This is a genomic window from Natrialbaceae archaeon AArc-T1-2 (genome assembly GCF_030273315.1).
Classification (GTDB): Archaea; Halobacteriota; Halobacteria; order Halobacteriales; family Natrialbaceae; genus Tc-Br11-E2g1.
Window position 1 is genome coordinate 1,344,779 of sequence record NZ_CP127174.1, and the last position, 110,090, is coordinate 1,454,868.

At 64.6% G+C, this 110,090-nt stretch carries 121 protein-coding genes, 1 tRNA gene and 4 pseudogenes (2 of these 126 running past the window's edge); 62 read left to right on the top strand and 64 right to left on the bottom strand.

Annotated features, from left to right (window positions below):
• The 3 genes from QQ977_RS06865 to QQ977_RS06875 all read left to right on the top strand — a co-directional run.
• On the top strand, positions 1-391 hold the 3' portion of the coding sequence (locus tag QQ977_RS06865) for a hypothetical protein (RefSeq protein ID WP_285928389.1). It extends 83 nt beyond the left edge of the window; 391 of the gene's 474 nt are visible here — the last part of the coding sequence; its start codon lies beyond the left edge, outside the window; the stop codon is at positions 389-391.
• Between the two features lie 151 nt (positions 392-542).
• Positions 543-926 (top strand): hypothetical protein, encoded by a 384-nt coding sequence (locus QQ977_RS06870; protein WP_285928390.1) that lies wholly within the window; start codon positions 543-545, stop codon positions 924-926.
• Between the two features lie 415 nt (positions 927-1,341).
• The gene (locus QQ977_RS06875; protein ID WP_285928391.1) at positions 1,342-4,089 is read left to right on the top strand and encodes an ice-binding family protein; all 2,748 of its coding nucleotides are present in this window, start codon (positions 1,342-1,344) and stop codon (positions 4,087-4,089) included.
• A 195-nt stretch (positions 4,090-4,284) separates the two neighbouring features.
• Here the strand turns inward: QQ977_RS06875 and QQ977_RS06880 are convergent, their stop codons facing one another.
• From QQ977_RS06880 to QQ977_RS06905, 6 genes are all read right to left on the bottom strand, one after another.
• Positions 4,285-5,109: an IS5 family transposase gene (locus QQ977_RS06880; protein WP_285926176.1), complete on the bottom strand. Its 825-nt coding sequence runs from the start codon at positions 5,107-5,109 to the stop codon at positions 4,285-4,287.
• 63 nt (positions 5,110-5,172) lie between these two features.
• A complete protein-coding gene (locus QQ977_RS06885; RefSeq protein WP_285928392.1) occupies positions 5,173-5,604 on the bottom strand; it encodes a hypothetical protein in 432 nt (143 codons plus the stop codon).
• Positions 5,605-5,908: 304 nt separating this feature from the next.
• Complete coding sequence (locus QQ977_RS06890) at positions 5,909-6,127, bottom strand: hypothetical protein (RefSeq protein WP_285928393.1); 219 nt, start codon at positions 6,125-6,127, stop codon at positions 5,909-5,911.
• Positions 6,128-6,239: 112 nt separating this feature from the next.
• Positions 6,240-6,368: a hypothetical protein gene (locus QQ977_RS06895; RefSeq protein ID WP_285928394.1), complete on the bottom strand. Its 129-nt coding sequence runs from the start codon at positions 6,366-6,368 to the stop codon at positions 6,240-6,242.
• A complete protein-coding gene (locus QQ977_RS17330) occupies positions 6,365-6,655 on the bottom strand; it encodes a DUF7563 family protein (protein WP_285928396.1) in 291 nt (96 codons plus the stop codon). The genes QQ977_RS06895 and QQ977_RS17330 overlap by 4 nt, the downstream gene beginning before the upstream one ends.
• 82 nt (positions 6,656-6,737) lie before the next feature.
• A tRNA-Pro gene (locus QQ977_RS06905) sits at positions 6,738-6,810 on the bottom strand.
• Between the two features lie 101 nt (positions 6,811-6,911).
• On the opposite strand from QQ977_RS06905, the gene QQ977_RS06910 reads away from it, so the two are divergent.
• The gene (locus tag QQ977_RS06910) at positions 6,912-7,160 is read left to right on the top strand and encodes a pro-sigmaK processing inhibitor BofA family protein (protein ID WP_285928398.1); all 249 of its coding nucleotides are present in this window, start codon (positions 6,912-6,914) and stop codon (positions 7,158-7,160) included.
• Between the two features lie 21 nt (positions 7,161-7,181).
• On the opposite strand, the gene QQ977_RS06915 is transcribed toward QQ977_RS06910, so the two are convergent.
• From QQ977_RS06915 to QQ977_RS06935, 5 genes and pseudogenes are all read right to left on the bottom strand, one after another.
• On the bottom strand, positions 7,182-9,242 hold the full coding sequence (locus QQ977_RS06915) for a DEAD/DEAH box helicase (RefSeq protein WP_285928399.1): 2,061 nt from the start codon (positions 9,240-9,242) through the stop codon (positions 7,182-7,184).
• A gap of 68 nt (positions 9,243-9,310) precedes the next feature.
• Positions 9,311-9,832, bottom strand: a pseudogene (locus QQ977_RS06920) (IS630 family transposase); the annotation flags it as partial.
• A gap of 71 nt (positions 9,833-9,903) precedes the next feature.
• A complete protein-coding gene (locus tag QQ977_RS06925) occupies positions 9,904-10,545 on the bottom strand; it encodes a class I SAM-dependent methyltransferase (RefSeq protein ID WP_285928400.1) in 642 nt (213 codons plus the stop codon).
• A 98-nt stretch (positions 10,546-10,643) separates the two neighbouring features.
• Entirely contained in the window at positions 10,644-11,009 is a 366-nt protein-coding gene (locus QQ977_RS06930; protein WP_285928401.1) for a cupin domain-containing protein, read from the bottom strand.
• A gap of 108 nt (positions 11,010-11,117) precedes the next feature.
• The gene (locus QQ977_RS06935; RefSeq protein ID WP_005554588.1) at positions 11,118-11,312 is read right to left on the bottom strand and encodes a cold-shock protein; all 195 of its coding nucleotides are present in this window, start codon (positions 11,310-11,312) and stop codon (positions 11,118-11,120) included.
• Between the two features lie 113 nt (positions 11,313-11,425).
• Between QQ977_RS06935 and QQ977_RS06940 the strand changes: the two genes are divergently transcribed.
• Both QQ977_RS06940 and QQ977_RS06945 read left to right on the top strand, forming a co-directional pair.
• Positions 11,426-12,805, top strand: a complete 1,380-nt coding sequence (locus QQ977_RS06940) for a phosphoglucomutase/phosphomannomutase family protein (protein ID WP_285928403.1) — start codon at positions 11,426-11,428, stop codon at positions 12,803-12,805.
• A gap of 93 nt (positions 12,806-12,898) precedes the next feature.
• Positions 12,899-13,159: pseudogene (locus QQ977_RS06945) on the top strand (hypothetical protein); the annotation flags it as partial.
• 55 nt (positions 13,160-13,214) lie between these two features.
• Here the strand turns inward: QQ977_RS06945 and QQ977_RS06950 are convergent.
• Positions 13,215-13,601 (bottom strand): GNAT family N-acetyltransferase, encoded by a 387-nt coding sequence (locus QQ977_RS06950; protein WP_285928406.1) that lies wholly within the window; start codon positions 13,599-13,601, stop codon positions 13,215-13,217.
• A gap of 85 nt (positions 13,602-13,686) precedes the next feature.
• Between QQ977_RS06950 and epsC the strand changes: the two genes are divergently transcribed.
• Both epsC and QQ977_RS06960 read left to right on the top strand, forming a co-directional pair.
• On the top strand, positions 13,687-14,547 hold the full coding sequence (gene epsC / locus QQ977_RS06955) for a serine O-acetyltransferase EpsC (protein WP_285928408.1): 861 nt from the start codon (positions 13,687-13,689) through the stop codon (positions 14,545-14,547).
• Positions 14,548-14,635: 88 nt separating this feature from the next.
• Positions 14,636-15,226 (top strand): hypothetical protein, encoded by a 591-nt coding sequence (locus QQ977_RS06960; RefSeq protein WP_285928409.1) that lies wholly within the window; start codon positions 14,636-14,638, stop codon positions 15,224-15,226.
• On the opposite strand, the gene samp2 is transcribed toward QQ977_RS06960, so the two are convergent.
• Positions 15,203-15,403, bottom strand: coding sequence for a ubiquitin-like small modifier protein SAMP2 (gene samp2, locus QQ977_RS06965; protein WP_285928410.1), 201 nt, complete (start codon positions 15,401-15,403; stop codon positions 15,203-15,205). The two genes, QQ977_RS06960 and samp2, sit on opposite strands and share 24 nt — an antisense overlap.
• Before the next feature lie 113 nt (positions 15,404-15,516).
• On the opposite strand from samp2, the gene QQ977_RS06970 reads away from it, so the two are divergent.
• Positions 15,517-16,173: an HAD family hydrolase gene (locus tag QQ977_RS06970; RefSeq protein ID WP_285928411.1), complete on the top strand. Its 657-nt coding sequence runs from the start codon at positions 15,517-15,519 to the stop codon at positions 16,171-16,173.
• 10 nt (positions 16,174-16,183) lie between these two features.
• Here the strand turns inward: QQ977_RS06970 and QQ977_RS06975 are convergent, their stop codons facing one another.
• Both QQ977_RS06975 and QQ977_RS06980 read right to left on the bottom strand, forming a co-directional pair.
• Positions 16,184-16,957, bottom strand: a complete 774-nt coding sequence (locus QQ977_RS06975) for an ABC transporter permease (protein ID WP_285928412.1) — start codon at positions 16,955-16,957, stop codon at positions 16,184-16,186.
• Positions 16,954-17,907: an ABC transporter ATP-binding protein gene (locus QQ977_RS06980; protein WP_285928413.1), complete on the bottom strand. Its 954-nt coding sequence runs from the start codon at positions 17,905-17,907 to the stop codon at positions 16,954-16,956. Before QQ977_RS06980 ends, QQ977_RS06975 begins: the two co-directional genes overlap by 4 nt.
• Before the next feature lie 132 nt (positions 17,908-18,039).
• Between QQ977_RS06980 and QQ977_RS06985 the strand changes: the two genes are divergently transcribed.
• Positions 18,040-18,996: a TIGR03557 family F420-dependent LLM class oxidoreductase gene (locus QQ977_RS06985; protein ID WP_285928414.1), complete on the top strand. Its 957-nt coding sequence runs from the start codon at positions 18,040-18,042 to the stop codon at positions 18,994-18,996.
• Between the two features lie 122 nt (positions 18,997-19,118).
• Positions 19,119-19,682, top strand: a complete 564-nt coding sequence (gene hpt / locus QQ977_RS06990; protein WP_285928415.1) for a hypoxanthine/guanine phosphoribosyltransferase — start codon at positions 19,119-19,121, stop codon at positions 19,680-19,682.
• A gap of 11 nt (positions 19,683-19,693) precedes the next feature.
• Here the strand turns inward: hpt and QQ977_RS06995 are convergent, their stop codons facing one another.
• A complete protein-coding gene (locus tag QQ977_RS06995; RefSeq protein ID WP_285928416.1) occupies positions 19,694-20,002 on the bottom strand; it encodes a hypothetical protein in 309 nt (102 codons plus the stop codon).
• A gap of 47 nt (positions 20,003-20,049) precedes the next feature.
• Entirely contained in the window at positions 20,050-21,075 is a 1,026-nt protein-coding gene (locus tag QQ977_RS07000; protein WP_285928417.1) for a zinc-binding dehydrogenase, read from the bottom strand.
• Between the two features lie 170 nt (positions 21,076-21,245).
• Between QQ977_RS07000 and QQ977_RS07005 the strand changes: the two genes are divergently transcribed.
• Together QQ977_RS07005 and QQ977_RS07010 are read left to right on the top strand one after the other, a co-directional pair.
• Complete coding sequence (locus QQ977_RS07005; protein ID WP_285928418.1) at positions 21,246-21,764, top strand: MogA/MoaB family molybdenum cofactor biosynthesis protein; 519 nt, start codon at positions 21,246-21,248, stop codon at positions 21,762-21,764.
• Positions 21,761-22,489, top strand: coding sequence for a 5-formyltetrahydrofolate cyclo-ligase (locus QQ977_RS07010; protein ID WP_285928419.1), 729 nt, complete (start codon positions 21,761-21,763; stop codon positions 22,487-22,489). Before QQ977_RS07005 ends, QQ977_RS07010 begins: the two co-directional genes overlap by 4 nt.
• Before the next feature lie 411 nt (positions 22,490-22,900).
• Here QQ977_RS07010 and QQ977_RS07015 read toward each other — a convergent pair whose 3' ends face one another.
• From QQ977_RS07015 to pyrG, 3 genes are read right to left on the bottom strand one after another with little or no spacing between them, the layout of a single operon-like run.
• Complete coding sequence (locus QQ977_RS07015; RefSeq protein ID WP_285928420.1) at positions 22,901-23,224, bottom strand: DUF7126 family protein; 324 nt, start codon at positions 23,222-23,224, stop codon at positions 22,901-22,903.
• Complete coding sequence (gene guaA, locus QQ977_RS07020; RefSeq protein WP_285928421.1) at positions 23,224-24,141, bottom strand: glutamine-hydrolyzing GMP synthase; 918 nt, start codon at positions 24,139-24,141, stop codon at positions 23,224-23,226. The genes QQ977_RS07015 and guaA overlap by 1 nt, the downstream gene beginning before the upstream one ends.
• Entirely contained in the window at positions 24,141-25,820 is a 1,680-nt protein-coding gene (gene pyrG, locus QQ977_RS07025) for a glutamine hydrolyzing CTP synthase (RefSeq protein WP_285928422.1), read from the bottom strand. The genes guaA and pyrG overlap by 1 nt, the downstream gene beginning before the upstream one ends.
• 322 nt (positions 25,821-26,142) lie before the next feature.
• On the opposite strand from pyrG, the gene QQ977_RS07030 reads away from it, so the two are divergent.
• The gene (locus tag QQ977_RS07030) at positions 26,143-26,520 is read left to right on the top strand and encodes a cyclophilin-like fold protein (RefSeq protein ID WP_285928423.1); all 378 of its coding nucleotides are present in this window, start codon (positions 26,143-26,145) and stop codon (positions 26,518-26,520) included.
• On the opposite strand, the gene QQ977_RS07035 is transcribed toward QQ977_RS07030, so the two are convergent.
• On the bottom strand, positions 26,510-27,856 hold the full coding sequence (locus tag QQ977_RS07035; RefSeq protein WP_285928424.1) for a hemolysin family protein: 1,347 nt from the start codon (positions 27,854-27,856) through the stop codon (positions 26,510-26,512). The two genes, QQ977_RS07030 and QQ977_RS07035, sit on opposite strands and share 11 nt — an antisense overlap.
• A gap of 205 nt (positions 27,857-28,061) precedes the next feature.
• On the opposite strand from QQ977_RS07035, the gene QQ977_RS07040 reads away from it, so the two are divergent.
• The 7 genes from QQ977_RS07040 to QQ977_RS07070 all read left to right on the top strand — a co-directional run bounded on the left by QQ977_RS07040 (position 28,062) and on the right by QQ977_RS07070 (position 37,145).
• Positions 28,062-28,463, top strand: a complete 402-nt coding sequence (locus tag QQ977_RS07040; RefSeq protein WP_285928425.1) for a pyridoxamine 5'-phosphate oxidase family protein — start codon at positions 28,062-28,064, stop codon at positions 28,461-28,463.
• A gap of 243 nt (positions 28,464-28,706) precedes the next feature.
• Positions 28,707-29,402, top strand: a complete 696-nt coding sequence (locus QQ977_RS07045; protein WP_285928426.1) for a helix-turn-helix domain-containing protein — start codon at positions 28,707-28,709, stop codon at positions 29,400-29,402.
• A 315-nt stretch (positions 29,403-29,717) separates the two neighbouring features.
• Entirely contained in the window at positions 29,718-30,161 is a 444-nt protein-coding gene (locus QQ977_RS07050) for a calcium-binding protein (RefSeq protein WP_285928427.1), read from the top strand.
• 2 nt (positions 30,162-30,163) lie between these two features.
• Positions 30,164-30,703 (top strand): calcium-binding protein, encoded by a 540-nt coding sequence (locus tag QQ977_RS07055; RefSeq protein ID WP_285928428.1) that lies wholly within the window; start codon positions 30,164-30,166, stop codon positions 30,701-30,703.
• 387 nt (positions 30,704-31,090) lie between these two features.
• Positions 31,091-35,566, top strand: coding sequence for an MMPL family transporter (locus tag QQ977_RS07060; RefSeq protein ID WP_285928429.1), 4,476 nt, complete (start codon positions 31,091-31,093; stop codon positions 35,564-35,566).
• Between the two features lie 134 nt (positions 35,567-35,700).
• The gene (locus QQ977_RS07065) at positions 35,701-36,417 is read left to right on the top strand and encodes an ABC transporter ATP-binding protein (RefSeq protein WP_285928430.1); all 717 of its coding nucleotides are present in this window, start codon (positions 35,701-35,703) and stop codon (positions 36,415-36,417) included.
• Positions 36,414-37,145, top strand: coding sequence for a hypothetical protein (locus QQ977_RS07070; protein WP_285928431.1), 732 nt, complete (start codon positions 36,414-36,416; stop codon positions 37,143-37,145). Before QQ977_RS07065 ends, QQ977_RS07070 begins: the two co-directional genes overlap by 4 nt.
• 70 nt (positions 37,146-37,215) lie before the next feature.
• Here the strand turns inward: QQ977_RS07070 and QQ977_RS07075 are convergent, their stop codons facing one another.
• Positions 37,216-37,638, bottom strand: coding sequence for a CBS domain-containing protein (locus QQ977_RS07075; protein ID WP_285928432.1), 423 nt, complete (start codon positions 37,636-37,638; stop codon positions 37,216-37,218).
• Between the two features lie 92 nt (positions 37,639-37,730).
• On the opposite strand from QQ977_RS07075, the gene QQ977_RS07080 reads away from it, so the two are divergent.
• On the top strand, positions 37,731-38,147 hold the full coding sequence (locus QQ977_RS07080; RefSeq protein WP_285928433.1) for a universal stress protein: 417 nt from the start codon (positions 37,731-37,733) through the stop codon (positions 38,145-38,147).
• A 108-nt stretch (positions 38,148-38,255) separates the two neighbouring features.
• Here the strand turns inward: QQ977_RS07080 and QQ977_RS07085 are convergent, their stop codons facing one another.
• Together QQ977_RS07085 and glmS are read right to left on the bottom strand one after the other, a co-directional pair.
• On the bottom strand, positions 38,256-39,128 hold the full coding sequence (locus tag QQ977_RS07085; protein WP_285928434.1) for a coenzyme F420-0:L-glutamate ligase: 873 nt from the start codon (positions 39,126-39,128) through the stop codon (positions 38,256-38,258).
• A 44-nt stretch (positions 39,129-39,172) separates the two neighbouring features.
• Positions 39,173-39,619 (bottom strand): methylaspartate mutase subunit S, encoded by a 447-nt coding sequence (gene glmS / locus QQ977_RS07090; protein ID WP_285928435.1) that lies wholly within the window; start codon positions 39,617-39,619, stop codon positions 39,173-39,175.
• Positions 39,620-39,933: 314 nt separating this feature from the next.
• Here glmS and QQ977_RS07095 point away from each other — a divergent pair, with 314 nt between their 5' ends.
• Complete coding sequence (locus QQ977_RS07095) at positions 39,934-41,049, top strand: BMP family ABC transporter substrate-binding protein (RefSeq protein ID WP_285928436.1); 1,116 nt, start codon at positions 39,934-39,936, stop codon at positions 41,047-41,049.
• 124 nt (positions 41,050-41,173) lie between these two features.
• Here the strand turns inward: QQ977_RS07095 and QQ977_RS07100 are convergent, their stop codons facing one another.
• Positions 41,174-41,548, bottom strand: a complete 375-nt coding sequence (locus QQ977_RS07100) for a cupin domain-containing protein (protein WP_285928437.1) — start codon at positions 41,546-41,548, stop codon at positions 41,174-41,176.
• Positions 41,549-41,832: 284 nt separating this feature from the next.
• On the opposite strand from QQ977_RS07100, the gene QQ977_RS07105 reads away from it, so the two are divergent.
• Positions 41,833-42,021, top strand: a complete 189-nt coding sequence (locus tag QQ977_RS07105) for a hypothetical protein (protein WP_285928438.1) — start codon at positions 41,833-41,835, stop codon at positions 42,019-42,021.
• Between the two features lie 166 nt (positions 42,022-42,187).
• On the opposite strand, the gene QQ977_RS07110 is transcribed toward QQ977_RS07105, so the two are convergent.
• Entirely contained in the window at positions 42,188-42,595 is a 408-nt protein-coding gene (locus QQ977_RS07110; RefSeq protein WP_285928439.1) for a DUF7344 domain-containing protein, read from the bottom strand.
• Positions 42,596-42,653: 58 nt separating this feature from the next.
• Positions 42,654-43,319: a helix-turn-helix domain-containing protein gene (locus QQ977_RS07115; protein WP_285928441.1), complete on the bottom strand. Its 666-nt coding sequence runs from the start codon at positions 43,317-43,319 to the stop codon at positions 42,654-42,656.
• Between the two features lie 193 nt (positions 43,320-43,512).
• Between QQ977_RS07115 and QQ977_RS07120 the strand changes: the two genes are divergently transcribed.
• The 3 genes from QQ977_RS07120 (at position 43,513) to QQ977_RS07130 (ending at position 44,772) form a co-directional block, all read left to right on the top strand.
• Positions 43,513-44,157: a helix-turn-helix domain-containing protein gene (locus QQ977_RS07120; protein ID WP_285928443.1), complete on the top strand. Its 645-nt coding sequence runs from the start codon at positions 43,513-43,515 to the stop codon at positions 44,155-44,157.
• A gap of 184 nt (positions 44,158-44,341) precedes the next feature.
• Positions 44,342-44,590: a HalOD1 output domain-containing protein gene (locus QQ977_RS07125; protein ID WP_430540845.1), complete on the top strand. Its 249-nt coding sequence runs from the start codon at positions 44,342-44,344 to the stop codon at positions 44,588-44,590.
• Complete coding sequence (locus tag QQ977_RS07130; protein ID WP_285928445.1) at positions 44,587-44,772, top strand: hypothetical protein; 186 nt, start codon at positions 44,587-44,589, stop codon at positions 44,770-44,772. The genes QQ977_RS07125 and QQ977_RS07130 overlap by 4 nt, the downstream gene beginning before the upstream one ends.
• Here QQ977_RS07130 and QQ977_RS07135 read toward each other — a convergent pair.
• The 6 genes and pseudogenes from QQ977_RS07135 to larB form a co-directional block, all read right to left on the bottom strand.
• A pseudogene (locus QQ977_RS07135) lies at positions 44,763-44,930 on the bottom strand (ISH6 family transposase); the annotation flags it as partial. The gene QQ977_RS07130 and the pseudogene QQ977_RS07135 sit on opposite strands and share 10 nt — an antisense overlap.
• 86 nt (positions 44,931-45,016) lie before the next feature.
• Positions 45,017-45,268 (bottom strand): annotated as a pseudogene (locus QQ977_RS07140) (redoxin domain-containing protein); the annotation flags it as partial.
• 77 nt (positions 45,269-45,345) lie between these two features.
• The gene (locus tag QQ977_RS07145; RefSeq protein ID WP_285928446.1) at positions 45,346-46,578 is read right to left on the bottom strand and encodes a molybdopterin molybdotransferase MoeA; all 1,233 of its coding nucleotides are present in this window, start codon (positions 46,576-46,578) and stop codon (positions 45,346-45,348) included.
• Between the two features lie 59 nt (positions 46,579-46,637).
• A complete protein-coding gene (locus QQ977_RS07150; RefSeq protein ID WP_285928447.1) occupies positions 46,638-46,886 on the bottom strand; it encodes a GIY-YIG nuclease family protein in 249 nt (82 codons plus the stop codon).
• A gap of 87 nt (positions 46,887-46,973) precedes the next feature.
• Positions 46,974-47,123: a DUF7563 family protein gene (locus QQ977_RS17335; RefSeq protein WP_430540846.1), complete on the bottom strand. Its 150-nt coding sequence runs from the start codon at positions 47,121-47,123 to the stop codon at positions 46,974-46,976.
• 131 nt (positions 47,124-47,254) lie between these two features.
• Complete coding sequence (gene larB, locus QQ977_RS07155) at positions 47,255-48,019, bottom strand: nickel pincer cofactor biosynthesis protein LarB (protein WP_285928448.1); 765 nt, start codon at positions 48,017-48,019, stop codon at positions 47,255-47,257.
• A 217-nt stretch (positions 48,020-48,236) separates the two neighbouring features.
• Between larB and QQ977_RS07160 the strand changes: the two genes are divergently transcribed.
• Complete coding sequence (locus QQ977_RS07160) at positions 48,237-48,404, top strand: DUF1931 family protein (RefSeq protein WP_285928449.1); 168 nt, start codon at positions 48,237-48,239, stop codon at positions 48,402-48,404.
• 85 nt (positions 48,405-48,489) lie between these two features.
• On the opposite strand, the gene QQ977_RS07165 is transcribed toward QQ977_RS07160, so the two are convergent.
• The 3 genes from QQ977_RS07165 to QQ977_RS07175 form a co-directional block, all read right to left on the bottom strand.
• Complete coding sequence (locus QQ977_RS07165) at positions 48,490-49,275, bottom strand: SDR family oxidoreductase (RefSeq protein WP_285928450.1); 786 nt, start codon at positions 49,273-49,275, stop codon at positions 48,490-48,492.
• A gap of 44 nt (positions 49,276-49,319) precedes the next feature.
• Positions 49,320-49,796, bottom strand: a complete 477-nt coding sequence (locus QQ977_RS07170) for a Tfx family DNA-binding protein (protein ID WP_285928451.1) — start codon at positions 49,794-49,796, stop codon at positions 49,320-49,322.
• A gap of 212 nt (positions 49,797-50,008) precedes the next feature.
• On the bottom strand, positions 50,009-50,458 hold the full coding sequence (locus QQ977_RS07175; protein WP_285928452.1) for a TRAM domain-containing protein: 450 nt from the start codon (positions 50,456-50,458) through the stop codon (positions 50,009-50,011).
• Positions 50,459-50,655: 197 nt separating this feature from the next.
• Between QQ977_RS07175 and QQ977_RS07180 the strand changes: the two genes are divergently transcribed.
• The 3 genes from QQ977_RS07180 to QQ977_RS07190 all read left to right on the top strand — a co-directional run bounded on the left by QQ977_RS07180 (position 50,656) and on the right by QQ977_RS07190 (position 53,331).
• Entirely contained in the window at positions 50,656-51,444 is a 789-nt protein-coding gene (locus QQ977_RS07180) for an electron transfer flavoprotein subunit beta/FixA family protein (protein ID WP_285928454.1), read from the top strand.
• Positions 51,441-52,394, top strand: a complete 954-nt coding sequence (locus tag QQ977_RS07185; RefSeq protein ID WP_285928455.1) for an electron transfer flavoprotein subunit alpha/FixB family protein — start codon at positions 51,441-51,443, stop codon at positions 52,392-52,394. Before QQ977_RS07180 ends, QQ977_RS07185 begins: the two co-directional genes overlap by 4 nt.
• Before the next feature lie 94 nt (positions 52,395-52,488).
• On the top strand, positions 52,489-53,331 hold the full coding sequence (locus QQ977_RS07190; protein ID WP_285928456.1) for a polyprenyl synthetase family protein: 843 nt from the start codon (positions 52,489-52,491) through the stop codon (positions 53,329-53,331).
• A 17-nt stretch (positions 53,332-53,348) separates the two neighbouring features.
• Here QQ977_RS07190 and QQ977_RS07195 read toward each other — a convergent pair whose 3' ends face one another.
• Positions 53,349-54,449 (bottom strand): DUF373 family protein, encoded by a 1,101-nt coding sequence (locus QQ977_RS07195; protein WP_285928457.1) that lies wholly within the window; start codon positions 54,447-54,449, stop codon positions 53,349-53,351.
• Between the two features lie 125 nt (positions 54,450-54,574).
• On the opposite strand from QQ977_RS07195, the gene QQ977_RS07200 reads away from it, so the two are divergent.
• A complete protein-coding gene (locus tag QQ977_RS07200; RefSeq protein ID WP_285928458.1) occupies positions 54,575-55,570 on the top strand; it encodes a radical SAM protein in 996 nt (331 codons plus the stop codon).
• Between the two features lie 27 nt (positions 55,571-55,597).
• Here QQ977_RS07200 and QQ977_RS07205 read toward each other — a convergent pair whose 3' ends face one another.
• Genes QQ977_RS07205 through QQ977_RS07220 form a run of 4 tightly spaced genes read right to left on the bottom strand, consistent with a single transcriptional unit; the run spans position 55,598 to position 59,015 of the window.
• A complete protein-coding gene (locus QQ977_RS07205; RefSeq protein WP_285928460.1) occupies positions 55,598-56,644 on the bottom strand; it encodes a dipeptide epimerase in 1,047 nt (348 codons plus the stop codon).
• Positions 56,641-57,657, bottom strand: coding sequence for a DUF1611 domain-containing protein (locus QQ977_RS07210; RefSeq protein ID WP_285928461.1), 1,017 nt, complete (start codon positions 57,655-57,657; stop codon positions 56,641-56,643). Before QQ977_RS07210 ends, QQ977_RS07205 begins: the two co-directional genes overlap by 4 nt.
• Before the next feature lie 58 nt (positions 57,658-57,715).
• Positions 57,716-58,615, bottom strand: a complete 900-nt coding sequence (locus QQ977_RS07215; RefSeq protein WP_285928462.1) for a Vms1/Ankzf1 family peptidyl-tRNA hydrolase — start codon at positions 58,613-58,615, stop codon at positions 57,716-57,718.
• Between the two features lie 34 nt (positions 58,616-58,649).
• Positions 58,650-59,015: a DUF5802 family protein gene (locus tag QQ977_RS07220; RefSeq protein WP_285928463.1), complete on the bottom strand. Its 366-nt coding sequence runs from the start codon at positions 59,013-59,015 to the stop codon at positions 58,650-58,652.
• Positions 59,016-59,100: 85 nt separating this feature from the next.
• Between QQ977_RS07220 and thpR the strand changes: the two genes are divergently transcribed.
• Complete coding sequence (gene thpR / locus QQ977_RS07225; RefSeq protein ID WP_285928464.1) at positions 59,101-59,661, top strand: RNA 2',3'-cyclic phosphodiesterase; 561 nt, start codon at positions 59,101-59,103, stop codon at positions 59,659-59,661.
• 91 nt (positions 59,662-59,752) lie between these two features.
• Positions 59,753-61,582 (top strand): SLC13 family permease, encoded by a 1,830-nt coding sequence (locus QQ977_RS07230; RefSeq protein ID WP_285928465.1) that lies wholly within the window; start codon positions 59,753-59,755, stop codon positions 61,580-61,582.
• A 7-nt stretch (positions 61,583-61,589) separates the two neighbouring features.
• Here QQ977_RS07230 and QQ977_RS07235 read toward each other — a convergent pair whose 3' ends face one another.
• Positions 61,590-62,033, bottom strand: a complete 444-nt coding sequence (locus tag QQ977_RS07235) for a pyridoxamine 5'-phosphate oxidase family protein (RefSeq protein WP_285928466.1) — start codon at positions 62,031-62,033, stop codon at positions 61,590-61,592.
• Positions 62,034-62,211: 178 nt separating this feature from the next.
• On the opposite strand from QQ977_RS07235, the gene QQ977_RS07240 reads away from it, so the two are divergent.
• The 6 genes from QQ977_RS07240 to ftsY all read left to right on the top strand — a co-directional run bounded on the left by QQ977_RS07240 (position 62,212) and on the right by ftsY (position 65,728).
• Positions 62,212-62,364, top strand: a complete 153-nt coding sequence (locus tag QQ977_RS07240; RefSeq protein WP_285928469.1) for a 50S ribosomal protein L39e — start codon at positions 62,212-62,214, stop codon at positions 62,362-62,364.
• Entirely contained in the window at positions 62,364-62,642 is a 279-nt protein-coding gene (locus QQ977_RS07245) for a 50S ribosomal protein L31e (RefSeq protein WP_285928470.1), read from the top strand. Before QQ977_RS07240 ends, QQ977_RS07245 begins: the two co-directional genes overlap by 1 nt.
• Before the next feature lies 1 nt (position 62,643).
• Complete coding sequence (locus tag QQ977_RS07250) at positions 62,644-63,309, top strand: translation initiation factor IF-6 (protein WP_285928471.1); 666 nt, start codon at positions 62,644-62,646, stop codon at positions 63,307-63,309.
• A 315-nt stretch (positions 63,310-63,624) separates the two neighbouring features.
• Complete coding sequence (gene rpl18a / locus QQ977_RS07255; RefSeq protein WP_285928472.1) at positions 63,625-63,801, top strand: 50S ribosomal protein L18Ae; 177 nt, start codon at positions 63,625-63,627, stop codon at positions 63,799-63,801.
• The gene (pfdA, locus tag QQ977_RS07260) at positions 63,798-64,271 is read left to right on the top strand and encodes a prefoldin subunit alpha (RefSeq protein ID WP_285928473.1); all 474 of its coding nucleotides are present in this window, start codon (positions 63,798-63,800) and stop codon (positions 64,269-64,271) included. Before rpl18a ends, pfdA begins: the two co-directional genes overlap by 4 nt.
• A gap of 14 nt (positions 64,272-64,285) precedes the next feature.
• A complete protein-coding gene (ftsY, locus tag QQ977_RS07265) occupies positions 64,286-65,728 on the top strand; it encodes a signal recognition particle-docking protein FtsY (RefSeq protein ID WP_285928474.1) in 1,443 nt (480 codons plus the stop codon).
• A gap of 97 nt (positions 65,729-65,825) precedes the next feature.
• Here the strand turns inward: ftsY and QQ977_RS07270 are convergent, their stop codons facing one another.
• The 3 genes from QQ977_RS07270 to QQ977_RS07280 form a co-directional block, all read right to left on the bottom strand.
• A complete protein-coding gene (locus tag QQ977_RS07270) occupies positions 65,826-66,413 on the bottom strand; it encodes a VIT1/CCC1 transporter family protein (RefSeq protein WP_285928475.1) in 588 nt (195 codons plus the stop codon).
• Complete coding sequence (locus QQ977_RS07275) at positions 66,410-66,697, bottom strand: DUF211 domain-containing protein (protein WP_285928476.1); 288 nt, start codon at positions 66,695-66,697, stop codon at positions 66,410-66,412. Before QQ977_RS07275 ends, QQ977_RS07270 begins: the two co-directional genes overlap by 4 nt.
• Before the next feature lie 133 nt (positions 66,698-66,830).
• Positions 66,831-67,430: a uracil-DNA glycosylase gene (locus QQ977_RS07280; protein WP_285928477.1), complete on the bottom strand. Its 600-nt coding sequence runs from the start codon at positions 67,428-67,430 to the stop codon at positions 66,831-66,833.
• Positions 67,431-67,535: 105 nt separating this feature from the next.
• On the opposite strand from QQ977_RS07280, the gene QQ977_RS07285 reads away from it, so the two are divergent.
• From QQ977_RS07285 to upp, 9 genes are all read left to right on the top strand, one after another.
• Positions 67,536-67,958, top strand: coding sequence for an Hsp20/alpha crystallin family protein (locus QQ977_RS07285; RefSeq protein WP_285928478.1), 423 nt, complete (start codon positions 67,536-67,538; stop codon positions 67,956-67,958).
• 76 nt (positions 67,959-68,034) lie between these two features.
• Complete coding sequence (locus QQ977_RS07290) at positions 68,035-69,642, top strand: ABC1 kinase family protein (protein WP_285928480.1); 1,608 nt, start codon at positions 68,035-68,037, stop codon at positions 69,640-69,642.
• Positions 69,643-69,998: 356 nt separating this feature from the next.
• On the top strand, positions 69,999-71,741 hold the full coding sequence (locus QQ977_RS07295) for an ammonium transporter (protein ID WP_285928481.1): 1,743 nt from the start codon (positions 69,999-70,001) through the stop codon (positions 71,739-71,741).
• Between the two features lie 95 nt (positions 71,742-71,836).
• The gene (gene hemL / locus QQ977_RS07300) at positions 71,837-73,183 is read left to right on the top strand and encodes a glutamate-1-semialdehyde 2,1-aminomutase (RefSeq protein WP_285928482.1); all 1,347 of its coding nucleotides are present in this window, start codon (positions 71,837-71,839) and stop codon (positions 73,181-73,183) included.
• A gap of 60 nt (positions 73,184-73,243) precedes the next feature.
• Positions 73,244-73,912, top strand: a complete 669-nt coding sequence (locus QQ977_RS07305) for a hypothetical protein (RefSeq protein ID WP_285928483.1) — start codon at positions 73,244-73,246, stop codon at positions 73,910-73,912.
• Between the two features lie 73 nt (positions 73,913-73,985).
• Positions 73,986-74,255, top strand: a complete 270-nt coding sequence (locus tag QQ977_RS07310; RefSeq protein WP_285928484.1) for a hypothetical protein — start codon at positions 73,986-73,988, stop codon at positions 74,253-74,255.
• 58 nt (positions 74,256-74,313) lie between these two features.
• The gene (locus tag QQ977_RS07315) at positions 74,314-75,231 is read left to right on the top strand and encodes an ABC transporter ATP-binding protein (RefSeq protein ID WP_285928485.1); all 918 of its coding nucleotides are present in this window, start codon (positions 74,314-74,316) and stop codon (positions 75,229-75,231) included.
• Positions 75,228-76,118 (top strand): ABC transporter permease subunit, encoded by an 891-nt coding sequence (locus QQ977_RS07320; protein ID WP_285928487.1) that lies wholly within the window; start codon positions 75,228-75,230, stop codon positions 76,116-76,118. The genes QQ977_RS07315 and QQ977_RS07320 overlap by 4 nt, the downstream gene beginning before the upstream one ends.
• Before the next feature lie 96 nt (positions 76,119-76,214).
• Entirely contained in the window at positions 76,215-76,892 is a 678-nt protein-coding gene (gene upp / locus QQ977_RS07325; RefSeq protein ID WP_285928488.1) for a uracil phosphoribosyltransferase, read from the top strand.
• 37 nt (positions 76,893-76,929) lie between these two features.
• Here the strand turns inward: upp and QQ977_RS07330 are convergent, their stop codons facing one another.
• Positions 76,930-77,130 carry a YgaP family membrane protein gene (locus QQ977_RS07330; protein WP_285928489.1) on the bottom strand — a complete coding sequence of 67 codons (201 nt, stop codon included), beginning with the start codon at positions 77,128-77,130 and terminating at the stop codon, positions 76,930-76,932.
• 134 nt (positions 77,131-77,264) lie between these two features.
• Here QQ977_RS07330 and QQ977_RS07335 point away from each other — a divergent pair, with 134 nt between their 5' ends.
• Positions 77,265-78,125 (top strand): hypothetical protein, encoded by an 861-nt coding sequence (locus QQ977_RS07335; RefSeq protein WP_285928490.1) that lies wholly within the window; start codon positions 77,265-77,267, stop codon positions 78,123-78,125.
• Positions 78,126-78,127: 2 nt separating this feature from the next.
• Here the strand turns inward: QQ977_RS07335 and QQ977_RS07340 are convergent, their stop codons facing one another.
• Entirely contained in the window at positions 78,128-78,736 is a 609-nt protein-coding gene (locus tag QQ977_RS07340; RefSeq protein ID WP_285928491.1) for an IMPACT family protein, read from the bottom strand.
• A gap of 207 nt (positions 78,737-78,943) precedes the next feature.
• Here QQ977_RS07340 and QQ977_RS07345 point away from each other — a divergent pair, with 207 nt between their 5' ends.
• Positions 78,944-79,522, top strand: coding sequence for a DUF7090 family protein (locus tag QQ977_RS07345; RefSeq protein ID WP_285928493.1), 579 nt, complete (start codon positions 78,944-78,946; stop codon positions 79,520-79,522).
• A gap of 27 nt (positions 79,523-79,549) precedes the next feature.
• On the opposite strand, the gene QQ977_RS07350 is transcribed toward QQ977_RS07345, so the two are convergent.
• From QQ977_RS07350 to QQ977_RS07365, 4 genes are all read right to left on the bottom strand, one after another.
• Positions 79,550-80,332 (bottom strand): DUF7089 family protein, encoded by a 783-nt coding sequence (locus QQ977_RS07350; protein WP_285928495.1) that lies wholly within the window; start codon positions 80,330-80,332, stop codon positions 79,550-79,552.
• Between the two features lie 492 nt (positions 80,333-80,824).
• Positions 80,825-81,595: an OapC/ArvC family zinc-ribbon domain-containing protein gene (locus QQ977_RS07355; protein WP_285928496.1), complete on the bottom strand. Its 771-nt coding sequence runs from the start codon at positions 81,593-81,595 to the stop codon at positions 80,825-80,827.
• Positions 81,595-81,996, bottom strand: coding sequence for a DUF2073 domain-containing protein (locus QQ977_RS07360; RefSeq protein WP_285928498.1), 402 nt, complete (start codon positions 81,994-81,996; stop codon positions 81,595-81,597). Before QQ977_RS07360 ends, QQ977_RS07355 begins: the two co-directional genes overlap by 1 nt.
• A 5-nt stretch (positions 81,997-82,001) precedes the next feature.
• A complete protein-coding gene (locus QQ977_RS07365) occupies positions 82,002-82,640 on the bottom strand; it encodes an Era-like GTP-binding protein (RefSeq protein ID WP_285928499.1) in 639 nt (212 codons plus the stop codon).
• Positions 82,641-83,790: 1,150 nt separating this feature from the next.
• Between QQ977_RS07365 and QQ977_RS07370 the strand changes: the two genes are divergently transcribed.
• Complete coding sequence (locus tag QQ977_RS07370) at positions 83,791-85,473, top strand: Cdc6/Cdc18 family protein (RefSeq protein ID WP_285928500.1); 1,683 nt, start codon at positions 83,791-83,793, stop codon at positions 85,471-85,473.
• 87 nt (positions 85,474-85,560) lie between these two features.
• On the opposite strand, the gene QQ977_RS07375 is transcribed toward QQ977_RS07370, so the two are convergent.
• Complete coding sequence (locus QQ977_RS07375) at positions 85,561-86,616, bottom strand: S26 family signal peptidase (protein ID WP_285928501.1); 1,056 nt, start codon at positions 86,614-86,616, stop codon at positions 85,561-85,563.
• Positions 86,617-86,731: 115 nt separating this feature from the next.
• Between QQ977_RS07375 and QQ977_RS07380 the strand changes: the two genes are divergently transcribed.
• Positions 86,732-88,300, top strand: a complete 1,569-nt coding sequence (locus tag QQ977_RS07380; protein ID WP_285928503.1) for a DNA-directed DNA polymerase II small subunit — start codon at positions 86,732-86,734, stop codon at positions 88,298-88,300.
• On the opposite strand, the gene QQ977_RS07385 is transcribed toward QQ977_RS07380, so the two are convergent.
• Positions 88,293-88,748 (bottom strand): hypothetical protein, encoded by a 456-nt coding sequence (locus QQ977_RS07385; RefSeq protein ID WP_285928504.1) that lies wholly within the window; start codon positions 88,746-88,748, stop codon positions 88,293-88,295. The two genes, QQ977_RS07380 and QQ977_RS07385, sit on opposite strands and share 8 nt — an antisense overlap.
• A 212-nt stretch (positions 88,749-88,960) precedes the next feature.
• Between QQ977_RS07385 and QQ977_RS07390 the strand changes: the two genes are divergently transcribed.
• Together QQ977_RS07390 and QQ977_RS07395 are read left to right on the top strand one after the other, a co-directional pair.
• Positions 88,961-90,139, top strand: coding sequence for an aspartate kinase (locus QQ977_RS07390; RefSeq protein ID WP_285928505.1), 1,179 nt, complete (start codon positions 88,961-88,963; stop codon positions 90,137-90,139).
• A 55-nt stretch (positions 90,140-90,194) separates the two neighbouring features.
• Positions 90,195-91,403 carry an inorganic phosphate transporter gene (locus QQ977_RS07395; protein ID WP_285928506.1) on the top strand — a complete coding sequence of 403 codons (1,209 nt, stop codon included), beginning with the start codon at positions 90,195-90,197 and terminating at the stop codon, positions 91,401-91,403.
• A gap of 22 nt (positions 91,404-91,425) precedes the next feature.
• Here QQ977_RS07395 and QQ977_RS07400 read toward each other — a convergent pair whose 3' ends face one another.
• A complete protein-coding gene (locus QQ977_RS07400; RefSeq protein WP_285928508.1) occupies positions 91,426-91,644 on the bottom strand; it encodes a hypothetical protein in 219 nt (72 codons plus the stop codon).
• Between the two features lie 52 nt (positions 91,645-91,696).
• Positions 91,697-92,128: a universal stress protein gene (locus QQ977_RS07405; protein WP_285928510.1), complete on the bottom strand. Its 432-nt coding sequence runs from the start codon at positions 92,126-92,128 to the stop codon at positions 91,697-91,699.
• A 90-nt stretch (positions 92,129-92,218) separates the two neighbouring features.
• Here QQ977_RS07405 and QQ977_RS07410 point away from each other — a divergent pair, with 90 nt between their 5' ends.
• The 5 genes from QQ977_RS07410 (at position 92,219) to QQ977_RS07430 (ending at position 97,113) form a co-directional block, all read left to right on the top strand.
• Complete coding sequence (locus QQ977_RS07410; protein ID WP_285928513.1) at positions 92,219-92,902, top strand: DUF6498-containing protein; 684 nt, start codon at positions 92,219-92,221, stop codon at positions 92,900-92,902.
• A gap of 26 nt (positions 92,903-92,928) precedes the next feature.
• Positions 92,929-95,289, top strand: coding sequence for an ATP-dependent DNA helicase (locus tag QQ977_RS07415; RefSeq protein ID WP_285928514.1), 2,361 nt, complete (start codon positions 92,929-92,931; stop codon positions 95,287-95,289).
• Positions 95,289-95,786 carry a KEOPS complex subunit Cgi121 gene (cgi121, locus tag QQ977_RS07420; protein WP_285928515.1) on the top strand — a complete coding sequence of 166 codons (498 nt, stop codon included), beginning with the start codon at positions 95,289-95,291 and terminating at the stop codon, positions 95,784-95,786. The genes QQ977_RS07415 and cgi121 overlap by 1 nt, the downstream gene beginning before the upstream one ends.
• A gap of 105 nt (positions 95,787-95,891) precedes the next feature.
• Complete coding sequence (locus tag QQ977_RS07425; RefSeq protein ID WP_285928516.1) at positions 95,892-96,146, top strand: hypothetical protein; 255 nt, start codon at positions 95,892-95,894, stop codon at positions 96,144-96,146.
• A 205-nt stretch (positions 96,147-96,351) separates the two neighbouring features.
• Positions 96,352-97,113: a YqjF family protein gene (locus tag QQ977_RS07430; protein ID WP_285928517.1), complete on the top strand. Its 762-nt coding sequence runs from the start codon at positions 96,352-96,354 to the stop codon at positions 97,111-97,113.
• Here QQ977_RS07430 and mutS read toward each other — a convergent pair.
• From mutS to QQ977_RS07455, 5 genes are all read right to left on the bottom strand, one after another.
• Positions 97,110-99,722, bottom strand: a complete 2,613-nt coding sequence (gene mutS / locus QQ977_RS07435; RefSeq protein WP_285928518.1) for a DNA mismatch repair protein MutS — start codon at positions 99,720-99,722, stop codon at positions 97,110-97,112. The genes QQ977_RS07430 and mutS overlap by 4 nt on opposite strands.
• A gap of 112 nt (positions 99,723-99,834) precedes the next feature.
• Positions 99,835-100,158, bottom strand: coding sequence for a tRNA-binding protein (locus QQ977_RS07440; protein WP_285928519.1), 324 nt, complete (start codon positions 100,156-100,158; stop codon positions 99,835-99,837).
• Between the two features lie 87 nt (positions 100,159-100,245).
• Complete coding sequence (thiD, locus tag QQ977_RS07445; protein ID WP_285928520.1) at positions 100,246-101,565, bottom strand: bifunctional hydroxymethylpyrimidine kinase/phosphomethylpyrimidine kinase; 1,320 nt, start codon at positions 101,563-101,565, stop codon at positions 100,246-100,248.
• A 58-nt stretch (positions 101,566-101,623) separates the two neighbouring features.
• Entirely contained in the window at positions 101,624-102,631 is a 1,008-nt protein-coding gene (locus QQ977_RS07450) for an AIR synthase family protein (protein ID WP_285928521.1), read from the bottom strand.
• Between the two features lie 3 nt (positions 102,632-102,634).
• Entirely contained in the window at positions 102,635-103,717 is a 1,083-nt protein-coding gene (locus QQ977_RS07455; protein WP_285928522.1) for an aminopeptidase, read from the bottom strand.
• A 94-nt stretch (positions 103,718-103,811) separates the two neighbouring features.
• On the opposite strand from QQ977_RS07455, the gene QQ977_RS07460 reads away from it, so the two are divergent.
• Positions 103,812-104,831: a threonine aldolase family protein gene (locus QQ977_RS07460; protein WP_285928523.1), complete on the top strand. Its 1,020-nt coding sequence runs from the start codon at positions 103,812-103,814 to the stop codon at positions 104,829-104,831.
• A 2-nt stretch (positions 104,832-104,833) separates the two neighbouring features.
• Here QQ977_RS07460 and QQ977_RS07465 read toward each other — a convergent pair whose 3' ends face one another.
• Together QQ977_RS07465 and QQ977_RS07470 are read right to left on the bottom strand one after the other, a co-directional pair.
• Positions 104,834-104,962: a hypothetical protein gene (locus QQ977_RS07465; protein WP_285928525.1), complete on the bottom strand. Its 129-nt coding sequence runs from the start codon at positions 104,960-104,962 to the stop codon at positions 104,834-104,836.
• 302 nt (positions 104,963-105,264) lie between these two features.
• Complete coding sequence (locus QQ977_RS07470; protein WP_285928528.1) at positions 105,265-105,777, bottom strand: metallophosphoesterase; 513 nt, start codon at positions 105,775-105,777, stop codon at positions 105,265-105,267.
• Between the two features lie 111 nt (positions 105,778-105,888).
• Here QQ977_RS07470 and QQ977_RS07475 point away from each other — a divergent pair, with 111 nt between their 5' ends.
• On the top strand, positions 105,889-108,063 hold the full coding sequence (locus QQ977_RS07475) for an ATP-dependent DNA helicase (protein ID WP_285928530.1): 2,175 nt from the start codon (positions 105,889-105,891) through the stop codon (positions 108,061-108,063).
• 126 nt (positions 108,064-108,189) lie between these two features.
• On the opposite strand, the gene QQ977_RS07480 is transcribed toward QQ977_RS07475, so the two are convergent.
• Both QQ977_RS07480 and QQ977_RS07485 read right to left on the bottom strand, forming a co-directional pair.
• Positions 108,190-109,167, bottom strand: a complete 978-nt coding sequence (locus QQ977_RS07480; protein WP_285928531.1) for a polysaccharide deacetylase family protein — start codon at positions 109,165-109,167, stop codon at positions 108,190-108,192.
• A gap of 469 nt (positions 109,168-109,636) precedes the next feature.
• A protein-coding gene (locus QQ977_RS07485) for a 2'-5' RNA ligase family protein (RefSeq protein ID WP_285928533.1) crosses the window boundary here: on the bottom strand, positions 109,637-110,090 show its 3' portion. 47 nt of this gene lie beyond the right edge of the window; only the last 454 of its 501 coding nucleotides appear in the window; its start codon lies beyond the right edge, outside the window — the gene reads right to left on this strand; its stop codon occupies positions 109,637-109,639.

Here is a 110,090-nt window from a genome sequence, read left to right on the forward strand (position 1 = left end):
GGTTCGCGAGCAGTCGAAAGTAGTCAAGAAAGACACCAAGAAAGAGGCGACAATCTACGACTCTATCCGGAATCGCAAGCCCCAGGGCCAGATTGCACGCATCAGCGGAATTCCACCGACTGACTGGCGATTCGACACGCACGAAGCGACGGCGTGGAGTTGGCAGGATCTCCGGACCACCGACGAGGACGACGGACTAAGCGAGTCCGAAGCGGTCGAACAGGCGGCGATCTACACCGTTATCCGGGCGAAACAACAGGGTTTGAGCAATCGACAAGTGGCGAATTTCGTCCCCTGGAGTCACGAGACCGTGCGCAAGCGATGGAACGAATTCGAGAACGACGGACTGCACACCGACACGGTTGCCAACGTCGAGGGCGTGATCGCATGACCGCACGACGGTGGCAGGGTGTCAACGTCAACCGACACCCTGCATATAGGGCCGCGGTCCTCCCCAAACGGATCGACCATTGCGGCCCACGGCCAGCAACCAGACCGGCGGAGGAGTCGATATATAAAACGCGTGACGTGCGTGATGCGGTGTGAATCGCTCGAAGCGAGCGAATCACTTCGGCACGATCTGCGAGAAGCGGATGGCAGCCAAACGACGGTTCGACCTGGAACGATCGAGCTGGCACGACGCAACGTTCCAAAACGGCACACCGGTCGAGATCAAGTCGACGATGCTCGAACACGCGGACGGCCAACCAGGAACGTTCAAAATCTATCGTCGGTATCACGAGAAGCTTCGTCGGGTGGACGGCTGGTACTGTTTCGTCGTCTATCGGCCACACGGATGCTCAGGCCTGACGATCATCAAAGATCGAATGATGAAATCAGCGAACTTGCCACTACTCCGATGGCACGGTGGTGGCGATCACAGGGACACACAACAAGCGAAACTGGCGATCAGTGAGGTTTTCTAATGGCCCCAGTGGAACTCATTTTGAGAGATATGTTTCAGCGATTGTGATGGATACAGGGCGCGTATCTTGGACAAGGGATGTACAGATATCAGCTATTGAATCAATCAGTCCAAGTGAAAAACGTAACGTACCGTTCTCGGTCTGAAAGATCGGCAATATTCTATAACTACAATTATAATTCCACCATCACTACAGCACCATCCGCAACTACGCTTTCGCTTAACGATGTGTTTGCGGTATTGGGAGCGAAACATTCACCTGAATCTGCACCATCACCTCCTACCCGCTTAATCGATTGTGAAGTCTGTCGGAATGATCCTGTTAATCGATGGAAGATAGTACCAAACAGAAGCGTAGTCTTTCCACATAGAAGTAACTCTTCATAAACAATAACACCCACCAATGTTTTTCAGATATGGTTTACAGACCTTCCAGAAGGGCAGTCATCACATCGAGTGGGTTACTCGCCACTGGCCTCGCCGGCTGTCTGGGCACCGCCCAGGAAGAAGACGATTCGCCTTCAAACCCGAACCAACTCCAACAAAACCAACTCCAACAAGCCGACGGCCCAGCACCGGTCGATCTTGGGACTGCCTGTGACTTTTCGATCCTAGCAAAATCCGGGATTTCGAGCGTCCCCAATTCCGACGTGGCGGGGGACATTGGCGTGAGTCCGATTGCGGCAACCGCCATAACCGGGTTCGATTTGACCCTGGATGCAACCGGCGTCTATTCGACATCGACTCAGGTGGGCGGACGGGTGTACGCGGCCGATTATTCGGATCCGACCCCGTCCAGATTGACCACGGCCGTGAGCGATATGGAATCCGCGTTCACCGACGCTATGGGTCGCGTTCCGCCAGACGATACGGAAATAGGTGCCGGAAATATCGGCGGCGAGACATTCACTCCAGGGATCTACAACTGGAGTTCGGACGTGTTAATCGACGGCGATATCACCCTCGAAGGTGGGCCAGACGACACGTGGATCTTCCAGATCGCGGGGGATCTCACCGCGGCTAGCGGGACCACTGTCAATCTAGAAGGTGGCGCGCAGGTCGAAAACATAGTCTGGGTGGTCGCCGGCGGTGCCGGTGTCGAGATTGGGACGGACGCGAACTTCGCAGGAATTGTGCTGGCCCAGACGGGAATTAACGTGCTCACCAATGCAACGGTGGACGGCTGTTTGTATGCCCAAACCGACGTCAATCTGCAGATGGCGACGGTTACTGGATGTGACTGTGATCTTGTAGACCTGAAAGTGGACTCGGACTGTGTTGATGAGCAAGGGCAAATCACGGTAACGAACCCTAACGACGTCTCGGTGATGGTGACCGTCACCGGTCCCGACGGGTACGAGGAGACGATGGAGGTTCCCGCAGGCGGTTCGACAGTGTGGGGGACTCTCGCAGATGGAACGTATTCACTCGAAACCGACCATATCGTAATCGGTCTCGATATCACGACGCTCGACATTGTTTGCGATACTTCCGTGCCTACCGTCGTCACGACCCCGGCGACGGACGTCAACGAGTCGACGGCGACGCTCAACGGCGAACTAACGGACCTTGGTGACTTTGACGCCGTTGACGTCTTCTTCGAGTGGCGCGTCCTCGGCGAGGACGACTGGATCACCACCGAGTCTCAGACGCTCGTGGACCCTGGCGTCTTCAGCGCTGAGATCGAGGATCTCGAGCCCGGCACCACCTACGAATTTCGGGCGGTCGCTGTCGCCAATGATACCCGGGTGGAAGGCACCACGCTTCGAATCATCAAACCGGTTCCAGGTACACCGGACGTGATTACCTCGCCGGCTACGGACGTCAACGAGTCGACGGCGACACTCAACGGCGAATTGACCGATCTCGGAGATTTCGATGACGTCGACGTCTTCTTCGAATGGCGTGAAGTCGGTGCGGAAGACTGGATCGCCACTGGATCCCAAACACTCGAAGAAACCGGCACCTTCAGCGCCGAAATCGAGGGGCTCGAGCCCGGCACCAGTTACGAGTTCCGGGCAGTCGCCGTCGCCAATGACACCCGGGTGGAAGGGGCGATTCTTTCGTTCACCAAAGCCGAACCCGGCGCTCCCATCGTCGAAACACAGTCAGCGACGGAAATCAACGGATCGACGGCGACGCTCAACGGTGAAGTGATCGACCTCGGTGACTTCGACACCGCCGACGTCTTCTTCGAGTGGCGCGTCCTCGGCGAGGACGACTGGAATACCACCGAGTCTCAGACGCTCGAAGAACCGGGTTCCTTCAACGCCGAAATTGAGGGCCTCGAGCCCGAGGTCACCTACGAGTTTCGGGCAATCGTGGTCGCTAATGACGATCGTCACGAAGGAACCATCGTCTCGTTCACCAAAGCCGAGCCCGGCGTCCCCAGCGTCGAGACACAGCCAGCGACGGATATCAACGGATCGACGGCGACGCTCAACGGTGAAGTGATCGACCTCGGTGACTTCGACACCGCCGACGTCTTCTTCGAGTGGCGTGTCCTTGGCGAGGAAGACTGGATTGCTACCGAGTCCCAGACACTCGAAGAAGCCGGCACCTTCAACGCCGAGATCGCTGGCCTAGAGCCCGGTACCACCTACGAGTTCCGGGCTGTCATGGGGGCGAATGACGAACGGTTCGAAGGCGCCACACTATCGTTCACCAAAGCGGTCCCAGCTGCGTTGGAAGTCGAGACAGGGCCAGCGACGGATATCAACGAATCGACAGCGACGCTCAACGGCGAACTACTTTCCCTCGGTAGTGCAGAAGAAGTTACCGTCTACTTCCTGTACCGCGTCAAGGGGACGGCAGTGTGGATGTTTACCGACGAAGAGATCCTCACCGAACCCGGCCCATTCAGCGGAACGGCGACGAACCTCGAGACTGGCACAGTCTACGAGTTCAAGGCTGTCGCCCAGGTGGGCAGTGCGGTGGTATACGGTGAGACTCTGAAGTTCACGAAGGAAGCCGTTGACGAGAAGGAAAAGAAGGCCAAGAAAAAGCGCAAATACGAACGCGCAAAGCGCGAGTATGAGAAGTACAAGAAGAAATACGAGAAAGAGCGGGTGACGAAAAAGCAACTGAGAAAGAAGAGACGCGCCTACGAGCGCGCAAAGCGCGAGTACCAAAAGTATACAACGCATTGTAATAACAGCACCTGATCCGGTCGGACGACCGGTTCCAGGCCGCATTTGGTCGCGGTGGTCGTGGCGCTTATATACCGAATGATCGGGGCTACGGAGAGAAATGAACCGAGCTGTTGTGCTGCATCCATCCTCTGTATTCAGCACTGAGTTGTTGTCTGATCATATGTAATACTATAAAAATTGCTTTGTTGAATAGCTGCTGAACGATGGTTAGAGTGGCTCACAGAGCTTTTCTATGTTGATGATGGCGAACATGAGGACAATTTCACGGAACTGTCGATACCAGCCCAGCGCTCGCACGGCATCGCCGAGCGAGCGCTTCGTTGTCGAGTACGACGTTTCGGCCATCCAGCGCTGAGCGTAGCCTTTTGTCCGGATAAGCGTGTTGTTCCCTGTCGTGAGTGGTTTCGATCCACGCTGTAAGATCAGTGGTTCGACACCGAGGGCGTAGAACTCGTATTTGGTGTGCCAGTTGTGGAAGGCTTTGTCAGCAGCGACGGAAAGCAGGTCGTCCGCGTTCCGGCGGACGACCTGCGGCCCTGTCTTCGTATCGTGTTTCCACCGGGCTGAGATATGAACGTCAAGAACTGCAAGAGACTCTACATCGGTTAATGTGGTCACTTTCAGCGTCTGCACGCTATTCCCGGATCGCTGACGGTAATACGATGATGCAGCGTGTCGGTCGAAGAACGTACTGTCGAGAGCGACGTGTCCAGACTGCGGGTGTTGCTGCGCTGAAACGCGCAGCAACGCCCGCCACACCCACATTTTCAGCCGATCGAACGACTTGTAGATCGTGCTGTAATCCGGCAACTCGTCCTGATCGAGGCCAAGTACGTCACGAACCTCAGACATGTACTTCAGCCGGTTCGGCGTTTCACGGTAGCTATGGCCCTCTTCGAGCCGAAAACAGTGCAAAACGACATGTACCCAGCGGGCGAACCCGCCGCTGGCGGGCTCGCCCGCGTGCTTCCCCAACGCTTGTTTGGCTAGGTCTCGACACTGCTCAACGAAGTCGAGGATATCGATTTCCATACCAACCTCGATTTCCTCGACTTCATCCTTCTAACCCGTGATATCAGCTGATTAGATCGCTCTTCAACAGAGCAGAATACGGCAGTTGATACCCTCCTGAAGCGTCGGCGGGATCGAAATCTTCGTCTCCTCGCCGTCGCCCGTTTCACCCCGAAGCCCTTGCCACCTGGGAGCCATGTGAACGGAAAAGTCCTGTTCACCGGTCGGGTCCTCGTCGGGGTGTCGCTCGATCGTAAGGCGTGGCTCGCGGATCGTCTCGAACGCGATCGGCGTATCGCCGGGCGTCTCACCGCCGTCTGGAGGTAACAGATTCCCGTCGGTGTACCAGAGTGTCACCTCCCACCGCTCACCACGGCGTTGGAACTCACCGGCCTTGCTCCCACCAGCCTGGTCGATGAGCTTGTTTGCGGCGATCCACGGCCCGAGCGTCGGAAAGATAGCGTTCCCATCGAACTCGTGCGGGGCGGGCTCGACGGCGCGAATCGGGCCCGTCACACCAACCCCTCACGATCGACGAAACACGCCGTGCACAACTCGACGGACTGACCGAGTCGTGCCGACACCTCCGGCCCACGATACTCGCAGTCGGCACACGCCGGCCAGAGTGGTTCGTCTGTTTCGTCGTCTGTCTCGTCTGGCTCTGACGGGTCCTGTGGCTCGACACCGAAGGCGGACAAGTCCGTCATCGGCTACTCCCTCCCTCCGAGATCGGCGTCGCAGTACGGACAACGCGCCCGTCTTGACGGGTTGAACTTCGCGAGCGTGGCCGACACTGTGGCCCCGCAGGTGCACCGGTAGGTCACCCTGACTCACCCCCGTGATCGACGAGCGTGGTCTGGTCGTCCCCGAAGGGTGCGAACAGCGTCGGCTGACTCCGGAACAGGTCAACCACTTCGTCGTAGTCGTCGGGCTCGCGGCCGGTGAGTGACCGAAACCGGTTCTTGTGCTTGTTCGCGTGGGCGACGATCCCATTCGGAGACTCCGATTCGAAGCCACAGACGCGACAGGTGAACGTCACAGCACATCACCTCGGACTCGGCGGATTTCGCGAGCACACTCCGGGCACAGTCGTCGAGTAGCGGCGACGGTAGTCTCGCACTGCTCGCACTCGCCGGAGTCGACGATCCGGCTCACGCCGACTCACCTCGCGTATCGCTATGGGTGTGGGCCAGCCCGCGCATCACCGCCACTCGGTAGGTGGTCCGGTGACCGCTCGAAACGTCGTACAGGTCCGACGCCGGAACGAACTCGGCGGTCATCGTTCCACCCCTCCGCCGTCAGTCGCGACGGTCTGACAGAGTGACCGAACGGCCGGATTCAGCTCGTCGAACGGCACACCGAACCGATCAGGACTGTCGAGCGGGTCGACGCTTCCAACGTCGAGACCGGCGGCGCTCCCGTTGGCGAGTCGACCGTAGTTATCGCACTCGGTGCAGCGTTGGGCGCGGTCATCGGCGTCACCAAAGCCTCGTCGGAACTCGGGGGTGACGTGTGAGCCACAGGTTAGGCAACGATTCGCCCGACTGGTGGGCTGCCATCGCTGCATCAGCGATCGCCTCCGAGAAAGCGGATCGCTGTTCTCAGGTGGTTAAAACCGGCAAAAACGCCCGGTTTGTTTTTATACGCAGTGGGACCGCCCGGATTTGAACCGGGGTCACGGGCACCCAAGGCCCGAAGTATACCAGGCTAACCCACGGTCCCGTATCTCCACTTTCGGGCGGACTCCATAAAGGGTTTCGTTCTACGGCGGTCGCTGTGTCACGGCGGAACCGATTTGGGACTCGAGTCCTTCCTCACGAGACATGACCGGCCTCGGCGTCGTCTTGCTGCTCGTTCTCCTCGCGTTGGTCGTCGGCGCCGTCGCGATAATCCGCGCCGTCACGCCATTTATCGTCAACGCGGTCGTGGGGCTCGTCGTCCTCGTCCTCGCCGAAGTGCTGTTCGGTCTCGAGGTCGCCGTAACGGGGCTGACGCTGCTCGTCGTCGCCGTCGCCGGCGTGCCGGGTGCGGTGCTCGTGGTCCTGCTATCGGTCTTCGGCGTCGCCTTCTAGACGCCGGCACGTCGCGCCAGGTCACAGTTCGGCGTCGCGCAGTTCGATGTCCGCGACGAGGTCGTAGGGATGGGCGTCCTTGCGGATGCCGTCGACGAGCGTGAACGCCTCGCCGGGCGAGAGGAAGTGTTCGGTGACGACCCGACCCAGCGGCGTCGGCTCGAAGCCGTCGATGAAGTCGTACTCGAGGAGTTTTCCGAGGGCGTGTTTGGTCGGCACATCGCCGAGCATCCGGTCGTTGAGTGCCTTCGCGGCTCTGCCGCCGACGGTGACGTTCGCTAAGGTCTCCTCGATGGCCGCGTCCTCGTCGTAGCGCGTCATTACCGGCTCCATCTCGCCTTTCAACAGCTTGAACGCGACCTCGTCTTCGGTCATCTCCATCGAGTTGTGGTACGCACAGTCGGGTTCGACCAGCACGTACACTTTCCCCTCGTCGTGGTAGTCGGGCCGGCCCGCCCGGCCGAGCATCTGGTGAAACTCCTGGACCGAGAGCCACTCGATGCCCATCGCCAGCGAGTCGAAGACCACCTGCGAGGCCGGGAAGTCGACGCCCGCCGCGAGTGCAGCCGTGGTGACGACCGCGGCCAGCTCCTGGTCTCCGAACTTCCGTTCGACCGTCTTCCGGCGCTTGTAATCGAGCCCGGCGTGGTAGGCGGCAGCGTCGTACTCGAGTTTCCGGCTGATCTCGTGACACCGCCGCCGGGAGTTGGTGAAGATGATCGTCTGGCCGCGATACCCCTTCGAGGACTCGGTGTCGAACTCGCGTTTGACGAGTTTGTTCTCGACGCGAACCTTCTCGCGGCCGTCCGCGAAGGTGACGTGGCGTTCGATCGGGACGGGCCGTTCCTCGAACTCGATGAGCGTCGCCTCGAGTGCGTTCGTGAGCTGTTCGGGGTTGCCGACGGTCGCGGAGAGATAGACCCACTGGGCCCCGTCGTACTCGTCGCGGCGTTCGGCACGTTGCTCGCAGGTGTACTTGAGCCGCGAGATGAGCCCGTCCAGCCGGTGGCCCCGGTCGTCCTCTTTGAGCGTGTGGACCTCGTCGATGACGACGGTGCCGATGTCGCCCATGTGCTTGCCCGTCCGCAGGGCGTGGTCGATCCCCTCGTAGGTGCCGACGATGACGTCCGCGTTGGGGTCGAACTGCTGGCCGTCGTCGTTGATCCGGCTCGCACCCACCCGGAGGGTGACGTCGACGAGGTGGCCGTATTCGTCCTGGAAGTCCTCGTACTTCTGGTTCGCGAGCGCGACCAGCGGGACGAGAAAGAGCATCGTCCCCTTGCCGTTTAAGACGCGGTCGATGCCCGCCATCTCGCCGACCAGCGTCTTCCCGGTCGCCGTCGCCGAGACGACGAGCTGGTCCTCGCCCTCGAAGAGGCCGTTCTCGACCGAGAGGCTCTGGACCGGCAGCAGGGTGTCGAAGCGGTCCTCGAGCAGGTCCTGAAGGCCGGGGTGGAGGTTCAGCGTGTCGACGGGGACGGGATCGACCTCGTCGGTCGTCGCCGAGATCGTGTCGAACTTCGTCAGGTCCGGGTCGAGTCGCCCCTTGAGCAGGTTGACGATCCGTTCTAAGTCCTGGACCTCGAGCATGAGCTCCTCGAGGCGGTCTTTGGCGGCTCCGGTGACCTCGCCGCCGCCGGCGTAGGTGAGCTGGCGCTCGAGTTCCTCGCGGGCACAGTCCGTACAGATCCAGTCGTCCCCGTCTTTGACCGCGGTGTCGGTGGTAATCGGCGAGTACCGGCCCGCAGAGGCACAGTACCGGCAGGTCCGGACGGTTTTGGCCTCGAGCTGGTAGCCATCGAGCATCTCCTGGAGTTCACGACGGCTCTCGGGGTCGGTCTGTTCGGAGATGCGGATGCGCTTTGCGCGACGGGCGAGTTCGACGAACTCGTCGGGCTGGCGTGGCTCCTCGCTCGAGCCCCGCTTGAGTCGGAATTTCGCGGGACGGGGGCCGGCCGACGTTTCGGCGAGCTCGAGTCTCGCACGGAACAGTCGCTCGCCATCCCTGTTGACGACAACGAGGTAGTCGTCGCCGATCCCGTGACAGAACAGTGTCTCGACGTCCTGGACCTGCTGTGACACTGATCAATCGTAGTCGGTCGGCGTACTTGAGCGGTTCGAAACAGCGACCGTCATCCCTCGGAGCGGCTGTCGTCGAGTATCCAGCCGCCGGTCCGGCCGTTTTCGCGATCGTCGTCCCCCTCCTCGTCCCCGTCGCCGGGTGCAACGGTCTCGGCCCGAGGTGACCGTCGGTCCGAATACGACAAACCGAGGTTCCGGAGGAACGTCCCGAGGTAATCGGGGTGGTACTCGACGTCGAACTCCCGTTTGAGGAGCTGGCGAATCTCTCGTGAGGTCCAGGGCTCGCCGTCCCGAAGCAGTTCCAGCAGGTCCTGGCGTTCTTCCTCGTCGAGCTTCGGGGGTCGTCCGCCCCCGAAATCGGGCATCAACGCCTCGAGTCCGCCCTCGTTCCAGGCGTCGGCCCAGCGATCGCCGGTCGATTCGGACCGACCTTCTCGATCCGCCGCCTCGGCGACGGTATCGCCCTGATAGAGGTTCTTGATGAATCCGATCCGGCGAAGCCGGTGTTCGTCGTCCGCTTCGCGTAGCTTCTCGTCGAGTTCGTCCTCGGTGAGGTGAAACTCGATCTCCTTGCGACGGTCCCCGCTCATCTCGTCGGTACCATCGAACGCAACTCCAAAATTCCCGTCGTTTCGACGGGAGAGCGGAGACACGTCGTCGATCAGCCCGCTTTCCGCGCCGTCGTCGCGATCACGAGCCCCGGACTCCAGACCGGACCGGTGATCTCGTGATCGAGATCGGTCCAGCCTGCCTCGCGAAAGAGTCGCGTCCCTTCCTCGGGATCGTACCGGAAAAACAACGTCGAGGCGACGCCGTCCTGGACGTTTCTGACCGGGTCCCACCACGAGAACGGACGCCGGTTGAATCCGAGCACGAGCATTTCGCCGCCAGGCTTCGTGACCCGGCGGATCGCTCGCAACGTCTCGCACGGATCGGACCAGTAGAGGATCGAGCCGACAGAGACCACACAGTCGAACGTCCCGTCCGCGTACGGGAGGCTCCGGGCGTCTCCGCGGACGAAACGGACGTCCTCGAGCCCGTCCTTTTTCGCAGCCGTCTCGAGCTGTGGACGGCTCAGATCGAGTCCGTGGACGGCCGAGACGTCCGGCTCGAGGTGTGCGATCGTCTCGCCGGTCCCACAGCCGACGTCGAGTACCCGGTCGGCGGCGGCGAGATCAAGACGCTCGAGTGCGGCCCGCTGGAGCGACGGAGGCCAGAACAGCGACGGGACGACGGCGTCGTAGCCAGGTGCGAGAAACTCGAACCAGCGTCGGGCGGCCTCGCGGTCCTGCAGAACTCCCATACTGGGCGATGGACACGGCTCTGCATAACGGTTGGCCGGGCAAGTGCTCGTCTGGTCCGTCGACGGGCCGCACGAGAGTTCAGTGCCCACTCTCGCTCTCATTCAAGGACGGCGATCTCGTCGTCGCCGTGGGGGACGACACAGATGAACGCGGCGTCGTCGTCGCCGTCGTTGCGGTACCAGTGGACGGTACCTGCGGGGACGAACAGGGAATCGCCCGCGCTCACCTCGCGTTCCTCGTCTTCGATACCGACGGTGTACTCGCCGTCGAGTACGTACTGCTCGTGTTCGAGCTCGTTCGTGTGTTTCGGCACCTCGCTACCCGCCTCGAGCGTGAACCGACGCATCGCGAAGTTCGGCGCGCCGTGGTCCTCGCCGATCAGGACGGCCTTCTCGAGGCCGTCGGCGGCGTCGACGGGTTCGTACTCGATCGCCTCGCCGTCACGGATCAGTGGTTCGGCCATGGGTGCCCGTGGACGATGCAGCTACTAAACGTTGTACGGGACTATCCGGCGCTGGCGCTCTCGGGCGTAAAATACTGCAGTCAAGTGCCGATACGCTACGAAATCGCCTTACAGGCGCTCGACGTTCGTCGCGCGCGGGCCCTTGGGGGCCTGCTCGATGTCGAACTCGAGTTCCTGTCCTTCTTCGAGATCCGGGCCGCCGATGTCTTCCATGTGGAAGAACACGTCGTCGTCCGCGTCCTCAGTTTCGATGAATCCGTAGCCGCCAGTGTCGTTGAAGAAATCAACGGTTCCTTTCGCCATTGCCTCTGAAGAGAGCGTCCGCCCACTCATAACCCTTCCGGCTCGTCGGCGGAATCGAACGGGCGAGCGATCTCGGCGTCGCTTTTTTCGCACCCCGCGACGACGTGGGCTGTATGGAGGCGATTACGTTCGGGACCGACGGCTGGCGAGCGACACTCGAGGAGTTCACGACGCCCCGGGTACGGAAGGTGGGACAGGGGGTAGCCTCGTATCTGCACGACGAGGGCATAGCGCGGCCGGTCGCAGTCGGTTACGACGCCCGCGAGAGCTCGCGGGGCTTTGCCGAGGAGCTCGCTCGCGTACTGTGTGCGAACGGGTTCGACGTGTTGCTCTCCGACCGCGATCGACCGACGCCGTGTATCGCTCACGCGATCGTCGATCGGGACCTCGCGGGCGCGCTGATCGTCACCGCCTCGCACAACCCCCCCGAGTACAACGGCGTGAAGTTCGTACCGGAAGACGGTGCACCCGCGCTCCCGTCGGTGACCGACGCCATCGCCAACCGCCTCGCCGAGCCGGATCCGCTACCCGAATCCGAACACGGGAGCATTCGGGAAGTCGACTTCGCCAGCGCCCACGCCGAGGCCGCACTCGAGCGCGTCGACGCTGACCTCGACCTCGAGGGACTGACCGTGGCCTACGACGCCATGCACGGCAGCGGCCGCGGGACGACCGACGACCTGCTCGAGCGCGCCGGAGCCACGGTCGTCCGCCGACGCTGTGACCGCGACCCGACGTTTGGCGGCTCGCCACCGGAGCCGGCGGCCGAACATCTCGGGGAGTTGATCGAGACCGTCGAGTCGGGCGAGGCCGAACTGGGGATCGCGAACGACGGCGACGCCGATCGGCTCGCGGTCGTCACGCCCGAGCGGGGTCACCTCGACGAGAACCTGTTTTTCGCCGCGCTGTACGACTACCTGCTCGAGTCCGGGTCGGGACCGGCGGTCCGGACCGTCTCGACGACGTACCTGATCGATCGAGTAGCCGAGGCAGACGGCGAATCCGTCCGGGAGGTGCCGGTCGGGTTCAAGTGGGTCGCCGAAGCCATGGCCGAGACCGACGCACTCGTCGGCGGCGAGGAGTCCGGCGGGTTCACGGTCCGGGGACACGTCCGGGAGAAAGACGGCGTCTTGCTGGCGCTCGTGGCAGCGGCGATGCACGCCGACGAGCCGATCGACGACCGGGTCGACCGGCTACTCGAGACCCACGGAACCATCGTCCAGGACAAGACGAGCGTCCCCTGTCCCGACGCCGAGAAGGGACGCGCCCTCGAGGCCCTCGAAGACGAGATCCCCGACGCCGTCGCGGGGACGGCCGTCGAGGACGTGAACACGGCCGACGGCTTCAAGCTCCTGCTCGCCGACGGCTCGTGGCTGCTCGTTCGCCCGAGCGGGACGGAGCCGGTGTTGCGCGTCTACGCCGAGGCCGACGACGAGTCTCGCCTCGCGGAGCTGCTCGCGGCCGGCAAAGAGTTGGTCGACCCACTCGTGTAGCTGCAACTGCGGTCACCGGAGCGTCCGGCGTCTACACTCGAGGTTGCGTGCTCCGGGCGGACGGTTATCCGCGACAGGCACGTCGTCCGGAGCATGAGCGGTGACGACGCCGTACGCATGGAACTGACGCCCGACGCCTGGCACCAGAACGACGAGGGTAACTACTACGTCGACTGCCCGGAGTGTGGGTCGGCCGCGTCGCTGATGAACGTCGTCAAACACGGCCGCTGTAACGGCTACCTCGACCAGCAGGAAGACGAGACCGAACTCGACGAGCAAGCGATGAGCTGTACCGCAAAGCTCTGGCTGGAACTCGGGTACACCGGCGGCTCCGGGACGGCATCGGACGACGCCGTCTGATAACGAGGCTGTGAGTCCTTATGAGGGCGACGAGAGACCGAGATCGGTATTACGAGGGCGTCGGCCGTCCCTCGCGTTCGCCCCGGTATCGCTCGTCGTCGATGGACTCGATCGAGAACCCGAGCGACTGGTAGAACGGCCGGACGCGCTCGTCGAACCGCGCGGTGAGTCGACCCTCGCGTTCGAGGGCACACTCGACGAGTGCGGTGCCGATCCCGCGGTCGCGTCGCCGGCGGCTAACGGCGATCGCCGAGACGTACGCGCCGCGATCGCGCGGTTCGAGGACGATCGCGCCGACGAGTCGGTCGCCTTCGACCGCCACGAGGACGTCTCCCGCGTCGAGTCGTGCCTCGAGGTCGTCGATCTCGAGCATCGCGGCGTCCAAGAGTCGCCGAACCGATAGCGACTCCGCGGGCCGTGCCTGGCGGACGAGCATACGGTCAGTGGACGTCTTCGAGACGGCAAAACGTATCGGCTGCGGTCGTCGAACGTATTTGTCCCCCGGCCCAAGAGAACGTACGATGGACTACAGCTACACCGGCGACGCACACCAGGTGCTCCGGGAGGCCTACGAGTCCGACGCGGAGCCGTTCCCGACTCGGTCGATGGCGTTTCCACAGCGCGATCCCCAGCGTGCGGAACTCGACGTCCTCGAACGCCTGCTGTTCCCTCGGTGCTGGAACGCCGAGGCCCTGCTCGCGGACGAGGACGCGATCCTGGCCCTGCTCGAGGAACTCGGCGAACTCTTCCGTACCGGAATCGCACCCTACGCCGAACGCGATCCGACAGAGACAGTCGAGACGGTCTTGGATCGGTTGCCGGCGCTCAGGGAGACGCTGAAACGCGACGTCGAGGCCGCCTACAAGGGCGACCCAGCCGCGAAGAGCTACCTCGAGGTCATCCGGTCGTATCCCGGTGTGCGCGCCATCACGATGCAACGGATCGCACACGTCCTCTACGAGACCGGCGAACCCGAGTTCGCTCGCGAACTCACCGAGTACGCAAAGCGGGTGACCGGCATCGACATCCATCCCGGCGCGGAGATTGGCGAGTACTTCTTCGTCGATCACGGTACCGGCGTCGTCATCGGTGAGACGGCGACGATCGGCGACTGGGTACGGATCTACCAGGACGTCACGCTCGGGGCCTTGCACTTCGAGGAGGAAGAAGACGACGAGCACACGCTAAAGAAGGGCTACAAGCGCCATCCGGACATCGGCGACCACGTCGTCATCGGCGCGGGAACGAAGGTGCTGGGAGCGATCACCGTCGGCGATCACGTCAGTATCGGTGCGAACTCGTGGGTGACCGACGATATCCCGGATCACACGAAGGTGTTCGTCGCCGAACACCCGGATCAGGTGCGAACACGGACCGAGTAGCCGGACGGTTCCACGAGAGCGCGACCGATCCCGGTTCGGCGGGGCCGCCGGGAAAACGTTACGGCACCAGACACGAGACACTGACACGATGGAGCTCACGCCGGCGACCGTCGACGAGCTGGCGGCCAACTACGAGACCGACCAGCCCCTGGCCGACGTCGAGGACGAACACCGCGAGTTGCTACCCGCGACGTTTTCGAGCGACTCCTACGGCTGGCGCGACGTCGAGTGGGTCGTCCAGTGGTACTTCCGGCGGTTTCTCGGCGCGTACCCCGACGACGAGCGCCGCGAGACTGAGACGGCCATCCGCGAGAACGACTTCGAGGACGTACAGACGGCGATCGGCGACGCGATGGCAGCCGACGAAACGACGGCGAAACTCGAGTCGCTGACGTCGCTTTCCGGCGTCGAGGTCCCCGTCGCAAGCGCGTTCCTCGCGTTTCTCGAGCCCGAACGGTACCTGGTGGTGAGCCCCGCCGAGTGGCGCGTCCTCCGCGCGGCCGGCGAACTCGATGAACCCTATCCCGACCCGCCGTCGCCCGCGGACTACGAGCGATACCTGACCCGCTGTCGGGTCGTCGCCGACCGCTGTGAGTGCTCGCTTCGGACGCTGTATCGCGCGCTGTGGCAGGTGCGGAGGAACGACGCGAGCGGATCAGCCGCCTTTGATCAAGCGTAAGACGGTGACGTGGTCGGTCTCGACCGGCTGATCTTCCGGCACCGGTCGTCCGTCGACGAGGACGCTCACCTCGTGAGGGCTCAACTCGACGGCCTCGAGCAGGTCGGCATACGTCGAGGCGTCGCCGAGCTCGAGGTCGTGTGTCCCTTCACCCTTGACGTCGACGGTGACGTGCATACAGAGCGTTCCCGGCGGGAGAACTTGAGCCCGTCGCTCACGTCGGCCCGAGCAGGCCGACGTCTGACCCTGCCACGTGCGGGTTTTTGTGAGTCGCCGTCGACAGTCCGGACATGGCACTCGTCGCGTTCGATTTCGACGGGACGCTCTCACAGTCGGATATGACCGTCCTCCTCGGGGAGGAAGCCGGTGTCGGCGACGAGATGAGCGGCCTCCTCGAGCAGGGACGTCGCGGCGACCTCGGCGTCGGGGAGAGCCTGCGCCAGCGTGTCGCCCTGCTCGAGGGAGTCCAGACGCGACAGGTCGACGCCGCCTTCGATCGCATCTCGTTGCGTGCGGGCGCGGCCGACCTGATCGGCGATCTCCGACGATCCGGCCACCACGTGGCGATCCTCACGGGGAGTTTCGAACGCGGCGTCGAGCGAGCACTCGAGGCGGCGGGCATCGCGGTCGACGATATCGTAGCAAACCGGCTCGTCGTCGAAAACGACGCGCTTACGGGCGAACTCGAGGGACCGCTGCTCGAGGGCAAGAAGGACGGCCCGCTTGGCGAAATCGCGACGAGAGCGGGGATCGATCTCGGACGAGCGATCGCGGTCGGCGACACCCGGTCGGACCTGCCGATGCTTCAGGTCGCCGGCACGGCGATCGGGTTTGCTCCCGATTCAGTCGTCGAACAACACTGCGACGTCGTCGTGACCTCGATCCGTCGGCTCCGGCTGTACTTCGAACAGCACGAGATCGTCGACCTGCCGGAAGGAGAGCAGTAGTTCGTCGATCTCAATCGGTCTGTGGAATCGACCACGCGCCGACGGCAAACGCGACGACGGCGATCGCCGCGAGAATTCCGAGGTTCGCAAGCGCCGGATCGACGCCGGCGACAGCGGGCGTCTCCGCGCCGGGGTAGGTCGCCGCCCGGACCCCGCGGGCGAAGTAGGTCAGCGGCGAGAGGTTCACGAGCGGCGCGAACCAGCCGGGGAGTTGCTCGAGGGTGACGAACGTCTCCGAGAGAAACAGCAACGGAAGCGCGATCGTGTTGCTCGCGGCGACGGCTCCGTCACGGGAGTCGGTGTAGCTGCCGAGCATGACACCGAACCCACAGAAGCAGACGACGCCGACGACGACGTAGGCGACGAGCAGCGGGGAGAACGAAACCGCCGCCCCCGTCAACGCGAGCACGAGTCCGAGGATGAGCAGACTCGCCACGCCGATGATGACCGTGTTGACGATCGTCTGGGCGAACAGCCACTCGGTCTTCGAAAGCGGCGTCGTCGCGAGCTTCTCGAAGCGACTTCCCTCACGGTGACGAGCGACCTCGCTTCCCAGCCGCGACAGCGGCGTGAAGAGAACGACGGCCGCGATGTAGCCGGGAACGTAATAGCCCGGCGGCTCGGCGAAGAGCCCGCCGCCCGTCGGATCAGTTCGCACGAGCGCGCCGAAGATGACAACCAGGATGACGGGGAAGAAAAAGGTGAAAAAGACCGCCGTCCGCCGACGGGTAAACGATCGCCAGTCGGCCCCCGCCTCGGCACGAATCCGGGCGAGTCGGCTCATCGCGTCTCACCCCCTGCCGGCGCGATCGGCGTCTCCACCCCGTCGCCCCGACGCGTGCGGGCACGTTCCGCGTCGTCCGCAAGTGCGAGGTAGACGTCCTCAAGATCGGGCTCGGACCACGCCAGCCCGGTGTAGGCGATGTCCCGATCTTCGAGGTAGTCGACGACGCGTCCGATCTCGGCGGGCGTGACGCCCTCGACGAAGACGACACCGTCCCGTCTCGTGGTCGCCTGCGAGAGGTCGTCGAACGCGTCCGCTCCGGCGTCCGTCTCGACGGCGAGGCTGCTCTCGCCGCCGTGTGTCGCGACGAGCTCGTCGGGCGTGCCGACGGCCACGAGTTCGCCGTCGGCGAGCAGGCCGACGCGATCGGCCAGTCGCTGGGCTTCGGCCATGTCGTGGGTCGTGAGAAAGACGGTCGTGCCGTCGGCGGCGAGCTCTTCGATCAGCCGCCAGACGGTTCGTCGGCCGGCGGGGTCGATACCGGTCGTCGGCTCGTCGAGAAAGAGCACGTCGGGATCGTTGACGAGCGCAGAACCGACACAGACTCGCCGCTTTTCTCCGCCCGAGAGGTCCTCGTACCACGTCCCGCCGACGTCGGCCAGTCCCACGTCGACGAGGACGGAGTCGGGATCCCGACTCTCTTCGTAGAGACCGGCGTAGTAGGTGAGCAGTTCGTGAGCGGTGAGTCGGTCCGGTGGCGCAAAGTTCTGTGGCAGTACGCCGAGGCGACCGCGGTCGACGTCGGCGGGTCGGTCGCCGAGCAGTCGGACGCGTCCCGAGTCGGGCTCGAGCGTGCCGGTGAGTCCCCGAACGAGCGTCGTCTTGCCGGCCCCGTTGGGACCGATGAGTCCGAACACTTCGCCGCGATCGACCGACAGCGAGACGCCGTCTACGGCGACGACATCGCCGTAGGTCTTGCGTACACCCTCCGCGGCGACGACGGCTTCCATGCGGGCGAGTTTCGGCCGACGGCGGGTAAGCCGTTCGGTTCCGTCCGCCGGAGTCACTCGAGCGCCGACGACCGGACGTCGGTCATCGATTGCAGGGCCAATCGTTACGCCGCCAGTTGCCCTCGAGCGTGTATGGCGAAGATCGGCTACACCCTCTCGAGTGAGGAACACGGGCCGAACGCGCTCGTCGACAACGCCGTCCGCGCCGAGTCGGTCGGCTTCGAGTTCGTGTCGATCTCGGATCACTTTCATCCTTGGACCTCGACGCAGGGCGAGTCGCCGTTCGTCTGGAGCACGCTCGGAGCGATCGCACGGGCGACCGACGACCTCGAGGTCGGCGTCGGCGTCACCTGTCCGACGATCCGGATGCATCCGGCGATCCACGCCCAGGCCGTCGCGACCGTCGCCGCGATGTTCGAGGGACGGTTCACCTTCGGCGTCGGCACCGGCGAGAACTTAAACGAACACGTACTCGGCGATCGCTGGCCCGAACACGAGGTCCGTCTCGAGATGCTCGAGGAAGCGATGACGGTCATGGAGAAACTCTGGACTGGCGAGAACGTGAGCCACCATGGCGAGCATTACACGGTCGAAAACGCCAGACTGTACACGCTTCCCGAGGAGCCGCCGCCGGTCGTCGTGAGCGCGTTCGGGCCGAAGACCGCACGGATGGCCGCCGAGCACGGCGACGGGCTCTGGACCGTGGGTTCACAGGAGAAGATCCTCGAGGCCTACGAGGAGGCGGGCGGCGACGGACCGACCTACACCCAGCTCGACGTCTGTTACGCCGAGACCGAAGACGAAGCGGTAGACACCGCCTACGAACACTGGCCCAACACCGCCTTACCAGGCGAACTCAGCCAGCAGCTCCCGACGCCGGCACACTTCGAGCAGGCGATCGAGATGGTCGACCGCGAGGACATCGCGGCGGGCTCGACCGTGACGAGTCCCGATCCCGAGGATCACAGAGAGCGCATTCGGGAAGCGATCGACGTCGGCTACGACTACGTCTACGTCCACCAGATCGGTCCCGACCAGTCGTCGTTTTTCGAGTGTTACGAGACGGACGTGGTGCCGGCATTCGAGTGACACCGCGGGTCGTACGTCGACTCCGGCGCACCCGTACGCCCTTCGGTTGCACGGGGACACGGGTACACCGCTGCGAGACCGGCTATCGCCAGCTTTTACTCGGTTAGCGCTCGAGCCACGGCATGGATCAGCTGGAAGCGTCCCTGCTCGAGGCACCGATCGTCGAGAAAGACGGCTATCACTACTTCGTCCACCCCATAAGCGACGGCATCCCCAGGGTCGATCCCCAGCTCCTGCGCGAGGTCGCCGTTCAGATCGTCCGCGTGGCAACGCTCGAGGATGTCGACCGGATCGTCACACCCGCGGCGATGGGCATTCACATCTCGACGGCCGTCTCGCTGGCCACCGACATTCCGATGACGGTGATCCGCAAACGCGAGTACGGGCTCGACGGCGAGGTCGAGATCGCCCAGCAGACGGGCTACTCCGAGAACGAGATGTACATCAACGACGTCCGCGCGGGCGAACGCGTCCTCGTCATCGACGACGTGCTCTCGACCGGCGGGACGCTGGCGGCCGTCCTCGAGGCGCTCGAGGAGATCGGTGCCGAGGTCGTCGACACCGTCGCCGTCATCGAAAAAGTCGGCGACGAAAACGAAGTCGCTGACGCGGGCTACGACGTCGAGACGCTGATCCAGGTCGACGTCGTCGACGGCGAGGTCGTCATCGTCGAGGACGAAGGGTGAGACGGACCGTCTCAGGGCCGCGTCGTCGCCCAGACGGCGGTGACCGCCAGCAACGCCGCCGGTAGCAACGGAAAGATGAGCAACATGAAGAAGTAGTAGTCGCCGCCAAACGGCGGTAACAGCAGGATCGCAAGCGGCGCGACGATGAACGCGAGGATCATGACGCCGACCAGAACCCACCCCCGCCAGCCGAACTCGCGGTCGACCTCGGCCGGATGGGGAGCGTCGTGGTCGTCTATCGCATCGGCGTCGTCGGTGGACCCGTCGCCGTCGAACGCCGCCGGATCGTGGACGTAGCCGCCGTCGTCACTCGAGGTCACGCCTCGAGGTTACGGCTGCGCCGGCATAGCCCTCACGGTTCGCTCGGCTACAGTTCGCTGTCGGGACGGACGACGACCTTGCCAAAGCCCTCGCGCTCTTCGAGCATCTCGTGGGCGCGGGGCGTCTCGCTCATCGGGAAGACGTCACGGATCGCGGGCTCGAAGGTGCCGTCCCAGACGAGCTCGAGCACGTCGTCGACCTGTTCGGGCGTGGCCATCGTCGAGCCGATGATCTCGAGCTGGTTCCAGAAGATCCGTGGGATGTCGGTCTCGGGGTTGCCGCCGCCGGTGCCCCCACAGGTGACGAGTCGGCCGCCCTTGGCGAGGCTCTTGATCGAGTCCTGCCAGGTGGGTGCGCCGACGTGTTCGACGACGACGTCGACGCCCGCGCCGTCGGTCTCCGAGCGGACCCACTTCGCGAAGTTCTCCTCCTCGTAGTTACAGACGTAGTCAGCGCCGTGGTCTTTGGCGTACTCGAGTTTTTCCTCCGTGCTGCCGGTGGCGTACACTTCCGCACCCGCGTAGTCGGCGATCTGGAGGGCGGCGTGGCCGACCCCGCCGCTGGCTCCGAGGACCAGCACTTTTTCGCCGGCCTCTAGGTCCGCACGATCGATCAGCATCCGCCAGGCGGTCTGGAAGACGAGCGCACACGAACCCGCGACCTCCCAGTCGACGTGTTCGGGCACCGGGATCAGGTTGTCCTCGGAGATGGCGGTGTACTCGGAGTGGACGCCCGGGACGTGCTCGCCGATGATGTGGAAGTTCGGATCGAGCGTGGGGTCGTCCATCCGGAGGTCGCCGACGCCGGCCGAGACCGCCACGTGGTCGCCTTCCGAAAAGCGGGTGACGTCCTCGCCGGTCTCGACGACGACGCCCGCGCCGTCGCTGCCCGGGATGTGGGGCATCTCGAGGTCGAGCGTCGGGAGCCCGCGTCGGGTCCAGACGTCGAGGTGGTTCAACGCCGCCGATTTGACGTCGACCAGTACCTCGTCCCGGCCGACCTCCGGATCGGGGTACTCGCCGTACTCGATGACGTCCGTGTCGCCGTGCTCGGTGATCTTGACGGCTTGCATACCAGCATCAACGGATAGGCCATACTAAACGGTGGTGCTAACGGCAGTAGCCGATCGTTTACTCGACAGTCGACGACAATGTACGCCATGTGGGGTCGTCGACGACCACTCGAGACGGGGTGGGGTGAGACGGACGGACCGTTTTTCACACCACGAGGTGAAAGGTGACCGTGACCAGCCAGTCATCCGGCAACACAGTCGGTGCGGCGATCGTCACGATCACCTCGGAGGGATCGCTCGATGACGATCCCGCGGGCGATTCGGTCGCCGAAGCGTTCGAGGCGGACGACCACGAAATCGCGACGCGCGAGCTCATCGCACGCGGCCACGACAACGTCCAGTCGAAGGTGTCACGCGCCGTCGACCGGGACGACGTCGACATCGTCGTCACGGTCGGCGGGACGGGCGTCGAACCGCAGGACGCCACGCTCGAGGCAGTCGGACCGTTGCTCGATAAGGATCTGCCCGCCTTCGCCGATCTGTTTCACGCGCTCACATACGACGAAATCGGAATCAGCGTCGTCTCGAGTCGGGCACTCGGCGGGATCGCAGACGGCGTGGCGATCTTCTGTCTCCCCAACGACGAAGTGACCGCACGAATCGCGAGCGAGGAGATCATCGTCCCACAGGCATCGCGGCTGGCGACGCTTGCGAACGGAACGCGAGACGAGGAGGAAACAGAGACGTGACGGGCGAGCAAGAACAGAAACAGACGGTCCGCGAACGCGTGTGGGACGATCTCGAGGACCGCGGCGAGGCGCGGTTTCCGTTTCCACCCCACGGCCGCATCCCCAACTTCGCCGGTGCGAGCGAGGCAGCCGATCGCCTGGCCGACCAGTCCGAGTGGCACGAGGCGGAGACGATCAAGGCGAACCCCGATGCGCCACAGCTTCCCGTCCGTCGCCGGGCGCTCCGGGAGGGGAAGACGGTCTACATGGCCGTGCCGCGACTGCGCGAGTCGGATTGCTTTCTCGAACTCGATCCCGACGAACTCGCCGACTACGACGCCGCGACGACCGTCTCGGGCTCGTCGGAACACGGCGTCCAGATCGGTCCCGACGACGTCGCCGAGATCGACCTGATCGTCTCGGGAAGCGTCGCCGTCACGGAAGCAGGGGCACGGGTCGGCAAGGGCGAAGGATACAGCGACCTCGAGTACGCCATCCTTCGTGAACTCGAACTCGTCGACGAGGAGACGCCGGTCGCCACGACGGTTCACGAACGACAGGTGATCGAAGGGCCGGTGACGACGGGTGAACACGACGTGTCGATGGACCTGATCGTCACGCCGGAGCGGGTCGTTCGACCGGCCGCTGGCGCGAACCCGACCGGAATCGACTGGGAACTCCTATCTGAGGACCGCCTCGAGGAGATTCCGGTGTTGGGACGGCTCCGGTCGGGAGCCGAATCCTGAGGCTGTCGGTCGTGGACCTGCGAGCTACGGTCGGCCAGCGCGTGTCGGACGATCCCGTTCCAACGGCTGATTACGTATGTCTGACCGACGTACGGGTCGTCGAAAACTGCAGGGCAAAGGCGAGCCGTCGGGAGCGCGGCCCGCCGGCAGACAGGAAAAGCCACGATCATGCCCTAGGTGATGGTGGGGGAAGGTGTGGTGGGGGTGCTGGAAGTCGCGGGTCGACGAAGTGGTGGGGGTGGGGTGGGGGTTGGGTTCGTCGTCGCCCGTCGACCTCCAATCCAGTATTGGATCCAATGGTACTTGAACGGGGGCGACGGTATAGGACCCTTAGCCCGGATTTCCGCGAGTTTAATGCCAGTTTACGAGAGTGAAATTCGGGGAGAAACCGTTCACGTCGCCGGTATTCAGTTAGTCGACGAGCTCGTCGGCGACCACGTCGGCTGCGACGAGTCGCGGGTCGATCGCGAGATCGAGCTGTCCCCTGACGAACTCGGGGACCGAATCAGTCGCGTAGACGACCGTCCGGAGGTCGTCGTTTACGTCGACCGCGATCGGGATCGTCGTCGCCTGGGCGACGTCGGTCAGCACGTACAGATCGGCCTCGACGATGCCGGCGTCCTCCAGGTCGGGTCGCGTGAGGTGGGCGTCCGAGTCGACCCGAGTGACGTCGACGCCCGCATCCTCGAGGGCGTCGCCGATGTCGTCGTCGGGGCCAGCGACAATCGCCTGCATCACTCGTACTCGATGGTCGCAGGTGGTTTGTGCGTGACGTCGTAGACGACCCGGGCGACGTCGTCGTTCTCGCCGGTGATCCGAGACTGGATGCGCTGGAGGGTTTCCCAGTCGATCTGCTGGGCCTGGGCGGTCATCCCGTCTCGGGAGTCGACCGACCGGACGGAAACGACCCAGCCGTGGACGCGGTTGTCGCCTTTGACGCCCGTCGCCTTGCCGATCACCGCAGCGAGCGCCTGCCACGGGTCGTACTCCTCGAGTTCCTCTTCGACGACGTGACAGGCCTCGCGGGCGACCGCGAGTTTCTCCTCGGTGACCTCGCCGATCACGCGCACGGCGAGTCCGGGGCCGGGGAACGGCATCCGCTCGGCGACGACCTCCTCGAGGCCGAGGTGACGCGCGACTTCCCGGACCTCGTCTTTGTAGAGGTCGCGGACGGGCTCGACGATGTCCTCGAAGTCGACGACCTCGGGCAGACCGCCGACATTGTGATGGGACTTGATGCCCCCTTCGCTCTCGATGCGGTCGGGGTAGATCGTCCCCTGCACGAGGTAGTCGGCGTCCGCATCGCGGGCCTCGCGTTCGAACTCCCGGATGAACTGCTCGCCGATGACCGCGCGTTTCTCCTCGGGATCGGTGACGCCAGAGAGGGCCTCGAGGAATCGCTCTCTGGCGTCGACGATCCGCAGCGAGTCCATGTAGGAAAACGTCTCTTCGATCTGTTCGGTCTCGCCTTTGCGCATCAGGCCGGTGTCGACGTAGACCGGGGTGAGCTGGTCGCCGACGGCCTCGTAGGCCAGTGCGGCGGCGACCGAGGAGTCGACCCCGCCCGAGAGGGCGATGACCGCATTTGCGTCGCCGATTTCGTCGTCGATCTCTTCAATTGCGTCTGGTACGAACGTCTCTGTCTCTACCATCAGTGAGTAACCTCCGTTTCAGTGTCCGATTCGGTCTCCGGGTCCGTGACAGTCCCGCCGTCGTGTGCGAGGGCAGCTTCGACCAATCCCAGAAACGGCGGACTCGGCTGTCCGGGCCGGGACGTGTACTCGGGGTGAAACTGCGTCCCCAGGAAGTAGGGGTGGGTCTCGAGTTCGAGGATCTCCATCCGGTTTCCGGCCGTCCCGGAGAACACGAGCGGTTCGTCCTCGAAGTGATCGAAGTACTCGGGGTTGACCTCGTAGCGGTGTCGATGACGCTCCGTACAGGACGTATCCTCGTAGAGGTCGTACGCGAGCGTCTGGGGCTCGATCACCGTCGTGTGCTCGCCGAGTCGCATCGTTCCGCCCAGGTTCTCGACCTCGTACTGTTCGGGCAGGATGTCGATGACGGGGTGGGGCGTCTCCTCGTCCATCTCCGCTGAGTGAGCGTCCTCGAGCCCGAGCACGTTGCGGGCGTACTCGACGACGGCCATCTGGAAGCCGAGACAGAGCCCGAGGAACGGAATCTCGTTCTCGCGGGCGTACTGGACCGCCCGGATCTTCCCTTCCGAGCCACGCATCCCGAAGCCGCCGGGGACGATGACCGCGTCGACGGCCTCGAGCTGGTCGTCGTAGCTGTCGGCCATCTCGTCGGCGGCCACCCAGTGGACGTTGACGTCGGCTCCGACCTCGAAGCCAGCGTGTTTCAACGACTCGTGGATCGACATGTACGCGTCCTCTAAGTCGTACTTGCCGACGAGCGCGACGTCGACCTCGTCGTCTTTCGCCGTGGTGACGATCTCGCGCCACTCGTTCGATCGCTCACCCTCCGGCAGGGCGTCGTCGTCGAGCCCGAAGTGCTTGAGGACGTACTGGTCTAACCCCTCGTCTTCGACCATCAGCGGGACGTGATAGACGTCCTCGACGTCGGGGTTCGAGAACACCGCCTCGGTGGGGATGTCACAGAACAGCGCGATCTTCTCTTTGGTCTTCGGCTCGAGGCGGTCCTCACAGCGGCCGACGATGACGTCGGGCTGGAGGCCGATCGAACGCACCTCCTTGACGCTGTGCTGGGTCGGTTTGGTCTTCTGTTCGCCGTTTTTCGAGTACGGCACCAGCGTGACGTGGACGAACAGGATGTCCTCCTCGTCTTCTTCGTGGGCGAACTGACGCAAGGCCTCGAGGTAGGGCATCCCTTCGATGTCGCCGACGGTGCCGCCGACCTCGACGAGACAGACGTCAGTGCCCTCGGCGGCCTCGCGGATGCGCCGTTTGATGTCGTCGGTGATGTGTGGGATGATCTGGACCGTCTTTCCCAGATAATCGCCCGCACGCTCTTTCTCGATGACGTGCTGATAGGTCTTCCCCGTCGTAATGTTGTGGTCCGAGGTCATGTCGATGTCGAGGAACCGTTCGTAGTTCCCCAGGTCGAGGTCGACCTCGCCGCCGTCTTCTAAGACGTAGACCTCGCCGTGTTGGTAAGGGTTCATCGTCCCCGCATCGACGTTGAGGTAGGGGTCGATCTTTACCGCGGTCACGTCGAACCCGGCGTTTTTCAGGAGTCGACCGGTGCTCGCGGCCGTGATTCCCTTGCCGAGTCCCGACATCACCCCGCCGGTGACGAAAATGAACTTGTTCCCCAGCGAGGGGTCGTACTCAGTGTCCGGTTCCGTCGGCATACCGAGTGTCCGCGGGAACGATTGAAAACGATTTCGGGACCGCACCGCTCCGCGAACGGCTAGCACCCTCCACGCCCGCCGAGACGCCGGGCCAAATATTTTTCACTGGTAAGAGGACCGTCGCACTCGTGGCGGTAACCGGCGACTCGGCGTTCGATCTCGGGCGGATGGCCCGCAACCGGTACGTCGACACGCGGTCACGACCGACGAGCCGACCGCCAGCTGGACGTGACGACAGTGGGGCCACCGCTCGGCGGTCGACGCCCGAGAACGTCACCTCGCAGCCGACGACGAAAAGTAGGTTCCGTCCGTCGGGTCGAGTATGGCGGATCTGCACGTGACCGTCGACGGTCGCGACCTCGAGGCGAGCTGGACCGACGGGACAGCCGACACGCGGGCCGCACTCGAGGACGCACTCCCCCTCGAGGGTGAGGCGACCCGCTGGGGCGACGAGCTGTATTTCGAGATTCCGGTCGACGTCCCCGCCGAGAACGCCCGCGAACGCGTCCCCGAAGGTGCGGTCGCCTACTGGCCCGCCGGCAACGCGCTCTGTCTGTTCTGGGGGGAGACGCCGGCCAGCGAGGGCGAGGAGCCGCACGCGGCGTCGCCGGTAACCGTCGTCGCGCGACTCGAGGACGTCTCCCCGCTTTCCAGCCTCGAGGGTGGGGCGCGGGTTCGACTCGAGCGCGTCAGTCGATAATCTCGTCCTCGTCGAACGTAAACGGTTCCTCGGCGACGAGCCTGACGCTCTCGATCCGGGTTCCCGTGACGTGCTCGACGACGACGCTGATGCCGTCGTGTTCGACCCGGTCGCCTTCCCTGGCACGTCGACCGATCCGGGCGAGTACGAAGCCAGCGATCGTATCGTACCACGTCGTCTCCGGAAGCTCGAGGTCGAGCGTCTCGTTGACGTCGCCGATGGATACCTCACCCTGGATCGTCGCGGTTCGGTCGCCGATGATCTCGATTGGCGCTTGCTCGAGCGGCTGGAGGATCTCGCCGACGACCACCTCGGTCGGGTCCTCGGTCGTGACGATCCCCTCGGTCGTGCCGAACTCGTCGACGACGACCGCGACGTGGGCCTGGCTCCCCTGGAGCTCCGCGAGCACCTCGTCTGCTGGCATCGTCTCGGGGACGTGAACCACAGGTTCGAGGACGTCCTCGAGCGATCGCTCGGTCGGATCGCGTTCCCCGTAGTGGCGCTCGCGGACGAGTTCACAGACGTTGACGGTGCCGACGACGGTGTCGAAACTGTCCTCGTAGACCGGCAGGTGCGTGTGGCCGCTGTAGGCACACGTCTGGATGGCGTCCTCGAGGCTCTCACCGAGTTCGACCGCGTAGACGTCCGGCCGGGGGACCATGATCTCGTCGACGTGGGTCTCGGAGAACCGGAAGATGCGCTGGAGCCGCTCGCGTTCGTCGGCCTCGATCGCGCCCGCCCGTTGGCCGGCCTCGATCAGCTCCTGGAGCTCGGAACGGGTGACGTAGGCCGACTCGATCCGGGTGCCTGCACCGACGAGTTTGTTGATCGCGCGAGTGAGGACGTCGAAGACGACGACGAACGGGTAGAAGACGTACTCGGAGAGTTGCAACGGACGGGCGACCCGCATCGCCCAGGACTCGGTGTTCTCGACGGCGTAAGACTTCGGGGCGCTCTCACAGAACAGCAACACCAGCGCCGTAACCCCAACCGTCGTAATGAGAACGGCCTGGCCCTGGGAGACGTAAAAGCCCAGCAGGGCCGTCGTCAGACTCGACATAGCGACGTTAGCGACGTTGTTACCCACCAGGATCGTCACGAGCAATCGGTGTGGATCCTCGAGCAGGCCCTTCGCGACGGCGGCGTTCGGGACGTCCTCCTCGAGGAAAACGTCGAGACGGTGTTTCGGAAGCGCGAACATCGCAATCTCAGACGACGAGAAAAAGGCGGAGACGCCCATCAGCATCGCGACCGCGACGACGCCCGCGGCCGTGAGGACCGACAGCGAAACGGCATCGATCACGGACGTAGCCGCGACCGCGCCCACGTCGGTCACGTCGACGGACGACCGGAATGCCAGGAGACGTATCATTTTTCGGGCGTCACGGGCGGAGAGAACGTAATACTGCCGGACGTACGTCGTGGCGGGCTGGCCGTCGAGGCTATCACGCGAGACGCAACGCCCCCTCCGATTATAAATATCAACGGAGACATAGATAGGCGTGGTGCCCACAATGTCTGATCCCTGGTACGGACGACGAATGGCGGTTGACGACGTCGAGACGTTCCTGAACGAGCAGGGAACCGGCGTACTCTGTCTCGCACGCGAGAGTCGGGCCTACGGCATCCCGATCGCGTTCGCCTACGACGCCGACGGCGAGCGGGCGATCCTCGATCTCGGGTTCGCCCCCGAGAGCAGAAAACGCGAGTTCGTCGACGCAACCGACGAGGTCTGTCTCACCGTCTACGAACACGACGCACCCGACGACTGGACGAGCGTCGTCCTGAGCGGCGAACTCGTCGCGCTCGAGGAGGACGAAATCGGCGAGGAGACAGAATCCTGGTTCCACGAGGTCGCCGGCGACATCGACGTCGACGCGAGCGAACTCGAACTTCAGTGGTACGAGCTCGTAGCCGAGACGGTCTCCGGGCGAGTGCAGTAACGTTTGACGGTTTGCCGCCGTGTCTACGCGTGTCGCGTTCGACACGCTCGCTGAAGACGGTCGCTGCGACGGCCACGGTCGGATGTCACTCGCCGTTTCTGTCGGTGCCGTGTCCGATACCAACAGTTAACGGTGCGTGGAGTGAACGAATCACAGCGCTCGCTGTGTCGCGGGTGAACCCCAACAGAGACGCGCCTAGGGTGACAGACTCGGCTCCTAGCCGGCTCGCGGACGACTGCTACCATGGTGTTAACCGCCGACGTCACGGTCCCGACCGACACGTTCGCTCTCGGCAGCCTGTTCCAGGCGTTTCCCGACGCAGTCGTCGAGTTCGAGCCCGTAGTGCCGCTACAGAGTGATCGAGAGACGAACCTCCCACTCGTCTGGATAAGCGGTGTCGAACCGGACGCGGCCGTGACGACCTTGCGTGAGACCGACGATATCGAAGTCGTCGAGCGGCTCGCGACCGCCGGCGAGGGCGCCCTGTTCGAACTCGAGTGGACCGACGAACTCGATGGGATCGTACAACCGCTTCTCGATGCCGAAGGACGGATCCTCACCGCCAGAGGGACGGCCGAACACTGGGAGTTCCACCTGCTTTTCGACTCGCACGTGTCGCTCTCTGAGTTCAACATGGCCGTCACGAACAACGGGGTTCCCGTTACGCTGCGCCGACTCTCCAGTTCGACGGTTCAACGAGAACCCGGCGACGTCGATTGCGAGCACTCCTCGCTCCCGCCGAACCATCGGGAGACGCTGTTGCTGGCCTATCACAGCGGCTACTACGAGACGCCACGCGAGTGCCAGCTCGCCGACCTCGCGGCGAAAGAGGACGTAAGCGACAGCGCGCTGTCGAAACGGCTCCGCCGGGCCACCTCGAGTCTGATCGAGCGCACGCTCCTCGCCGAGGAGAATCTCGACAGCTCGACGCGCGGGTGAGTCCTGGTGTGGACCCGAAACACCGACAGGTCCGCAGGGCGTTCGCGGCCGATAGTTACGAACGTTCAGTAGTGAACCGAGAGTCCGGTCGAGGTTATTACCGGCCGTTCATTTGTGGAACCTCTGTCGAGTCCACCCCGTTCAGAACTGTCTGTGGGGGTTTACGTCCACAGCTGGGGTCCGTTCGTTCGGAGACACGGATTCACAGCGAATCGGTACGCGTCAGAGACGTGATACTGCCGGCAAGACGTCGCGAAGAGATGGGTAGGCGAGACGAACGGACAGACAGACAGACAGACACACGCTACGAGAGACATGACAGACAACGATCATCGTTCAGGAGGCGACTCGAGGCGAGCGTTCATCAAGAGAGGGGCGCTCGCAGCCACCGCGCTCACGGTCGGTGCCGGAGCGACCGCCACCGTCGCCACGGCCGACGAGGAAGTCGCCGTCTTACAGGGAAGCGATTACTATCCCGACGTCGATTTCGACATCCTGACCCAGCTCGGGACGGGAACGCGAGACAACTTCATGGAGCAGTTCGACGAAGACGAAGCGGAGTTCGGCGATCCGGACGACTGGGAGGTGTACGTGATCCGGATCGACATCGGCGAGAGCGAAGGTGAGCTGGCACACATGCTGATCGACATCGACAACGACGATCCGGACGTCGAACCCGGCGACTCGGGCACGATGGACGAGATTGGCTCGTTTCGAAATCCCGAACAGAATCTGGTCGAAACGGAGGTCGACCTCTAGCCATGACACCGGATGAAGACCACATGGACGAACCGACCGACTCCAAAAACCGGGAGGCGGCTGCGGCTGCCGCGCTCGCGGCCGGTGTCGGCGTTTCGGCCGGTGCAGGCGGCGCTGTGGCCCAGGAGACCCAGGACGTCGTCCTCAAGGCGAGCCATTACTACCCGAACGAAGAGTTCGTCATCTTGACGGATTTCGAGGAGCGAAACCGGGTCGAGTTTCTCGAGGAGTACGACGACGACGAGGACGTATTCGACGACCACGACGACTGGGAAGTGTATTCGGCGCTCGTCGAGGCCGGCGAACCGGCGGGCAGACTGGTACTCATGATGATCGAAAACGGCGTGGATCCGGACCCCGGTGATCGAGGAACGATGGGCGATTCGCCGTCGTTCTGGGACTACGAATGGGACATGCTCGAGGTTGACGTTACGTTCGATGACGATGACAACGATGTCGACGACGAGGACGACGTCGATGACGACGACGATGACAACGATGTCGACGACGAGGATGACGACGACGACGGCATCCTCGGGTGACGGCACCGTTTTCGACGACGCCTCGTGCTCGGAGCGTTTCCCTCGGTCTTCCTGACCGTCCCGGTGGGGAACAAACGGGGGGCGCTTATGAGCCTCGGCGGTGGAGTGACCCGGTCACGTGGGCCGCGCACCTCGAGCGAAGCGACGGTACCGAGCCGATCGGAATCGTCGCGGCCGACGCTCTGAACGAGCTCCGCGCAGACGTCGTCCGGACGCAACGATCCACCTGTTGACCGCCGGGCGAAAACCCGAGGGCCTCGTCTCGCGACTCGCTTTCGATACGACTCTCCCATGAACCGGTCTCGACGAGACGATCCGGAATCTCAGCGCACGGGCGACCGTCTCGTCACTGTGATCACCGGGTGGAGCAAAGCGGTGATCGCCGTAATGGTCGTGTTCTCGCTCGTACTCGGAAGCGGAACGGTCCTCCTCGACGAAGAGGCCTCACTCGAGCAGTTCGAGGCCGACCTCGAGGAGGCAGAGGAGTACGACGAGGCCCAGGAACGATTCGGCGTCGAAGCAAACGAGACGGCGACACAGATCGTCGTCCGCGACGACGACGCCCTCTCGCGGGAGTCGCTGCTCGAGACGCTCGCCTTTCGGCAGGATCTCCGAAAGAACGAGACCGTAAACGAGAGTCTCGTCGACGAGGATCCGTTCCAGGGTCTGTCCGAGATCGTCGCGACCGCGTCCGTCCAGGAGGACGAAGCCGAGTTCGTCGAAGAGCAATTCGAGGACCTGGAGAACGAATCCGAAGAACTCGAGGCCGACGTGGAGACGACCGTCGGATTACTCGACGAGTCGCTCGAACTGCAGGAGGCCTACGAGGAGAACGAACTCGCCTACGAACTCGATCGGATCGACGAGGCAGTCTACGAGTTCGAACGCGACCGCCTCGAAGAGGAAGCCGAGGAGATCGAACGTCGGGCCCAGGACGTCCTCGACGACGACGAGTACGAGGCGTTCGAGGAGCTGCTCGTCGAAGCGACCGAGATCCAGGGCGAGCTGTTCCGTCTCGGCGTCAGCTACGAGTTCGACGGCATCTCCGAGGCGGAGTTCCAGCGGCGCACGGCCGAACTCGGCGCACAGCTCGAGGGGATCTACGAGGCCGTCGAAACCGAGGTCTTCGCCGATGCGATCGCCGCCATCGAGGCCGAGCGCACCGCCCTCGAGGAGCGCTCCGAGCGAGCGGTCGAACTGATAACCGAGACGCGCGACCTCCAGGAGACCTACGAGGAGAACGAACTGGCCTTCGAGACCGGCCAGATCGATGCGACGACCTACGAGGCCGAGCGCGAGCGCCTCGAGGGCGAGTTCGCGGCCATCGACGCCGAGGCCCGCGAGACGCTGAGCGACGAGGAGTACGCGGTGTTCGCGGGACTGCTCGAGGAAACCCGCGAGGTCGAGAGCGAACTGTTCTGGGTCGGCGTCCAGTTCGAACGCGGACAGATAGACGAGGCGGAGTACCAACAGCGCGCGGCCGAACTCGGCGCGCAACTCGAGGGAATCTACGAGGCCGTCGAGACCGAGGTCTTCGCCGAGACGATCGCCGCAATCGAGGCCGAGCGCGCCGCCCTCGAGGAGCGCTCCGAACGGGCGGTCGAACTGATAACCGAGACCCGCGACCTCCAGGAGGCCTACGTGGAGAACGAACTGGCCTTCGAGTTCGATGAGATCGACGAGGAGACTTACGAGGCCGAGCGCGAACGTCTCGAAAGCGAGTTCGCTGCCATCGACGAGGAGGCTCGCGAAACGCTGACTGACGAGGAGTACGCGGCCTTTGCGGAGCTACTCGAGGAAACCCGCGAGGTCGAGAGCGAACTGATCGAGGTCGGGTTCCGCGCGCAGTTCGACCCGGTCTCCGAAGCCGAGTTCGAACAGCGGACCGACGAACTGTCGGACGACCTCGAGGAAATCTTCGAGGACGTCGAAGACGAGGTCTTCGCCGACAGGATCGAGACGGTAGAGCAGTGGGCCGACGACTTAGAGGAGCGGGCCGAGGAGGAGATACCGGACATCGAGCTGACGCTCGAAGAGCAGATCGACGAACTCGAGTCGATGACCCAGTCCGAGGTCGACGACGTGGTCGAAGACCTCCTCGACGAGGACGCCCAGCGGGAGCTGTTCCTGTTCGTTCCCGACGACTTCCATCCGGGATCGACGACGACGGACGCCAGGATGCTGTTCGTGAGCCAGCAGACCGAAGAGCCGGAAGCGGTCGCCTTCGACGCAGACGACGAGATCGTCGATCGACAGATCGCCCTGGCCGAGCTCGCCGACGAGCGTTTCGGCGACGACGCCCTCGTGTTCGGGGGTGGCATCCTGGCCGACGAGACCGACCGGTCGATCGAAGACAGCCTCGGGCTCGTCATGCCACTCGCGGCACTGTTCGTCGTCATCGTGTTGGCGATTGCCTACCGCGACCTGCTCGATATTCTTCTCGGTATGGCCGGAATCGGCCTCGTTCTCGTCTGGACGTTCGGGTTCATGGGCTGGGCCGGAATCGCATTCAACCAGGTCATGATCGTGGTGCCGGTCCTCCTCATCGGGCTGTCGATCGATTACTCGATTCACGTGTTCATGCGCCACCGGGAACAGCGCGAGCGTGCGACGGGTGCGGACGAACGCACACCCAGTGGGGCGATGAGTGTCGTACTCGTCGTGCTCGGCATCGCGTTCGTCTGGGTCACCACGACCGCCGCGATCGGGTTTCTCGCGAACGTCGTCAACCCGATCGAGCCGATCCAGGAGTTCGGCGTCGCGAGCGCGTTCGGCATCGTCTCCGCGTTCGCGATCTTCGGTGCGCTCGTCCCGGCGGTGAAAGTCGAACTCGACGCTGTGCTCGAGCGTCGCGGGATCGATCGACGGAAGTCGGCGTTTGGCACCGGTGGCGGTCGACTCTCAGGGGTGTTGGCGCTCGGACAAAGGGCGTCCGACCAGAGTCCGTGGCTGATCGTCATCCTCGCGGTATTCCTTACGGCGGGCGGAGTCGTCGGCGCGGCCCAGATCGATACGACCTTCGACGACGAGGACTTCATCGCCGAGGATCCGCCGGAGTGGACCCAGGAGTTGCCCGAACCCATGGCGGTCGGCGAGTACGAGACCTGCGAGAGCCTCTCGTACGTCGACGAACGGTTCTTCCGGCTTGACCAACGCACGCACGTGGTCGTCGACGGGAACGTGACCCAGAACGACACGTTAGAACGTGTCTACGAAACGGAAGTGCTGGCGGACGAGCTCGAGACGACGCACACGCTCCCGAACAACGACCCACACGTTACCAGCCCGCTGTCGGAGATGGCGGCCGTCGCCGCAGAGAACGAGACGTTCTATGAGACGTTCACCGATGCCGATACGACCGACGACGGCATTCCCGACGACGACCTCGAGGAGGTCTACGACGAGTTCGTCGAGGCGGACGAGGACCGCGCTGCCGAGGTCCTCGACTGGACTGAGGAGGGAGACGACCGCGAGTACGAGGGACTCCTGATACTCGTCTCGGTCCACGGTGAGGCAGATACCGACCAGATAGCTGAGGATGGAGAAACACTAGAATTCGTGATGGACGGCGACGGGCTCGAGGCGACGGCGACCGGGCAGCCGATCGTCTTCGGCGCCATCGAGGACGACGTCTTCCAGGCGGTGTTCGAGAGCCTGCTGGTGAGCATGGCTGGGGTCTTTCTCGTTCTCATGGTCGCCTACCGGTGGCGGTACGGGAGTGCCTCGCTCGGTGCGATCACGCTCTCTCCGATCGTCCTCTCGGTGACCTGGATTCTCGGGACGATGCACCTGCTGTCGATTCCGTTCAACATCGTGACCGGGACGATCACGAGCCTGACGATCGGGCTCGGGGTCGCCTACAACATCCACATGACCGAGCGGTTCATGATCGAACGGAAGCGCGAGGAGTCACTACAGGACGCCCTCTACCGGAGCGTCACGGGCACCGGCGGGGCGCTGTTCGGCAGCGCCGGGACAACCGCCCTCGGGTTCGGGATGCTCGTGTTCTCGATCCTGGCGGTACTCGAGCAGTTCGCCGTGATCATCGCGCTGACGATCGCGTACGCGTTTCTCGGGAGCGTCTTCGTCCTCCCGAGCTTTCTCGTCCTGTGGAACCGCCACCGGGAAAATCTGGGACGAACCGAGATCACGACCCTGATCGGCGGGCGGGACGTTCTCCGCGATCCCGTTCTCGTCGGTCTGTTGATCATCCTCCCGGCCTACTTCGTCGGCGTCTGGGTGGCGATCGTCCCCGACGAGGAACTCCTGCTCGAAGTGGCCGCATCCGGCGGCACCGAGGTCGTCGAACCCACGTTCGATGAACTGATGGGCGCGGTCGTCGCTCCCGTGACGGGCGCGCTCGTGGCCGGAATCAGCGCGCTCTTTCTCGTCCAGCGCAGCTGGTCGGTCGACGCCCGCTTGCTCGTGGTCGGCTTCCGTCGACTCGAGGTGCTCGCCGCCCGCTTCGGGGTACTCTCGGCGGTCGTGGCCGTCGTGGTCGCCGTCTCGACCGCGACTCTCGCGATCCATTTCGTTCCCGAACACCCGGGCTGGTTCGTCCTCGCGCTCGTGCTGGCCGCGGGCGTCTACGGCGCGATTGGGGCCGTCGCCGGTACCTTCCTCGGGCGGATGGCGGGCGTATATCTCATGCTGTTCGCGCCGTTGATCGACATCTTCGTCCTCCAGTTCCCGCTGGCCGACCCGCCCAGCTGGGCGTCGTGGCTGCCAGGTCACCACGCGATGGAACTCGCGCTTAGTGCCGCCTTCGCGAGCGACGTGGCGATCGGCCACGCGAACTGGGCAGTCGGCTACCTCGGGCTCGCCGTCGCTATTGCAGCCATCGCGTACACCGCACGCCAGTGACCGAAACCGCGATCCGCGTGACACGGAGATGACAGTTCTCCAACCCAATCTGGAGGAACGCAACCACCGCGATATTGCCCATAGTTCACGGTCCCGCGTGAAGCCGTTATGGTGCTCCGTGAACTGTACTGCATATGGCGAGCGAGCCCGAATCGAAACGGGACAGCGAACCGTCGGTCGTACTCGAGGCGACGGATCTCGAGAAGACCTACGACTCGTGGCTCCCGTTCTCGCCGTCGGTAGAAGTCCTCGACGGAGCCTCGCTGTCGATTCACGAGGGCGAACTGCTCGGGATCGTCGGCGGGAACGGCTCGGGAAAGTCGACGCTGATGCAGATCCTCGTCGGCGCATTGGACAAGGATGCGGGCGCGGTCGATCGCCGGGGGACGATCGGCTGGTGTCCCCAGGAGACGCTGTTGTACGACCGGCTGACAGTCCGGGAGACGATCCGACTGTTCGGTCGAGGATACGGCCTCGACCGCGAGCGAAGCCGGGCCCGCCTCGAGTGGCTGGCCGACCGGCTCGGTTTCGAGGAGTACCTCGACACCCGGATCGATCGACTCAGCGGCGGGAATCGTCAGAAAGTGAATCTCAGCGTGGCGCTGTTACACGAGCCCGACGTGCTCTTGCTCGATGAACCCTACACGGGGTTCGACTGGAACACGTACCTCGCGTTCTGGGAACTGGCCGAGACGCTCGCGGCCGAGGGAACGGCGATTGCGATCATCAGTCACTTCGTCGAGAACCCCGATCGGTTCGACGCGATCTACGAGCTCCGGGACGGACGCCTGCATCGGGAGGAAGCCGAGGAGGTCGAGCTGGTCGGCAGCGAGAGCGAGGGCGGCCTATGAGAGACGTCGCGGCGCGTCAGTGGGCCGCGACCGTCGCCGCGATCCGGTCGTTCCTCCGGGAGCCGACGAACGCGCTGTTGCTCGTCTTGTTTCCACCCGTCGTGATCGTCGCATACGATCTCGCGCTGGACGCCTTCGTCGGGGTCCCCGGAATCGACGCGCCAGCGGCCGTGGGAGAACTCGGCGGCACGATGTTCGCGGCCGCCTTCCTCGCCGGCCTGGTCGGCGTGTTCCAGGTCGTCGGTGCAACGGGGCCGGACCGCAGGCTGGAGATCTGTGGGTACCGGCGCTGGGAGGTGCTCCTGGCCCGCATCCTGGCGATCGTCCTCGTCGGCGTCGTCGTCGCGCTCGTCTCCTTCGGCACGTTCCTCCTGCGGTCGGACATCGAGCCAGCCTCGTCGGGGCGAGCGATCGCCGCGCTGGTCGTCGCCGCCGTCACCTACGGCCTGCTGGGCGTGATTATCGGCGGCCTGATCGGGCGCGAACTCGAGGGCTCGCTCGTGCTCGTCTTTCTCGTGGACCTCGACGCGTTCCTCGCGACCGAGGCCTTCCCCGTCGATACCTGGATCGACGACTACCTCCCGCTCGTGCGGCCGTACGCGCTGTTCGAGAGCGCCATCTTCGACGGGACGTTGCCGACGGACGACGGGATCGAAGCGGCGGTCTATGCGGTGATACTGTTAGCGCTCGCGCTTGCGATCGTTCGGTTGCGGGGTGAGACGCCGTGACCGCCGACGAGGCTGGCAGCGGAACTCGGACCCTTCGTTCGGGATGCCCGGTCGGGTCCGGGTCGCGCCCTTAGTACGGCGGTCGCTGTGCCTGGACGACGCCTGCGAGTTCCTGGTGTTCGTCGGCGAGCAGTTCGTGCAGGTCGTCGGCCGTGATGATACCGGCCAGTCCGCCGTCGTCGTCGGTCACCGGGAGCCGGCGAATCCCGTGCTCGCTCATCAGCTCGGTGGCCTCGTAGAAGCCGCCGTCGTGGTCGATCGTGCACAGGTCCGTCGACATCACGTCCTCGGCGGTCATGCCGTCCGGGCTCTCACCCGCCGCGATCACATGCATCGCGAGGTCGCGGTCGGTTACGATTCCGACGGGTTCGTCGCCATCGGAGATTACGACACTTCCGACGCTCTCGTCGTCCATCATCGTTGCGAGGTCCTGAACCGAGTCGTCCGTCATCGCTGTGACAACGTCGCTCCGTGCGAGGTGTTCAACTGGCATGCGGACTACCCTCACCACACCAGACGACATAATACCCCAGTGTCGTCAGGAGGGCTCGTCGGTTTTACGGTCTTCCTCCTCGAACGAAGACTATGCACGCGCTCGTCGCAGTCGACGACTCAGAGCCCGCACGGGCCGCCTTCGAACTCGCCGTCTCGGAGCATCCGGACGCCGAGTTCACCGCGTTGTGCGTGATCAGCCCGTACGACGTCGGCTACGGGGAAGCCGCGCAGTTCGGCGCGGACGCCTTTCTCGAGGAGCAACAGGAGACCGCCGAAGAGCTCCTCGAGGACGTCCGGGAGCATGCGGCCGAACGTGGCGTCTCGATCGCGACCGAGACCACCGTTGGGCAACCGACACGCGAGATCGTCGAATACGTCGAGGAACACCCAATCGATCGCGTCTTCGTCGGCAGCCACGGTCGCTCGGGCGTCTCCCGAATCCTGTTAGGAAGCGTCGCCGAGGACGTCGCCAGACGTGCGCCCGTCCCGGTGACGATCGTTCGCTGATACGGATTGCTGTACCGACGTCCCGGTGCACCCACAGAACGGTCGCGGTTGCGCCGGGACAGACGGACAACGGTCCGTATGACTGCCGGCCGCCGACGTCGGCACCGATCACGGTAGTGGCAGCTTCTCGGCCAGCTTCACCGCGACCGACTGTCTGACCGTCGCGAGAAGTCCCTCCCGGACCAGCGAGGCCTCGCCGCCGATCCCGCCGCCGTCTTCGTACTCGAGGTCGCGGGCGACGACCACGGGCATACGTTCGTCGGTCTGGCCGGCGAGCAGGGCCGCGCCGGCGGCGAGCTCGTCGGCGACCAGATCGACCCCGCCCAGCTTCGGCTCGCCGAAGAGGTCGGTCGCGCCGAAGTTGTGATCGACGGGATCGATGCCGGCACAGCCGATCGCGACGTCGACGCTGCCGCCGCGGTAGCTCACCTCCGAATCCGAGAGGATCACCGCCACGTCGACGTCTGCGCGGTCACGGATCGCCTCGCGAATTCGGCGCGCGCTCGCGTCCGGATCGTCCGGGAGCAAGGTCGCGGTCCCTGCCGGCGAGTTCGACATGTCGATCCCCGCGTTCGTACAGAGCCGTCCGTTTCGCACCGTCACGAGCAACGACGGGAGCGTCTCGAGTGCGCCCTCGGCCCCCTCGGCGCTTGCAGCGTACTCGGCGAGCAACTCGCGGCCGATCTCGTCGACGGGGATCGAGCCGACCACGTCCGACTCCCGCAGAATCAACTCGACTTCGCGCGGATCGATCCCGGTCCGGTCGGCGATCCGCTCGGCCCGCGGAGAGACCGGCACCGACTCGAGGCCGACGTATCGGCCCTCCGCGAGCGAGACGACCTTCGAGGCGACGACGAGGACGTCGCCGTCCTGGAGCGTGGGGTGCTCGCCGCTACCCGTCGCCTCCAGTATCAGCCCGACGAGGTCCTCGCCGCCCTCGAGGAGTCCGATGTCGACGCCGTGAAAGGTGAGCTCGCTCATCCGGACGTCGGTACGACCGATACGGACAAAAAGTGTAGGGCAGCTTACGCGTCGGCGTAGGCGCGCTCGCGTTCGTCCTCGCTCGAGCGAACGTCGAGGTCGGTCCGGAGGGCGGCAACGGCCTCTTCAGGATCGGTTTCGGAGTCGAAGACCCGGTCGAACCCGAGTTCGCGGAAGAACCGTTCGGTCTCTTCGAAGTCGTCCTGTCCGACCGCGAGGTTGCCGCCGATGTAGGTGACGACGTCGAGATCGGTCGCGGCGAGTTTCTCGTGAAAGCCCTCACAGTCCTGTTTGGCGTGACCGTAGAGCGAGGAGACGAGGATCGCCTCGGCGTCGTGTTCGCCTGCGGCCTCGAGAAACTCCTCCTGGGAAGTCTGGACGCCCAGGTTCACGACGTCGAACCCGCTCGCCTCGAGGGCCTGTTCTAAGATCGTGATGCCGACGACGTGGGCGTCCGAGCCGATCACACCGAGGGTGACTGTGGTCGTCATGTCGGTACCAACTCCAATGGCATCGATCGTCATAAACCTAATGATTCATCATGAACAACTGTGGTCGCGAGCGCGCCTCGCCCGTTCAGACCGACGGGCAAAACTCCGAGCGGGTTTTGTCATCAGTATCCGCCGGTTTCTCGCGGCCCGCTGCCGGCGTTGACTGCCCTCTCGATTTGTCCGGAAGTGGTTCGGCGGTCCGGTACCGATCTATATCGATCGTCGCCACCTCGTCGGAACAACAGTTGCTTGGCCGGCCGATGAGCGGGTATTCAAGTCCGGGGTTTACCCATTTCGCCGGTGTCGTCGAGAGTGTGACGGGGAACTCATACAGTGCGCGAACCTGGAACTCGTCGCGACGACGATTCCTCGGCGCAGTCGGTGGGACCGTAGTATCGACCGCGGTCGGGCATCTCGACGACGGTCTCGGCGACGACGTCAGTGCAGCCTGGATATACGACGGACGGACGGACGACCTCGGCTGGACGGACGCGCATCATCGAGGCCTGCGAGGGGCTGTCGACGAGCTGGGAGAGGTCCTCGAGGCGGAGTACGTCGAAAACGTCGATCCGGCAGACGTCGAGGGCATCGCCCGTCGATTCGCGGCCGACGGCTTCGACGTCGTCTTCGGGACGACCTCCGACTTCACCGCGCCGATAGAACGCGCCTCTGAGACGTCTCCCGACGTCGCGTTCGAGGTCGCCTCCGGCACGTATACGGCCGACAATCTCGGCGCCTACTACGGCAAGATCTATCAGGCACGGTACCTCGTCGGCCACGCGGCCGGGCTCGTGACCGAAACCGACGAGATCGGGTACGTCGCTTCGAACCCGGTCTCGACCGTCCTCCAGGACATCAACGGTTTCGCCGCGGGCGTTCGAGACGTCACCCCGGACGCGACGGTCCACCTGCGCTGGACGAACGAGTGGTTCGATCCGGCACTCGAGCGCGAGACTGCACAGGCACTCGTCGACGACGAGAACGTCGACGTACTGGCCCAGCACCAGGACTCGCCAGCCGTCGTCGAGACGGCGAACGAGAACGACGTCTGGGGCTCCGGTTTCAACACCGATATGTCCACGTTCGGTGGCGAGAACTATCTCACGTCGCCGGTCTGGAACTGGGACGTCCTGTACCTCGACCGAATCGAAGCCGTTCGCGCCGGCGACTGGGAGGCCGGCGTGACGTTTCCGGGGATGGCCGACGGCGTCTCCGACATCTCGGCGTTCGGCCCGAACGTGCCCGACCAGGTGGTCGATGCGGTGATCGCGCGCCGTGAGGAACTGCTCGAGGGAGACGCCGACGCGATCGTCTGGCGCGAAACGCCGTTCGAGAACTGGTCCGACGCGGAGCTCCTGTTCGAGGTCGACTCGATCGAGGTCGACAACGTCGAACCGATCGAGACTGACACCGTCGACGAACCCGCGTAGCCGGCGATCGCGCTCTCCCGCCGACAGTTCTGCTCGTCGTCGCTGCACGGGCTCCTGAAAAGCGCGTGTCTCTCGGCTACTGGTGACTGCTTGCCACGACTCTATCGACCGCTCGCTCGCCGGCTTACGGCTCCTCGAGAACCGTCAGCTCACCGTCTCCCCGTTCGGCGAGGAAGTAGACGTGCGTGAACGGTTCCGTCGCGTCCGTCGTGTTCCCGTGCCAGTGTTCTTCGCCGGGCGGGAAGACGATCAGGTCGCCGCTCGACACCGCCCGTTCTTCGTCACGCGTCGCGACGATTCCCTCTCCCTCGATGACGTACAGCACCTGCACGCCCGCGTGCGTGTGGAACTTCGTTCGCTCTCCCGGCCGAAAGGTGACCGCTGCCGAACGGACGGCGTTCCCGTCGAACTCGCTCTCGACGCTCTCCGAGAGCAGGGCTGTGGAGACCTGAACTGGGTGCTCCCACTCGGTCGGTTCTGCGGTGTTCGTCACGTCCATGGTGTCCAGTCTGGACGTCGATTCCCGCGCTCTTGAAACGAACGCGCCGTTCAGTTGACGCTCTCGGGGAGTGAACTGTCGATGTATCCTGCCAGGAGGGAGAACTCACGGGGGCAAGTGACGTCTCGAGAGTCGGGTGGTGGCCTACTCGGCAGAGTCTACGACGTCGTCGGCGACCGCTCTCCCCAGGCTGGTGTGGAACAGCCGATAGTAGAGGAACGGGCCGCAGATCATCGGCCAGACCACTCCCTGGGCCCACTCGACGCGCGTCGTGGGGAGCAATCGTGCGCTACCGAGCACCCGCTGGGGGCGGCTGGGTTGGGGAAGATCGCCGGGAACGTGGAGCGGAGGGCTGGTTCGACGAACACCATCAGCAGGATGGCGACACCTCCCCCGAACACGAGAAACTCGGCTACGAGGCGGCGACCTGCCTCACTCTGGAGGACGCGACGTTCGCGCTCGCGCATGAGTGACTCAAAGTCTCGATCACCGTACTCATTCACGGCTGTGGCCGGACCGAAATCCGAGGGGCTCGTCTACAACGGCCGACGACAGGGCGATTCAGTTGCGATTGGACGGCGATCGGTAGCCGGGGTACAGATTCGGTATCCAGCAGCGAGAAGTCGATCCGATATTCTGTCACTCGTAGGCCTCGTACGGCTCGACCAACGTCAGGAGATCTTGTTCCAGTTCACCGCCAACAAACCGGACGTGCCCCGTTTCAGCCTCGTAGTCGATTATCCGAGCCTCCTCCAGTTTTGGAAGATGAGTATGGTGAAGTGCGATTCGGACGCGTTGTTGGTGTTCGTCTGACTCCCGTCTCGGGTCTTCGTTCCGAACCCGGTCTGCAACGCGATCTACGAGCGCATCGTATTCCAGTGTCTTCTCAGAAGCGTTGTCCAACGCGTTAAGGGTGGCGCGTCGGTGTTCGTTCGCTACTGCCGACAGAATCGTCTCGGGGGAGATCGATCTCTCACGCCCCGAAGAACCGGTACGCTCATCAATTGACTGTATATCACGTGTCCCCAGCTCTCGACTCTCATCCATACTCACCTAGTGTAGGCCCAACTGCCTGGTTCTGTCCCATGGTGTGTAAAGGAGACGGTCAGTCCACGTGCGCCGCTGACTCGGGAGTAAGAAGTGCATACCTCCCGAACGTACCAATGGCACGACGTAATCGCTCCGTCACTGCCTGATCGGAAATCCCGAGCTCGGCAGCTAACTCCGCGGTCGTACAGCCGCGTGGAATGTCGTAGTATCCCCTTCGAATGGCAAGCGTCAACGCTTCTCGTTGGGGCTCACTCAGGCCGTACCACGGACCGGCCTCAGGTTCCGTCGGATTATATATGCGGGTTAGCTCCAGAGAGATGTGCGCGTCCTCACAACAGGTCTGGCACTGATTCAATGCCTCGCGGTCTGAAAACCGTATCTCGAAATTCCACCCTTCCGACGAGCCAGTCGCACCCAGTATCTGCCCGTCGTGTTCCAAGATGCACTGAAAAAGGTGGTCCTGGCTCGCATCCCAGTCGATCCTGATTAGCGTCCTGTCGTCGAACACGTCCACCTCTGTGACGCTGTTGACCGTTGGATAGCGTTCGACGGCTTCGAGAAAGTCGTTTTCGACCGGTTCGTAGACCCAGAAGAGCGGCACAGTCACGTTCCCACTCGGGACGAGCGTTTCCAGTTCGATGGCCGAGGCTTGCTCTAGATTGAGGATTTGCCCGAGTTCAAAATCATCGGATGGGATGCGAACCTCCGTTATCACGCTCATACTCGCTTGTAAGACTAGATTGTCCGATTGCACAAAAGGAGATGACATGGTGCACCATGGCCATCCGGGTGCCAGATGGTACATCCCCGCTCGCAGCGCACACCATCTCCGCCAGCAACGGTGCGTTGACTCGTCTCGAAGCCATGGTACACCACCCATGCCGGTTATTCGTCTGCCAGACGAAGGCTTCCGCATGGCGACTGTAATGGAGTTTACGAGTCCGGTAGCGGAGTTTCCGCTGGGAAGTGTGTTCGAGAATCTGCCGGGTGTGACCGTTGAACTGGAGCGATTGATTCCACACGAGACGCTGATTATCCCGTACTTCTGGGTGCGCGATGTAGAAACGGAGGATATCGAAGCTGCGTTCGAGGCACATTCCGGCGTGAGCAACATTCGAGTGGTCGATAGCGTCGAAGACGAGTATCTCATGCGTGCCGAGTGGGAATCAGAGTACTTCGGCATCCTGAGTGCGCTTGCCAAGGCCAACGTCGTCGTGCTTTCCGGGATTGGAACGAAAGAGGAATGGCGGTTCGAGGTACGCGGTGAGAGTCAGGAGACGCTCGCTGAGTTTCGAGAGTACTGCCAGGAAAACGACATTCCGATAGCGATCACCGCCGTCCACGCCATGCTTCCGATCCAGGGAGAGGGCTACGAGTTGACCGAGACCCAACGCGAGGCGCTGGTACTAGCCTACGAACGGGGCTACTTCGACTCCCCACGCGAGGCGTCGCTCGAAGAGATTGCCGACGAGCTCGGTATCACCCAGCAGTCACTATCGTCACGACTCCGTCGGGGACATCGACGCCTCATTGGAGCGACACTCAGCAGTTCGTCGTGACCGTTCGGATAGCCCACCCTTTAAATCTGCTGTATTATCAGTAGCCCAGTTGAACCGACTCAGACGTCTAGAATCAGGCTAGATGGGTACAACGATATCTGGGGTTGGAGTCGAAGCGGTTGAGCACGCTCAGGAATCTGGGACTGTTCGCACCCAGTTCGATCAGGAGAAGACACCAGCGAGCATGGCTGTTGTCGCAACGCTGGCGGACGTAATGGATACTGATCCTGTAGAACTCGACCCGCTCCATTCCACTGTTGACGCCGACGAATTAGATGCGCTCGTCCGCGTTCGCAACGGGATAAACGGGGATACCCACGTTACGTTCACGCACGAGGGGCACACGATAACCGTCCACAGCTACGGTGTGGTCGCCATCACACCAGAACACGAACTCACAGCGGAGAAATACGAAAGGGACGAGGGAAGATGACGTCTGAGGAGGCCTTGCTTACGTCGAAGGAGGAATTGAACGCGGAGCTGAAAGCACTCCTTCGCAGGGCATACGAGAGTGGAATCGATGTGGAAGGCGGATTCGAATGTCGGAATGGGGTCGAACATCCTGACTGGGACGTGATCGTCACCGAAGTCGAAAAGAACGAGCATTCGGAGTGAACGACTTCGAGCGTGGCCGGATCGGTAGCAACTACTTGCTCCTCGAGGATCGTCGCCTCGAGGTGAAGCTCTGTGAGAGATTCAGCGAGAGTGGCAAGCGGTAGCGTTTTGTCTAAGTCGATGCTAACCGTGACTTGCGCGTCGATTGTGGCGTGCATGGGTCACTTCGGGGTAGGTACCAGAGGTGACCCTGTTTCCACAGGAGTCAGTTACGACTCTAGACGAGTGTGGGACACGACCAGATGTTTTGAGCGAACGGCATGTCGACGCTTATGCCGTAGACCGTGGCGTCGAGGTCCTCGAACGCGTCCATCGAATCGCGGAACGTACACATCTCTTCGGTACAGCCGCCCGTGAACGCGGCGGGGTAGAACGCGAGAACGATCGGGCCATCGCCAAGCGCCGCAGACAGCGTGAACGGTTCGACATCGTTGTACGCCTGTCCGCTCGCTCGAGGTACTGTGAAGTCGGGTGCGCGTTCTCCTTCGTCGACCATACGCCCCGTTTCGCACTCGTCGGTATAGGGGTTCGCATGCGTCGTCGACGACCCCGGGCCAGCGTCCGCCGACGCCGTCACTCCCAGCGTTGAACGGCGACGGTCTCGCCGGAGGGGATCCCCTCGCGATCCTCCTCGACGACCACCCAGCCGTCCGCGAGTGCGACGCTCGAGAGCACGCCCGAGCCGCTGGCCCGGGTCGGGATCGCCACCCGGTCGCCGTCGCGGTCCTCGAGTCGGACCCGGGCAAACGTCCGGGTGCCGGGTTCGCTCGGGATCTTGCGTCCGAGGCGAGCCTGGACCGTCGGATGCGGTTCGGGGGTCGTTCCCTCGAGCCAGCGAAGCGTCGGCCGGAGGAACTGGACGGCGTTGATGATACAGGCGACGGGATAGCCCGGCAAGGCGAGCACGGGCGTCTCCTCGACGAGGCCGAGACAGACGGGGTGGCCCGGCTTCAGCGCGACGCCGTGGACGAGCACCTCGCCGAGGTCGTCGATCACCTCCGGCAGGAGGTCCCGTTCGCCCACGGAGGAGCCGCCGGTGGTGACGACGACATCGTTCGTCAGGTCTCGCTGGATCGCGACCCGAAGCGCCTCGTGGTCGTCGGTGACGATGTCGCGATAGGTCGCGTCGCCGCCCCAGCGTTCGACCAGCCGCGAGATGGTAAGTCCGTTCGTCTCGATCACCTCGCCGGGATCGGGGTCGGCCTCGACGAGTTCCTCGCCGGTCGGAATCACGCCGACCGAGGGCCGTTCGGCGACGGCGACGCGCTCGAGTCCGACCGAGCGCAACAGGCCGAGGTCGGAGGGTCGGAGCCGGTGGCCCGGCTCGTACAGCTCCGTGCCGGCCTCGACGTCCTCGCCGGCCGGCGCGACGTTTTCGCCCTCCGCGACGGCGTCTCCGATCTCGAGTTCGCCCGTCGTCTCGAGTTCGGTGACGTGTTCGATCATCACGACGGCGTCGGCGCCGTCGGGAAGGTCACTGCCCGTGTGGACCCGGACCGCAGTGCCGGGCTCGACGGGGTCGTCCTCGGCGATCCGGACGACCTCCGGCGAGCGAGCGCTCGCCCCGAAGGTGTCCCGTGCGCGAACGGCGTAGCCGTCCATCGCTGCCCGGTCGTAGTGGGGGACGTTCCGGCTCGCCGTGATCGATTCGGCCAGTACCCGACCGTCCGCATGTTCGAGGGCGATCCGCTCGGACCCTGGTCCTGCGAGGTCTGAGACGGCCTCATGAAGTATCTCTCGAGCGCGTGCGACGCGGGTTCGTTCCTTGAACCCCGCTTCCGTTCGGTTGCTGTCGGCACCTTCCATACTCGGAGTGGTGGGTGCGAACGGGTAAAACGTGAGGGTGTCGGCGACGGGCGGACAGACTACTCGAGGTCGACCAACCGTTCTTTGGCCGCCCGCGTCAGGGACTTGATCTCGTGCTCGCGGGACATCGCGTCCGATCGGGTCTCGTAGCGTTCGTGATAGACGAGCTCGACCGGCGTTCGACCGCGGGTGTACTTCGCGCCCTCGCCGGCGTCGTGTTCGGCGACGCGACGCTCGAGGTCGGTCGTATAGCCCGTATACAGCGAACCGTCGGCACACTCGAGGACGTAGACGACGTGATCGGTCACGACGCGTAGTACGGCAGACGAGACGAAAAGCTCGGCGGCCACGGCGTCGGGGTCCAGTGAAGTGGTCGCGTATGCGATGCGTCGAAATCAGGCGGAACGGGCACGCTGTCGCGAAACCTCCGCGATTCCGGCGTTTGCCGAACAGTTGATACACGCGTGGATCTCGCCGTGCTCGTCGGCGAAGACGCGCGCAAACCGGTCGGAAACGTGCGCGCCGCAGTGGTTACACTCGGGCATGGTCACACCGGCGTTCGCCGGTGGTAACGTCTAACGGACGAGGTGTTAAATATCCTTTCCCGAACAGTGTCTAGAGTTTCTTCTTCGAGAAATCTTTTCTTGTTTCTCCAATATTCTGTTTGGTACCGGAACTATTCTCGGTCAGCTGTGCTGGCGACGGCTCGTGCGATCAGAGTGGCCTGGCCGCCGGCGACGAAACCGGCGTCGACGTTGACGACCGACAACACCGTACACGACTGGAGCATCCCCGACAGCGCCGCCTCGCCGTCACCGCCGTGACCGTACCCGCTCGAGACGGGAACGCCGATCACGGGCGTATCGACGAGTCCGGCGATCACGGTCGGTAACGCGCCTTCGCGTCCGGCGGCGACGACCAACACGTCGACTTCGCGGAGCCGGTCGAGCTGATCGAGAACTCGATCGAGTGCGGCGACGCCGACGTCGTCGATTCGATCGACCGTCGCGCCCGCGTCCTCACAGACGACCTGGGCCTCGTCGGCGACCGGTCCGTCGACGGTACCCGCGGTGACGATTCCGACCGTCGCCGACAGCGACGGGCACTCGTAGGACGAACCCTCGACCAGAAGCGACGAGCCGCGCCGGGAGACCGTCGCGTCGGGATGGGTCCGATCCAGCCGGGATTCGACGGCGGTGACGTGATCGTCGGTCGCTCTGGTGACGAGCGCCCGACCGGTCGTCTCGACGGCGTCGGCAGCCAGCGCTGCAACCTGGTCGGGCGTCTTTCCGGTCGCGAAGATCGCCTCCGGAATGCCCCGGCGGCGATCTCTGGCCGCGTCGAACCGACCCGCCTCGCCGGTGACGTATCCCTGGAGCTTTGCCTCCGCCGCCGCTGGCGACAGGTCGCCGTCTGCGACGGCCTCGAGTAGTTCGCGCATATCCACGCTACCGGACGAGCGCACTCGAATGCGTCGCGACGGCGCGCGCGAGCGACCGGCGGCCGCTTGCCAGACGCTCGACACCGGCGACGGCTCGGTTAGCATATACGTTCCGGTGTCACACGGATGCAAAACCCTCGTTTCAGCCCTCCAGAGCCGCTCTACCGGCGCTATAACCACAACGTTTATAAAGAGATAACGGGAACAGAAAACCCGTATGGCAGATCTTATCGTCAAAGCCGCCGTCAAGGAAGCGCTCGATGACAAGAACGTCGCCTCGGACTTCTACGATGCCCTCGACGAGGAAGTCGACGAGCTGCTCGAAAACGCCGCCCGTCGCGCCGAAGCCAACGACCGGAAGACGGTCCAGCCCCGCGACCTGTAAGGTCACCTGAACGCTCGTTTTTTATCGGTGCGACCGTTCGGGAGCACCGCGTATCCGAAAAACGCGACGGCCGTCGCGTCGCGTCTCACCCCCGGAGCAGTCCGCCGTCGACCGGTATCGACGCACCGTTGACGAAACTCGAGCGCGGACTCGAGAGGACGGCCGCCATCTCGCCCAGCTCGCGAGGCTCACCGATCCGGTCCATCGGGATGTCACGCGAAAGCGCCGCAAGTCCTGCCTCGTAGTCCGCGTACTCGCCGCGGTCGGTTCGGGCCTCGATCAGCTCTTCGATGCGTGGCGTCTCGATCGTCCCGGGCAAGACGGCGTTGGCTCTGATCTCGGGTGCGAACTCCCGGGCGATCGTCTTCACGAGCCCGATCACCGCTCGCCGGACCGCATTCGACAGCAAGAGTCCGTCGACGACCTCCCGGACCGACCGGGAGGTGATACAGACGATCGTCCCCGCGTCGGACTCGAGCAGGTGGGGATGTGCGTTCTCGATCGTCCAGACGACGCTCATCACCAGCAGATCGTAGGCCTCGTACCACTGCCGTTCGGTCGTCTCGAGGAAGGTCGTACTCGGCGGACCGCCGGCGGAGGTAACGAGGTGATCGAGGCCGCCGAACGCCTCGACCGTCGCCGCGACCAGCGCCGCGACCGCGTCGGGATCGGTGAGATCCGTCTGCCTGGCGAGTACGTCGCCGGGACCCTCGTCCGCGAGACGGTCGCGTGCGTTCTCGAGTCGATCCTCGTCCCGGCCACAGATCGCGACGTCTGCACCCTCGCGTGCGAGCGCGGTCGCACTCGCCAGCCCGAGCCCGCTCGAGCTCGCCGTGACCAGTGCCGCGTTTCCCTCGAGTTCGAGATCCATGCCGGGGGAGACGAACGCCAGATACAAAGCAGTCGGGGCGCGAGTCAGTCCGACTCGGCGTCGGACTCGGGCCGCCGGACGCGAACGATCCCGTCGGAGGTGACGCCGATGACCACGTCGGCGACGACCTGTCGACCGGTGACCGCGCCGCCGGCGGCGTCGCTTATCATCTTCATCAGCTCCGGCGCGGAGTGGCCGACTTTCACGCCCGCCTCGTCGCAGGCGTCGTAGATCTCCTGTGGGACCTCATAGAGGTCCGTTCCTTCGGGGATTCGAACCTGAACCGGCGCGCGCAACGCCTCCGCGAAGGCGACCGTCTCGCGGGCCTTCTCGAGGTTGTCCCGGGCACTTCCCTCGATCGAGGAGACGTTGGCCCGCGACGTGCCCAGTTCCGATGCTATCTCGGCCTGTGAAACGCCCTGTCGCCTGAGCGCGAGGACCTGTGCCTGTCGCCTGGTGAGAACGCTCGTCTCCGGATCGAACCCGATCTCGTCGAGGAACGCGTCGACCTCGTCGATCACGGCGACCTCCTCCAACGTCCGGCAGATCGCGAATCCATACCCGAGCGTAGCCGCGGCGAACCCAAAGATTACACGGTCGGTATGACACGATCGAACCGGCCACCACGAAGATGAAACCGAGACGACGTCACGAAACGGTGAGGAACGGACCGAAACAGACGACAGGACGACAGGCAGGCTTCCGGTGACTGTCCACTCGAAGCGAAGAGGCGTTACGCTCCCCAGAAGTTCTCGCGACTGCCGAGTCGTTCGCGGTCGGCGGCATCGTCGTCGTCTCCAGCGTCGTCTTCGACGTCGGTCTCGACGCCGTCTCGCTCGTCGTTCGGATCCAGCGGCAGCCGCTCGAGTTCGTCGGCGCGAGCGTGGTTGCTGTGAACTTCCGTGATCTCGACGCGTGCGCGCGCCTCGGGCAGGACGCCGTCGACCATCACGATGAAGCCGTCTTCGGTCCGGCCGACGCCGGCACCGCTTTCGTGGATGTCCTCGACGTCGACGACGACCTCCTCGCCTACCTTGACCGGCTGGGTCTTGAGATCCTCGATCGGCTGGCTGTAGTGGTTGCACCACTCCTTGCCGCCGCGGTCGCCGTAGTGTTGACACCCCATCCCCGAGATGCGCTCTGAGAAGCTCGGACAGTCGTCCGCGAGTGGGCAGTCTGCCATGGCAAGTACTACCTGCGGAACCGTTAAACCGCTTGCGTCTCGACGCGAGCCCCGCCGAACGCCGACGTCGAGTCCGCTCGAGGCGTCTCGGCGAGTGGCTATCGTATCGAGCGTCCCTGCCAGTGAGACGTTACCTGCCGTACCAAGAATGGCGGTTTCGAAAACGTTTACGGGATGTGAGAACGGACCTCACGAGTATGAAAGTTCTCGTTACGGTTGCAGAAGTCGCAACGGTAGACGACGAGTTCGAGATCGCAGGCACCACGATCGACGATCGGTACCTGGGGGCGGACCTGAACGAGTGGGACGAGTACGCCATCGAGGAGGCAGTCACGCTCCAGGAGGACGGACTCGTCGACGAGGTCGTCACGGTCACGATCGGACCGGACGAGTGCGAACAGACGATCCGACAGGCACTCGCGAAAGGTGCCGACCGCGCCGTCAGGGTGTGGGACGACGCCCTCGAGGACGTCGACCTGGTAGACGTCGGCGCGAAAACCGAGATCCTCTCGGCCGTCGTCGAGGACGAAGAGCCGGATCTGGTACTCTCCGGGGTACAGACCGGCGACGACAGCTTCGGTGCGACCGGTGTCGCACTGGCCGAAGAGCTCGGCATCCAGTGGGCCGCCGTCGTCAACGACCTCGAGCTCGAGGACGCGGAGACGGCGTCGGTTCGCCGGGAGCTCGAAGGCGGCGTCGAGGAGCTGACCGAGGTCGAGCTACCCGCAGTGTTGACGATCCAGACCGGAATCAACGAACCGCGGTACGCGAGCCTGCGTGGCATCCGCCAGGCCCAGCGAAAGGAGCTGACGCCGATGAGCCTCGCCGATCTCGGCGTCGACGAGGCGGCCGTCGCAGGCGATCTCGAGCTGGTCGACATGTACGAACCCGAATCCGAGAGCGAGGCGACGATCTTCGAAGGAGGTCCCGAGGAGACGGCCGAAGAGCTCGCGTCTCTCCTCCACGAGAAGGGGGTGGCACCATGACGGCCGTGCTCGCGGTCGCGGACCACCGCCGTGGCGAACTTCGCGACGTCAGCTACGAGTTGCTCACCGCGGGTCGAGAGCTCGCCGACGACGTCGGCGGCGAACTCCACGCCGCCGTCATCAGCGGCCCCGTCGAGGAGTTCGGCGACAAGCTCAACCGCGAGGGCGTCGACGCCGTCTACACCGTCGCCGACGGCGAGGAGTTCAACCACGACGTCTACACGCAGGCGGTGAGCCAGCTCGTCGCCGAACTCGAGCCGCAGTATCTCGTCGTGCCAAACAGCGTCAACGGACTCGACTACGCGCCCGCGGTCGCGACCAGACTCGAGTGGCCGCTCGTGACCGACGCCGTCTCGGTCGAGGCCGACGGAACGCTGTCGGTCGATCGGGAGATGTACGGCGGGAAAGTCGAGACGACCGTCGAGGTGGCGGCCGACCGCGCCGTGGTAACGATCCGGGGCGGCGAGTGGGCCGGGGCAGACGGCACCGGCGACGCGGCGGTCGAGCCCTTCGAGGTCGACCTCGACGACGACGCGATCGGCTCTTCGGTCACCGGCTTCGAGGAGGTCGCTGCCGGCGACGTCGACATCAGCGAAGCCGACGTGCTGGTAAGCGTCGGTCGCGGTATCGAGGAGGAGGACAACCTCGAGTTGATCGAAGAGCTCGCGGAGGCGCTCGATGCGACGGTCTCTTCGTCGCGTCCGATCGTCGACAACGGCTGGCTGCCGCCGAATCGCCAGGTCGGCCAGTCCGGCAAGGTGGTGACGCCGGATGTCTACATCGCAATCGGTATCTCGGGTGCCGTCCAGCACGTCGCCGGCATGAAAGGCTCCGAGACGATCGTCGCGATCAACACCGACCCGAGTGCGCCGATCATGGACATCGCTGACTACGCGATCCACGACGACCTCTTCGACGTCGTCCCTGCACTCACCGAGCAGTTCGAGTGAGCTGACTCCTGGCGCTCGCGGCGGCGCTAGAGATCCGAACCACCGTTCGTTGACAACCGTCACCTACTTTTTCGCCCTCTCCTAAGCGCCGGTAATGGAACTTCTGGAGCGCCGTCGGGCGCTGATCGAGGAGCGTCTCGTCGACGTGATCGACGGCGTCGAGCCCGAACCGCTCAGGGAGGAACTTCGCCACGTCGCACTCTCGGGTGGGAAACGAGTCCGACCGACGGTGACCGTCCTCGCCTGTGAGACCGTCGGCGGCGAGGCCGAAGACGCCGTCGACTTCGGCGTCGGGATCGAACTCGTCCACACCGCCTCGCTGGTCGTCGACGACATCATCGATCGCTCGGAGCTTCGCCGTGGAACGACGAGTGCGTGGGCCGAGTACGGGCACGGTCCCGCACTCGTCACGAGCGACGGCCTGCTCGGGGAGGCGTTCGCGCTCTTCTCTGCTGACCCGCGGGCGACACAGGCCGTCGCCGAGGCGATGGTCGAACTCGGCGTCGGCGAGGCGACCGAACTCACCGCCCAACCGACGAGCGAAACGGAGTACATGACCCTCGCCCGCCGGAAGACCGGCTCCCTGTTTCGGGCGGCGGCCGAGCTCGGGGCCATCGCCGCCGACGCCGATCCCCTCACCGTCGAAACGCTCGGCGAGTACGCCGAACGCGTCGGGGTCGCCTTCCAGATCCGCGACGACGTCCTCGACGCGGTCGCCGATCCGGCAGCGCTCGGCAAACCGACCGGCCACGACGCGGCGATGGATCGCCCGTCCGTGGTGCAGGTGACCGACCTCTCGCCCGACGAGGCAAACGGCCGCGCCAGAGCGGAAGCGGACTGTGCCATCGACGCCTTGGAGCGAGTCGACGTCACCGACGAGACGGCCCGGAGCTACCTCGTCGAGCTCGCCGAATTTGTCGTCGAACGAGAGCGCTGAACCGATGCGATAAAGAGCTATGCACTCTCTGCCTGTCTCGAGCCCTCCGAAAAGTGTGACTCGGCGACGGCGAAAGCGAGCGTGCTGACGATCCCCAGCAACGTTCCGCCGGTCAGCGCGGTCGCCAGATACGCAAGCGAGACCTCGTCGAGGAAGAACGCACTCACCGCGTGAAGCACGACCGCCATCGCGACGACGTAAAAGGGCGCGTTGAGATAGCGCCACTCGAGCGTGCCGGCGATGTACTCGTCGGTGATCTGACCGAGGCTCGTGGTGACGCCGGCAGCGGCGAACCACTGTATCGAGCCGTAGACGAGCGCGGCGAGTACGCGTGGAATGCCGAGTTCGTCGCCCGCTGTCTCCTGGTGGGCCTCGAGGGTGTTCACGCCGCTTACCCCGCCGAGAACGAGCAAGGCGGCGGCGACGACGTAGGCGATCAGTGTCATGCGACCGGCATACAGCGAGCGGCGGGCGCGCTCGGCAGCGGCGTCGAGACGATCGCCGAGTCCGAGTCCCCGAGAGATGAGATAGAGCCCGAGCAACGCGGAGGTCGTCCCGAGAACGAGTCCGGGGAGATCGAGCAACGTCCCGATCAGCGCGAGCGGATAGATGAGGAGAACGATTCCGAGCGGGATGAGTACCGTCCCCCTGGTCTCGGGGTCGTCGAGCACCTGCTTGAACGTGTAGTACATCGACTCTAAGTCCTGGGCCTGCCGGACGACGACGCGTCTGACGCCGTCGATCGGGACCCGCGAGCGGATGACCGGGATGACGGATTCGTCCTGTGCGCCGTCGGTGACCACGAGCGCGGTGACGTCCTCGCCGGTCGTAAGCGTCGCGAGGACGGTGTCGACCTCGTCGCCGACCTCGCGGTTGGCGCTGACGTCGCCGTCTTCGTTGCCGGTGACGACCGCCACTTCGACGCTTTCGTCTCTCGCAGCGAGGTCGTCGTAGATGTGAATCCCCTGAAAGATGACGTTGACGTCGCTGTCTTCGGGATCGGCCGTCGCCAGAGCGGCAGCCGCGTCCTCGACCGTCTCGCGACCGACGACCGGCGTCGAGAAGCCGGTCTTTCGTCCGAGGTCGTCGTCGAGGTCGACACAGAGGACCAGCAGCATCGCTCGAAGATTAAACGGCGTGGTATTTGCATCTTCGGGGATTGACGGATATCGCGACGCGTGGCGACGACCGACGGTCGCTTTCGTGCGCCTTTTGAGCCTCGACCGGCTAGAGGAGACATCGAATGATCTCGAAGGGCTGTGAGCAGTGCGCGGAAGGCGGCAAGATGGTGCTGTTCGTCTACGGCTACTGTGACCAGCGCGACTGCTTTTACTGCCCGCTCGGCGAGAACCGCAAGAACGTCACCGACGTCTACGCCAACGAACGGCTCGTCGAGAACGACGAGGACGTCCTGACCGAGGCCCGCCGGATGGACGCACTCGGAACGTCGATCACCGGCGGCGAACCCCAGGAAGCGCTCGATCGCACCTGTCACTACCTCTCCTTGCTGAAAGAGGAGTTCGGTTCCGACCACCACACCCACCTCTACACCGGCATCACGGGCGGTCGCGAGAACATGCGCCGGCTCGCCGAAGCCGGCTTAGACGAGATCCGCTTTCACCCGCCGCTCGAGCAGTGGGGCGAGCTCCACGGCACCGAGTGGGAGGAGATTCTCTACACCGCCCGCGAAGAAGGGCTCACGCCCGCCTTCGAGATTCCTGGCATCCGCGCCGAGGAGGAGTTTCTCGAGTTCGTAGACGAGGGCGCTGCCGAGTTCTGCAATATCAACGAGTTCGAGATGTCCCAGGGCAACTACCGTCGGATGCAAGAGCAGGGCTTCGAACTCAAGGAAGGACACATGAGCGCCGTCGACGGCAGCCGCGAGGAGATCCTCGAGGTCATGGGCGAACACGAGCGCGTCTACTTCTGTACCTCCGTGTTCAAAGACGCCGCCCAGCACCGGCGACGGCTCAAACGAATGGCCCGCAACGTTCGCCGGGAGTTCGACGACGTCACCGACGACGGCACCCTCGTCTACGGCAAAACGTACGCCACCCCCCAGCGGTTCGAAGAACTTGGCGTCCCCGAGGAGTTCTACACGGTGAAATCGAACCACGTCGAGGTCGCCTGGTGGCTCCTCGAGGAGATGATCGAGGAAGGCGACCTCGAGGACGGCGAGATCGTCGAGCAGTATCCGACCTACGACGGACAGGTCGTCGAACGGACGCCGCTTGCCTGATCGCGATTCGGTACGCTGACACCGCCTTCACCGCTCGAGTGCACCCGTACCCGGCCGCTCGAGTCCGTCGAGGTCGATCCGACCGTCGGGCATCGAAACGCCGTCGTAGGGATCGGCCTCGAGCAACAGCGAGCCGTCGAGGTCGGCGTACTCGAGCGCCGGCGCGAGCTGGCAGGCCGCGGCGATCGAGGCGTTCGATTCGACCATACAGCCACACATGACCTCGAGGCCGTGAGCGTGGGCGGTGTGGACGATCCGTCGCGCCTCCGATAAGCCGCCACACTTCATCAGCTTCAGGGTCGCGACGTCACAGCGGTCGGCGACCTGCGGGACGTCCGTGGCGGTCCGCAGGGACTCGTCGGCGGCGATCGGAAGCGACGAGCGCTCGTAGACGTAACGAAGACCCTCAGGATCGTCGGCCGAGACGGGCTGTTCGACGAACTCGAGATCGTAGGCCGCGAGTTCGTCGATCGTCGCGACGGCCTCGCGGGGCGACCAGGCCTCGTTGGCGTCGACGCGGATCGTCGCGTCGGGAGCGACGTCCCGGATCGTGGCGAGAATCTCCTCGTCGCGGTCGGTCCCGACTTTGACCTTGAGCGTGTCGTAGCCCCGCTCGAGTGCCGTCTCGGTCTTCGCGCGCATCCGGTCGAGGTCGTCGATGCCGATCGTGTACGACGTCTCGGGGGCGTCGGTCGGATCGAGCCCGAAGTACCGGTACAGGGGAACCTCGAGCCGTTTCGCGACCAGGTCGTAGACGGCGATACTGACGGCCGCGCGGGCGGACGGGTTCGCCCGAATCCGATCGCGCATCCGGCGTTCGATCCGGGCGAGGTCGTGAGGATCCCCGACGTCTTCGACGATCGCGAGCAGATCGGGGAGGACGGCCTCGACGGTGTCGACCGTCTCGCCGTAGCGAGACGCCGGTGCTGCGGCCCCGACGCCGACGTGGCCCGCTTCGTCTTCGATCTCGACGATCGCGATCTCGGCGTGGGTCCTCGTCCCGCGGGCGATCGTGAACGGAAACTCGAGTGCCACTCTGGTGCGCTCGAAATCGGTCTCGAGGTCGACGCTCATAGCAACGCGTCGAGCACCCCGTCGGTGTCGAACCGAACCGCGTCCGTCGCCGGTGCACCGAGTGCCTCGGCGTAGGCGTCGACGGCCTCGCGGGCGGCGGCGTCGTCCTCGAGTCCTCGGGTGTTGAGTGCGCCGGCGAAGATTCGGGCCGGTCGGACTGGTTCGGCAAGTCCCTCGTAGAGGTCGACGTACCGACGAATCGGTGGTAGCGAGAACGACTCGTAGCCGTGGACCGTCTCTCGGCCCGCCTCGTGACAGAGCACGAGTTTGTCGGCCATCGCCCCGTGGAGGATGCCACAGGTCACCGCCGAGTAGGCCGGATGGACGATGCTTCCCTGGCCCTCCACGAAGAGGTAGTCGTGGTCGTCGCCGACCTCGAGGATCATCTCCTCGACCGCGCCGGCGGTAAAGTCGCTTATCACGCGGTCGATGGGATTGCCCCAGCCCTCGATCATGATCCCTGTCTGACCGGTCGGCACCACCGCGGCGTCGTAGCCATGCTCGTTCGCGTCCCGGGACAGTTCCATCGTCGTCGTCATCTTCCCGACCGAGCAGTCGGTGCCGACGGTGAGGATCACGTCGGCGTCGACCTCGTCGGCGACGCCGTCGGCCACGGTGAGGTCCGCTGGCGGCTCGCGAACGTCCCGGAGTTCACAGCCGTGCTCGTCGGCCAGCGTGGCGAACTCCTCGTCCTCGGCGAGGAAGTAGTGCAGCCCCGAGATGACGTCACAGCTCCGTTCGAGTGCGGTCCTGACGTCTGGTCGCCAGTGCTCTTCGAAGCCGCCGCCGATGGGGGCAATCCCGATCAACAGGGCGTCGACGGGGTCGTCGACGTCGTCCATGCTCGAGACGATCGGTGCGTCCTGGACGTCGGCGACGAACTCGGTGACGCGGCGACCGGCCGTCTCCCGATCGAGTACCGCGGCGACGTCGTAGTCGGCGTATCGGAGCACCCCGAGGGCGGTCTTGGCCCGGTCGGGGAACTGCTCGTGGGCGAGGATCGCGACGCGCATACCGGGTGCATAGACCACGCCCCACTTAAGGGTGCGCGCACCGGCAGAGCGGCGCAGCCTACAGCACCCGGACGTCGGTCGTCCAGAACGACCTGACCGCGTCCTCGAGCGCCGACTCGGGATCGCCGGTCGCGTCGACGGCGGCAGTCGCATCGGGGTCGGCCGTCTCGGCGACGGTATCGACGACGCCGCGCTGGCCGACGAGGTAGAGTCGATCGGCCTCGACCGGCGCGAGCACCTCGTGAACGCGCTCGAGGTGGTCGTCGATCTGCTCGTCGCGGATACGCTCGAAGCGAGCCTGCGAGAAGCCGCCTTTCGAGTGGGCTCCCTTCACGTCGCTTTCGAAGCCGCGGTAGTCGACCCGCTCGGTTCCCTCGTAGACGCCGAGTGCGAACAGGTCGGTCCGAACGAGCGCAACGGCGTGAGGACCCGTCGGCTGGAACCACGCCCGCTCGAGTTCGAACCGATCCGACCACGCCGCCTCGAGGTCGGGCCCGACCGGCGGATCGAGCGCGACCGAGACGATGCCGGCGTCGTCGAGACAGCACAGACACGGCGTGGCCTCCTCGAGCAGGACCGACCGTTCGCCGAGGATCTCGGCGGCCCCGTCGGGAACCTCGTCTGCGGCGTCGATCGTCGCCGTCAGCGCCCCCTCGGGAGCCGTCCGCAGCGACTCAAGGCGAGACAGCACTGCCTCGAGGCGCTCGCCGCGGAGTCGTTCCCGCCGTCGGACCTCGAGTGAGCGATCGTCGTCCTCGAGACGGTCGAGTTCGCCCTCGAGCTGGGCGATGCGGTCCTCGAGTCGATTGACCCGCTCTTCGGCCTCCTGGCGAGCCGTGACGGCCTCAGCCCGGCGCTCGGACTCGGCCTCGTAGCGGCGACGCAGCCGCTCGGTCTCCTCCTCGAGTTCGTCGATCCGCTCTTTGAGCGGGGCCCGGCCCAGCAACTCGTCGAGCATCAGGCGAACACGCGAAGTCGCGATACTTCTATGTCTAGGTTCCGGCGTGTCGGCACTCGGGGAGTCCGCCGGCGAACGACAGCAGCTGCTCGGCGCGTTCGCGACGGGCGAGTAACACCTCCTGTAGCGTCGGTGGGTTGCGAACGTCGGTCTCTTCGAGCATCGGTTCGGGGATCTCGAGGGTGTTCGCAGGAACGTCCTCGCCGCCGAAGACGGGGAAGTGTCGGGACTCGAGTTTCATCACGAGCGGAGTGTCGAGCCGTTCGACCCCCTCGCCGGTGGCGTACAGCTGTTCGTTGACGCGTTCGTGTTGTTCGCTGTGCATCCGGGCACACTCTTCGTCCGACGGCGTCACGTAGAGACGTCCGAGATAGTAGCTGCGCGAGAATACCTCGAACATGGTAACGTAACCCAGGGACTGGAGTACTATAACTTTACCTTCGGGAGTCGCATGCCTTCAAGAGGATCGACCCCGAAGGTCAGGTATGCGCCTGTTCGTCAGCGTCGACTGTCCCGACGACTTCGCGACACCGATCGCCGACCTGCAGGCGGCACTCGAGGACGCGAGCGGGCTCAACGTTACGGATCCCGAACAGGCCCACCTCACCCTGAAGTTCCTCGGCGACGTCGACGAGTCACGCCTGCCCGACCTCGAGTCCGAACTCGAGACCGCAGTCGAGGACTCGGGCGTCGGGCCGTTTTCCGCCCGATTCGGCGGTCTGGGCGTGTTCCCCGACCTCGAGTACATACACGTCGTCTGGCTCGGCGTCGAGGAGGGCGGCGACGAGCTGACCCGCCTGCACGAGGCGATCGAGGAGCGGACGACGGCGATGGGCTTTGAGCCCGAGAGTCACGACTTCACCCCACACATCACGCTCGCGCGGATGGAACACGCCGGCGGGAAAGAACTGGTCCAGGAGGTCGTCAGCGAGCGCGAGCCGACGGTCGGCGAGACGGTCGTCGAGGAGGTCCACCTGACCGAGAGCACGCTCACGTCCGACGGCCCAGTCTACTCGACGGTCGCCTCGTTTTCGCTCGAGGACTGATCCTCGCTCGAGGACGACTCTCACGACGCCGTGAGTGCAATCGGTCCCGACGGCTGACGACGTTTTTGTCCGAGAGCGTCGACCGACCAGTATGGAGCTGGTGCTGTCGACCGGACAGCCGTCCCTGACGGTCGACGTCGTCGTCGTCTTCGCCGTCGTCGCCGTGACCTTGCTCCTTTTCGTCCTCGAGCCGATTCCCATCGACGTCTCGGCGATCCTGATGCTCGTCGTCCTGGTCGTGCTCGAGCCCTGGACGCAGATTACGCCCGAGCTCGCCATCTCCGGGTTCTCGAACCCGGCGACGATCACGGTGCTCGCGATGTTCGTGCTGAGCGAGGGGGTCAAACGAACTGGCTCGATCAGAATCGTCGGCGACCGGGTGATCGAGTTCACAGGCGACGACGAGCGCAAGCAACTGGCGGCGGTAATCGGCCTTAGCGGGAGCACGGCGGGGGTTATCAACAACACGCCCGTCGTCGCCGTATTGATCCCGTTCGTCACCGACCTCGCCGAGCGAACGAACACCTCGCCCTCGAAGCTGTTCATCCCGCTGTCGTACGCGGCGATGCTCGGCGGGATGCTTACACTCGTCGGAACCTCGCCAAGCATCCTCGCGAGCGATATCTCCGATCGACTTATCGGTCGCCCCTACTCGATGTTCACGTTCACCCACCTCGGCGTCCTCGTCTTGCTCACCGGGGCCGTCTACCTGCTGACAATCGGTCACCGGCTCATCCCCGAACGGATCGATCCGGACGAGGATCTGTCAGACCGCTTCGAGACGAGCGAGTACGTCACCGAAGTGACGGTGCCACCGGACGCGGCCGTCGTCGGGGAGACCGTCGGCGAGGTCGTCGCCCGGATCGGCCGGGATGCGGAGATCCTTCGCATCCTCCGGCACGGCAAGATCATCCACAGGGACATCGAGAACCGGACGATCCGTGCCGGCGACCACCTGCTGTTCCGGGGTCGTCGACGGACGCTGCTCGAGCTGGCGAGCTTTCGGGGACTCGAGTTCTCGGCCGAGCCGATCGTCGAGCCCGTGTCCGAGGACGACGGCGGTACCGTCCCGCTCGTCGAGGTCATCGTCGTCCCCGGCGAGTCGGCGCTTGCATCCGAGTCTATTACGGCGTCGGCGTTCAGACGGCGGTTCGACGCGCCGATCCTCGCGATCCGTCGGCAAGGAGAGCTCGTCACTCGCCGGCTGTCGAAAGTCGTGTTACGGGGCGGAGATACGCTGCTCGTCCAGGCGAACGAGGGGGCGTTCGAAGAGCTCAGGAACGATCCCGACTACGTCGTCACCGAGGAGGTCGTTCGGCCGGACTACCGCACGTCCCGAATTCCGGTCGCCGTCGGTATCGTCGTCGGCGTCGTACTCGTGGCTGCAGCCGGCTACCTTCCGGTCGAGATCGCGGCACTCGGCGGGATGGCGGCGATGGTGGTCACCGGCTGTGTCGAACCCAGGGAGGTGTACGACGCCGTCGACTGGAACGTCATCTTCCTGCTCGCAGGCGTCATCCCGCTCGGGATTGCGCTCGAAGAGACCGGCGGTGCAGAGTATCTCGCCCTCCAGCTCACGCCGATGGCTGACGTCGTCCCGCTGGTCGTCTTCCTGATGATCTTTTACATGCTGACGGCGATCGTCACCGAGATTATCACCAACCTGGCGAGCGTTGCACTCATGATTCCGATCGGCGTCGACGTCGCGACCCAACTCGGTGCGAATCCGTTCTCGTTCGTCCTGCTCGTCACCTTTGCGGCCAGCGACTCGCTCATGACGCCCGTGGGCTACCAGACGAATCTCATGGTGTACGATCGTGGCGGCTACCGGTTCACCGATTACATGCGCGTCGGCATCCCGCTCCAGCTCCTGCTTGCGGTCGTTACGTCGCTCGGTATCGTCGTCTTCTGGGGCGTCTGACGGTCGGTCACGGCGACGATCGCCCCGACTGCTCTCTGACGACGAACTCGTACCACTCGAGGTCGATCTCCTCGGGCGGCAGGTCGAAGACGGTGATCTCGATCTCTTTCGCGTGTTCGTAAAAGAGCGTCTCGTAGGACCGATCGAGTGGCTCCTCGAGCGGGCGAAGCAGACCGGTCAGGACGACACTTTGCCACTCCGAGGGCGAGTGCCACTCATAGGCGGTGAGACAGGCGATCTCGGTCGTCTCGATGAACGTCCGTTTCTTGCTCTCGGGACCGAAGCCGAGGTCGAGCAGACACCGGTGGTACTCCTCGTCGTACGCGAACGAGACCGGAACGGCGTAGGCCCGGCCATCGCGTGACAGCGACAGGACGCCGATGCCACGCTCGCGCAGGAACGATTCGATCTCTGCGTCCGTCATACCGGTTCCGAACTCGTAGTCTGTCATGCGATCGCAGGTGTCGTCTGGTGGACGCGTCGTCTCCCAGTACCCGGCCGAGATCCTTTATGACCCTTGGCGACTCCCCTGACTGTCTCGATTCGAGACGGACCCGCCGTCGACGGGTTCGGCGTCGCCTACACAGATGGACAAGATTTTAAGCCAGCGTGGGCTACGTCCGGCTACTATGGGCAAGAAGTCGAAAGGCAAGAAAAAACGGCTTGCCAAACTCGAGAACCAGAACAGCCGCGTTCCGGCCTGGGTCATGATGAAGACGGACATGGACGTGACGCGAAACCCCAAGCGACGCCACTGGCGGCGCAGCGACACTGACGAATAATGAGCGCGAGTGACTTCGAAGAGCGGGTCGTGACGGTACCGCTTCGGGACGTCAAGGCGGGCGCGAACCACGAGGCCGCCGACAGAGCGATGACGATCATTCGCGAGCACCTCGCCAAACACTTCGCCGTCGACGAGGACGCCATCCGCCTCGATCCCTCGATCAACGAAGCCGTCTGGGCGAACGGTCGCTCCAACCCGCCACGAAAGCTCCGGGTCCGAGCCGCCCGCTTCGAAGAGGAGGGCGAACCGGTCGTCGAAGCCGAGTTCGCCGAATAACTTGCTCCGCGTCGCCTTCGCCGGTTCGGCGTACGTCGGCGTCTTCGCCCGCGCAACCGACGACTACCTGCTGGTCCGACCCGACGTCGACGACGACCTGATCGGCGACCTCGCAGACGAACTCGCCGTCGATGCGCTCGCGACCACCATCGGCGGCTCCTCGACGGTCGGCGCGCTCGCGACCGGCAACGAGAACGGGCTGCTCGTCAGCAGCCGGATTCTCGAGTACGAACGCGAGCGAATCGAAGACGAGGTCGACGTTCCGGTCACGGAGCTTCCCGGCAGTATCAACGCCGCCGGAAACGTCGTGCTCGCGAACGACTACGGCGCGTACGTTCATCCTGATCTCCCCCGGGAGTCGATCCAGGTCATCAAAGAGACCCTCGAGGTGCCCGTCGAACGTGGCGACCTCGCCGGCGTCCGGACCGTCGGCACGGCCGCGGTCGCCACCAACGCGGGCGTACTCTGTCACCCGAAGGCGACCGACGCGGAACTGGACCACGTAGAGGAGGTACTCGACGTTCGCGCCGACGTCGGCACGGTCAACTACGGCGCACCGCTTGTCGGCTCCGGGCTCGTCGCCAACGAGGTCGGCTACGTCGTCGGCGAAGACACCACCGGACCGGAACTCGGCCGCATCGAGGACGCACTGGAGTACATCGACTAGAAGATACCCCGCCGGTCGGGACTGGGGTTCGTGATCGATCCGAGGGTGTCGCCCGGAAGCTCTCACGCAGTTCCGGTACATGTAGCCGAGTTCGTCTTCGATCTCACACTCCGGACAGACGATCGTTCCCGAGCGGCGATTGACGAACTCCGCCGTTCGGCCGCTCCCGGGCCGCATCATAAGCGTTTCAGCTCCCGGCGTTTCGCCGTGTGATCCGTCGCGACCGACGACGGGACGCTCGTCGTCTTTCGACGCGCCCGCGGGGTCTCACGCGGGAAGGGAACATTCTTCCGGCTTCCCGACGGAGGGACAGCTATGAGTCAGTTCACTGTCTCCGGTAAGTTCGCGAGCCGGGACGGCTACTCGTCGTTCGAGACCGCGATCGAGGCCGAAAACGAAGACGTCGCTCGCGAGCACGTCCTCTCCCAGCTGGGGAGTCGTCACGGACTCAAACGAACCCAGATCGAGCTCGAGGAGGTCGAGGCACGATGAGCGGACAGCAGGAACTGCAGGCGATCTCCCAGCAGCTCCAGGAGCTCGAACAACAGATCGAGGCGTTGCAGGCAACGGTCACCGAACTGCAGGCCGAACAGAGTGACGTCGACGAGGCGATCGAGGCGATCGAGATTCTCGAGACCGACGACACCGTGCAGGTGCCACTCGGCGGCGGTGCCTACCTCCGTGCAGAGATCGAAGACATCGACGAAGTGATCGTCGAACTCGGTGCCGACTACGCCGCCGAGTTCGAACAGGACGGAGCCGTTTCCGCCCTCGAGAACAGAAAGGATACTCTCGACGATCGCATCGAGGAGGTCACCGAAGAGATCTCCGAACTCGAAGCCGAGAGCACACAGCTCGAGCAGAAAGCCCAGCAGCTCCAGCAGCAGGCGATGCAACAGCAGATGCAGGGACTGGGGGGACAAGGCCAGGGTCAGGGCCAGGGCACGGGTCCGGACCAGTAACGTAGGCCGCCCCCATGTTCGATAGCCTGAAAGAGAAGCTCGGGAGCTTTCGCGAAGACGTCGAGGAGACGGCCGAAGAGAAAGCGGAGCCGGTCGACGAGGACGACCTCGAGGACGCAGAGTTCGAGGACGCCGAGTTCGGAGAAGCAGAACGCGAGGACACAGCGGCTGGCGAGGAACCGGCCGAGTCGACAGTCCCCACGGCAGACGACCCGACGTCCGTCGACACCGAGACGACGCCGGCCGACGAGGCCGACGCCGAGGACGAAAGACCGGATGCGGCTACGGCCGACGCCGACGAAGCTGACGTCGAGGAGTCGGACCGAGACGGAGACGACGAAGACGGGGAAAGCGGGAACGGTCTGACCAGGTTCGGCCGCAGGGCGAAATCGCTCATCAACGGCTCGAACGACACGGACGAGTCCGTCGACGAACAGGATACGACCACGGCGTCCGACGAGACGAGCGTCGAACGCGACGTGACAGACGACGTGGCTGCAACGCCCGACGACGAGGCTGACGAGGCCGAAGACGACGCCGACGAAGACGAGCCGACCGAGAACAACTCGACCGGGTTCGGCCGCAAGGCAAAGTCACTCGTCCGCGGGAAGTTCGTCATCGAGGAAGACGACCTCGAGGGACCGCTCGACGAACTCGAGCTCGCGTTGCTCTCGAGCGACGTCGAGATGTCCGTCGCCGAGGAGATCTTAGAGAACATCCGCGACGAACTGGTCGGGGAGACTCGAACGTTCACGACCTCCACCGGCGACGTCGTCACGGAGGCGCTCCGGGAGGCGATTCTCGACGTCATCAGCGTCGGCCAGTTCGACTTCGTCGAGCGGGTCGCCGTCGAGGACAAACCGCTCGTGATCGTCTTCACCGGCGTCAACGGCGTCGGCAAGACGACCTCGATCGCGAAGATGAGCCGCTATCTCGAAGAGCGTGGCTACTCGACGGTGATGGCAAACGGCGACACCTACCGTGCGGGAGCGAACGAACAGATCGAGGAACACGCCGATGCACTCGATACGAAGCTCATCACCCACGAACAGGGTGGTGACCCTGCCGCAGTGTTGTACGACGCCGTCGAGTACGCCGAGGCAAACGACGTCGACGTCGTGCTCGGCGATACGGCGGGTCGGCTCCACACCGACGAGGGGCTGATGGACCAGCTCGAGAAGATCGATCGCGTCGTCGATCCGGACATGACCCTGTTCGTCGACGAGGCGGTCGCCGGCCAGGACGCGGTCAACCGGGCCCGGGAGTTCGACGACGCCGCCGAGATCGACGGGGCGATCCTCACGAAAGCCGACGCCGACTCCAACGGCGGCGCGGCGATCTCGATCGCTCACGTCACGGGCAAGCCCATTCTCTTCTTGGGCGTCGGTCAGGGCTACGACGACATAGAGCGGTTCGAGCCGGAGCGGATGGCCGACCGCCTGCTCGAGGAGGAGTAAGCGATCGGCCCGGATCTCGCATCTACGATCGTCTGACAGGAGAAGACTCGAGGACGGCCGCCGACCAGCCCCGATCGGCCGCCGTCGTCGTCGGCGATCAGCCTGGCAACAGAACGTTGAGGAGCGCGACGACGATGCCGGCAAGCCCCATCCGGACGGCGGCGACGTACCAGCGCTGTTTCGAGACGGCACCCATGTACGCGCCGATGGCCGCGAGCAACAGGACGCCGATCCCGACCGAGGCGAACACCCCCTGTCGCATCGAGAGGACGACCCCCTCGAGCAGGAACGGGACGATGGTGACCGTTACACCGATCACCGGCCCCGTCGCGGAGGCGATCGCGTGCAGGAGCTGTTCGCTGCGGTGGTCCCGGGAAAGCTGGGTGTCCCCGAGGTCGGTCAGCATGGCACCCTCGAGTTCCTGGCGCTTCCGGCGCGTCTCGGCGCGTTCGATCTCCCAGACGCTCCAGACTCCGGAGGTGCCGAGTCCGACGGCCGCACCCAGACCGATGCCGACGACGACGAACCCCTCGGCGACGCCCGAGAGGTACGCCCCGACGACGACGCCGATTCCCGTCAGGGTTCCGTCGAAGGTGTTCGCGACGAAGTATCGCCGCGAGATCGAGCGTACCTCCGACCGGCCGGCGACGCGCCGGAGGCTGGCGACGCGATCGCCGAGACTCATCTGCCGCCCGTCCAGCTGTCCTCGACGATCCGCTCGCCACAGGAGACCTCGTCGACCGAGTGGACCGACCCGCCCAGGTCCGTGATCCGGTCTTCGATCGCGTCGACGTCGAGGGCCTCGCCCTCGAGCGTGACCCGGAGGGTGCGGACGTTCTCGTCGATCTCGACCAGCGTGGCAGTGACGCCCTCGATGCCCTCGAGTTCGCCGATCCCTTCGGTGAACGCGACGGTGCCAGGGTCGTGTGGCTTCAGGACGTCGAGTACGAGACGGCGAATCCGAACCATGTCGGTGGGTATGCGAACCAGCGACAAGTGCGTACCGACCCCATCTCCGCTCATACTGACTGCTGTAAGTCATTTCCGGCGCGACCGCGACCCGTCCGGCGGTCGCACCGGTAAATCGGTACAGCATTCCGTATCAGAAGCCGTCCAGCCGGGTCTGGCCGCCGGCCGAGTCGTCGATACCCGCAAGCGCCGCGGCCCGCTCGAGTGTCGTCTCGAACGTGTCGGCCTGGCTCCGGTCGTACAGCGTCGCCGCGGGGTGGACACAGACGAGGACGCGACGGGGCGTGCCCGCGATGCGGACCTCCTCGAGGTCGCCCGCCGCCGCGGTGACGGCGACCGATCGCTCGAGCAGGTGTTCGCTCGGCACTTTCCCGAGCGTGACGACGACCTCGGGGTCGACGCGGTCGATCTCCCGCTCGAGGTAGCCCCGGCAGTTCCCGAGTTCCTCGGCGGTCGGATCGCGGTTCTCCGGCGGCCGACAGCGCACGCAGTTGGTGATCCGGACGGCCGACCGCTCGAGGCCAACGGCAAGCAGCGTCTCGTCGAGTACCGAGCCGCTGCGGCCGACGAACGGCTCGCCCTGTTCGTCCTCCCGTGCGCCCGGCCCCTCGCCGACGAACAACAGGTCGGCGTCCTCCGGCCCGGTTCCGTTGACGATCCGGCTTCGCGACGCTACCAGCGCCGGACACCGCGTGCAGGCCGTGACCTCGAGTCCGTCCATCTGCTCGTCCATGGCTCGGAGTTCGCCGGGCGAATACTACGTGTTTTGGTTGCGCTCTCACCGTGGCCCGTCGCTACGACCGCGGGCTTTTTCGTGTCGGCGTTCGAACCCGTATCCATGTCAGCGCTCCGCGACGCCTTGCGGGATCTTTCGGACGCGGTGTTTTTCGACCTCCTCGAGAGCGACGAGGCGTACCTGCTCGTACTCGACGTGCCGGGCGTCTCCGCGGAGGCGCTCGAGGTCGGCGTCGACGGCGGTCGCATCACGATCCAAGCCACTCGAGCGAAAGACGTACCCGGGGAGTACCGCTACCTCGAGGAGAATCGATCGATGCACGTCGACGTCGACCTGCCGCTGCCCGCCGACGCGACCGAGGCGGGTGCAGAGGCGTCCGTGTCACGCGGCGTCCTCGAGTTGTACCTGCCCAAACGTGAGGACGCTGCGGAGACGGCGATCGACATCGTCGCGGACGAAAACGAGAGTGAAGATACCGACACCGACACTACCAGCACCGGTAGAACGAACGGACCCGACACCTAACGGGGGGTGAACACACCTGGTTCATCTTCGTGCGTACCGACGATTCGTCGTCGTCGCGTGGCACTTTCTGCCGATTTTGCTCGCGTACGCCCGTGACAGGCGACGGTTCCTGCTGTTCGGGCGCTCGCGACGGGTCACCGCCGAGACCCACCGCCAGCGAGCGGAAGTGTTGCTCGAGTCGCTTCTGACGCTCGGGCCGACGTTCATCAAACTCGGCCAGTTGCTCTCGACGCGGCCGGACATCCTCCCGCCGGCGTACATCGACGTCCTCTCGGCGTTGCAGGATCGGGTGCCGCCGGCCCCGTGGGTCGAGGCGAAAGACGTCCTCGAGGACGATCTCGGACCCGTCGAGCAGCGATTCGACGAGTTCGACACCGACGCGATAAGCGGCGCGAGTCTCGGGCAGGTGTACCGGGCGACGGTCGACGGCCGGGACGTCGCGGTCAAGATCCGCCGGCCGAACATCGAGGAACTGGTCGAGGCCGACCTTCACGTCATCCGGTGGTCGATGCCGCTTTTGCTGTACTTCGTCGACGAGTCGCGGGCGTTCTCGCTCGAGAACCTGGCCGACGAGTTCGCGAAGACGATCCGTGAGGAGATGGACTACGAGCGCGAGGCGGCGATGCTCGCGGAGATTCGACAGAACTTCCTCGAGGACGACCGCTACGTCATTCCGGCGGTGATCGACTCGCACTCGAGTTCGCGGGTGCTCACGATGGAGTACGTCGGCGGGACGAAGATCACGGACGTCGACGAACTCGACGCGCGTGACATCGATCGCAGCCGGGTTGCGGAAGACCTCCAGCGGTCGTACATGCAGATGATCATCGACGACGGCGTCTTTCACGCCGATCCTCACCCCGGGAACCTGGCGGTGACCGACGACGGCCGGATCGTCTTCTACGACTTCGGGATGAGCAGCCGCGTCGACGAGTACGTCCAGGAGAAGATCGTCGAGTTCTACATCGCCGTCGCGAACCAGGACATCGACGCGATCCTCGACGCCTTGATCGCGATCGGCACGCTTAGCCCCGAGGCCGACCGGGGCGTGATGGCCGAGGTGATGGAACTGGCCATCGCGGACGCCCGCGGCGAGGACATCGAACAGTACCGGGTCCAGCAGATTATCGGCCAGGTCGAAGACTCGATCTACGAGTTTCCGCTCCGACTGCCGAAGAACCTCGCGCTCGTGCTCCGGGTGGCGACGGTCGTCGAGGGCGTCTGTGTCACGCTCGATCCGGACTTCGATTTCATCTCGACGGCGACCGACTACCTCACCGAGCAGGGCTACCGCGAGGAGTCCGTTCGCCGCTTTCTCGAGGGTGCAGGCGATCAGGTGCGAGACGCAAGCCAGTCGCTCGTCCGGATGCCGCCGAAAGCCGAACGGCTGCTCGACCGGGCCGACCGCGACGACCTCTACGTCCGCATCGACGTCGAGGACTCACAGGGGAACTTCGACGCGCTCGCCAAACGGCTCATCTACGGGATGTTACTGACGATGGGGCTGTTCTCGATGGGCGTTCTCTACGCCCTCGACGCTCCGGAGGCGTCGGTCGTCGCGGCCGTCTTCTCTGCGGTGCTCACCGTCTTGCTCTACCGGTCGTTTCGCAAGCCGCGCTCGATCGGCGCGAAACCCCAGTTCACGCGACAGAAGCTCCGGCAGCAGCGAACCGACGAGGAGTGAGACCGTCGGTATCGATTCCGACCGCGCCCGAGCGTATTTTCCCGTCAGCGGCGACTGGTTCCCTTCGAGGCCGTCTGCCGGACGAATACCCGCTGTACGAACGTCCATATTCGAGACGACGGACGTCCGACTTTCGGGCGTTCGACACCCTATTATTGATTAAATTGTTCCTATATCTGCCCGGGTATCCACTGTGGAGGTCTAAATACAAACGTTTGTCAACACCAATCCTTATATTGTTCACACCCATCTCGTCGAACCGTGATGAGAAATACGATCACGGATGTATTGCCACAGAAAATAGACGTACGTATGAAATCTATCAGTTTCGGTTCGTCACCGACGGTGGTGATCGGATGGTAGATCCGATCCTCCTCGAGGCGACCGCGGCGGACCTCGAAGAGCTCGCGACGGGGATGAACCTGATGTGGGCGTTGACGGTCACGTTCCTCATCTTCTTCATGCACGCTGGCTTCGCGATGCTCGAGGCGGGCCAGGTGCGTTCGAAGAACGTCGCGAACCAGCTCACGAAGAACATGCTGACCTGGGCGGTCGGCATCGGCGTCTTCTTCGTGATCGGGATGGGGATCTCGAACAACGTCGGCGCGGCACTCGGCGGCGGCGAGAGTAGCCCGCTGACGATGTTCGGCGAGGGATCGTTCGACTGGGCGATGTGGCTCTTTAGTGCGGTGTTCGCGATGACCGCGGCGACGATCGTCTCCGGTGCCGTCGCCGGTCGCGCGAAGCTGCGGGCGTACGTCGGGTACACCTTCCTGCTGGCGGCGGTCATCTACCCCGTCGTCGCGGCGACGGTCTGGTACGCCCCCGGCGGAACGCCGATCCTCGCTTCCTTCGGCTTCGCCGACTTCGCGGGCGGGATGGTCGTCCACGGCGTCGGCGGCGTCGCCGGCCTCACCGCAGCGTGGGTTCTCGGCGCTCGCATGGACAAGTACGACGACGACGGCTCCGCCAACGTCATCCCGGGCCACTCGATGACCTTCGCCGTGTTGGGCACGCTGATCCTCTGTTTCGGCTGGTTCGGCTTCAACGTCGGGACGGCCGCGACCGTCGTCGATCCGGGAACGTTCGAACTCGCCGACTTCGACTACGTCGGCAGCGTCGCGATGGTCACCGCCCTGGGGATGGGGATGGGCGCGATCGGTGCCTCCGTCGTCTCCCTGGGATTGACCGGCAAGGTCGACACGCTGTACGTCGCAAACGGGATGCTCGCCGGTCTCGTCGGCGTCACTGGCCCGACGGACCTGATCACGCCGATGGGTGCACTGGCGATCGGCTTCATCGCCGGCGCACAGCTCCCGATCGTCTTCCGGTTCGTCGAGAAGCGCCTGGGGATCGACGACGTCTGTGCGGTCTTTCCCGTCCACGGCACCGCGGGGATGCTCGGGCTGATCCTCTTCCCGCTGTGGTCGATCGAGGGAACGGCGGTCGGTGGCGGCGTCGTCGCCGGCGGGGTCCTCTCGATCGAGGCCGGCGCGTTCGTTCCCCAGCTCGTCGGCGTCGCCGTCATCACGATCTGGACGGTGCTCGCGACCGCGGCCGTCTGGGGCGCGTTCAAAGCCATCGGCCAGGCCCGCGTCACGCCCGAACACGAACGCGACGGCCTCGACGTCGCGGAACACGGCGTCGACACCTACCCCGAGTTCGGCACGCCCGAGGTCGCACCAGACGGCGGCCAGCCCGGCGGCGCGACCTCGAGTCTCGACGTCCGCACGGACGGCGGCACGCCGAACGACGACGGCGTCAAACTGGTGACGGCGATCGTTCGTCCCGACCGACTCGGCGCGATCAAGACGGCGCTGGTCGACGCCGACGCCCCCTCGCTGACGGTCACGAACGTCTCCGGTCGCGGCTCCCAGCCCGCGAAGAAAGGCCAGTGGCGCGGCGAGGAGTACACCGTCGACCTCCACGAGAAGGTCAAAATCGAGTGTGCCGTCGCCGACGTCCCCGCTGACGACGTCGTCACGGCGATCCGCGAGGCAGCCTACACCGGCGAACCCGGCGACGGGAAGATCTTCGTGACCGAGATCGAGGACGTCTGCCAGGTCCGGACCGGCGACACCGGCACGGAGGCAGTCTGACGGCGTCGGGGTCGCCTCGAGTCCGTCACAAAGACCTGCAGAGAGGCCGAGTGAACCTCGGTACTACTTTGCCGTCCCGTATCGAACGGCCGGGTATGAATCACGAGCACTCCCGCGAGCTGTACGATCGCGCGCTCTCTGTCATGCCCGGCGGCGTCAACTCCGCCGTTCGCGCGGCGATCGAACCGTACCCGTTTTTCGTCCGGAAAGGCGACGGCGGCCACGTGATCGACGCCGACGGCAACCGCTACATCGACTGGGTGATGGGGCTCGGTCCCTTGCTTCTCGGCCACGACCTGCCCGAGCCCGTCCAGGCGGCGATCCAACAGCACGCGAGCGCCGGCCCGATGTACGGGACGCCGACCGAGGTCGAGGTCGACCTCGCCGAGTTCGTTTCCCGTCACGTCCCGAGCGTCGAGAAGATCCGGTTCGTCAACTCCGGCACCGAGGCGACGACCTCGGCGGTGCGACTCGCTCGCGGCTACACCGGCCGGAACAAGATCGTCGTCATGCAAGGCGGCTACCACGGGGCCCAGGAGTCGACGCTCGTCGAGGGCGACGCCGACGATCCGAAACCGTCCTCCGCGGGGATTCCCCAGGCCTTCGCCGAGCACACCCTCCCCGTCCCGTTCAACGACGAGGAGGCCGTCCGCGAGGTCTTCGAGGAACACGGCGACGACATCGCCGCCGTCATGACCGAACCGATCCTCGGCAACTACGGCATCGTCTACCCCGAGGACGGCTACCACGAACTCCTCCGGGAGCTTACCGAGGAACACGGCGCACTCCTGATCTTCGACGAGGTCATCACCGGCTTCCGCGTCGGCGGGTTGGGCTGTGCACAAAGCGAGTTCGGCGTCACGCCGGACCTGACGACGTTCGGCAAGATCGTCGGCGGCGGTTTCCCCGTCGGCGCGATCGGCGGTCGGGCAGAGATCGTCGAGCACTTCGCGCCCGCGGGCGACGTCTTCCAGGCCGGCACCTTCTCCGGCCACCCGGTGACGATGGCCGCCGGCCTCGAGACGCTTCGCTTCGCCGCCGAAAACGACGTCTACGAGCACGTCGACGACCTGGGCGAACGACTGCGCTCTGGGCTGACCGATATCCTCGCCGACCAGGCTCCCGAGTACACCGTCGTCGGCACCGCCAGCCTGTTCAAAGTCATCTTCACGCGGGACGGGCCGGATCGGAACAGCCTCGAGCAACAGTGCGAGTCGGGCTGTCGGCAGGATCCGGTCTGTCCGCGCTACGACAGCTGTCCGAAAACCGCAGGCGACGTGAAAGCAGCCGAGACCGACCGCTGGCGGCGCATCTTCTGGGGACAGATGAAAGACCAGGGGGTGTTCCTCTCACAGAACCAGTTCGAATCCCAGTTCGTGAGCTACGCCCACACCGACGAGGACGTCGAGCGGACGCTCGAGGCGTACAAAGAGGCGCTGTAGCTCCGTCGTGGGCCGAAACGAGCGCGGGGACGAGACAAGGTTTGAGAACACGAACACACCGTGACGACTGACTCGGCTCTCGAGATCGTCGACTGGGCGCGACTCGCCGAGCGGCTGTGCTTTCTGTTTCCACCCGTCGTCGGCGTCGGCGTCGTCGGCGTCCTCAGAGACGTCGATCCCAGCGTGCCAGGATTTGCACGCGGGCTCGTACTCGTCGGCACGTTCGGATACACCCTGCTCACCCTCGCGATGGCGGTCACGCTGTGTTTCGACGCGCGGCGGGTCCGGGAAAGCGGCGTCTGGCAGCCGACGCCGTGGCTGTACACGATCGGTGCCGTCCTCTGGGCACCGGCGGCCGGCGTCGTCTACCTCTATCGACGCCACCGTCACTTCGGGACGCCGCCGGGCTGGTCGGGCTGGTGGCTCGTCGTCGCCGGCTCGCTGCTCGTGACGCTCACCGGCGGTGCGATCGCGTCGGTCGCGTTCGTCCTCGAGTTACCGGGCGTCGTCACCTCCGCGATAGGCGTCGCCGGCGCGATCGCGGTCGGACTCTTCCCCGTCGCGATCCACCAGGACGCCGCCTACGTCTGCACGCAGGGCAGTCTGTGGCGTCCCAACCCCGCCGGCTATCTCGGGGTGGCGTTTCTTAGCCTGTTCGTCCCGCCGTTGCAGCCGCTTCTCGCTGCGTACTACCTGCTAAGACGGCGGCGTGCGATCGGGACACCGTGATCCGTCTCCATCTCCGCCCTCGGCAGCCGGAACGGACGATACCTTCACCTGCCCGGACCGAGAAGGGCGGGTCATGAGCGATTCGACGGAGCGGTGCTGGCTCGTCGAGCGAACGGTCGACCAGCGCAATCTGGTAACACTCGTCTACGCGACGCCCGACGGGAACCAGTTCCAGCGACGTGAGCGCTCGGCGACGGCGCTTCGAACCGGCTCGCCGGTGACCGCAGCCGTCGAGATTTCCGCAGACGAACTCGAGGACGTCACCGACGAGGACATCCGCGAGCAGTACGCGAGCGAGGCCAGGCGGGTCGCCGAGACGTACGATCCCGACGAGGAGATCTGAGCTGACGGTTCCGGTCGAAGTGACAATCCTTATCGGCGGACGCCGAGACAGTACTGACATGCCAGCGATAGCGGTCGACGGCCTGACGAAGGTCTTCGGTTCGACCGTCGCCCTCGAGGAGCTTTCCTTCGAGGTCCACGAAGGCGAGGTGTTCGGATTTCTGGGTCCCAACGGCGCAGGCAAATCGACCACGATCAACGTGTTGCTCGATCTCGTCCGTCCGACCGCAGGCCGGGCCGAAGTCCTCGGATTCGACACGCAAGCGTCCGGTCGCGCGGTCCGCAGCCGGACCGGCGTCCTCCCCGAAGGGTTCGACACCTACAGTCGGCTCACCGGCCGCCAACACCTCGAGTTCGTCATCGACTCCAAAGACGCCGACGACGATCCCGACGCGTTGCTCGAGCGGGTCGGTCTCGAGGGAGCCGGCGACCGGAAAGCCGGCGGCTACTCGACGGGGATGACCCAGCGACTCGCACTCGCGATGGCGCTGGTCGGCGAGCCCGACCTGTTGATCCTCGACGAGCCCTCGACCGGACTGGACCCGAACGGAGCCCGCGAGATGCGCGAGATCGTCCGCGAGGAAAACGCCCGCGGCGCAACCGTCTTCTTCTCGAGTCACATCCTCGGCCAGGTCGAGGCCGTCTGTGACCGAGTCGGCATCCTCCGTGGCGGCGAGATGGTCGCCGTCGACACCGTCTCCGGACTGCGCGACTCCGTCGGCGGCTCGACGACTCTCCGGGTGAGCGTCGACCAGCTCGAGGACGACGCGATCGCAGCCGTCGAGACGCTGCCGGACGTCGGGACCGTCACGGTCGAAGACGGCGCCGATCCGACCGTCGTCGTCACCTGTGACGGCTCGAAGACCGAGATCATCCACGCGCTGGAAGAGGGTGGACTCGAGGTCAGAGACTTCGCGACCGAGGAGGCCTCGCTCGACGAGGTGTTTCACGCCTATACCACGGAGGGGTCGGCATGAGCGATGCGAGTCCGTCGCTGAACCTCGAAAGCGTCCGTGCGATCGCGAAAAAAGACGTCCACGACGCTGCCCGCTCGAAGGTGCTGTGGCTGCTTTCCGTGCTGTTCGTCGCCTTCCTCGGCGGTGCGGCGTTCGTGTTCGTCCAGTTCGAACAGGCCGTCGCCGCCGAGGGAGCCGAGGTCGCGGCGACGGACCTGGTGCTCTTTCTCGAGGGACCGGTAGCGTGGCTGTTGCCCCTGATCGGGCTGCTCGTCGGCTACAAGGCCGTCGCCGGCGAGGTCGACTCTGGGACCGGCAAGATCCTCTTTACGCTGCCACACTCCCGACTCGACGTCGTCGTCGGCAAACTCGTCGGTCGGACGCTCGTGCTGTGGGCGACGTTTCTCGTCGGTCTCGTCGTTTCCCTCGCCGTCATCGTAGCGCTGTACGACGAACTCGCGGTGACCGCGATCCTTACGTTCGCCGTCCTCTCGATGCTTCTGGGTGCGGTCTTCGTCAGCATCGGGGTCACGATCTCCGCACTGACGACCTCGACGACGAAAGCTGCCGCCGCCATCGTCGGCGTCTTCGTCTTCCTGTACTTCGTGTTCGACTCGTTCCGGCTCGTCGGCTACTACCTGCTTACGGGCTCGGTCATGCCCGCACCCGGCTCGAACCCGTCGGCGTGGTATCTCCTGTACCCGCGGCTGAATCCGATCGAGGCCTACAGCGCCGCGCTCAACGGCCTCGTCTCCGATCTCGTCCACCCCGAGGTGTTCCAGTACTTCGAGGACCCGGCCGCGGTCCCGTTTTACCTGTCGGGCTGGTTCGCTCTCGTGCTCTTGCTCGTCTGGCTCGTCGTGCCGCCGGCGCTTGGGTACCTGCGGTTTCGCCGGCTCGATCTGTAGGGCGCCGTCGACTCCCCCGATCCGGAACCGACCGTTCGAATCGACGGCGTCTCGACCGATAGCTTATACTCCCCGGCGGTTCCCAATGGAAACGAGATGCCGATCGAAGACCGTGACGAGGCGTATCTCGTCACCCACGCACTGGCCAGAGACACGCTCTCGCGGCTTCGCGACGTCGAGACCGAGCAGGTCAACTTCCGGAAGGGGCTCGTCAAACTCGGGCGGATCTGTGGCTACGAGATCATCGACGGGCGCATGGAGACCGAGTACGTCGAGATCGAGACGCCACTCGAGGAGACGATGGGCGAGTGCGTGAAAGGACTCGACGACGTCGTCATCATCAACGTCTTGCGGGCGGCGACGCCGTTCGTCGAAGGGCTGCTCAAGGCGTTCCCGCGGGCGCGACAGGGCGTCATCAGCGCGAGCCGCGACGAGTCGGCCGGGCGCGAGGAGGACGGTTCGTTCCCGATCACGATCGACTACGTGAAACTGCCCGAGATCCGTGAGGAAGATACGGTGATCGTCGCCGATCCGATGCTCGCAACCGGCAGCACGATGTGTGCCGTCTTAGAGCACGTCGTCGAGAACTCTCCCGAACCGGATCACCTCATCGTCCTCGCTGCGGTCTCGGCACCGGACGGACTGCTCAGGGTGAACGAGTCGTTTCCGGAGGTCGACCTGCTCACCGTCTCGATCGACGACTACCTCGACGACGACGGCTACATCGTTCCCGGACTCGGCGACGCCGGCGACCGGGCGTTCCGGACGAACTGACGCCGCCTTCGAGTCTCGATGGCGTCGATCGACTGCGCTATGGGTCCGGACAGGTGTCGATACCACACAGCGCATTCAGCGGACAGCGCCCGATGACGGCGGTCGCCAATATGTCGCTGCCGGCGACGAACGCGAGCGTGCCAGGCGTTTCGTCTCGGTTTCGATATCCCACGATCAGCAAGGTTAGCTCGAGGACGACGCGACCGATGCGATCCAGTCCACCGACGTTTCGCTCCATACGCATTCGAACGATTGCCACCCACGTAGCAGTGTTCCATGAAACGGACACACCTTCGTTTCCGGTCGAATTTTCGTGTCACGTTGTCCAACGTTCCGGCAGCGTTTTTACTCGCGTTGGTGATGAGAAATGCGATGAACGGTCGCGACGACGTCGATCCGGCGAGCGACATCCCGAACGGGCGGTTCCAGCTCGCGGTCGGCCTCTACGTCGGCGTGTTTCTCGCCGGCATCGCGACGACGGCACTCGCGCCGACCGATCCCTCGCCCTCCGTTCTCGCGGGGACGTCCGTGATTGGCGGTCTCGTCGGAGTCGTTCTCGGTATCGGCGTCGCACGTGTCGATCACGAGCTGTCGGCACGGCTCGGCCGGACCGTCGCCCGCCGGCGTGCGGTCGCGGCTCCCGCTGGCCTCTTCGGTGCGATCGCGATCGCCTCGTGGATCGTGTCGGTCGGGGCTCGTGTCGTCACCGCCTCGGTCACGGCGGCGATCGCGCTCCTCGTTACGGGCTCCGTCCTCGGGACGCTCGCCGGAAACCGGTACGTCGACCGGGTCGTGACTGACGAGCCGATCGCGACGTGGGACTGGGAGCCGCCGGGCGCACCCAGGCTGGATGGGGTCCTGTTTCTCGCGTGGACGGTCATGGCCGTCACGGCCGCGGTCGCCGGAAACTGGCTGACCGCCGCCATCTGGACGACGATCGGCGTGCTCTGGCTCGTCTCCTGTCTCGTCGAGGGCCGATGGCGATTCGCCTCCGTCGGCGCGTCTCCGGAGGTTCGCGTCCACGAGGCCGGGCTGGTCAAACGGCGTCCGTACAGCCGGTCGTTCGTCCCCTGGAAGGCCGTCGATCACGTTCGTGTGCGCGAGGACGAACTCGTCATCGATCGCGGACTCCGTGACGTCCGTTTCGACCGCACGGAGCTGGGCGACCTCGAGGCCGTCCTCGAGACGATCGAACGCCAGCGACCCGACGAGGGACCTCCCGTCCTCGGGTGATATTACTCGAGGTCGACGCGACCGCTCGTCGCGCTCCGAAGTCGGTCGCGCAACGACGCGGCCGCCTCGCGTGGGACGCGGACGTCGAAGGTCACCCGTTGCTCGTAGTCGGCGTCGAACTCGTAGCCCTCGCTCTCGAGGACCCCCCTGACGGTGCCGGAGTCGTCGTACTCGACGACGACCACGACCCGTTCGTGGGGCCGCTCCTCGATCACCCCCGCCTCGTCGACGGCCTCTTTCACGGCGCGGGAGTACGCCCGGACGAGCCCGCCGACACCGAGGTTCGTCCCGCCGTAGTAGCGGGTGACGACGACGGCGACGTTCTCGAGTTCTCGTCCCTGGAGGACGTTGAGCGCGGGCTTGCCGGCCGAGCCCGAGGGTTCGCCGTCGTCGCTCGAGTACTCTCGAAGCAGTTCGCCGTCGGGGTCGGCACGGACGCGGTAGGCGGGGACGTTGTGTGTCGCGTCCGCGTACTCCGAGTCGACCGTCTCGACGAACGCCTCGGCCGCCTCGACGGACTCGACCGGTCGGACGTGGCCGAGAAACTCGGACCCCTGGACGACGAAGGTGGTGGTCGCGGGTTCGGCGACGGTCCGGTACGTGTCGGTCACGGCCGACCACGGCGACTGTGCCTCGCGTGGACCATGGTGGCGGTACTCGAGCCGCCGAAAAGAGCGCGTCGGTACGCACATGTCGACCCGGAGTTGGATCAGGGTTGACGACGACCGACGATCGGATCGGAGTGGACAGCAACCGACGGACGCGACGCGGGCCACATCCGCACGCTTAAGTCAGTCCCGAAAGTTGTTCACGCCACCATGGAGTACGCACTCGAGATCGATGGGGCACCCGACTCGGTAGCCGGCGGGACGAGCGTTCTCTTGTTACATCCGAGTACGGGCGAAACGGATCGCATCGACACCGACTTTCTCAAGACCGACACCGATCACTTCCTCGTCGTCTCCACGCGAACCACGGCCCGGGAGGTCAAACAGAAACTCGAACACTACGACGTCGACGAATCCTGTGCCGTCATCCTCGATACGTTGAGCATCGAACGCGGCTACTCCCGACGATCCGGCGACGACATCCACTACGTCGCTGCACCCGACGACGTCGACGGCATCGTCAGACAGGTCGAACGGTTCCTCGAGAACTACGACGGGAAACTCAGAATCAGCTTCGACTCCGTCACCGAACTCGCCTACTACGCCGGCGAGGACGCAGCCCTCGAGGCGACCGAACGCATTCTCGGGTTGCTCGAGGAACACGACGCCGTCGGTCTCTTTCATCTCTCCGAGGAGGTCCACGACGACGACACCGTCGAGCAGTTTCGCGCGCCGTTCGACGGAACGGTCGACCTCGACGAGGATGGATCGGTAACCGTCGAGTTCTGAACGGGACGGCACGAACAACGACGCACCCTACTCCGAAAGCGCCTCGAACGTCTTCTCGGCCCACCGGACCGCGTACTCGGGTCCGTGATCGCGGTAGGCGTCGGTATCGAGCGCCGCAAACGGCGCGGGCAGTTCGATCGCGTGTTTGATCGCACTGCAAGCGAGTTCCGTGGCGTCTGCAAACGTCGTCTCTCCGCGTGCGACGGCCGACGGAAGGCCCGCCACCCGATCTTCGAGTCGGGTTCCCGCATCCTGCCACGCTGTAGCGAGTTCGGGATGATCCTCGTGCCACGTCGCGAAGACGTCACGAGTCTGCAGCCCCTTCCAGCCGTCGTACAACGCCGCCGCGACCTGATAGGTCGCTGTCGGACCGAGCGCCACGGCGTCGTCGAGCTCGCGGTACTCGGCCTCGAAAAAGCCGAGAAAGTGTTCCGGGACGTCGAGCGAGACCTCGAGAATCGCTTCGGCGAGCAGGAAGTCGACGAACGAGGCGGGCGATCCCTCGACCCGAGCTTTGACGAGTACGACTGGCGGGTCGGTCTGGCGCGTCCAGACGATGCTGCCGTCGCCGGGCATTCCGATCGTGAGATCGCTGCTTGCGTACCGTTCGAGCAACGTCGGCGCGTCCGCCGGGAGCCACTCGTCGGGGTACGTCGCCGGCTCGAGACGGGAGACGACGAACCCGAGCTCTTCGGCCTGCGCCGGCGGGAGCGTCTCGAAGTCCCGCGCGCAGTCGAAGACGAGAGCGTCGTCCGCGTAGCTCTCGCGGACCGACGCAACGGGATCGGACAGCTCACGACGCTCGAACATCAGGCGACGACGGCCAGCTGGAAGACGAGCAGGATCGACAGCAGTGCCGCCACGACGACCGTCGTGAGAACGATCTTGGTTGCAGTGCTCATACTCGGTGGCTGTCGTCGGGATCGCTTAAATCCATCTTTCTCGGGAGACGACGGCATCGAGGTCGCTTCTCGGACCGCGGATTCGACGGCCGTGTCCCATCGGCCTCGGACCAGTCTCATCTTCCTTCGAAGTACCGTTTCCTCTCTATCGAAACCCTCGTGTACAGACACTAGTAAAGGGTTTATGGGCAGTATTGCAGTAGAAACAAAGGGGTGGTCCAGCCGAAAGGAAGGGAAAACTGTCGAAACGATCGGGTTCGACCGAACGTAGCGCTTCGCGCGCGAGCAAGGGTCAGTAGCCGACACTCGTGACTCACGAACGAATACGGAGAAGACGTCGAGTTGCGTCGAGAACCGGACGCCGCTCATACGGACCGTTGTATCGCTACAGCAATCCGTATCACTCGTCGCCGTTTCGCCAGGAGTCCGGGACGTCGATGACGTATCGGCCATCCTCCTGTAACGAGACGATGTACTCCTCGCGGTTGTACAGTTCCATCAGGTTGAGCTCGTACTGGCCGGGGCTGACGATCTTGATACTCTCGAACTGGTCGTTGAGTTCGTCACGGAGTTCCTCGAGCGAGGGCCGGTCGGCGGACGGCTCGCTGACAACCTGTCCGTACTCGGGTGTGGACCCGTCGTCACCGCGATCCGGTGGCATTTCGTCTCGTTCCGACGACGCGTCGGCAGCGGCATCAACGGAGCCGGTATCCGAGGGAATCTCCTCGGAGGTGGCGAGTTCGCTCCTGGCGTCCGTCTGCGCCGTGTCCTCAGAGAGGTCGGCGCTCTCGTCGGTCGTCGTCGGTTCCGTGGTCACGCTGGCTGTCTCGTCTGCACTCGAGGATCGATCCTCTGGTCGGCGTGCCGACTCCGGCCACTCCGGGAACGTCTCCGATGCCGATCCGCCCTCGTCGGCCGGCGGCCACGACGTCTCGGAGTCGTCGTCGGACACCCACTCACGAACCGTCTCGGCCGCTCGAGAGACTGCCCCGTCTGTAGACGGCGGTGGTGAACTCGAGTTCGGGTTTGGACTCGAGTTCAGGGAATCGTCGCCGGCGTCCGCTTTCGGGACGAACTGAAACGTGTTCCCGTCACAGCTCGGACAGCCCGAGAGCATCTCCTTGGAGCCGTCTTCGAACTCGCGACCACAGTTCGTACACTGGTGAGGCATTAGTCTCGGGACACGAGCGCGCTAATCAGCGTCTCGTCTTTGTGAAGCGTCTCGATCCGATCGGCCGGTCCGATGACGGTCAGTTTGGCGTCCGAGTCGTCGGAGCCCATCAGACGGCCAAGCAGTGAAGAGCCGCTGCCGCTTCCTTTCGGATAGGTCTCGATCTCGATTCCGTTGAACTCGTCCGGGCTGATCTCGGACATCGTCACCTCGATGAGTTTACTCTCCTCTTCCGGCGAGAGCCCCTCCTCTAAGATGACGATCTTTCCGTCGTGAACGCCGTCTAAGATCATCCTGATTTTCTCCATAGTCGCCATGCCGGCCATTCGCTGGCCGCTGATCAGGTCGATCTGGACACCGTCTGCACCGTCGACGTCGTCGTGTTCTTTAGCTTCCGGCATCGGTATCACCCGAAATACTCCGCGATGCTCTCGTACACTTCATCCATGTTGTCGCCTTCTTTCGCCGAGAGTGGAATCGTCTTGTGCTGTGGAAACGCGTCTTCGATCCGCTTGACGCTTGCCTCGTCGAGGTCGATCTTGTTTGCAAAGATCAACACGGGAAGATCGCGAGATTCGATGATACCGATGAGCATCGTGTTGACCTGCGTGATCGGATCCTCGGCGCTGTCGAGAACGTAGATGACGCCGTCGACGTCCTCACGGAGCCAGTGCATCGCTTCGGCGACGCCCTCGGTCGCCTCGCGGGACCGTCGGATGGCCTCGTCTTCCTCGAGTTCGTCGGTGAACTCCTCGTAATCGACCTTGGTCGTCACCCCCGGCGTGTCGACGATGTCGATGGTGACTGACTTACCGTTGCGCTCGATCTCGACATTTTCTTTCCGTCGCGCGCGTCTTGTTTCGTGAGGAACGTGGCTTTCCTTTCCGATTGCGTCACCGGTCCAGTCACGTGCGATACGGTTTGCCAGCGTCGTTTTTCCGGCGTTTGGCGGTCCGTAGATGCCGATTCGCTTCGGCTCCTGTTCGGAGAACAGGCGATCCGTAACGCGAGAGATACTATCTTTGAGTCCTGTGAACAGTCCCATCCTTAGGTCCTCCGGGCACCACGGGGTGCGTCTGCGCGTAATACTGCGCTCGATTCACTTAAGCCTACGTCAGACATGTTTACTATCCAAAACTGCGGAATTATCGGTGACGATAACGACGCTTCGAACGCGAACGCCGATCGTGCGATCGTTCCCCAGGGACGGGTCGTGTTGGACAGCCTTCTGTGATTCACCCGACGGGAGTGTCAACGATATTAGGGATGGGCGAGGATAGCAAGCTGATGTGACGGTGGCCTACCCGATTGCCGACCCCCCCACCCCTTCGTTTCGGGTGGAAACTGCCGAACGTTCGTTCCGGAAATACGGGCAATACCACCTTTCGTTCCCATCGAACGCACGTTTACAGGTGTGAGATGCCGGAATTTGGTCCGGAGATGGTTCTAGTAATTCGGGAGGCAGACAGCCGCGTTTTTGATTCTCTCTAGTAACTAAATACAACACATCTAGTAATAAGTTAGATCTGCTAGGACTGCGGATACTGTTTCTATTCGCTTCACTTGAATCTTCCTACTCTAGATACCCCCCCCTCTCCCCCCTCCCTTCTCACAGAGTTGCACTCGAAACGAAGGGGTGGGGGGGTCCAGTATCTCTCTCCCATCTCAGATCCTTTCCAGCTGTCCTCAATACCATTCAATCTTCGACGGCAACAATGTGCAGGACACACGCGGTCTCGCCGACACCTGCTGGATCACTATGGGATCTACACTCCGAACTCACACGGACACGTCAACGTATCCTCGTGGCGAACCGTTCTCACGGTCGCCACACTCGAGACACGTTTGACTCGTCCACGTTTCTGATACTGTCGGCTGTAACTGTGTGACGATTCTCGCCTCCGGTAACGGCGAGAGTCTCACACGACGAACAGCTGGCAGTATGACTCGACCTCGAGAGAGACCGTACCGCACACATATTTCACTTCGTGCGCGTAACAACACTTAATAGAGGATAACAACGTTCAGCGGAAGGGAAGAATTTAATATCTAGTCTTTCCTCTGGTTCGATTGCATCAACTGGACCCGAGGGAACTATCGAAATCTCGATAACGGCTTTCTGTAGTCTGTACGAGCCGAAACACTCTCGCTCGGGTCGACCTTCCACCTGAAACGAGGGGGTACGTGCACGCCAGATGTCTGACGACGATCAGTACCGAACCGATCCGGGTCGTGACCTCGACCTCGAGTCGGCACGCGGGTTCGCGACGGACCTCGCGGAGACCGATCTAACCGAGGGAGAGCTGACCGACGAGGACTCGAGTCAGGGACTGTTCGACGATTTGCTCAGTGGCGAACCGATCTTCGAGAACAAGGAGGTACTTCGCCCCTCGTACACGCCACACGAACTTCCCCACCGAAGCGACCAGATCAACAAGATGGCGACGATCCTCGTCGCCGCGCTGCGTGGAGAAACGCCTTCGAACATCCTCATCTACGGCAAGACCGGCACGGGAAAGACCGCGAGTGCGAAGTTCGTCAGCAAGGAACTCGAGAGCACCTCCTCGAAGTACAGTGTTCCGTGTGACGTCGAGTACATCAACTGCGAGGTGACCGACACGCAGTATCGCGTACTCGCCCAGCTCGCGAACAAGTTCATCGAGGAGAACGAACGGCTCATCGAGGATCGAATCGCCTCCCTCGAAGAACTTCGTGAGGCAGTCGAAACCTACGAGGAGGGGTGTGCGGACTCGAGTACCGACTCGACGGCGGGTTCGCTGTTCGATCCCGACGATCCGGGCGTCGACGACCGAACCGACGCTTCGGATGCGTTCGATACGGACGGTTCCACCTCGCCGTCCGGTGAATCTCCAGTCGAAACGAAGGGGTCTGACGGATCGGCCGAGGACCATCCGCTGGCGGAGACGGAGTTCTCTTCGGCCGCCGAGATCGACGGACGGATCGACTCGCTCGAGACCGATCGCGACTCCTTCGAGGAGGTGCCGATGACCGGATGGCCGACCGACCGGGTTTACAGCGTCTTCTTCGACGCTGTGGATTACTCAGAGCGCGTCGTCGTCATCATGTTAGACGAGATCGACAAACTCGTCGAGAAAAGCGGCGACGACACCCTGTATAACCTCTCGCGGATGAACTCCGAACTCGAGAACTCCCGGGTGTCGATCATCGGCATCTCGAACGACCTGAAGTTCACCGACTTTCTCGATCCCCGCGTCAAGTCCTCGCTCGGGGAGGAGGAGATCGTCTTCCCGCCCTATGACGCAAACCAGCTCCGGGACATCCTCCAGCACCGGGCCGAAGTGGCGTTCAAAGACGGTGCGCTCTCCGAGGACGTCATCCCGCTGTGTGCAGCCTTTGCCGCACAGGAACACGGAGACGCCCGGCGGGCGCTCGATCTCCTGCGGACGGCGGGCGAACTCGCCGAACGCTCCCAGTCCGAGACGATCGTCGAGGATCACGTCCGCCGGGCACAGGACAAGATCGAACTCGATCGAGTCGTCGAGGTCGTCCGCACCCTGCCGACTCAGAGCAAACTCGTTCTATTCTCGATCATTCTACTCGAGAAAAACGGCGTCCACAGCATCAACACGGGCGAGGTCTACAACATCTACAAACGCCTCTGTGAGGAGATCGACGCCGACGTCCTCACCCAGCGTCGCGTGACCGATCTCATCAGCGAACTCGACATGCTCGGCATCGTCAACGCCGTCGTCGTCTCGAAGGGACGGTACGGCCGCACGAAAGAGATCAGCCTCTCGGTTCCGCTCGAGGAGACGGAAGTCGTCTTGCAGTCGGACTCTCGGCTGTCGGATATCGAGGACGTCCAGCCGTTCGTCCAGGCGCGATTCGATAACTGATACTGCCGGACGTACGTCGTGAACGATTCGCGCCGCCCCGGGGTGGCGCGAATCGTCACACAGGTACGTCCGATAGTATGACGCCCGCTACCAGCTTCCCGGACGACGGCTGCCGGCGATCGCGGCGACGCTCGCGACGGCGACGAGACCGACCTGGAGGCCGCTCGAGCCGCCGGAGGCGGGTCCTCTGTCGGGACCGAGGTTGGGGCCAGGTCCGGGTGTGGAACCGGCCTGTGACGGCGAACTCACGAGCAGCGAGTCAAACACCAGTCGAACGTGCCCGAGCCACGGAATGCGTACCGACGCTTTGCCGGTGACCCACTCCGGGCTGACGACGTCCGTCGGAGCACCGCTGCCTGCCTGATCGTAGCCCGAGTTCGCGTCGCCTTTGGTGATGAATCCGTCGTGGTCGGCCGGACAGGTGGTGAGGTCCTCACAGGTAGCGCCGTTGAGATGCTCCGGATCCGCCTGTTCGTCGACCCAGTTGTCGTCTTCTTCGACCCAGTAGTGAGCTCGGTGTATCACGGGGGTCTGAAACTCGTCGCCGTTGGGCTCGAAGATGATCACGTCTCCGGGTTCGCCGAACTTCTCGTGGCCGCCGTTCTGGCCGTTCTCGTAGGTAACGACGCCGGTCCCGTCGATCGGCTCGTCGCCGACGAAGCGGTTCTCGTCGACGACGAAGATCATGTCGCCACGTTCCATGTTCGGCTCCATACTGCCGCTTTCGACGGCGACCAGCGGGGGCCAGACGCCGCTGACCGCGAACAGCACGAGCCCGATCAGGAGGACGATCGCGACGCTGCTTGCGACGTCACGGATCATCGTCACCGTGCCGTCGTCCGACTTCAGAAACCAGCGCACGACGCCGTCGTCTTCGATCGTCACCCCGCCGGAACGGGTCGGTCGATCGCCGTCGGCGCGTCGACTGGACCCGGTGTCGTGAGGGCCTGAATCGCCACGTGGTTTGGCCCATCCGTCGCCGTCTGATCCACTGTCGTCGTCTCTCCCGTCGTGCTCCGACCGGGACAGGTCGTCACGTCGTCGATCGTCGTCGTGGTCGCCGTCGGACTCCCCTTCATCGTCACGGCTATTGCGACTATCGTGGGGGCCGCTGGAGGAGTCGTCCGGACCGGGACCGCTCATCGCCTCCTTCTTTGCCGGGCCCGGCAATCAACCTTCTGTTCGTGCCAGTCGTGGACCGATGCCGATAGCCGGACATTCGTCACCCTTATTTCGAAACTCACGAAACCCGACTGGTGTGCCACTCGAGGGGTCTGCCCGGATCGTCGACGCGTTCACGAGCCGTGGCTACAACGTCGAACGCGAGGCGGTGACCCTGATCGCGTCCTCGGAGAATCCGGCCGCGACGATCGAACGCGTCGTCGACGCCACAGCTGAGGGAACGCTCGTCGTGCGGACGGATCACGTCCGGTCGATCCTCGAGTCGTCCGATAGCGGGACTTCCGTCGACGGCGTCGACGACCCCCCCACTTCAACTGGAGCACCCCCCACCGAGACGCCACACGAAAGCGAGGCGTCTCCAGTTGAAATGGAGGGGTCGGAGGTGGCAGAGGCCTCGGCGGGATCGACGCGAACGGTCGATCGGTCGGTCGACCCCACGCTTCGTGACCTCGAGATCGACGGCGACATGACCGGCCAGAGTACGGGAACGGGCGAGTACGACGACTTCGTGTCGGTCTTTCGCGACCGGCTCGAGCGACTCGGCTCGAAACTCCGCGGGCGGGTCAACCACCGGCCGGCGAGTGCGATCGCGGACATGCCCGGCGGCGAGGAGGTCGCGATGGTCGGACTGGTCAACGACGTGCGCTCGACGGCGAGTGGCCACTGGCTGATCGAACTCGAGGACGCCACCGGCACGTTCCCGTGGCTCGTCATGAAGGATCGGGAGTACGTCGACCTCGTCGACGAACTGCTGTACGACGAGGCCCTGGCGATGGCGGGGACGCTGTCGGACGATTCGGGGATCGCCTTCGTCGACTCGATGTACTTCCCGGACGTACCCCGAACGCACGAGCCCTCGACTGCGGATCGACACGTGCAGGCGGCACTGATAAGCGACGTCCACGTCGGCAGCCAGGAGTTCATGGCCGGGGCCTGGAACCGGTTTGCCGACTGGCTGCACACCGAGGAGGCCCGCCACGTCGAGTACCTGCTGATCGCCGGCGACATGGTCGAAGGCGTCGGCGTCTACCCCGACCAGGACGAGGAACTCGAGATCGTCGACATCTACGAGCAGTACGAGGCGTTCAGCGAGCACCTGAAGTCGGTTCCGGGGGATATGGAGATCGTCATGATTCCGGGCAACCACGACGCGGTCCGCCTCGCTGAGCCCCAACCCGGCTTCGACGAGGACCTGCGCGAGCTCATGTCGGCTCACGACGCTCGCATCGTGAGCAACCCCTCCACGGTGACGATCGAGGGCGTCTCCGTGCTGATGTACCACGGCGTCAGCTTAGACGAGGTGATCGCGGAACTCCCCGAGGAGAAAGCGAGCTACGACGACCCCCACAGGGCGATGTACCACCTCCTCAAGAAACGCCACGTCGCACCGCAGTTCGGCGGTCATACCCGGCTGGCTCCCGAGGAGAACGATTACCTCGTCATCGACGAGGTGCCCGACGTCTTCCATACTGGCCACGTCCACAAACTCGGCTTCGGGAAGTACCACAACGTGCTCGCGATCAACTCCGGCTGCTGGCAGGCCCAGACCGACTTCCAGGAGAGTGTCAACATCGATCCTGACTCGGGGTATGCGCCGATCGTCGACCTCGACACGCTCGATGTGACCGTCCAGAAGTTCAGTTAGTCCCCCTCGAACTCGGCTCGAGTCGAAACCGGACCGTTCGTGCGCCGTCGAATCGCGGACCGAACCCGCGTTCGTCGAATCCGAGTTCCCTGGCGGCGTCTTCGACCCGGTCGTCCCCGAGTGGGACGAGCACCTCGACGTTCATCCCCTCGCGTTCGGCGAACCGAACCGGCTCGGCGAGCAGCCGTTTACAGGCGTCTTCGGTGCCGTCGATCTGTGTGACGTGGACCGTCTCGGCCTGGGCGTCGAAGCTGATGAACCCGAGCAGATCCTCCGGGTTCGAGCCGTTGTACTGTGTTTCCGAGACGTCAGCGTTCGGATCGTGGGTTCGTTCTTCCGCCACGCGCACCGTGCGATCGTGGACGAGATTTCGCATTACGTCGGTCGGTGAGTCCGCGATCGCCGCCAGCGCGTCGGCGTCGGCCTCGAGCGCGTCCCGTACGTTCATCGGCGTATGACAAGGACACCCACGGATGTGAATGTTACCCCGCCGACGGGCCGTCCGATCCGGTGGCGACCGAGAGAGGAGTACTCGAGACCAGCGGTAAACGACCCGGTTTCCGCGCTGTTTGGAGATGAACACAGTTATCTGCCCGCTCTGGTAACGGTAGTCCATATGACCGTATCCACCGGCTGTTCACACGTCAGTGGGGTGAACGTATGCGCGTCGTAGCGAAGTTCGGCGGGACGAGCCTCGGCAGCGGCGACCGGATCAACCGCGCCGCCGACTCCATCGCCGCCGCCGTCGAGGACGGCCACGAGATCACCGTCGTCGCCAGCGCGATGGGGGCGACGACCGACAAACTCCTAGAAGAGATCACCTTCGACGTCGACGACGCCGACCGCGCCCAGATCGTCAGCATGGGCGAACGGACGTCGGTCCGCATGCTCAAGGCCGCGCTCTCGGCTCGTGGCGTCGACGCCCGCTTTTTCGAACCCGGAAGCGACGACTGGCCGGTCATCACCGACGAACACGGCGAGGTCGACGTCGAGACGACCCGCGAGCGTGCACGCGAGATCGCCTCGAATCTGGATTTGGAGGTTGCGGTCGTCACCGGCTTCCTCGCACAGGCTCACGACGGCTCGATCACGACGCTCGGCCGTGGGGGCAGCGACACGACGGCCGTCATGCTCGGCAACTACATGGACGCCGACGAGGTCGTCATCGTCACCGACGTCGAGGGCGTCATGACTGGCGACCCGAACGTCGTCGAAGGGGCCCGAAACGTCGGCGAGATCTCAGTCGACGAGCTCCGGAACCTCTCGTTCCGCGGAGCCGAAGTCGTCGCGCCCTCCGCGCTGTCGTACAAAGACAGCAACTTAGACGTCCGGGTCGTCCACTACCAACACGGCGACTTGCTCTCGGGCGGAACCAGCATCGAAGGCGAGTTCAGGAACCTCGTCGACATGCGCGAGAAACCGCTCGCCTGTCTCACTGTCGCCGGCCGCGCGATCCGCAACCAGCCCGGTGTTTTCCAGTCGCTGTCGGCCGCGCTCGGAAACAACGACGTCAACATCGACGCGGTCGCAAGCGGGATGGACACCATCACGTTCTACGTCGACGCCGACGAGGCCGAGTTCGCCGAGAACATCCTCCACCGCGAAGTCGTCGAACAGGACGCGCTCTCGAGTGTCACCGTCGACGAACCGCTCGCCGTGGTTCGGGTCACCGGTGGCGATCTCCCGAACCGGCCCGGCATCATCAGCGAGATCGTCTCTCCGCTTGCGGAGGCTCGCATCGACATCCACGACGTGATCACGAGCGCGACCAGCGTCGCCCTATTCGTCGACTGGGACGACCGTGAGGACACCCTCGAGACCACACAGGAACTGCTGTAGATACGTTCCTCTCGGGAGAACGGTTATCCCTCGACGCCGAATATCAACGGACGGAATGGTTGCGCTCTCGTTCGCCGTTCTCGTCGCTGTTGCTGTTCTTACGTGCCTGTCGATGGCTTGGGTGCTCGGTGCGAACAGTAACTCACCACCGTTTGCACCTGCTATCGGCGCGAACGCGATCTCGACGATGCAGGCCGCGTTCGTCATCGGGGTGCTCGCGGCCGCGGGGGCGATCGCCCAGGGCGGGAGCATCTCCGAGACGGTCGGCGCGGATCTCATAGACGGCGTGACGATCACGCCGCTTGCGGCTATCGCCGGCCTGTTGACTGCGGCGACGTTCATGGCGATCGGGATCTACACGCGCTATCCCATCCCCGCGGCGTTTGCGACGACGGGGGCGATGGTCGGTGTCGGCCTCTCGCTCGGTGGCGATCCCGCGATGGCCACCTACCGACGACTCGGCACGTTCTGGCTGCTCGTCCCGTTCATGTCCGGGGGGCTCGCCTACGCCACCGCGGTCGTCCTCCGTCGCGACGACGTTCCCGAAACGGTCGGCGTTCCGTTGCTTGCGGGTTTCGTCGGTGCGATCCTCGCGAACGTCCGCCTCGGCGTCATTCCCGACCCCGAGGCCGCCCAGGGGACGCTTGCAACCTTCCTCTCGCGTCGGCTCGGCGGCGGCCCTACCATCGCCGGCACCGTCGATCTCGGCGTCGTCCTCGTGACCCTCGCGGCCGGTCTGCTTGCTGCCGTCTGGGTCCGTAGACGGGTGCTGGCTTCCGTCGAGCGCGGCATCCGTTCGTTCCTGCTCGTGCTCGGCGGCATCGTCGCCTTCTCCTCGGGGGGCTCCCAGGTCGGGCTCGCAACCGGTCCCCTCGAGAACCTCTTTCGGGAGGGACTGGGCCTGCCCGGAATCGCCCTGCTCTCGCTCGGTGCGGCCGGCATCCTCGCCGGCGCGTGGATGGGCGCGCCCCGACTGCTGCAGGCGACCTCGAGGGAGTACGCCCAGCTTGGCGTCCGTCGGTCGATCGCAGCGCTCGTCCCCGGGTTCGTCATCGCCCAGCTCGCGATCGCACTCGGTATCCCGATCTCGCTGAACAACATCATCCTCTCGGGGGTCGTCGGCGGCGGACTGGCCGGCGGCTCGGCCGGCGTCTCCCGGCGCAAGATCGGATTCACCGTCACGTTCTGGCTGCTCACGCTCGCGTCCTCGATCGCCGTCGGCTTCGGCGTCTATCGGCTGTTCGCGACCGTCGCCGGCGGGTAAACACGGCGATACCGACGCTCGATCACTCGGCGGGTGTCACCAGATAACTGCCACCCATGGCGATGATTCCGGCGAAGATGCCGAAGAGACCGATCGGCGGCGAGACGAACGCGATCCCGGCACCGAAGATCACCAGCCCGGCACCGAAGCGTCTGATCGCCGAGCCGGGGTTGTAGCCACAGTCGGGACACTCGAGGTCGTGTCTCGAGATCTCCTCGCCGCAGTTCCGACACCGGACCATGGTACTCGAACGATCGCGGCGGACGGTGAACCCTTCGGATTCGGTCGTGAAATCACTCGAGGACGGTGACGGGAACCGGGGTTCGCTCGACGACGGTCGTCGCGACGTCGCGGCCGAGGACCCGTCGCACGAGCCCGTTCGTCTCGGCCCTGTGACCACCCATGACGACGTGGTCGAACCCCTCCTCGCTCGCGACACGCGGGACGACGGTTCCGGGTCGCTCTTCGGCCGTGATGATCTCGACTCGCCCGTTTCCATCGACGCGTTCGACGAGTTCGGTCGCGCTCTCGCGTGCCTGGCTCGTCCGGTCCTCGCTTCGCTCGAGGACGCCACCCTCGCTCAGCGGCGCGTCGAGCGGGGTGACGACGACGAGGACAGTGATCTCGGCGTCGGGAAACGTCTCGAGGGCGTAGGTCAGAGCCTCCGCTTCGCGGGGGAGACCCAGCGTGGGAACGAGGACGCGGTCCGGGTCGGGGTCGACCATCAGCGTGTGATTCGGTCGCGACGTCTATCGGTCTATCGCCGCCAGTATTCATAAAGACACTACTGGTTCGAGCCGCTCGTATTCCTCAGTGTGTACTCGTCGTGGAAGCGGTCGCAGACGGCGTTTGTCGCCGTTCTCCTCGCGAACCTCGCGTCGGTGGTCGCGATCTGGTGGTACGACTGGCAGGCACACGCTCTCCTGATGGTCTACTGGCTGGAAACCGGCGTCATTGGGGCGATCTACGTGGCGAAGATTCGCCGCGCAGCGGGCACCGACGACCCCGAAGCTATTCGGTCGTGGACGACAGTCGACGGCGAACCGCCCGAGTCGTACGTCGGGAAGTCGAACCGGACGGTCGCCGTCGCTCTCGTCCGGAACTACGCCGGATTCTGGCTCTTCGCGGGCGTGTTCTTCCTGATCATTCCGTTCGCCGAGGAGATGGCGCTCGAGCCGGCGAGTCCGGACGCTGTCGCCCTCGCGGCCGTCAGTCTCGTCGGCTATCACATCTTCTCGTACTGGTACGAGTACGTCGGGCTTCGAGAGTTCGAACACCGCGGTCCGGTGTCGTTGCTGGTCGAACCTGCACCGCGGTTCTGGGTGCTCGGGCTGACGCTCATCTTCGGGCTCGGCGCGACCTCGCTCACTCAGAGCCCGATGGGCGTGCTCGTCGTGCTGGTCGTGTTCAAGACCAGTGCCGACCTGTTGTTCCACAGGCGAGAGCGAAAGTGCGCTCTGGAGCGATCGTCCTCGAGCGAGCGAGAGACGACAGTTTAAACCACTGGACGCGCCAACCCCGGATAATGAACGTCGAGGAGCTGTCGGGGCTGCCCGCGGGTGCCCTCGAGCACTTCCGGACGGAGGGCATCGAGGAGCTGTACCCGCCACAGGCCGAGGCGGTCGAGGCCGGCGTCCTCGAGGGCGAGAACCTCGTCGCCGCGGTGCCGACCGCGAGCGGGAAGACGATGATCGCCGCCCTGGCGATGCTGTCGGCGATCGAGCGTGGCGGGACGGCGCTGTACATCGTCCCGCTCCGAGCACTCGCCAGCGAGAAACGCGAGGAGTTTTCGGCCTACGAGGCATTCGACGTCTCCGTCGGCGTCGCGACGGGTAACTACGAATCGACGAGCGACTGGCTCGCGACGAAAGATATCGTCGTCGCCACCAGCGAGAAAGTCGACTCGCTGGTGCGAAACGACGCCTCGTGGCTCTCGGAGCTCACCTGCGTCGTTTCCGACGAAGTTCACCTGGTCGACGACGCCTCCCGTGGGCCGACGCTCGAGGTCACGCTCGCGAAACTCCGCAAACTCAATCCCGCGTTGCAGGTCGTCGCGCTCTCGGCGACGGTGGGCAACGCCGGCGAGATCGCCGACTGGCTCGAGGCCGACCTCGTCGACACCGACTGGCGGCCGATCGACCTCAAAACCGGCGTCCACTACGGCAACGCCGTCCAGTTCGACGACGGCTCGACCCGCGAAGTCCCGGTCGAGGGTACGGAAAAACAGGAGGAGGCACTCGTCCGGGACATCCTCGGCGAGGACGGTTCCTCGCTCGCGTTCGTCAACTCTCGACGCAACGCCGAGGCGGCGGCGAGTCGTCTCTCGGGGGTCACCACCCGGGCGCTGACGGACGCGGAACGCGAGCAACTCGCGGATCTGGCCGACGAGATTCGCGACGTCAGCGACACCGAGACGAGCGCGGATCTGGCAGACTGCGTCGAACGCGGCGCGGCCTTTCACCACGCCGGGCTCTCGAGCGATCATCGTTCGCTCGTCGAGGAGGCCTTCCGCGAGCGACTGCTGAAGGTCATCGCCGCCACGCCGACGCTCGCGGCCGGGGTCAACACGCCCGCCCGGCGCGTGATCGTCCGCGACTGGCGGCGGTTCGACCCCAGCGCCGGCGGGATGGCACCGCTCGACGTCCTCGAGGTCCACCAGATGATGGGCCGGGCGGGCCGTCCCGGGCTCGATCCCTACGGCGAGGCGGTCTTGCTCGCGAGCAGTTACGACGAGAAAGACGAACTGTTCGATCGGTACGTCTGGGCCGATCCCGAACCCGTCCGCTCGAAACTCGCCGCCGAACCCGCCCTGCGCACCCACGTGCTGGCGACGGTCGCCTCCGGCTTCGCCCGCACCCGCGAGGGGCTGCTCGACTTTCTCTCCGAGACCCTCTATGCGAGTCAGTCGAGCGAACCGGGCCGGCTCGAGGCTGTCACCGACGACGTACTCGCCTACCTCGAGCGAAACGACTTCATCGAGCGCGACGGTCCCGGCGAGCCCCGGGGAGAGAACGAGGACGACGCGTTCGTCTCGGCGGCCGACCTCGACGACGCCGGGGGAACCGACGGGGCGACCGTCGACCTGCAGGCGACGAGTCTCGGCCACACCGTCTCTCGGCTCTACCTCGATCCCATGAGCGCCGCCGAGATCGTCTACGGCCTCGAGTCGGCCGACGAGCGCCCGACCGCGCTCGGACTCTACCAGCTCGTCGCCCGCACGCCGGACATGTACGAACTCTACCTCCGGTCGGGCGAGGACGAGACCTACGGCGAGCTGTTCTACGAGCGCGAAGACGAACTGCTCGGAAACGCGCCGAGTGAGTTCGAAGACGACCGCTTCGAGGACTGGCTCGCCGCACTCAAGACGGGGACGCTGCTCGAGGACTGGGCGAGCGAAGACGACGAGGGGCGGATCACCGAGCGCTACAAGATCGGGCCCGGCGACCTCCGTGGGAAGGTCGACACCGCCGAGTGGTTGCTCGGTGCGGCCGAATCGCTGGCCGCCGAACTCGACAGCGAGTGGACTGCCGCCGTCCGTGAGGCCCGGGCACGCGTCGAACACGGCGTCCGCGAGGAGCTGCTCGAGCTCGTCTCGATACGTGGCGTCGGTCGCAAGCGCGCCCGCCGACTGTACGAGGTCGGCCTCGAGACGCCCGTCGATCTGCGTGAAGCGGACAAGGGAGTCGTTCTCGCGGCCCTGAGAGGTGAGAAGACGGCCGAGACCGTCCTCGAGAACGCCGGTCGCGAGAACCCCTCGATGGAGGGCGTCGAACCGCGGGCCGACGTCGACGGCGAACCGACCGAGCGCGACGAGACGACCGACGGCGACGGCGCGGACGCAGACCCCGACCGCGCCGAGAGCCAGTCCAGCCTGGGTGATTTCTGATGGAGCTACTCGAGACCCGGGTCGACGTCGACGACCTCGATAGCTTCCTCGCCCGGCTGGACGAGATCGGTTCCCGCCACGGGGTGACGATCCAGGCGTTCGACGCCCGCTACGTCGCCGACCGTCGCCACCTCGAACGCGCCGTGGCACTCGCCGACCGGGCGGTCGACCGCGGCGAGAACGTCGCCCGCGATCGGGCCGTCGAGATCTTGCTGTACGCTGCGGGTCGTCGACAGATCGACCGCGCCCTCGAGATGGGGCTCTCGCCGGGCGAGAACCGCGCCGTCATCCTGATCGAGGGCGAGGACGAAGACGACGCACTCGCAGACCTCGACGCGCTCGAGGCGGTCGTCGACCGAGAACCGACACTCGGCGAGTACGACGAGGAAGTTCTGTGTTCGTTCTTCGGGATCACCGACGCCGAACGGGCGGCGACCGACGCGACCCTCGAGGAGCTGGTCCGTGAGCGGGTCGCGTTGCTCGAGGTCGCGAAGTGATACTGTCGGTCATGGACCTGTGAGCTGGTGTCCGGGTGATCCGGCCGTTGAACGTGTGTCTGGCCTGCTGTCACCATCTTTTCTGTGACAGTCGTTCCGTCGGCCATGATCGGACGGCTCGGGAAGATCGCTGGCGTGTTCGTCGTCGCCCTCGTCGTTTCCTTCGGTGGGCTCTACGCGACCGGCGTCGTCGGTGTGTCGGACGCCGGCCTTGAGTTCAACGACCGGTCCGTCGCCGAGTGGAACGTCCACGATCTCGAGTTGCTGGACGTCACCGACGACGCGGTGGCGTGGTTCGCGACGCACGTCGACGACGAGAATTGTTGCGCTAACAGCTCGACTGGGGTTCACAGCCTCTGAGACGCGACTCCGTCTTTTATCCTCCCGTTCGTCGTGACGCCGGTATGGGTCGTGGGGATATTATCGAAAACGAATCGAAACCGCCGAAAATCCTGCGTACGGTCGTATCACCGCTCGGAAGACGTCCGGACCGAGAGACGAATCTTCCGGTTACCGTCGCGTGCTGGCTCGTCACGAAACTGCTCGCCCTCGCCAAGCGTCGAGCATGACGGCCGGCCACGACCACGACCGCCAGTCCGCCGACGTCGGACGACGCCCGCAGGCACAGCCCGCGAGCTCCCCGCGAACGCCACACCTGTTCTCGATGACCTGGCGTGACGGATTGTTCGCACACTGGCCCGTCGATCCGGAATCGCTTAGACCGCACGTTCCGGAGCCGCTCGAGCTCGATATCCGCGACGGGAACGCGTGGGTGAGCGTACTCCCGTTCGTGCTCACCCGTGCCGGGATCCGGGCCTCGCCGGCCGTCTCGCGACTCTCGTTTCCGGAACTCAACGTCCGGACCTACGTCCGCTACGCGGGCGACCCGGGGCTGTTTTTCTTCAGCATCGACGTCTCCAACGCGTTCATCGCTCGATTTCTTCAGCGGGCGACGCGGCTGCCGGTGTATCACGCGAAAGGGAACGTCGCCGGCACCGGCGAGGGCGTCGCCTTCTCGAGTTCCAGACTCGGCGACGACCACGCCGTCTTCTCGGCGGCGTATCGACCCGACGGCGAGGTCTACTACGCCGAACCCGGTTCGCTCGAGCGCTGGCTCACCGCGCGTCGTCGGTTCTATGCGCCCGCAAACGGCGGCGTGCTGACCGGTGAGATCGGTCACGCGCCGTGGCCGCTTCGGCCCGTCTCCGTGACGATCGACGAGAATACGATGTTCGCCGCCAACGGCCTGCCGGAGCCGACGGGCGAGCCGGTCTGTCAGTTCTGTGGCTCGCTCGAGATGACGGGGTCGATCGTGCGACGACTCTAGTCGAGCCGTCGTTGCCACTCCTGTACCTTCGCCATCAGCTCGACCGGCGACGTCTCGGCGACGTCGATCGACTCGAGATCCTCGAGGATCGTCTCCGTCTCGGGCTCGAGTTCCTCCCCCGATGCGGCGTCGCCGCCGTCGGTCGTCGCCCGCATCGTGCCACTCGAGAGATCGAAGACAGCCTGGACGGGCTCGCGGTCGCCGCTTCCTTTCGCCTCGATCGCTTTCTCCTCGCGCAGTCGATCCAGGACGTCTCGAGCCCGGTCGACGACGGGACCCGGAACGCCTGCGAGGTCGGCGACGTGAATGCCGTAGGAGCGATCTGTCGGGCCGTCCCGGATCGTTCGCAGGAAGGTGACGTCGCCGCCGCGTTCCTCGGCCGCCACGTGAACGTTCGCCACTCGCGGAAGCGTCTCGGCGAGCCCCGTCAGCTCGTGGTAGTGTGTCGCAAACAGCGTCTTCGCACCGACCTCGTTGTGCAGGTACTCGGTCGCCGCCCACGCGATCGAGATGCCGTCGTAGGTGGCCGTCCCGCGGCCGACCTCGTCTAAGATGACGAGCGACTCGTCGGTCGCCGTGTGGAGAATGTTCGAGAGTTCACTCATCTCGACCATGAACGTCGATCGTCCCTGGGCGAGTTCGTCGAGCGCGCCCACGCGAGTAAAGATGCCGTCGACGAGCCCGATCCGTGCCTCGCGGGCCGGGACGAAACTACCGACCTGGGCGAGCAAAACGATCAGCGCGACCTGGCGCATGTACGTCGACTTGCCGGACATGTTCGGCCCGGTGACGACGAGGAATCGCCGGTCGTCGGTCAGGCGGACGTCGTTGGGGACGAACTCGGTCGTCTGTTCGACGACCGGATGGCGTCCCTGATCGATCGCGACGGCGTCGCCGTCGTGGAGGTCGGGTCGTACCCAGCGGTTCTCGGCGGCGTGAGTCGCCAGGCTCGCGAGGATGTCGACGGTTGCGAGCGTCCGTCCGACGTCCTGTAAGAGCTCGGCGTGGACGGCGACCTCCTCGCGCAACTCCTCGAAGAGTTCGTACTCGAGCTCGCTCCGTCTCTCCTCGAGCCGAAGCAACTCGCGTTCGTTCTGCTCGAGCTCGTCGGTCGTGAACCGTTTCGAGTTCTTCAGCGTCTTGATCTCCTCGTACTCGTCGGGCACGCCGTCGGCTGCTGACTTGCCGACCTGAATGTAGTAGCCGTCGGTCTTGTTGCGGTCGACGGTGACGTGGCTCAGTCCGTGCTGGCGCTTCTCGCGGTCGGCGAGGTTCTCGAACCACCCCGTGACCTCCTCGTGGCGGTCGATCACCTCGTCGAGGTCGTCGTCGTAGCCTCGCTCGAGCAGGCCGCCCTGGGTGACCGTTGACGGCGGCTCCTCGGCGATCGCTTCGGCGAGTGCCTCCCGAAGCGTCGCGGCGGCCTCGCGATCCGGTCGGTCGACGATCGCCGATAGCGGCGAGTCGGCAAGCCCCGGTTCGGCGGTGATCACGTCGGCGAGCTCCGGCAACAACGAGAGCGTGTCCGCCACTGCGAGCAGGTCCCGCGCGTCCGCGCTGCCGTGGGTCGCCTTCGAGGCGAGTCGCTCGAGGTCGTAGGCCTCCCCCAGCGTCTCCCGGAGCTCGTCGCGGGCCAGCGCGGCCTCGGCGAGTGCGCCGACGCTTTCCTGGCGGCGCTCGAGGACGTCGATCGATCGCCGGGGACGACAGAGCCACTCCGAAAGCAGGCGGCCGCCGGCACTGGTGACGGTGTGATCGAGCGTCGCGAACAGCGAGCCCTCGCCCTCGCCTTGCATCGTCTCGGTGAGCTCTAAGTTTCGCTGAGTGGTGCCGTCGAGGGTGACGTGGTCGTCGCTACGGTGGGTTCCGATACGGGTCATCGAGGCGAGTACGCCGGTGCCGGTCTCCTCGACGTACGCGAGTACCGCGCCCGCGGCGGCGACCGCGGACCCGGGGGCGGCGAGCCGGTCGACGGTCTCGCGGCCGAACTGCTCGTAGACGGCGTGGCGCGCCCGTTTCGGCGCGAACGATTCCGTGTCCTGAAGCGTCAGCGCCGCTCCGAGACGATCCCGAACCCGACTCACGAACTCGTCGTCGTTTCTGACGTCGGGACCGGGCAGCACCTCGACGGGATCGAACCGGTACAGTTCCGTCAGCGCCTCCTCGAGGTCCTCGGCGTCGGCGACGAGGAAGCGTCCGGTCGTGACGTCGGCGAACGCGAGCCCGTAGCCGTCGTTCTCGACGACGGCCGCCATGTACTGGGCGTCGGCGTCGCTCGTCTCGATGAGGGTTCCGGGACTCACCACGCGGACGATTTCGCGGGCGTGTCCGGCGTCGGTCTCGTACTGGTCGGCGACGGCGACGCGGTAGCCGCGTTCGACAAGCGCCGTGAGATAGGGGGTGAGATCGTCGACGGGAACGCCGGCCATCGGGTACGACGAGCCGTGCGAGGACTTCTGGGACACCTTCAGGTCGAGTTCCTCGCTGACGAGTTCGGCGTCCTCGCCGAAGAACTCGTAGAAGTCACCACACTGCATCGCCAGCAACCCCGCGTCGGTCTCTTCTTTGAGCGAGAAAAATTCCCCGACGATACCCGTCGCCTCGGTCATATGCGGTTCACTGTCTCTCCACCGCAAAAGTCCTGCGGGTTTCGGTGTGAAAATGATCCATCCGGTCGGTTTCGTCTCGCGTGGTCCGACACGGCGCCCGGCCGAGGCCCGATCAGAACAACAGCCCACCCAGGGGAACCTCCCGATCGGGTTCGACGAGTACGGGGTGGCCGTCTTCGTCGGGCACGCAGACGGTCAACGCCTCCGACTCGAAGCCGGCGATCCGGACGGTACCGAGCGTCGTCGCACAGAGAACCTGACGTCCCGGCAGGGTGTCCGGATCGTGGTTGTAGCCGAGCTGTGCGGCCGACCGAACCTCCTCGTCTCCGAGGTCGATCCACAGCTTGACCATCCGTGGCTTGTTCGTCTCCGGAAACGCCGTCGCCTCACGCACTTCGCCGACGCGGATCTCGTCGTCGAACGGATTCTCGACCATGGCCTCGTGTGGACCCGATCCGGTAAAAACGCTGTGGGGCCCCGCAACGTCGGCTCCGTCCACGAGAGCGAGAGCGAGCTGTCCGTCTCACTCGAGCCGGCTGGCCAACTCGAGCGCCCCGTCGACGAGCGTCCCCGCGTCGGTGGCAAGCAGCGTCGTCGTCGCCACCCGACCGACGTCGTCGCGGTCGACCACGGCGACGGGGGCGTTCTCGAGGCTGTCGGCAGCGCTGCTTCCGACGGGTGCGTCGTCGCCGGCCTCTATCACGGCCCACTCGAGGGCCGAAAGCGTCTCCTCGAGGCTCTCGTCGAACCGGACGCTCGCGGCGAATCGAAGTGCGGGGTCCGTTTCCCGTGCAGCGAGCAAGACGTCGGCGACGCGACTCGAGGCACCGAACCTGACGCCGCCGGGGGCGGCGACGCCGGAGGGGGTCCGGGTGAGTTTCCCCTCGACGGCGGCCGTCTCGGCGGGCGTCTCCGCGTACGGCGTCGCGCCGACGACGTCGGTGCCGACCGCGGGGACGAGCGAGGTGAAGTCGTCGGCCGCGACGAACCGGTCGACGATCGATCGTACCGCCTCGGCGGTCTCCGTCCGCGCTGCATCGTTGCGGAGGGAAACGGCGTGGTTGACCGCGCCCTGACCCCGGCCGACGTCGTAGTGGTAGCGGATCGCTCGCGCGAGGAGGTCCGTCGCGCCCTCGACGGCCGTCTCGAGGTCTTCGCCCCGGGCCAGGCCCGCGACGATCGCCGCCGCGAGCGTACAGCCCGAGCCGTGGGTCGCGTCGGTGTCGACCCGGGGGTGCTCGAGGGTCCGGGTGCCGTCGTCGGTCACGAGCACGTCCCGGACCGTCTCGCCGGGGACGTGGCCGCCTTTCACGAGCGCGGCCTCGGCACCGAGCTCACGGAGGGCCTCGCCGGCCTCGATCGCACTCGCCTCGTCCTCGACGGCGATATCCGTCAGCACCTCGACCTCGTCGGCGTTGGGCGTGACGACCGCCGCCTCGCCGATCAGCGCCTCGTAGGCGCGTTCGGCGTCTGGATCGAGCAGTCGGTCCCCCGAGGTCGCGACCATCACGGGATCGACCACGAGCGGGAACCCGAACTCGAGAGCGCGCTCGGCGACGGTCTCGACGATCTCGGTCGTCGCGAGCATCCCCGTCTTCGCCGCGGCGACGTCGAAGTCGTCGGTGACGGCCTCGAGCTGGGCCCTGACCTCCGCGGACGGGAGCACGTGTGAGGACTCGACGCCCCGGGTGTGCTGGGCCGTGACCGCGGTCACGACGCTCGTGCCGTAGACGCCGCCTGCCGTCATCGTCGCGAGGTCGGCCTGGATGCCGGCCCCGCCGCCGGAGTCGCTGCCCGCGATCGTGAGTCCGACGGGTCGGTCGTCGGGTGCTGGTCGTCGCATACCCGTTGCTATTCGTCTGTTATACAAATCGATGATGGTCGACGACGCCGATCGCCGACTATTCGCCCGCCAGTTCGGCGTACGCCTCCCAGGAAGGGTCGACCTCGGGATGCTCGAGCACCTCGCCGTCGACGACGACGCCCTCGCCGTCCTCGACGCGGCCGATCTCCGCTGCGACGGTGCCCCGATCGGCGAGCGCCGCGAGGACGTCCCCCACGCCGTCGGGGTCGACGGCGACGAGGAGCGAGCCACAGCTCGTGACGTGCCAGGGGTCGATCTCGAGGTGGTCGGTGACCGCCCGGACGCCGGCTTTGACCGGGACGGCCTCGCGGTCGATCTCGAACCGGACCCCCGCGCCGTTTGCCATCTCGTTCAACGCGCCTGCCAGCCCGCCCTCGGTCACGTCGTGCATCGCCGTCACGGGGCCGGCCGCGGCGGCCGTGATGGCGTCCCGGACGGCGTAGACGTCCTCGAGTCGCTCGCGGGCGTCTCCGAGGACGTCTTCGGGCAGGTCCAGCTCGTCGTCGAACAGCGTCGCGAACAGGCCGACGGCCTCGGCGGCGGGGCCGGTCGTCAGCACGAGTCGGTCGCCCGGATGTGCCCCGTCGGGGCGGACGAGCCGGTCGGGATCGCCCACCCCAAGCGCCGTCGCGCCGCCGACCCAGGGGTAGGCCGCGTCCGAGTAGCGGGCCGTGTGGCCGGCGACGATCGCGACGCCCAGCTCCCGGCACTCGGCGGCCATCGTCTCCTGGATCGTCGCGAACGCCCCGTCGTCCATCTCCGGGGGCAGCGTGAAGCTGATCGCGAGGTGGGTCGGCGCGATACCGCTGACCGCGACGTCTGCGAGCACGAGGTCGAGCGCGAACCGCGCGGCGCGCTCGAGGCCGATTTCCGGCAGGATCGAGATCGGGTCGGTCGCGACGACGACGGCCTCGCCGCCGACCTCGAGGACGCCGAAGTCGATCCCGTGGGTGGGTTCCAGCAGGACGTCGTCGCGGTCGGCCCCCAGACTCGAGGCGACGTGGCTGTCGAAGGTCTCCCGATCGATCTTGCCGAGGTCGGTCACGGGTCAGCCCTCGAACCTGAAGGTCCCGTCGCGCTGGACGACCTCGCCGTCGACCTCGATGAACGAGTCCTCGCTCATGTCGACGATCATGTCGACGTGGACCGCCGACTCGTTTTGCTCGTTGTCCTCGCCGACGGTGTCGTCGTAGGCCCGGCCGACCGCCATGTGGACGGTGTCGCCCATCTTCTCGTCGAACAGCATGTTGTACGTGAACTGGTCGATCGCACGGTTCATCCCGATGCCGAGTTCGCCCAGCCGGCGGGCACCCTCGTCGGTCTCGAGCACTTCCGTCAGCACGTCCTCGTTTTTCGCCGCCGAATGCTCGACGACCTCGCCGTCCTCGAACTCGAGGAAGACGTCCGTGATCTCCCTGCCCTGGTGGTACAGCGGCATGTCGAACAGCACCTCGCCCTCGACGCTGTCGGGGACGGGCGCGGTGAAGACCTCGCCGCCGGGGAGGTTGTGCTCGCCGTGGTCGTTGCGCGTGGGGTTGCCATCGACGCTCATCGTGACGTCGGTGGTGTCGCCGCTGACGATCCGGACCTCGTCGGCGGGATCCAAGATCTCGACCATGTTCGCCTGGTGGTCCCGCTGGGCCTCCCAGTCCTTGTTGACCGCGTCCCAGACGAACTCCTCGTAGGCCTCGGTGGACATCTCCGCCAGCTGGGCGTTCGCCGGCGCGGGAAACTGCGTGAGACACCACCGCTTCGAGAGTCGTTCCTCGAGGATGGGGTGGTGGGCCTGCTGGTAGGCTGCGCTGATCTCGGGGTCGACGTCTGCGGTCTGGGTGACGTTGTCGCTCGCCCGGATCGCGATGTAGACGTCCGTCGCCTCGATCAGGGCGAGTTCGTGCTCGGGCGTCTCGAACTCCCCGTCAGACGCCCGGAGGTAGGCTCGCTGCTGGCGCTTGCCCGTGCGCTGGGTCATCGTGATCGGATTCGCACCCCGTTCGCCGATCACCTCGTGCAGGGCAACGACCAGATCCTCGGCGACGGGGTGGGCGTCGACGACGACGTCGTCTCCCTCCTCGAGGTCGACGGAGTGGTCGGCGATGATCTCGGCGTGTTCGCGAATGCGTGGATCCATGCGAGGGATGTACCGTCAGCGGCCGCATACCGCTTTCGGCTTGTTCGCTCTCGCGAGCGCCGCCTATTTCTTCGCTCGTACAGTATCAGGTGGCATGATCGATCTGCGTTCGGATACGGTCACGACGCCCGACGAGGAGATGCGCGAGGCCGCCGCCACTGCCGAGGTCGGAGACGACGTCTACGGCGAGGATCCGACGGTAACCGACCTCGAGGCCCAGGCTGCTGACCGACTGGGCATGGAGGCAGCGCTGTTCGTCCCGACGGGAACGATGGGAAATCAGATCGCCGCTTCCGTCCACACCGATCCCGGCCAGGAGGTGATCACCGATCGGGAGAGTCACGTCGTGAAGTACGAACTCGGCGGGCTGGCGACACACTCGGGTCTCCAGGTGCGAATGGTCGACGCCGATCCCCGCGGCGTCCCCGCTCCCGAGACCGTCGACGGGGCGTACGTCGAAGAGGGACCACACCGTCCCGGCACCGGACTCCTGTGTCTCGAGAACACCCACAACGCCCGGGGCGGGCTCGCGATCGAGCCCGAAGCGATCGACGCGGCAGCCGAGACGGCCCACGAGCGGGACGTGCCGGTCCACGTAGACGGCGCGCGGCTGTTCAACGCCGCGGTCGCACTCGACGTTCCCGTCACCGAATTCACCGAGCCGGCCGACTCGGTGATGTGCTGTCTCTCGAAGGGCCTCGGCGCGCCCGTCGGCTCGATACTCGCCGGCAGCGAGGCGTTTATCGAGCGGGCCCGACGCACACGCAAACTGTTCGGCGGCGGGATGCGCCAGGTGGGCGTGATCGCCGGCCCCGGCCTGCGCGCACTCGAGAACGTCTCCGACCTCGCGACCGATCACGTCACCGCCCGCGTCCTCGCCGAGGGACTCGACGCCATCGACGGGCTCTCGGTGACGGAGCCGGAGACGAACATCGTCCTCGCCGACGTCTCCGGAACGGGACTGGAGACAGGGGTCGTCCTCGAACGCCTGCGCGCGCACGATGTAGCAGCCACCCGGTTCGGGGAGACGACGCTTCGATTCTGCACTCACCGCGACGTCGACCGCGAGGACGTCGAGACGGCCGTCGACCGCGTCGGTTCGGCACTCGGTTGATACTATCGACCCATCCCTTCGCGGAACTCGAGGACGGTCCGGCGAAGCAACAGGTACGTAAAGAAGATCAGGGCGAGCAAGATCGCGACGATCGCGATGATGACGGGATCGTCGGGGAGGAAGCCGAGCATAGCGGCCGTACACGGTCGTCGATCAAAACCGTTTCGACGACCGACGGGTTCTGCCGACGCCTCGACTCGAATCGACCAGACTCTCGGTACGGACGATCCGAGTGGGTAGCTAAAACCCGTATTTTAGCTTTCGGTGACTACTTTTCAATTCGATACGTATTCGTGGATGCGCCGCGGACTTCGGCCCTCCACCGCTGACGCGGCCGCCACGACACCCTCTGACGCCCAATCCCCTCCTCGGTCCGAGCCATGCGCTGCCTTCCGTCTCAGACCGACGCCATCCACCTGCTGGCGCAATTCTCTCACGCCGATTCGTACTCGAACGATTCGAGCACCGTCCCGTCCGGCTCGCGGAGCCGTCCCTCGAGCGCGTCGTTTTCCGCCTCGAGGGTCGCGAACCCGGGTCGGTTGCCACGCGGTTGAGCGTGACTGCCGGGGTTGAGCACCACGACGTCGCCCGCGTCACGGACCGCGGGTCGGTGGGTGTGGCCGGTGACGACGACGTCGGCTCGGCGCGAGCGGCCGAACATCGCCAGCCCGGTCTCGCCGCCGTCGTGGCGGTGCCTGACGGCGATCCGGATCCCCTCGGCCGCGACGACGCGTTCGGTCGGCAGCCGATCACGAACCGCCGGCTCGTCGGCGTTGCCGTGGACCGCAAACAGGGTCGGACACGTCGCCTGGAACGCCTCGAGGACGCGTTCGGTCGTGAAATCGCCGGCGTGGACGACGACGTCGGCCTCGCGAGCCGCCTCGAGTGCGGCCCCCTCGAGGCCGTGGTCGTCGGTGCCGTGGGTGTCCGAGAAGATCGCGATCATGGCAGACGGTCGGGGCTCGCCGGTGACGACCCTTTCGTCTCGCGGTCGTGCCCCCCGCGGCCCCACAACCGAGACGAACGCTTTTATCGCCGGCCCGACCTATCACCTGTTGTGTCCGGGACTGGCGGCTACATGCGGTTTTTCCCCTACGACCAGCCCTACGAGAACCAGCGCGAGGCGATGGACCGCATCTACAACACCCTCGCCCGCGGCCAGAACGTGCTGTTCGAGGGGGCCTGCGGGACGGGCAAGACGCTCTCGTCGCTCGCGCCCGCCCTGGAAGTCGCCCGCGAACAGGAGAAGACGGTCATCATCACCACCGACGTCCACCAGCAGATGCGCCAGTTCGTCGCGGAAGCGAGCGCGATCACCCGCGAGGAGTCGATCCGGGCGGTCGTCTTCAAGGGGAAGGGATCGATGTGTCACATCGACGTCGGCTACGAGGAGTGCCAGACCCTGCGGGACAACACCCGCTCGCTCGTCGACGCCGAACGCGACCGCGAGCAACTCGAGGCCCGCCAGCGTGACCTGCTCGCCGAGAGCCAGGCCGGCGACGAGGGAGCCACCGAGGCCCGCAGCGCCGTGATGGACGAACTCGAGAACCTCGAGGAGCAAATCGAGGACCTTGAGGACGCGACCGTCTGTGACCACTACCGGAACAACCTCCGGGAGAACACCGACGACTTCTTCGAGTGGCTGTTCGAGGACGTCCGCACGCCCGCGGCGATCTACGAGTACGCCGACGACCGCGAGCTCTGTGGCTACGAACTCTTAAAGGAGGGCCTCGAGGGCGTCGATCTCGTCGTCTGTAACTACCACCACCTGCTCGATCCCACCATCCGCGAGCAGTTCTTCCGGTGGCTCGGTCGCGACCCCGGAGACGTCATCGCCGTCTTCGACGAGGCCCACAACCTCGAGGACGCCGCCCGCGAACACGCCACCCGGACCTGCTCGGAGCGGACGTTCGAGTCGGCACTCGAGGAACTCGACGACAGCGACGACCCACGGGCCGACGACGCGGCGAACGTTCTCGAGGCGTTTCGAGACGCCGTAGTCGAGACCTACGAAGAGTCGATGGCGTTCGGACAGCGAGAACGGATCGACGAAGAGTGGGAAGACGTTCCAATCGCCAACGAGGACCGTCGGGACGACCTCACGCTCGCCTTTCTGCAGCGGTACTCGGGCCAGGGGATCGACGACGATCTCGAGGCCGCGGTCGCGCTCGGACAGCGCCTCGACGAGGAGTACGAGGAGGCCTACCGCAACGGCGAGACGACGACCCGCACCGAGTGCCAGACCCTCCAGGCCGCGGCGTTCGTCCGCGCGTGGATGGACGAGAGCGCGAGCCAGGGGCTGTACCCGGTCGTCTCCGTGCGCCGGGACGCCGGCACCGACGAGGTCTACGGCCGGGCGGAGCTTTTCACCTGCCTGCCGCGACAGGTGACCGGCCGGCTGTTCGCGGAGGTCGCCGCCACGGTGTTGATGAGCGCCACCCTCCAGCCCTTCGAGGTGACCGAGGACGTCCTTGGACTCGAAGAACCGGTGACGATGGCCTACGGTCTGCAGTTTCCCCCGGAGCACCGCCGCACCTACGCCGTCGAGACGCCGGCACTGTTCGCGAGCGAGCGGGACGATCCCGAGGTCCAGGCCGCAGTCGGCGAGACGATCCGTGACGCCGTTCGCTTCACGCCCGGGAACACGCTCGTTTTCTTCCCCAACTACGCCGAGGCGTCCCGGTACGCGAGTCGCCTCGAGGCTGCCGACCTCTCGACGACGGTCTATCTCGACGAGCCCGGCGTCGCGGCCGAAGAGCTCCGTTCGTCGTTCGTCGCGGACGACGATTCCGTCCTGTTGACCTCGCTGTGGGGCACCCTCGCGGAGGGGGTCAGCTTCGACGGCGAGGACGCTCGCACGGTGCTCGTCGTCGGCGTTCCCTACCCCCACCTCGACGACCGGGCCGAGGCGGTCCAGGAGGCCTACGACGCGACCTTCGAGGGGACCGACACCGGCTGGCGCTACGCCGTCGAGATCCCGACCGTCCGCAAGACCAGACAGGCGCTCGGTCGTGTGATCCGTTCGCCCGAGGACGTCGGCGTCCGGGCCCTGCTCGATCGACGCTACTCTCGACGGGCGAAGTCCGACCTGGGCAGATACAGCGTCAACGGTACCTTCCCACACGAGGACCGCGAGGAGTTGATCGACATCGAGCCCGAGAAACTCAAGTTCGCGATGCTCAACTTCTACGGCGATCACGACGCCTACGACGGCGATCCGCCGATGCCGTGAGTCCGTGAGTCGACCTCGACGTACGCGATCTCGAGCGTCGGAAGGCGACGGAAATCCCCGCGTAGCCGACACCTCATGAACAGCAGGGTGAGCCAGAACTAGATTATCCTTCGCCAGCGCGGTAGGTTAGTTAATTCTTGTCATCGCCTCGCTCAATGTGGTGATCTCGAGATCTCGGGCGAGAACGGATTCAATTGTAAATCGCGTTCGCTCTTCTGTCATCGTCTCGTACTGCGAATGTGCCCCGAAGATTGCGAGGACATCGTTCTCGACCGCTTTATCGAGAAATACCTCGATATCCTCTTCAGACGCCGCGTCCTCTTCGATATACATTCGCCGCATTGTCGTTGGATCCAGTCCTTCAATCTCGTTCAGGCCACCGCCCCAGCGATGGTTCACAACCGCGTCGTAATGATCTCGGACTATCTCTTCAGCCACTCCATCATATCGGCCGTAAGGATACACGAACCCCGACACGTCAAACCCCCATTCCGCTAGCTGAGTATCCGTCTTCTCTAACACTTCCTGAATCTTCCACTCCGGATATTTGGTGTATCCTGTGTCAGAAATATATGTACTTACCGAATTTGTCAACTCAATGAATTCTCCAGTGTCATTCGATCCCCGACCAGCGACCTCCGTAGCTATTCGATTCTCCTCGTCGAAAATAACCAACGGATCCTCATCGAACCGCCCGTGTCTGTTCCGGTCTACGTAGACTCGTTCATCTCCCGGTTCGAGTGATTGGTCAAGTCGAATCTTCCCGAGCGCTCGGTGTTTGTACGTGTGAGATAGCACATCCCAACCAGCGTCAACCATCTCCTCCAGTTGGTCGGGTGTCAAGTAGGAGTCGGAGCTTCCCATCTGACCGGGATTGACTGCTGCGTTTCCAGGAACCTCGTACTCTTGATGGATCGAGAATGTCTGCGTGTAATCCTCAATCGGTGAATCATCGTAGGTAAACACGACCATTCCGTTGCTGTCTTCCGACTCTTCTGTCTCTTTCGGCTTTTCTGATTCCGTCCCTTCCTCTGACTTGTTGTCGTTATCACTCCTGTTTGTCTGTGACCTTTCATTCTCCTCATCACGATCCGGACTGCTCATGCACGCACTGAGGGGAATTAGTCCGCCTGCACCAGCGATTACTTTCCGTCGTGTGCGAGACCCCATCATTGGTCAATCCTTGCACTCACCGTTGGATAATCTTCCGCTGTCCCTGTAGCATGATTATAGTCGTTTGAATTGTGGAGGGTCGACATGCCAACGAACTGTTTAAAGGTAGACAGTATAACTGTGTTGGACTATTCACCCATTAGAGAGATTCGTTTAACACCTTGGAGATATAATAATTCACAGGCCCCGTAAACCTCGAGAAAGATGACAATCCTCGTTGTCGCAGCAACCTTTAATTAGATGATTGAAGTATATGTTGGTTAAATATAATGAGTGTGAGAAACCGATTGGGGGAGAAAGGGTGTACGAAGCAACCGATGAGAATGACGGAGGTCTTGGTGTATCTCATCCGGAGTGTGCGCTCTAATTCTTATGTCTTTTGGGTTAATATAATTCACTACTATGCCGGCAGCGAAACCCGGCTCACCGGCAGTTTGTACGTTCCGTCCCAGAACTCGAGTTCGCTTACCGTCCAGTCGATCGGCTCGATCTCGCGGTCGGCGACCTCTCGGGCGACCTCGAGGTTGCCGCCGCGAGCGAGCGTCACGTGGGGGACGTAATCGCCAGCCTCGAGTCCGTCGACCGCACCGAAGGTGTCGACGAGGTCGTCGTGGATCGACTCGAGACCGGGGCTCTCGACGGCCAGGTAGACGACCGGCGCGTCGCCAAGCGGCGGCTCGGCGAAGTAGTCGATGCCGGTCACCCGGGCCTCGACGGCGGGAGCACCCTCGAGGGCGCGGTGAGCCCGGTGCTGGAGCTGGGTGACGTGGTCGGCGTCGCCGAGTCGCTTGAGCAACAGCGAGTGGTCCTCGCGGACGGCGTCGAACCGCGACAGCGACGGATAGAGATCGGCT

Coding starts and splice junctions, on each gene's coding strand:
- hemL (WP_285928482.1), top strand. CDS start 71,837: ATGAATCACGAGCACTCCCGCGAGCTGTACGATCGCGCGCTCTCTGTC.
- QQ977_RS07405 (WP_285928510.1), bottom strand. CDS start 92,128: ATGGTCGACCCCGACCCGGACCGCGTCCTCGTTCCCACGCTGGGTCTC.
- mutS (WP_285928518.1), bottom strand. CDS start 99,722: ATGACCGAGGCGACGGGTATCGTCGGGGAATTTTTCTCGCTCAAAGAA.
- QQ977_RS07075 (WP_285928432.1), bottom strand. CDS start 37,638: ATGCCAGTTGAACACCTCGCACGGAGCGACGTTGTCACAGCGATGACG.
- QQ977_RS07210 (WP_285928461.1), bottom strand. CDS start 57,657: ATGCGCGTCGCGATCCTCGCCCACGAGCAGTTCCCCGACCGGGCCAAG.
- pfdA (WP_285928473.1), top strand. CDS start 63,798: ATGAGCGGACAGCAGGAACTGCAGGCGATCTCCCAGCAGCTCCAGGAG.
- QQ977_RS07285 (WP_285928478.1), top strand. CDS start 67,536: ATGTCAGCGCTCCGCGACGCCTTGCGGGATCTTTCGGACGCGGTGTTT.
- QQ977_RS07430 (WP_285928517.1), top strand. CDS start 96,352: ATGACGGCCGGCCACGACCACGACCGCCAGTCCGCCGACGTCGGACGA.
- QQ977_RS17335 (WP_430540846.1), bottom strand. CDS start 47,123: ATGCCCGAGTGTAACCACTGCGGCGCGCACGTTTCCGACCGGTTTGCG.
- QQ977_RS07195 (WP_285928457.1), bottom strand. CDS start 54,449: ATGCTGCTGGTCCTCTGTGTCGACCTCGACGACGACCTCGGACGAAAG.
- QQ977_RS07215 (WP_285928462.1), bottom strand. CDS start 58,615: ATGCTCGACGAGTTGCTGGGCCGGGCCCCGCTCAAAGAGCGGATCGAC.
- QQ977_RS06880 (WP_285926176.1), bottom strand. CDS start 5,109: ATGGAAATCGATATCCTCGACTTCGTTGAGCAGTGTCGAGACCTAGCC.
- QQ977_RS07190 (WP_285928456.1), top strand. CDS start 52,489: ATGGAACTTCTGGAGCGCCGTCGGGCGCTGATCGAGGAGCGTCTCGTC.
- QQ977_RS17330 (WP_285928396.1), bottom strand. CDS start 6,655: ATGCAGCGATGGCAGCCCACCAGTCGGGCGAATCGTTGCCTAACCTGT.
- QQ977_RS07455 (WP_285928522.1), bottom strand. CDS start 103,717: ATGGATCCACGCATTCGCGAACACGCCGAGATCATCGCCGACCACTCC.
- QQ977_RS07400 (WP_285928508.1), bottom strand. CDS start 91,644: ATGGTCCGGTGTCGGAACTGCGGCGAGGAGATCTCGAGACACGACCTC.
- QQ977_RS07310 (WP_285928484.1), top strand. CDS start 73,986: ATGAGCGATTCGACGGAGCGGTGCTGGCTCGTCGAGCGAACGGTCGAC.
- QQ977_RS07015 (WP_285928420.1), bottom strand. CDS start 23,224: ATGCAGGCGATTGTCGCTGGCCCCGACGACGACATCGGCGACGCCCTC.
- QQ977_RS06980 (WP_285928413.1), bottom strand. CDS start 17,907: ATGGAAGCCGTCGTCGCCGCGGAGGGTGTACGCAAGACCTACGGCGAT.
- QQ977_RS07030 (WP_285928423.1), top strand. CDS start 26,143: ATGGCGGATCTGCACGTGACCGTCGACGGTCGCGACCTCGAGGCGAGC.
- QQ977_RS06925 (WP_285928400.1), bottom strand. CDS start 10,545: ATGGGAGTTCTGCAGGACCGCGAGGCCGCCCGACGCTGGTTCGAGTTT.
- QQ977_RS07160 (WP_285928449.1), top strand. CDS start 48,237: ATGGCAGATCTTATCGTCAAAGCCGCCGTCAAGGAAGCGCTCGATGAC.
- QQ977_RS07320 (WP_285928487.1), top strand. CDS start 75,228: ATGAGCGATGCGAGTCCGTCGCTGAACCTCGAAAGCGTCCGTGCGATC.
- samp2 (WP_285928410.1), bottom strand. CDS start 15,403: ATGCACGTCACCGTCGACGTCAAGGGTGAAGGGACACACGACCTCGAG.
- QQ977_RS07360 (WP_285928498.1), bottom strand. CDS start 81,996: ATGCCGGAAGCTAAAGAACACGACGACGTCGACGGTGCAGACGGTGTC.
- QQ977_RS07045 (WP_285928426.1), top strand. CDS start 28,707: ATGGTGTTAACCGCCGACGTCACGGTCCCGACCGACACGTTCGCTCTC.
- QQ977_RS06975 (WP_285928412.1), bottom strand. CDS start 16,957: ATGAGCCGACTCGCCCGGATTCGTGCCGAGGCGGGGGCCGACTGGCGA.
- QQ977_RS06950 (WP_285928406.1), bottom strand. CDS start 13,601: ATGCTCGTCCGCCAGGCACGGCCCGCGGAGTCGCTATCGGTTCGGCGA.
- QQ977_RS07060 (WP_285928429.1), top strand. CDS start 31,091: ATGGTCGTGTTCTCGCTCGTACTCGGAAGCGGAACGGTCCTCCTCGAC.
- glmS (WP_285928435.1), bottom strand. CDS start 39,619: ATGACGACCACAGTCACCCTCGGTGTGATCGGCTCGGACGCCCACGTC.
- QQ977_RS06910 (WP_285928398.1), top strand. CDS start 6,912: ATGACCGGCCTCGGCGTCGTCTTGCTGCTCGTTCTCCTCGCGTTGGTC.
- QQ977_RS07125 (WP_430540845.1), top strand. CDS start 44,342: ATGGCTGTTGTCGCAACGCTGGCGGACGTAATGGATACTGATCCTGTA.
- QQ977_RS07185 (WP_285928455.1), top strand. CDS start 51,441: ATGACGGCCGTGCTCGCGGTCGCGGACCACCGCCGTGGCGAACTTCGC.
- QQ977_RS06935 (WP_005554588.1), bottom strand. CDS start 11,312: ATGGCGAAAGGAACCGTTGATTTCTTCAACGACACTGGCGGCTACGGA.
- QQ977_RS07370 (WP_285928500.1), top strand. CDS start 83,791: ATGTCTGACGACGATCAGTACCGAACCGATCCGGGTCGTGACCTCGAC.
- upp (WP_285928488.1), top strand. CDS start 76,215: ATGCCGATCGAAGACCGTGACGAGGCGTATCTCGTCACCCACGCACTG.
- QQ977_RS07080 (WP_285928433.1), top strand. CDS start 37,731: ATGCACGCGCTCGTCGCAGTCGACGACTCAGAGCCCGCACGGGCCGCC.
- QQ977_RS07235 (WP_285928466.1), bottom strand. CDS start 62,033: ATGACAGACTACGAGTTCGGAACCGGTATGACGGACGCAGAGATCGAA.
- QQ977_RS07220 (WP_285928463.1), bottom strand. CDS start 59,015: ATGTTCGAGGTATTCTCGCGCAGCTACTATCTCGGACGTCTCTACGTG.
- QQ977_RS07110 (WP_285928439.1), bottom strand. CDS start 42,595: ATGGATGAGAGTCGAGAGCTGGGGACACGTGATATACAGTCAATTGAT.
- QQ977_RS07425 (WP_285928516.1), top strand. CDS start 95,892: ATGATCGGACGGCTCGGGAAGATCGCTGGCGTGTTCGTCGTCGCCCTC.
- QQ977_RS06960 (WP_285928409.1), top strand. CDS start 14,636: ATGGAGCTCACGCCGGCGACCGTCGACGAGCTGGCGGCCAACTACGAG.
- QQ977_RS07470 (WP_285928528.1), bottom strand. CDS start 105,777: ATGATCGCGATCTTCTCGGACACCCACGGCACCGACGACCACGGCCTC.
- QQ977_RS07050 (WP_285928427.1), top strand. CDS start 29,718: ATGACAGACAACGATCATCGTTCAGGAGGCGACTCGAGGCGAGCGTTC.
- epsC (WP_285928408.1), top strand. CDS start 13,687: ATGGACTACAGCTACACCGGCGACGCACACCAGGTGCTCCGGGAGGCC.
- QQ977_RS07465 (WP_285928525.1), bottom strand. CDS start 104,962: ATGCTCGGCTTCCTCCCCGACGATCCCGTCATCATCGCGATCGTCGCG.
- QQ977_RS07245 (WP_285928470.1), top strand. CDS start 62,364: ATGAGCGCGAGTGACTTCGAAGAGCGGGTCGTGACGGTACCGCTTCGG.
- QQ977_RS06875 (WP_285928391.1), top strand. CDS start 1,342: ATGGTTTACAGACCTTCCAGAAGGGCAGTCATCACATCGAGTGGGTTA.
- QQ977_RS07385 (WP_285928504.1), bottom strand. CDS start 88,748: ATGAACGTACGGGACGCGCTCGAGGCCGACGCCGACGCGCTGGCGGCG.
- QQ977_RS07415 (WP_285928514.1), top strand. CDS start 92,929: ATGAACGTCGAGGAGCTGTCGGGGCTGCCCGCGGGTGCCCTCGAGCAC.
- QQ977_RS07355 (WP_285928496.1), bottom strand. CDS start 81,595: ATGCCTCACCAGTGTACGAACTGTGGTCGCGAGTTCGAAGACGGCTCC.
- QQ977_RS07230 (WP_285928465.1), top strand. CDS start 59,753: ATGGAGCTGGTGCTGTCGACCGGACAGCCGTCCCTGACGGTCGACGTC.
- QQ977_RS07200 (WP_285928458.1), top strand. CDS start 54,575: ATGATCTCGAAGGGCTGTGAGCAGTGCGCGGAAGGCGGCAAGATGGTG.
- QQ977_RS07175 (WP_285928452.1), bottom strand. CDS start 50,458: ATGGCAGACTGCCCACTCGCGGACGACTGTCCGAGCTTCTCAGAGCGC.
- QQ977_RS07085 (WP_285928434.1), bottom strand. CDS start 39,128: ATGAGCGAGCTCACCTTTCACGGCGTCGACATCGGACTCCTCGAGGGC.
- QQ977_RS07480 (WP_285928531.1), bottom strand. CDS start 109,167: ATGAGCAGTCCGGATCGTGATGAGGAGAATGAAAGGTCACAGACAAAC.
- QQ977_RS07335 (WP_285928490.1), top strand. CDS start 77,265: ATGAACGGTCGCGACGACGTCGATCCGGCGAGCGACATCCCGAACGGG.
- QQ977_RS06930 (WP_285928401.1), bottom strand. CDS start 11,009: ATGGCCGAACCACTGATCCGTGACGGCGAGGCGATCGAGTACGAACCC.
- ftsY (WP_285928474.1), top strand. CDS start 64,286: ATGTTCGATAGCCTGAAAGAGAAGCTCGGGAGCTTTCGCGAAGACGTC.
- QQ977_RS07330 (WP_285928489.1), bottom strand. CDS start 77,130: ATGGAGCGAAACGTCGGTGGACTGGATCGCATCGGTCGCGTCGTCCTC.
- QQ977_RS07440 (WP_285928519.1), bottom strand. CDS start 100,158: ATGGTCGAGAATCCGTTCGACGACGAGATCCGCGTCGGCGAAGTGCGT.
- QQ977_RS07270 (WP_285928475.1), bottom strand. CDS start 66,413: ATGAGTCTCGGCGATCGCGTCGCCAGCCTCCGGCGCGTCGCCGGCCGG.
- thpR (WP_285928464.1), top strand. CDS start 59,101: ATGCGCCTGTTCGTCAGCGTCGACTGTCCCGACGACTTCGCGACACCG.
- QQ977_RS07315 (WP_285928485.1), top strand. CDS start 74,314: ATGCCAGCGATAGCGGTCGACGGCCTGACGAAGGTCTTCGGTTCGACC.
- QQ977_RS07000 (WP_285928417.1), bottom strand. CDS start 21,075: ATGCAAGCCGTCAAGATCACCGAGCACGGCGACACGGACGTCATCGAG.
- QQ977_RS07130 (WP_285928445.1), top strand. CDS start 44,587: ATGACGTCTGAGGAGGCCTTGCTTACGTCGAAGGAGGAATTGAACGCG.
- QQ977_RS07145 (WP_285928446.1), bottom strand. CDS start 46,578: ATGGAAGGTGCCGACAGCAACCGAACGGAAGCGGGGTTCAAGGAACGA.
- QQ977_RS07350 (WP_285928495.1), bottom strand. CDS start 80,332: ATGTTCGAGCGTCGTGAGCTGTCCGATCCCGTTGCGTCGGTCCGCGAG.
- QQ977_RS07180 (WP_285928454.1), top strand. CDS start 50,656: ATGAAAGTTCTCGTTACGGTTGCAGAAGTCGCAACGGTAGACGACGAG.
- QQ977_RS07100 (WP_285928437.1), bottom strand. CDS start 41,548: ATGGACGTGACGAACACCGCAGAACCGACCGAGTGGGAGCACCCAGTT.
- QQ977_RS07040 (WP_285928425.1), top strand. CDS start 28,062: ATGGCGGTTGACGACGTCGAGACGTTCCTGAACGAGCAGGGAACCGGC.
- guaA (WP_285928421.1), bottom strand. CDS start 24,141: ATGGTAGAGACAGAGACGTTCGTACCAGACGCAATTGAAGAGATCGAC.
- QQ977_RS06970 (WP_285928411.1), top strand. CDS start 15,517: ATGGCACTCGTCGCGTTCGATTTCGACGGGACGCTCTCACAGTCGGAT.
- thiD (WP_285928520.1), bottom strand. CDS start 101,565: ATGCGACGACCAGCACCCGACGACCGACCCGTCGGACTCACGATCGCG.
- QQ977_RS07120 (WP_285928443.1), top strand. CDS start 43,513: ATGGCGACTGTAATGGAGTTTACGAGTCCGGTAGCGGAGTTTCCGCTG.
- QQ977_RS07460 (WP_285928523.1), top strand. CDS start 103,812: ATGATCGATCTGCGTTCGGATACGGTCACGACGCCCGACGAGGAGATG.
- pyrG (WP_285928422.1), bottom strand. CDS start 25,820: ATGCCGACGGAACCGGACACTGAGTACGACCCCTCGCTGGGGAACAAG.
- QQ977_RS06985 (WP_285928414.1), top strand. CDS start 18,040: ATGGCGAAGATCGGCTACACCCTCTCGAGTGAGGAACACGGGCCGAAC.
- QQ977_RS07390 (WP_285928505.1), top strand. CDS start 88,961: ATGCGCGTCGTAGCGAAGTTCGGCGGGACGAGCCTCGGCAGCGGCGAC.
- QQ977_RS06895 (WP_285928394.1), bottom strand. CDS start 6,368: ATGACCGCCGAGTTCGTTCCGGCGTCGGACCTGTACGACGTTTCGAGC.
- QQ977_RS07345 (WP_285928493.1), top strand. CDS start 78,944: ATGGAGTACGCACTCGAGATCGATGGGGCACCCGACTCGGTAGCCGGC.
- QQ977_RS07395 (WP_285928506.1), top strand. CDS start 90,195: ATGGTTGCGCTCTCGTTCGCCGTTCTCGTCGCTGTTGCTGTTCTTACG.
- hpt (WP_285928415.1), top strand. CDS start 19,119: ATGGATCAGCTGGAAGCGTCCCTGCTCGAGGCACCGATCGTCGAGAAA.
- QQ977_RS07165 (WP_285928450.1), bottom strand. CDS start 49,275: ATGGATCTCGAACTCGAGGGAAACGCGGCACTGGTCACGGCGAGCTCG.
- QQ977_RS07115 (WP_285928441.1), bottom strand. CDS start 43,319: ATGAGCGTGATAACGGAGGTTCGCATCCCATCCGATGATTTTGAACTC.
- QQ977_RS07280 (WP_285928477.1), bottom strand. CDS start 67,430: ATGGACGAGCAGATGGACGGACTCGAGGTCACGGCCTGCACGCGGTGT.
- QQ977_RS07070 (WP_285928431.1), top strand. CDS start 36,414: ATGAGAGACGTCGCGGCGCGTCAGTGGGCCGCGACCGTCGCCGCGATC.
- larB (WP_285928448.1), bottom strand. CDS start 48,019: ATGCGCGAACTACTCGAGGCCGTCGCAGACGGCGACCTGTCGCCAGCG.
- rpl18a (WP_285928472.1), top strand. CDS start 63,625: ATGAGTCAGTTCACTGTCTCCGGTAAGTTCGCGAGCCGGGACGGCTAC.
- QQ977_RS07275 (WP_285928476.1), bottom strand. CDS start 66,697: ATGGTTCGGATTCGCCGTCTCGTACTCGACGTCCTGAAGCCACACGAC.
- QQ977_RS07065 (WP_285928430.1), top strand. CDS start 35,701: ATGGCGAGCGAGCCCGAATCGAAACGGGACAGCGAACCGTCGGTCGTA.
- QQ977_RS06940 (WP_285928403.1), top strand. CDS start 11,426: ATGGAGGCGATTACGTTCGGGACCGACGGCTGGCGAGCGACACTCGAG.
- QQ977_RS07240 (WP_285928469.1), top strand. CDS start 62,212: ATGGGCAAGAAGTCGAAAGGCAAGAAAAAACGGCTTGCCAAACTCGAG.
- QQ977_RS07205 (WP_285928460.1), bottom strand. CDS start 56,644: ATGAGCGTCGACCTCGAGACCGATTTCGAGCGCACCAGAGTGGCACTC.
- QQ977_RS07375 (WP_285928501.1), bottom strand. CDS start 86,616: ATGAGCGGTCCCGGTCCGGACGACTCCTCCAGCGGCCCCCACGATAGT.
- QQ977_RS07365 (WP_285928499.1), bottom strand. CDS start 82,640: ATGGGACTGTTCACAGGACTCAAAGATAGTATCTCTCGCGTTACGGAT.
- QQ977_RS07295 (WP_285928481.1), top strand. CDS start 69,999: ATGGTAGATCCGATCCTCCTCGAGGCGACCGCGGCGGACCTCGAAGAG.
- QQ977_RS07055 (WP_285928428.1), top strand. CDS start 30,164: ATGACACCGGATGAAGACCACATGGACGAACCGACCGACTCCAAAAAC.
- cgi121 (WP_285928515.1), top strand. CDS start 95,289: ATGGAGCTACTCGAGACCCGGGTCGACGTCGACGACCTCGATAGCTTC.